The sequence below is a fragment of the Nocardia sp. NPDC006630 genome, assembly GCF_040611495.1.
GTDB lineage: Bacteria > Actinomycetota > Actinomycetes > Mycobacteriales > Mycobacteriaceae > Nocardia.
This window is the reverse complement of record NZ_JBEXOK010000016.1, coordinates 1-111,265: the sequence shown is the minus strand read 5'-3', so window position 1 is coordinate 111,265 and position 111,265 is coordinate 1. Positions and strand designations below refer to the sequence as shown.

120 protein-coding genes and 2 pseudogenes are annotated in these 111,265 nt (G+C 66.1%); 66 read left to right on the top strand and 56 right to left on the bottom strand.

From position 1 onward, the window contains the following. The first annotated feature begins 4 nt into the window (after window positions 1-4). Window positions 5-937 (top strand): alpha/beta fold hydrolase, encoded by a 933-nt coding sequence (locus ABZX86_RS36725; protein ID WP_355130505.1) that lies wholly within the window; start codon window positions 5-7, stop codon window positions 935-937. Window positions 938-1,037: 100 nt separating this feature from the next. Continuing rightward, complete coding sequence (locus ABZX86_RS36720) at window positions 1,038-2,759, top strand: amidohydrolase family protein (protein WP_355130503.1); 1,722 nt, start codon at window positions 1,038-1,040, stop codon at window positions 2,757-2,759. A gap of 50 nt (window positions 2,760-2,809) precedes the next feature. On the opposite strand, the gene ABZX86_RS36715 is transcribed toward ABZX86_RS36720, so the two are convergent. Further along, a complete protein-coding gene (locus ABZX86_RS36715; protein ID WP_355130501.1) occupies window positions 2,810-3,235 on the bottom strand; it encodes a hypothetical protein in 426 nt (141 codons plus the stop codon). A 202-nt stretch (window positions 3,236-3,437) separates the two neighbouring features. Between ABZX86_RS36715 and ABZX86_RS36710 the strand changes: the two genes are divergently transcribed. After that, window positions 3,438-4,130: a CPBP family intramembrane glutamic endopeptidase gene (locus tag ABZX86_RS36710; protein ID WP_355130499.1), complete on the top strand. Its 693-nt coding sequence runs from the start codon at window positions 3,438-3,440 to the stop codon at window positions 4,128-4,130. A gap of 55 nt (window positions 4,131-4,185) precedes the next feature. Then, window positions 4,186-5,058, top strand: a complete 873-nt coding sequence (locus ABZX86_RS36705) for an LLM class flavin-dependent oxidoreductase (RefSeq protein WP_355130497.1) — start codon at window positions 4,186-4,188, stop codon at window positions 5,056-5,058. Between the two features lie 4 nt (window positions 5,059-5,062). On the opposite strand, the gene ABZX86_RS36700 is transcribed toward ABZX86_RS36705, so the two are convergent. Both ABZX86_RS36700 and ABZX86_RS36695 read right to left on the bottom strand, forming a co-directional pair. Next, the gene (locus ABZX86_RS36700) at window positions 5,063-6,871 is read right to left on the bottom strand and encodes an alpha/beta hydrolase (protein WP_355130495.1); all 1,809 of its coding nucleotides are present in this window, start codon (window positions 6,869-6,871) and stop codon (window positions 5,063-5,065) included. 81 nt (window positions 6,872-6,952) lie between these two features. Further along, the gene (locus tag ABZX86_RS36695; RefSeq protein WP_355130493.1) at window positions 6,953-7,378 is read right to left on the bottom strand and encodes a DUF4189 domain-containing protein; all 426 of its coding nucleotides are present in this window, start codon (window positions 7,376-7,378) and stop codon (window positions 6,953-6,955) included. A 299-nt stretch (window positions 7,379-7,677) separates the two neighbouring features. Between ABZX86_RS36695 and ABZX86_RS36690 the strand changes: the two genes are divergently transcribed. From ABZX86_RS36690 to ABZX86_RS36680, 3 genes are read left to right on the top strand one after another with little or no spacing between them, the layout of a single operon-like run. Beyond that, window positions 7,678-8,556, top strand: a complete 879-nt coding sequence (locus ABZX86_RS36690) for an ABC transporter permease (protein ID WP_355130491.1) — start codon at window positions 7,678-7,680, stop codon at window positions 8,554-8,556. Then, window positions 8,553-9,611 carry an ABC transporter substrate-binding protein gene (locus ABZX86_RS36685; protein ID WP_355130489.1) on the top strand — a complete coding sequence of 353 codons (1,059 nt, stop codon included), beginning with the start codon at window positions 8,553-8,555 and terminating at the stop codon, window positions 9,609-9,611. Before ABZX86_RS36690 ends, ABZX86_RS36685 begins: the two co-directional genes overlap by 4 nt. After that, on the top strand, window positions 9,608-10,432 hold the full coding sequence (locus ABZX86_RS36680; protein ID WP_355130487.1) for an ABC transporter ATP-binding protein: 825 nt from the start codon (window positions 9,608-9,610) through the stop codon (window positions 10,430-10,432). Before ABZX86_RS36685 ends, ABZX86_RS36680 begins: the two co-directional genes overlap by 4 nt. 112 nt (window positions 10,433-10,544) lie before the next feature. Here ABZX86_RS36680 and ABZX86_RS36675 read toward each other — a convergent pair whose 3' ends face one another. After that, entirely contained in the window at window positions 10,545-10,850 is a 306-nt protein-coding gene (locus ABZX86_RS36675) for a transglycosylase family protein (RefSeq protein ID WP_327146552.1), read from the bottom strand. 534 nt (window positions 10,851-11,384) lie between these two features. Here ABZX86_RS36675 and ABZX86_RS36670 point away from each other — a divergent pair. The 6 genes from ABZX86_RS36670 (at window position 11,385) to ABZX86_RS36645 (ending at window position 17,538) form a co-directional block, all read left to right on the top strand. Continuing rightward, on the top strand, window positions 11,385-12,179 hold the full coding sequence (locus ABZX86_RS36670) for an IclR family transcriptional regulator (RefSeq protein WP_355130485.1): 795 nt from the start codon (window positions 11,385-11,387) through the stop codon (window positions 12,177-12,179). Between the two features lie 232 nt (window positions 12,180-12,411). Then, on the top strand, window positions 12,412-13,494 hold the full coding sequence (locus tag ABZX86_RS36665; protein ID WP_355130483.1) for an ABC transporter substrate-binding protein: 1,083 nt from the start codon (window positions 12,412-12,414) through the stop codon (window positions 13,492-13,494). Beyond that, window positions 13,491-14,327, top strand: a complete 837-nt coding sequence (locus ABZX86_RS36660) for an ABC transporter ATP-binding protein (protein WP_355130481.1) — start codon at window positions 13,491-13,493, stop codon at window positions 14,325-14,327. The genes ABZX86_RS36665 and ABZX86_RS36660 overlap by 4 nt, the downstream gene beginning before the upstream one ends. After that, the gene (locus ABZX86_RS36655; protein WP_355130479.1) at window positions 14,320-15,189 is read left to right on the top strand and encodes an ABC transporter permease; all 870 of its coding nucleotides are present in this window, start codon (window positions 14,320-14,322) and stop codon (window positions 15,187-15,189) included. The genes ABZX86_RS36660 and ABZX86_RS36655 overlap by 8 nt, the downstream gene beginning before the upstream one ends. 22 nt (window positions 15,190-15,211) lie before the next feature. After that, complete coding sequence (locus tag ABZX86_RS36650) at window positions 15,212-16,552, top strand: LLM class flavin-dependent oxidoreductase (RefSeq protein WP_355130477.1); 1,341 nt, start codon at window positions 15,212-15,214, stop codon at window positions 16,550-16,552. Between the two features lie 53 nt (window positions 16,553-16,605). Beyond that, the gene (locus ABZX86_RS36645; RefSeq protein WP_355130475.1) at window positions 16,606-17,538 is read left to right on the top strand and encodes a TauD/TfdA family dioxygenase; all 933 of its coding nucleotides are present in this window, start codon (window positions 16,606-16,608) and stop codon (window positions 17,536-17,538) included. Between the two features lie 66 nt (window positions 17,539-17,604). Here ABZX86_RS36645 and ABZX86_RS36640 read toward each other — a convergent pair whose 3' ends face one another. After that, complete coding sequence (locus tag ABZX86_RS36640) at window positions 17,605-17,772, bottom strand: hypothetical protein (protein ID WP_327138971.1); 168 nt, start codon at window positions 17,770-17,772, stop codon at window positions 17,605-17,607. Window positions 17,773-17,923: 151 nt separating this feature from the next. Here ABZX86_RS36640 and ABZX86_RS36635 point away from each other — a divergent pair, with 151 nt between their 5' ends. Next, window positions 17,924-20,026, top strand: a complete 2,103-nt coding sequence (locus ABZX86_RS36635) for a phosphocholine-specific phospholipase C (protein ID WP_355130473.1) — start codon at window positions 17,924-17,926, stop codon at window positions 20,024-20,026. 40 nt (window positions 20,027-20,066) lie between these two features. Here the strand turns inward: ABZX86_RS36635 and ABZX86_RS36630 are convergent, their stop codons facing one another. Then, window positions 20,067-21,335 carry an SPFH domain-containing protein gene (locus ABZX86_RS36630; RefSeq protein WP_355130471.1) on the bottom strand — a complete coding sequence of 423 codons (1,269 nt, stop codon included), beginning with the start codon at window positions 21,333-21,335 and terminating at the stop codon, window positions 20,067-20,069. After that, entirely contained in the window at window positions 21,335-21,766 is a 432-nt protein-coding gene (locus ABZX86_RS36625; RefSeq protein WP_355130469.1) for an NfeD family protein, read from the bottom strand. Before ABZX86_RS36625 ends, ABZX86_RS36630 begins: the two co-directional genes overlap by 1 nt. A gap of 129 nt (window positions 21,767-21,895) precedes the next feature. On the opposite strand from ABZX86_RS36625, the gene ABZX86_RS36620 reads away from it, so the two are divergent. Then, window positions 21,896-22,723 carry a DUF3097 domain-containing protein gene (locus ABZX86_RS36620; protein WP_355130467.1) on the top strand — a complete coding sequence of 276 codons (828 nt, stop codon included), beginning with the start codon at window positions 21,896-21,898 and terminating at the stop codon, window positions 22,721-22,723. Window positions 22,724-22,744: 21 nt separating this feature from the next. Further along, the gene (locus ABZX86_RS36615) at window positions 22,745-23,560 is read left to right on the top strand and encodes a hypothetical protein (RefSeq protein ID WP_327138966.1); all 816 of its coding nucleotides are present in this window, start codon (window positions 22,745-22,747) and stop codon (window positions 23,558-23,560) included. Window positions 23,561-23,592: 32 nt separating this feature from the next. Here the strand turns inward: ABZX86_RS36615 and ABZX86_RS36610 are convergent, their stop codons facing one another. Together ABZX86_RS36610 and ABZX86_RS36605 are read right to left on the bottom strand one after the other, a co-directional pair. Next, a complete protein-coding gene (locus tag ABZX86_RS36610) occupies window positions 23,593-23,811 on the bottom strand; it encodes a CsbD family protein (RefSeq protein WP_355130465.1) in 219 nt (72 codons plus the stop codon). Between the two features lie 82 nt (window positions 23,812-23,893). Continuing rightward, entirely contained in the window at window positions 23,894-24,205 is a 312-nt protein-coding gene (locus tag ABZX86_RS36605) for a DUF4190 domain-containing protein (RefSeq protein ID WP_355130463.1), read from the bottom strand. 358 nt (window positions 24,206-24,563) lie between these two features. Here ABZX86_RS36605 and ABZX86_RS36600 point away from each other — a divergent pair, with 358 nt between their 5' ends. Beyond that, window positions 24,564-25,247, top strand: coding sequence for a class I SAM-dependent methyltransferase (locus tag ABZX86_RS36600; RefSeq protein ID WP_355130461.1), 684 nt, complete (start codon window positions 24,564-24,566; stop codon window positions 25,245-25,247). Between the two features lie 24 nt (window positions 25,248-25,271). Here ABZX86_RS36600 and ABZX86_RS36595 read toward each other — a convergent pair whose 3' ends face one another. The 3 genes from ABZX86_RS36595 to lspA form a co-directional block, all read right to left on the bottom strand. Next, entirely contained in the window at window positions 25,272-26,780 is a 1,509-nt protein-coding gene (locus tag ABZX86_RS36595) for an AMP-binding protein (RefSeq protein ID WP_355130459.1), read from the bottom strand. Between the two features lie 151 nt (window positions 26,781-26,931). Beyond that, a complete protein-coding gene (locus ABZX86_RS36590) occupies window positions 26,932-27,135 on the bottom strand; it encodes a hypothetical protein (RefSeq protein WP_355130457.1) in 204 nt (67 codons plus the stop codon). A 141-nt stretch (window positions 27,136-27,276) separates the two neighbouring features. Next, a complete protein-coding gene (lspA, locus tag ABZX86_RS36585) occupies window positions 27,277-27,786 on the bottom strand; it encodes a signal peptidase II (protein WP_355130455.1) in 510 nt (169 codons plus the stop codon). A 225-nt stretch (window positions 27,787-28,011) separates the two neighbouring features. Here lspA and ABZX86_RS36580 point away from each other — a divergent pair, with 225 nt between their 5' ends. Continuing rightward, window positions 28,012-28,722 (top strand): helix-turn-helix domain-containing protein, encoded by a 711-nt coding sequence (locus ABZX86_RS36580; RefSeq protein WP_355130453.1) that lies wholly within the window; start codon window positions 28,012-28,014, stop codon window positions 28,720-28,722. Between the two features lie 16 nt (window positions 28,723-28,738). After that, window positions 28,739-30,262, top strand: a complete 1,524-nt coding sequence (locus tag ABZX86_RS36575; RefSeq protein ID WP_355130451.1) for a glycosyltransferase family 39 protein — start codon at window positions 28,739-28,741, stop codon at window positions 30,260-30,262. 29 nt (window positions 30,263-30,291) lie between these two features. On the opposite strand, the gene ABZX86_RS36570 is transcribed toward ABZX86_RS36575, so the two are convergent. Together ABZX86_RS36570 and ABZX86_RS36565 are read right to left on the bottom strand one after the other, a co-directional pair. Continuing rightward, on the bottom strand, window positions 30,292-31,038 hold the full coding sequence (locus tag ABZX86_RS36570; RefSeq protein ID WP_355130449.1) for a hypothetical protein: 747 nt from the start codon (window positions 31,036-31,038) through the stop codon (window positions 30,292-30,294). A 24-nt stretch (window positions 31,039-31,062) separates the two neighbouring features. Further along, window positions 31,063-31,785, bottom strand: a complete 723-nt coding sequence (locus ABZX86_RS36565) for a hypothetical protein (protein ID WP_355130447.1) — start codon at window positions 31,783-31,785, stop codon at window positions 31,063-31,065. A gap of 219 nt (window positions 31,786-32,004) precedes the next feature. Between ABZX86_RS36565 and ABZX86_RS36560 the strand changes: the two genes are divergently transcribed. The 6 genes from ABZX86_RS36560 (at window position 32,005) to ABZX86_RS36535 (ending at window position 36,759) form a co-directional block, all read left to right on the top strand. Further along, on the top strand, window positions 32,005-32,613 hold the full coding sequence (locus ABZX86_RS36560) for a TetR/AcrR family transcriptional regulator (protein ID WP_355130445.1): 609 nt from the start codon (window positions 32,005-32,007) through the stop codon (window positions 32,611-32,613). 296 nt (window positions 32,614-32,909) lie between these two features. After that, complete coding sequence (locus tag ABZX86_RS36555) at window positions 32,910-33,260, top strand: DUF202 domain-containing protein (RefSeq protein ID WP_355130566.1); 351 nt, start codon at window positions 32,910-32,912, stop codon at window positions 33,258-33,260. Beyond that, window positions 33,257-33,568, top strand: a complete 312-nt coding sequence (locus ABZX86_RS36550) for a DUF202 domain-containing protein (protein WP_355130443.1) — start codon at window positions 33,257-33,259, stop codon at window positions 33,566-33,568. The genes ABZX86_RS36555 and ABZX86_RS36550 overlap by 4 nt, the downstream gene beginning before the upstream one ends. A gap of 146 nt (window positions 33,569-33,714) precedes the next feature. Then, window positions 33,715-34,581 (top strand): formylglycine-generating enzyme family protein, encoded by an 867-nt coding sequence (locus ABZX86_RS36545; protein ID WP_355130441.1) that lies wholly within the window; start codon window positions 33,715-33,717, stop codon window positions 34,579-34,581. Between the two features lie 35 nt (window positions 34,582-34,616). Continuing rightward, entirely contained in the window at window positions 34,617-36,068 is a 1,452-nt protein-coding gene (locus ABZX86_RS36540; RefSeq protein ID WP_355130439.1) for a sulfatase-like hydrolase/transferase, read from the top strand. Window positions 36,069-36,111: 43 nt separating this feature from the next. Next, complete coding sequence (locus ABZX86_RS36535; RefSeq protein WP_355130437.1) at window positions 36,112-36,759, top strand: DUF3159 domain-containing protein; 648 nt, start codon at window positions 36,112-36,114, stop codon at window positions 36,757-36,759. A gap of 96 nt (window positions 36,760-36,855) precedes the next feature. Here ABZX86_RS36535 and ABZX86_RS36530 read toward each other — a convergent pair whose 3' ends face one another. The 4 genes from ABZX86_RS36530 to ABZX86_RS36515 all read right to left on the bottom strand — a co-directional run bounded on the left by ABZX86_RS36530 (window position 36,856) and on the right by ABZX86_RS36515 (window position 39,381). Further along, on the bottom strand, window positions 36,856-37,386 hold the full coding sequence (locus ABZX86_RS36530; protein WP_355130435.1) for a hypothetical protein: 531 nt from the start codon (window positions 37,384-37,386) through the stop codon (window positions 36,856-36,858). A 227-nt stretch (window positions 37,387-37,613) separates the two neighbouring features. Beyond that, window positions 37,614-37,985: a hypothetical protein gene (locus tag ABZX86_RS36525; RefSeq protein ID WP_355130433.1), complete on the bottom strand. Its 372-nt coding sequence runs from the start codon at window positions 37,983-37,985 to the stop codon at window positions 37,614-37,616. 53 nt (window positions 37,986-38,038) lie between these two features. Then, window positions 38,039-38,458 (bottom strand): roadblock/LC7 domain-containing protein, encoded by a 420-nt coding sequence (locus ABZX86_RS36520; RefSeq protein ID WP_355130431.1) that lies wholly within the window; start codon window positions 38,456-38,458, stop codon window positions 38,039-38,041. Window positions 38,459-39,009: 551 nt separating this feature from the next. Then, the gene (locus ABZX86_RS36515; protein WP_355130429.1) at window positions 39,010-39,381 is read right to left on the bottom strand and encodes a hypothetical protein; all 372 of its coding nucleotides are present in this window, start codon (window positions 39,379-39,381) and stop codon (window positions 39,010-39,012) included. A 400-nt stretch (window positions 39,382-39,781) separates the two neighbouring features. Here ABZX86_RS36515 and ABZX86_RS36510 point away from each other — a divergent pair, with 400 nt between their 5' ends. Next, on the top strand, window positions 39,782-40,111 hold the full coding sequence (locus ABZX86_RS36510; RefSeq protein ID WP_355130427.1) for a metalloregulator ArsR/SmtB family transcription factor: 330 nt from the start codon (window positions 39,782-39,784) through the stop codon (window positions 40,109-40,111). Further along, window positions 40,111-40,815, top strand: coding sequence for a cation transporter (locus tag ABZX86_RS36505; protein WP_355130425.1), 705 nt, complete (start codon window positions 40,111-40,113; stop codon window positions 40,813-40,815). The genes ABZX86_RS36510 and ABZX86_RS36505 overlap by 1 nt, the downstream gene beginning before the upstream one ends. Before the next feature lie 185 nt (window positions 40,816-41,000). Here ABZX86_RS36505 and ABZX86_RS36500 read toward each other — a convergent pair whose 3' ends face one another. Genes ABZX86_RS36500 through ABZX86_RS36485 form a run of 4 tightly spaced genes read right to left on the bottom strand, consistent with a single transcriptional unit; the run spans window position 41,001 to window position 44,494 of the window. Continuing rightward, the gene (locus ABZX86_RS36500; RefSeq protein ID WP_355130423.1) at window positions 41,001-41,879 is read right to left on the bottom strand and encodes an SDR family oxidoreductase; all 879 of its coding nucleotides are present in this window, start codon (window positions 41,877-41,879) and stop codon (window positions 41,001-41,003) included. A gap of 36 nt (window positions 41,880-41,915) precedes the next feature. Then, the gene (locus ABZX86_RS36495; RefSeq protein ID WP_355130421.1) at window positions 41,916-42,350 is read right to left on the bottom strand and encodes an SRPBCC family protein; all 435 of its coding nucleotides are present in this window, start codon (window positions 42,348-42,350) and stop codon (window positions 41,916-41,918) included. Window positions 42,351-42,385: 35 nt separating this feature from the next. Beyond that, the gene (locus ABZX86_RS36490) at window positions 42,386-43,585 is read right to left on the bottom strand and encodes a lipid-transfer protein (protein ID WP_355130419.1); all 1,200 of its coding nucleotides are present in this window, start codon (window positions 43,583-43,585) and stop codon (window positions 42,386-42,388) included. Between the two features lie 42 nt (window positions 43,586-43,627). Further along, window positions 43,628-44,494: a MaoC/PaaZ C-terminal domain-containing protein gene (locus ABZX86_RS36485; RefSeq protein WP_355130417.1), complete on the bottom strand. Its 867-nt coding sequence runs from the start codon at window positions 44,492-44,494 to the stop codon at window positions 43,628-43,630. A gap of 63 nt (window positions 44,495-44,557) precedes the next feature. Between ABZX86_RS36485 and ABZX86_RS36480 the strand changes: the two genes are divergently transcribed. After that, entirely contained in the window at window positions 44,558-45,670 is a 1,113-nt protein-coding gene (locus ABZX86_RS36480) for an AraC family transcriptional regulator (RefSeq protein WP_355130415.1), read from the top strand. 502 nt (window positions 45,671-46,172) lie between these two features. Further along, window positions 46,173-46,505 (top strand): transposase, encoded by a 333-nt coding sequence (locus ABZX86_RS36475; protein ID WP_355130413.1) that lies wholly within the window; start codon window positions 46,173-46,175, stop codon window positions 46,503-46,505. 130 nt (window positions 46,506-46,635) lie between these two features. Here ABZX86_RS36475 and ABZX86_RS36470 read toward each other — a convergent pair whose 3' ends face one another. The 3 genes from ABZX86_RS36470 to ABZX86_RS36460 form a co-directional block, all read right to left on the bottom strand. Beyond that, on the bottom strand, window positions 46,636-49,809 hold the full coding sequence (locus ABZX86_RS36470) for an FAD-dependent oxidoreductase (RefSeq protein WP_355130411.1): 3,174 nt from the start codon (window positions 49,807-49,809) through the stop codon (window positions 46,636-46,638). A gap of 2 nt (window positions 49,810-49,811) precedes the next feature. Next, window positions 49,812-50,102: a hypothetical protein gene (locus ABZX86_RS36465; protein ID WP_355130409.1), complete on the bottom strand. Its 291-nt coding sequence runs from the start codon at window positions 50,100-50,102 to the stop codon at window positions 49,812-49,814. A gap of 144 nt (window positions 50,103-50,246) precedes the next feature. After that, window positions 50,247-50,960: a hypothetical protein gene (locus tag ABZX86_RS36460; RefSeq protein ID WP_355130407.1), complete on the bottom strand. Its 714-nt coding sequence runs from the start codon at window positions 50,958-50,960 to the stop codon at window positions 50,247-50,249. A gap of 332 nt (window positions 50,961-51,292) precedes the next feature. On the opposite strand from ABZX86_RS36460, the gene ABZX86_RS36455 reads away from it, so the two are divergent. Further along, window positions 51,293-52,966 carry a hypothetical protein gene (locus ABZX86_RS36455; protein ID WP_355130405.1) on the top strand — a complete coding sequence of 558 codons (1,674 nt, stop codon included), beginning with the start codon at window positions 51,293-51,295 and terminating at the stop codon, window positions 52,964-52,966. 374 nt (window positions 52,967-53,340) lie between these two features. Here the strand turns inward: ABZX86_RS36455 and ABZX86_RS36450 are convergent, their stop codons facing one another. Further along, on the bottom strand, window positions 53,341-54,474 hold the full coding sequence (locus tag ABZX86_RS36450; protein WP_355130403.1) for a CaiB/BaiF CoA-transferase family protein: 1,134 nt from the start codon (window positions 54,472-54,474) through the stop codon (window positions 53,341-53,343). A 199-nt stretch (window positions 54,475-54,673) separates the two neighbouring features. On the opposite strand from ABZX86_RS36450, the gene ABZX86_RS36445 reads away from it, so the two are divergent. The 3 genes from ABZX86_RS36445 to ABZX86_RS36435 are packed head-to-tail and all read left to right on the top strand — an operon-like array spanning window position 54,674 to window position 59,914. After that, the gene (locus tag ABZX86_RS36445) at window positions 54,674-56,068 is read left to right on the top strand and encodes a lipase family protein (protein WP_355130401.1); all 1,395 of its coding nucleotides are present in this window, start codon (window positions 54,674-54,676) and stop codon (window positions 56,066-56,068) included. Window positions 56,069-56,102: 34 nt separating this feature from the next. Beyond that, window positions 56,103-57,737, top strand: coding sequence for an AMP-binding protein (locus ABZX86_RS36440; RefSeq protein ID WP_355130399.1), 1,635 nt, complete (start codon window positions 56,103-56,105; stop codon window positions 57,735-57,737). 47 nt (window positions 57,738-57,784) lie between these two features. Beyond that, complete coding sequence (locus tag ABZX86_RS36435) at window positions 57,785-59,914, top strand: CocE/NonD family hydrolase (protein WP_355130397.1); 2,130 nt, start codon at window positions 57,785-57,787, stop codon at window positions 59,912-59,914. A gap of 70 nt (window positions 59,915-59,984) precedes the next feature. Here the strand turns inward: ABZX86_RS36435 and ABZX86_RS36430 are convergent, their stop codons facing one another. Next, window positions 59,985-60,656 (bottom strand): TetR/AcrR family transcriptional regulator, encoded by a 672-nt coding sequence (locus tag ABZX86_RS36430; RefSeq protein WP_355130395.1) that lies wholly within the window; start codon window positions 60,654-60,656, stop codon window positions 59,985-59,987. Window positions 60,657-60,841: 185 nt separating this feature from the next. Between ABZX86_RS36430 and ABZX86_RS36425 the strand changes: the two genes are divergently transcribed. The 11 genes from ABZX86_RS36425 (at window position 60,842) to ABZX86_RS36375 (ending at window position 71,054) form a co-directional block, all read left to right on the top strand. After that, entirely contained in the window at window positions 60,842-61,114 is a 273-nt protein-coding gene (locus ABZX86_RS36425; protein WP_355130393.1) for a hypothetical protein, read from the top strand. Beyond that, window positions 61,111-62,646, top strand: a complete 1,536-nt coding sequence (locus ABZX86_RS36420) for an NAD(P)/FAD-dependent oxidoreductase (protein ID WP_355130391.1) — start codon at window positions 61,111-61,113, stop codon at window positions 62,644-62,646. The genes ABZX86_RS36425 and ABZX86_RS36420 overlap by 4 nt, the downstream gene beginning before the upstream one ends. After that, window positions 62,643-63,632 (top strand): hypothetical protein, encoded by a 990-nt coding sequence (locus ABZX86_RS36415; protein ID WP_355130389.1) that lies wholly within the window; start codon window positions 62,643-62,645, stop codon window positions 63,630-63,632. The genes ABZX86_RS36420 and ABZX86_RS36415 overlap by 4 nt, the downstream gene beginning before the upstream one ends. Before the next feature lie 21 nt (window positions 63,633-63,653). Beyond that, window positions 63,654-65,489 carry an NAD(P)/FAD-dependent oxidoreductase gene (locus ABZX86_RS36410; protein WP_355130387.1) on the top strand — a complete coding sequence of 612 codons (1,836 nt, stop codon included), beginning with the start codon at window positions 63,654-63,656 and terminating at the stop codon, window positions 65,487-65,489. Window positions 65,490-65,529: 40 nt separating this feature from the next. Then, window positions 65,530-65,955, top strand: a complete 426-nt coding sequence (locus ABZX86_RS36405) for a hypothetical protein (protein WP_355130385.1) — start codon at window positions 65,530-65,532, stop codon at window positions 65,953-65,955. Further along, window positions 65,952-67,004: an alpha/beta hydrolase gene (locus ABZX86_RS36400; protein WP_355130383.1), complete on the top strand. Its 1,053-nt coding sequence runs from the start codon at window positions 65,952-65,954 to the stop codon at window positions 67,002-67,004. Before ABZX86_RS36405 ends, ABZX86_RS36400 begins: the two co-directional genes overlap by 4 nt. 371 nt (window positions 67,005-67,375) lie before the next feature. Continuing rightward, window positions 67,376-68,494 (top strand): histidine kinase, encoded by a 1,119-nt coding sequence (locus ABZX86_RS36395; protein ID WP_355130381.1) that lies wholly within the window; start codon window positions 67,376-67,378, stop codon window positions 68,492-68,494. Between the two features lie 17 nt (window positions 68,495-68,511). Further along, the gene (locus ABZX86_RS36390) at window positions 68,512-69,147 is read left to right on the top strand and encodes a response regulator transcription factor (protein ID WP_355130379.1); all 636 of its coding nucleotides are present in this window, start codon (window positions 68,512-68,514) and stop codon (window positions 69,145-69,147) included. Between the two features lie 205 nt (window positions 69,148-69,352). Continuing rightward, a complete protein-coding gene (locus ABZX86_RS36385; protein ID WP_355130377.1) occupies window positions 69,353-69,772 on the top strand; it encodes a hypothetical protein in 420 nt (139 codons plus the stop codon). 475 nt (window positions 69,773-70,247) lie between these two features. Next, on the top strand, window positions 70,248-70,442 hold the full coding sequence (locus ABZX86_RS36380) for a hypothetical protein (protein ID WP_355130375.1): 195 nt from the start codon (window positions 70,248-70,250) through the stop codon (window positions 70,440-70,442). A gap of 219 nt (window positions 70,443-70,661) precedes the next feature. Beyond that, the gene (locus ABZX86_RS36375) at window positions 70,662-71,054 is read left to right on the top strand and encodes a VOC family protein (RefSeq protein ID WP_355130373.1); all 393 of its coding nucleotides are present in this window, start codon (window positions 70,662-70,664) and stop codon (window positions 71,052-71,054) included. Window positions 71,055-71,058: 4 nt separating this feature from the next. Here ABZX86_RS36375 and ABZX86_RS36370 read toward each other — a convergent pair whose 3' ends face one another. Both ABZX86_RS36370 and ABZX86_RS36365 read right to left on the bottom strand, forming a co-directional pair. Then, the gene (locus ABZX86_RS36370; protein ID WP_355130371.1) at window positions 71,059-71,784 is read right to left on the bottom strand and encodes a helix-turn-helix transcriptional regulator; all 726 of its coding nucleotides are present in this window, start codon (window positions 71,782-71,784) and stop codon (window positions 71,059-71,061) included. A 140-nt stretch (window positions 71,785-71,924) separates the two neighbouring features. Further along, a complete protein-coding gene (locus ABZX86_RS36365; RefSeq protein WP_355130369.1) occupies window positions 71,925-72,416 on the bottom strand; it encodes a pyridoxamine 5'-phosphate oxidase family protein in 492 nt (163 codons plus the stop codon). A gap of 103 nt (window positions 72,417-72,519) precedes the next feature. On the opposite strand from ABZX86_RS36365, the gene ABZX86_RS36360 reads away from it, so the two are divergent. After that, window positions 72,520-73,266, top strand: a complete 747-nt coding sequence (locus ABZX86_RS36360) for a serine protease (RefSeq protein WP_355130367.1) — start codon at window positions 72,520-72,522, stop codon at window positions 73,264-73,266. Between the two features lie 7 nt (window positions 73,267-73,273). On the opposite strand, the gene ABZX86_RS36355 is transcribed toward ABZX86_RS36360, so the two are convergent. Together ABZX86_RS36355 and ABZX86_RS36350 are read right to left on the bottom strand one after the other, a co-directional pair. After that, on the bottom strand, window positions 73,274-74,752 hold the full coding sequence (locus ABZX86_RS36355; RefSeq protein WP_355130365.1) for an FAD-binding protein: 1,479 nt from the start codon (window positions 74,750-74,752) through the stop codon (window positions 73,274-73,276). 95 nt (window positions 74,753-74,847) lie between these two features. Continuing rightward, window positions 74,848-75,441 (bottom strand): TetR family transcriptional regulator, encoded by a 594-nt coding sequence (locus tag ABZX86_RS36350; RefSeq protein WP_355130363.1) that lies wholly within the window; start codon window positions 75,439-75,441, stop codon window positions 74,848-74,850. Between the two features lie 68 nt (window positions 75,442-75,509). Between ABZX86_RS36350 and ABZX86_RS36345 the strand changes: the two genes are divergently transcribed. Beyond that, window positions 75,510-76,652 carry an acyl-CoA dehydrogenase family protein gene (locus tag ABZX86_RS36345; RefSeq protein ID WP_355130361.1) on the top strand — a complete coding sequence of 381 codons (1,143 nt, stop codon included), beginning with the start codon at window positions 75,510-75,512 and terminating at the stop codon, window positions 76,650-76,652. A gap of 268 nt (window positions 76,653-76,920) precedes the next feature. Here ABZX86_RS36345 and ABZX86_RS36340 read toward each other — a convergent pair whose 3' ends face one another. After that, entirely contained in the window at window positions 76,921-77,688 is a 768-nt protein-coding gene (locus ABZX86_RS36340; protein WP_355130359.1) for a TetR/AcrR family transcriptional regulator, read from the bottom strand. A 141-nt stretch (window positions 77,689-77,829) separates the two neighbouring features. Here ABZX86_RS36340 and ABZX86_RS36335 point away from each other — a divergent pair, with 141 nt between their 5' ends. The 4 genes from ABZX86_RS36335 to ABZX86_RS36320 all read left to right on the top strand — a co-directional run bounded on the left by ABZX86_RS36335 (window position 77,830) and on the right by ABZX86_RS36320 (window position 81,481). Next, on the top strand, window positions 77,830-78,414 hold the full coding sequence (locus tag ABZX86_RS36335; RefSeq protein ID WP_355130357.1) for a flavodoxin family protein: 585 nt from the start codon (window positions 77,830-77,832) through the stop codon (window positions 78,412-78,414). A 100-nt stretch (window positions 78,415-78,514) separates the two neighbouring features. Continuing rightward, window positions 78,515-79,471 carry an SDR family NAD(P)-dependent oxidoreductase gene (locus ABZX86_RS36330; protein WP_355130355.1) on the top strand — a complete coding sequence of 319 codons (957 nt, stop codon included), beginning with the start codon at window positions 78,515-78,517 and terminating at the stop codon, window positions 79,469-79,471. A gap of 697 nt (window positions 79,472-80,168) precedes the next feature. Further along, window positions 80,169-80,876 carry an NADP-dependent oxidoreductase gene (locus ABZX86_RS36325; RefSeq protein ID WP_355130353.1) on the top strand — a complete coding sequence of 236 codons (708 nt, stop codon included), beginning with the start codon at window positions 80,169-80,171 and terminating at the stop codon, window positions 80,874-80,876. Continuing rightward, complete coding sequence (locus tag ABZX86_RS36320) at window positions 80,873-81,481, top strand: TetR/AcrR family transcriptional regulator (RefSeq protein WP_355130351.1); 609 nt, start codon at window positions 80,873-80,875, stop codon at window positions 81,479-81,481. The genes ABZX86_RS36325 and ABZX86_RS36320 overlap by 4 nt, the downstream gene beginning before the upstream one ends. Before the next feature lie 246 nt (window positions 81,482-81,727). Here ABZX86_RS36320 and ABZX86_RS36315 read toward each other — a convergent pair whose 3' ends face one another. The 3 genes from ABZX86_RS36315 to ABZX86_RS36305 form a co-directional block, all read right to left on the bottom strand. Continuing rightward, a complete protein-coding gene (locus ABZX86_RS36315) occupies window positions 81,728-81,958 on the bottom strand; it encodes a hypothetical protein (RefSeq protein WP_355130349.1) in 231 nt (76 codons plus the stop codon). A gap of 302 nt (window positions 81,959-82,260) precedes the next feature. After that, window positions 82,261-82,455 carry a hypothetical protein gene (locus ABZX86_RS36310; RefSeq protein ID WP_355130347.1) on the bottom strand — a complete coding sequence of 65 codons (195 nt, stop codon included), beginning with the start codon at window positions 82,453-82,455 and terminating at the stop codon, window positions 82,261-82,263. Between the two features lie 55 nt (window positions 82,456-82,510). After that, a complete protein-coding gene (locus ABZX86_RS36305; protein WP_355130345.1) occupies window positions 82,511-82,900 on the bottom strand; it encodes a hypothetical protein in 390 nt (129 codons plus the stop codon). A gap of 342 nt (window positions 82,901-83,242) precedes the next feature. On the opposite strand from ABZX86_RS36305, the gene ABZX86_RS36300 reads away from it, so the two are divergent. Continuing rightward, the gene (locus ABZX86_RS36300; RefSeq protein ID WP_355130343.1) at window positions 83,243-83,881 is read left to right on the top strand and encodes a carbonic anhydrase; all 639 of its coding nucleotides are present in this window, start codon (window positions 83,243-83,245) and stop codon (window positions 83,879-83,881) included. A gap of 110 nt (window positions 83,882-83,991) precedes the next feature. On the opposite strand, the gene ABZX86_RS36295 is transcribed toward ABZX86_RS36300, so the two are convergent. The 3 genes from ABZX86_RS36295 to ABZX86_RS36285 all read right to left on the bottom strand — a co-directional run bounded on the left by ABZX86_RS36295 (window position 83,992) and on the right by ABZX86_RS36285 (window position 86,001). Then, a complete protein-coding gene (locus tag ABZX86_RS36295; RefSeq protein WP_355130341.1) occupies window positions 83,992-84,612 on the bottom strand; it encodes a class F sortase in 621 nt (206 codons plus the stop codon). A 20-nt stretch (window positions 84,613-84,632) separates the two neighbouring features. Then, window positions 84,633-85,571, bottom strand: coding sequence for a hypothetical protein (locus ABZX86_RS36290; protein ID WP_355130339.1), 939 nt, complete (start codon window positions 85,569-85,571; stop codon window positions 84,633-84,635). Between the two features lie 277 nt (window positions 85,572-85,848). Then, complete coding sequence (locus ABZX86_RS36285) at window positions 85,849-86,001, bottom strand: hypothetical protein (protein ID WP_355130337.1); 153 nt, start codon at window positions 85,999-86,001, stop codon at window positions 85,849-85,851. A gap of 392 nt (window positions 86,002-86,393) precedes the next feature. On the opposite strand from ABZX86_RS36285, the gene ABZX86_RS36280 reads away from it, so the two are divergent. Further along, window positions 86,394-86,723 (top strand): plasmid stabilization protein, encoded by a 330-nt coding sequence (locus tag ABZX86_RS36280; protein WP_355130336.1) that lies wholly within the window; start codon window positions 86,394-86,396, stop codon window positions 86,721-86,723. Between the two features lie 4 nt (window positions 86,724-86,727). Further along, window positions 86,728-86,874, top strand: coding sequence for a hypothetical protein (locus ABZX86_RS36275; RefSeq protein WP_355130334.1), 147 nt, complete (start codon window positions 86,728-86,730; stop codon window positions 86,872-86,874). Window positions 86,875-87,071: 197 nt separating this feature from the next. Here ABZX86_RS36275 and ABZX86_RS36270 read toward each other — a convergent pair whose 3' ends face one another. Both ABZX86_RS36270 and ABZX86_RS36265 read right to left on the bottom strand, forming a co-directional pair. Next, on the bottom strand, window positions 87,072-87,233 hold the full coding sequence (locus ABZX86_RS36270; RefSeq protein ID WP_355130332.1) for a hypothetical protein: 162 nt from the start codon (window positions 87,231-87,233) through the stop codon (window positions 87,072-87,074). An 88-nt stretch (window positions 87,234-87,321) separates the two neighbouring features. Beyond that, window positions 87,322-87,639 carry a hypothetical protein gene (locus tag ABZX86_RS36265; protein ID WP_355130331.1) on the bottom strand — a complete coding sequence of 106 codons (318 nt, stop codon included), beginning with the start codon at window positions 87,637-87,639 and terminating at the stop codon, window positions 87,322-87,324. 226 nt (window positions 87,640-87,865) lie between these two features. On the opposite strand from ABZX86_RS36265, the pseudogene ABZX86_RS36260 reads away from it, so the two are divergent. Further along, a pseudogene (locus ABZX86_RS36260) lies at window positions 87,866-88,228 on the top strand (LLM class F420-dependent oxidoreductase); the annotation flags it as partial. 70 nt (window positions 88,229-88,298) lie between these two features. Here ABZX86_RS36260 and ABZX86_RS36255 read toward each other — a convergent pair. Together ABZX86_RS36255 and ABZX86_RS36250 are read right to left on the bottom strand one after the other, a co-directional pair. Continuing rightward, the gene (locus tag ABZX86_RS36255; RefSeq protein WP_355130564.1) at window positions 88,299-88,532 is read right to left on the bottom strand and encodes a hypothetical protein; all 234 of its coding nucleotides are present in this window, start codon (window positions 88,530-88,532) and stop codon (window positions 88,299-88,301) included. Window positions 88,533-88,604: 72 nt separating this feature from the next. Further along, on the bottom strand, window positions 88,605-88,772 hold the full coding sequence (locus tag ABZX86_RS36250; protein ID WP_355130329.1) for a hypothetical protein: 168 nt from the start codon (window positions 88,770-88,772) through the stop codon (window positions 88,605-88,607). Between ABZX86_RS36250 and ABZX86_RS36245 the strand changes: the two genes are divergently transcribed. Both ABZX86_RS36245 and ABZX86_RS36240 read left to right on the top strand, forming a co-directional pair. After that, window positions 88,765-88,974, top strand: coding sequence for a hypothetical protein (locus tag ABZX86_RS36245; RefSeq protein WP_355130327.1), 210 nt, complete (start codon window positions 88,765-88,767; stop codon window positions 88,972-88,974). The two genes, ABZX86_RS36250 and ABZX86_RS36245, sit on opposite strands and share 8 nt — an antisense overlap. Window positions 88,975-89,262: 288 nt before the next feature. After that, a complete protein-coding gene (locus ABZX86_RS36240; protein WP_355130325.1) occupies window positions 89,263-90,531 on the top strand; it encodes an alpha/beta hydrolase in 1,269 nt (422 codons plus the stop codon). A gap of 250 nt (window positions 90,532-90,781) precedes the next feature. Here the strand turns inward: ABZX86_RS36240 and ABZX86_RS36235 are convergent, their stop codons facing one another. The 3 genes from ABZX86_RS36235 to ABZX86_RS36225 all read right to left on the bottom strand — a co-directional run bounded on the left by ABZX86_RS36235 (window position 90,782) and on the right by ABZX86_RS36225 (window position 93,210). Continuing rightward, window positions 90,782-91,168: a hypothetical protein gene (locus tag ABZX86_RS36235; RefSeq protein WP_355130323.1), complete on the bottom strand. Its 387-nt coding sequence runs from the start codon at window positions 91,166-91,168 to the stop codon at window positions 90,782-90,784. A 129-nt stretch (window positions 91,169-91,297) separates the two neighbouring features. Next, window positions 91,298-92,530 (bottom strand): HAMP domain-containing sensor histidine kinase, encoded by a 1,233-nt coding sequence (locus ABZX86_RS36230; protein ID WP_355130321.1) that lies wholly within the window; start codon window positions 92,528-92,530, stop codon window positions 91,298-91,300. Then, window positions 92,527-93,210 carry a response regulator transcription factor gene (locus ABZX86_RS36225; RefSeq protein ID WP_355130319.1) on the bottom strand — a complete coding sequence of 228 codons (684 nt, stop codon included), beginning with the start codon at window positions 93,208-93,210 and terminating at the stop codon, window positions 92,527-92,529. The genes ABZX86_RS36230 and ABZX86_RS36225 overlap by 4 nt, the downstream gene beginning before the upstream one ends. Before the next feature lie 147 nt (window positions 93,211-93,357). Here ABZX86_RS36225 and ABZX86_RS36220 point away from each other — a divergent pair, with 147 nt between their 5' ends. The 5 genes from ABZX86_RS36220 to ABZX86_RS36200 are packed head-to-tail and all read left to right on the top strand — an operon-like array spanning window position 93,358 to window position 96,596. Continuing rightward, entirely contained in the window at window positions 93,358-93,606 is a 249-nt protein-coding gene (locus ABZX86_RS36220) for a hypothetical protein (RefSeq protein WP_355130317.1), read from the top strand. Beyond that, complete coding sequence (locus tag ABZX86_RS36215; protein ID WP_355130315.1) at window positions 93,603-94,559, top strand: FAD:protein FMN transferase; 957 nt, start codon at window positions 93,603-93,605, stop codon at window positions 94,557-94,559. The genes ABZX86_RS36220 and ABZX86_RS36215 overlap by 4 nt, the downstream gene beginning before the upstream one ends. Further along, the gene (locus ABZX86_RS36210; RefSeq protein ID WP_355130313.1) at window positions 94,559-95,128 is read left to right on the top strand and encodes a ferric reductase-like transmembrane domain-containing protein; all 570 of its coding nucleotides are present in this window, start codon (window positions 94,559-94,561) and stop codon (window positions 95,126-95,128) included. The genes ABZX86_RS36215 and ABZX86_RS36210 overlap by 1 nt, the downstream gene beginning before the upstream one ends. Next, window positions 95,125-96,354, top strand: a complete 1,230-nt coding sequence (locus ABZX86_RS36205; RefSeq protein ID WP_355130311.1) for an NADH-ubiquinone oxidoreductase-F iron-sulfur binding region domain-containing protein — start codon at window positions 95,125-95,127, stop codon at window positions 96,352-96,354. The genes ABZX86_RS36210 and ABZX86_RS36205 overlap by 4 nt, the downstream gene beginning before the upstream one ends. After that, the gene (locus tag ABZX86_RS36200; RefSeq protein WP_355130309.1) at window positions 96,351-96,596 is read left to right on the top strand and encodes a ferredoxin; all 246 of its coding nucleotides are present in this window, start codon (window positions 96,351-96,353) and stop codon (window positions 96,594-96,596) included. The genes ABZX86_RS36205 and ABZX86_RS36200 overlap by 4 nt, the downstream gene beginning before the upstream one ends. Before the next feature lie 109 nt (window positions 96,597-96,705). Here the strand turns inward: ABZX86_RS36200 and ABZX86_RS36195 are convergent, their stop codons facing one another. Continuing rightward, complete coding sequence (locus ABZX86_RS36195) at window positions 96,706-97,851, bottom strand: epoxide hydrolase family protein (RefSeq protein ID WP_355130562.1); 1,146 nt, start codon at window positions 97,849-97,851, stop codon at window positions 96,706-96,708. A 122-nt stretch (window positions 97,852-97,973) separates the two neighbouring features. On the opposite strand from ABZX86_RS36195, the gene ABZX86_RS36190 reads away from it, so the two are divergent. Continuing rightward, window positions 97,974-98,468: a hypothetical protein gene (locus ABZX86_RS36190; protein ID WP_355130307.1), complete on the top strand. Its 495-nt coding sequence runs from the start codon at window positions 97,974-97,976 to the stop codon at window positions 98,466-98,468. A 263-nt stretch (window positions 98,469-98,731) separates the two neighbouring features. Here ABZX86_RS36190 and ABZX86_RS36185 read toward each other — a convergent pair whose 3' ends face one another. From ABZX86_RS36185 to ABZX86_RS36165, 5 genes are all read right to left on the bottom strand, one after another. After that, window positions 98,732-100,255, bottom strand: coding sequence for a carboxylesterase family protein (locus ABZX86_RS36185; RefSeq protein WP_355130305.1), 1,524 nt, complete (start codon window positions 100,253-100,255; stop codon window positions 98,732-98,734). Window positions 100,256-101,539: 1,284 nt separating this feature from the next. Next, the gene (locus tag ABZX86_RS36180) at window positions 101,540-101,743 is read right to left on the bottom strand and encodes a hypothetical protein (RefSeq protein ID WP_355130303.1); all 204 of its coding nucleotides are present in this window, start codon (window positions 101,741-101,743) and stop codon (window positions 101,540-101,542) included. 714 nt (window positions 101,744-102,457) lie between these two features. Continuing rightward, window positions 102,458-102,910, bottom strand: coding sequence for a hypothetical protein (locus ABZX86_RS36175; protein WP_355130301.1), 453 nt, complete (start codon window positions 102,908-102,910; stop codon window positions 102,458-102,460). 341 nt (window positions 102,911-103,251) lie between these two features. After that, on the bottom strand, window positions 103,252-103,755 hold the full coding sequence (locus ABZX86_RS36170) for a hypothetical protein (RefSeq protein ID WP_355130299.1): 504 nt from the start codon (window positions 103,753-103,755) through the stop codon (window positions 103,252-103,254). 378 nt (window positions 103,756-104,133) lie between these two features. Beyond that, entirely contained in the window at window positions 104,134-104,985 is an 852-nt protein-coding gene (locus ABZX86_RS36165) for a helix-turn-helix domain-containing protein (protein WP_355130297.1), read from the bottom strand. 48 nt (window positions 104,986-105,033) lie between these two features. On the opposite strand from ABZX86_RS36165, the gene ABZX86_RS36160 reads away from it, so the two are divergent. Further along, the gene (locus ABZX86_RS36160; RefSeq protein ID WP_355130295.1) at window positions 105,034-105,462 is read left to right on the top strand and encodes a hypothetical protein; all 429 of its coding nucleotides are present in this window, start codon (window positions 105,034-105,036) and stop codon (window positions 105,460-105,462) included. A gap of 124 nt (window positions 105,463-105,586) precedes the next feature. On the opposite strand, the pseudogene ABZX86_RS36155 reads toward ABZX86_RS36160, so the two are convergent. After that, window positions 105,587-106,727: pseudogene (locus ABZX86_RS36155) on the bottom strand (IS30 family transposase). A 519-nt stretch (window positions 106,728-107,246) separates the two neighbouring features. Between ABZX86_RS36155 and ABZX86_RS36150 the strand changes: the two are divergent. After that, entirely contained in the window at window positions 107,247-107,618 is a 372-nt protein-coding gene (locus ABZX86_RS36150; RefSeq protein WP_327138842.1) for a hypothetical protein, read from the top strand. Between the two features lie 626 nt (window positions 107,619-108,244). After that, entirely contained in the window at window positions 108,245-108,463 is a 219-nt protein-coding gene (locus ABZX86_RS36145; protein ID WP_355130293.1) for a hypothetical protein, read from the top strand. A 160-nt stretch (window positions 108,464-108,623) separates the two neighbouring features. Here ABZX86_RS36145 and ABZX86_RS36140 read toward each other — a convergent pair whose 3' ends face one another. Then, window positions 108,624-108,785: a hypothetical protein gene (locus tag ABZX86_RS36140; RefSeq protein WP_355130291.1), complete on the bottom strand. Its 162-nt coding sequence runs from the start codon at window positions 108,783-108,785 to the stop codon at window positions 108,624-108,626. Between the two features lie 258 nt (window positions 108,786-109,043). Between ABZX86_RS36140 and ABZX86_RS36135 the strand changes: the two genes are divergently transcribed. After that, a complete protein-coding gene (locus ABZX86_RS36135) occupies window positions 109,044-109,511 on the top strand; it encodes a hypothetical protein (protein WP_327138838.1) in 468 nt (155 codons plus the stop codon). 94 nt (window positions 109,512-109,605) lie between these two features. On the opposite strand, the gene ABZX86_RS36130 is transcribed toward ABZX86_RS36135, so the two are convergent. From ABZX86_RS36130 to ABZX86_RS36120, 3 genes are all read right to left on the bottom strand, one after another. After that, window positions 109,606-110,217, bottom strand: coding sequence for a DinB family protein (locus ABZX86_RS36130; protein ID WP_355130289.1), 612 nt, complete (start codon window positions 110,215-110,217; stop codon window positions 109,606-109,608). A gap of 212 nt (window positions 110,218-110,429) precedes the next feature. Continuing rightward, window positions 110,430-110,678: a hypothetical protein gene (locus ABZX86_RS36125; RefSeq protein WP_327138835.1), complete on the bottom strand. Its 249-nt coding sequence runs from the start codon at window positions 110,676-110,678 to the stop codon at window positions 110,430-110,432. A 284-nt stretch (window positions 110,679-110,962) separates the two neighbouring features. After that, a partial coding sequence (locus ABZX86_RS36120) for an IS30 family transposase (RefSeq protein ID WP_355130287.1) occupies window positions 110,963-111,265 on the bottom strand: 303 nt, incomplete at its 5' end.

Sequence of the window (111,265 nt, the reverse complement as noted above, 5' to 3'; positions counted from 1 at the left end):
ACTGATGAAGGGGAGGCTCATGCCGAAGATCGGGCGATTCACCAGCGAGGAAGCGAAGTCCACCTTCCTACGTGCCTACGATGAGATAGCAGCGAAATGGCCGGCGCCCTCTACCTATATCGACGTCGAAACATCGTTCGGCACAACACGAGTGCGCAAGTCCGGAAGCGGTGCAGGCGCACCGATCGTGCTACTGCCGGGTATCGGCGGCAATGGTCAAGTCTGGTTCCGGTTCATCGAGGAGTTGGCGCGCGACCGCGTTGTGTACACGCCGGACGTCATCGGGTGGGCCGGACGCTGCGTCCAGACCGCGCCACTGCGCGATACGGAAGACATCGCGAAGTGGATGGCCGAGACGCTCGACGGGCTCGGCGAGGATCGTGTCCATCTGGCGGGAAACTCCCTGGGCGCATGGCTGGCGGGCGCCATCGCCGTGCACCGGTCCGAGCGGCTGGCCAGTCTGACCATGTTCGAGCCCAGCGCCTCGACGTTCGCGAAGGTGCGATTGAGTCTGCTGTTCAAATTCATTGTGGCGGGCGCACGGCCGACTCCCGAGCGGATGCGAAAGTTCAACAGGTGGCTGATGCCCGGCTTCGAACTCAGCGATGAGGAATCCGCCTTCGCCCTGGCCGCCGTGAAGTTCCGGATGGCGATGCCGTGGGATCGCCCGTTCACTGACGAACAACTGGCCGCCATCACCGCCCCGAGCCTGATTCTCTTCGGGGCCGATACGGTCGTCAGCGATCCCGAACTCGGTGCGGCCCGCGCCCGCAACCACATCCCGTCGGCCGACGTCGAAATCTATCCGGGCATAGGACACGATCTACTGTGGGCGAACCCGGAACAGATACTTCCCCGCTTCCTGGACTTCGTCGGCAGTCATGATCAGGTGCGATCTCGGGCCGATCAGCCCGTAACTCCCGCCGCGCCAAGGTAATTCGCGTCGCCGATCATGGCCCGCCGCACGGCTGTTGACGTGGTCGACCGAAGCGCTTGATACTCACGAGTATTCGATACCCGTGAGCAGGGAGAACGTGATGGCCGACTATGACGTCGTGATCCGGGGCGGATCCGTCTACGACGGCACCGGAGGGGCTCCGATGGTGGCGGATGTGGCGGTGCGGGATGGGCGGGTCGTGGCTGTTGAAGCGGGGCTTCCGGAGGGGCGGCGCACGATCGATGCGAGCGGTAAGTGGGTCATTCCGGGGATGATCGATGTGCATACGCATTACGACGCGGAGGTGCTCACCGGGCCGGGGCTGGGTGAATCGGCCAGGCACGGGGTGACTTCGGTGGTGTTCGGCAATTGCTCGCTGTCGACGGTGTATGCCGAGGCGCAGGACTGTGCGGATATGTTCGCGCGGGTGGAGGCGCTGCCGTGGGATGTGGTCAATGACGCGGTCAAGGAGCATAAGACGTGGGTGGATCCCAAGTCGTATGTGGAGGCCATCGGCGGCAAGCCGCTCGGGGTGAATGTGGCTGCGTTTCTGGGGCATTCGGATATTCGGGTGGCTGTGATGGGTCTGGGGCGTGCGGTGGACGCAAATGAGCGGCCCACCGGTGGTGAGCTGGATCGAATGGCGGACATGCTCGCCGAGGCGCTCGATGCGGGATTCGTCGGACTGTCCACCATTCGCAGTTCGTTTTCCAAGCTCGAGGGGACGCGCTTTCCCACCCGCCAACTGCCTTCGACCTATGCCACCTGGGCGGAGTACGGGCGGCTGAATTCGGTACTGCGCCAGTACGGCCGGGTTCATCAGAGCACGCCGAATCTCACCTCGCGAGTGGAGATCGCACGCTACTTCGCGCAGAGTGCCGGCCGACTGTTCGGGCGGCGGCCGCTCAAGACCTCATTGCTGTCGGCCGCTGATATCAAAGCTGATCGGACGGTGGCGCGGATCGCGGTGGGCGCGGCGTGGGTGGCCAATCGGCTCGGCAGGGCCGATTTTCGCTGGCAGCATCTGCCGGTGCCGTTCGAGGTGTACGCCGACGGCATCGATCTTGTCATCTTCGAGGAATTCGGTTCCGGGGCAGCGGCATTGAATATCCGCCAGGTGCTCGAGCGCAGTGCACTGCTGAAGGACGAGGAGTACCGCCGTCGCTTCCGTAAGGACCTGTCCAAACGATTCGGCCCCCGCGTCTGGCATCGCGATCTCGGTGACGCGCAGATCATGGCCTGCCCCGATGCGTCGGTCATCGGCAAATCCTTCGCCGCGGTGGCCACCGAGCGCGGCATCACCGCACCGGACGCACTGTTGGATCTGACCGTCGAACACGGTGCGGCGCTGCGCTGGCGCACCACCATCGCCAATGATCGCGATGATGTCCTGGACCGGCTGCAGACCTCCCCCATGGTGCAGATCGGTTTCGCGGATTCCGGTGCGCACCTTCGCAATATGGCCTTCTACAACTCCGGGCTGCGCATGCTCGAGCGGGTGCGGCAGCGCGGCTTCATGCCGATCGAGCAGGCGGTGCACCGGCTGACCGGTGAGCTGGCGGACTGGTACGGACTCGATGCCGGAAAGCTGGCCGTCGGCGCCCGCGCCGATATCGCCGTCATCGACCCGGCGGGCTTCGACGGCTCCAGCGCCGCCTACGCCGAGGCGGAACTACCCGGCAGCGGCGTCTCCCGCATGGTCAATCGCAATGACGCGGCGGTCGCGGCCACCGTGGTCGGCGGCCACGTGGTTTACGAATACGGCGCCTTCGCACCGGGATTCGGCACCACGCTGCACGCGGGCACCTTCCTCACCGCGTGATCAGCACCGGTTCTTCAGGCATCGCGGGTGAACGACAACCAACAGGAATGTCAGCAGTTGGCACTCTTCCACTGGGTGAGTTTGTCCAGGAAGATGCCGGTGGCGGGCTGGTTGATCTGATCCGCGCCGCGGTGTTGCAGGTGGCCGACGACGACGGCCTCGGTTTGCGCCACCGTGGCGATGATTTCGGCGGGGGCGCTGACGCGGAACGTGCTCAGGCGCTGGATCGCGGCGGCGGAATCAGCAGGTTCCTTGCCCTGCTGCAGATCGTGGACGAGGTCGATCTCGTATTGGACTTCGGTGCAGGCGTCGCCGCCCGAACTCGGTTGTGCGGCCGCCGAGGTCTGCGCTGCGGCGCTGGTGGGGGCCGCGCCGGTATTCGTCGCAGTGGTTGCGGCGGGTGTCTTGTCGGAGCCGCAGGCGCTGAGTGTGACCGCGGCGAGCAGGGCGATGCACGCGATACCGGTGCGGAACAAAAGGTCTCCCAGGGTGCTTCGGAGTGGCGAGGATCTGGCTGTGCGCCGGACCCATCAGGAGGGGGCAGCGCGCATGGATCACTGTGCATTTCAGGGATTACAAATCGCTTAAAGTCCGCAGGCCGGTGTGCGGCAGATGGCCCGCACATGAAATCCCGTCGCTGCTCGGCGCGGTCACGATCCGGAAATTAGGGTTGTGCGCATGAGGATTCGGCGGTGGCGGCGGGCATATCTGGCCGCGGAGTACGCGGCATTGTTCTTCGGGGGAACGACCGCTTACAACGCGGTGCTGCGCGGGCGGCCGCCGATTCCGGCACTGCTGGTGCTGGGGACCGCCGCCACCGTCTATCTGCGGCGCTCACGCGGGTTCGACCGGGACTCGCTGTGGCGGGCCGGGGCATTTCGCGATCAGGCGCGGCCGATGGCGGTGACGGCCGGGTCCAGCGCGCTCGCGCTCACCGCGGCGACCGCACTGCTGCGGCGCGAGGATCTGTTCGACCTGCCGCGGCGGAATCCGCTGCTGTGGCTTGCGGTCATGCTGCTGTACCCGGCATTGAGCGTGTATCCGCAGGAGCTGATCTTCCGGTCGTTCCTGTTCCACCGGTATGCGCCGGTATTCGGTGACGGTGCGGGCATGGTCGCCGCCAGCGCCGCCGCCTTCGGCTACGTGCACATCATCTTCGGCAGCTGGTTCTCGGTGGCCGCGAGCGGTGTGGGCGGCTGGATCTTCGCGACCCGGTATCTGCGGACGCAGTCGCTGTTCACCGCCTCGGTCGAGCATTCGGTGTACGGAATACTCGTGTTCTCCATCGGCCTGGGCCGGCATTTCTATCATGGCGCGGCACCGGCATCGCGGATCCGATCGGGCGCCGGCAGAACTGCCGCACTGACCTGATCCGCGCCGCGAACCCGACCCCGAGATGTCGGTGTGGTCTGGTAGTCATGGGTTCATGACGACTCTGGGTGCCGTGTTCCGTCCGCACAATCCGCCGGAGCGGCTGCGGGCGGTGGTTCGGGCGGCCGAGCAGGCGGGGCTCGACGAATTGTGGTTGTGGGAGGACTGTTTTCAAGAGGGCGGGATCTCGAGCGCCGCGGCCGCATTGGCCTGGAGCGAGCAGCTTCGGATCGGGGTCGGCGTGCTGCCGGTGCCGCTACGGAATGCCGCGATCACCGCAATGGAGATCGCGACACTGGAGCGGATGTTCGACGGACGGGCGATCTGGGGCGTCGGCCATGGCGTGCAGGAGTGGATGGGGCAGGTGGGGGCACGGGTAGCTTCGCCGGTCACACTGCTGGGTGAATATCTGGATGCACTGCGCGGATTGCTGGCCGGTGAGCGAATCACCGTGAAGGGCAGGTATATCCAGCTCGACGACGTCGCCCTGGATTGGCCGCCCGCCACCGCGCCGGCGGTGCTGGCCGCCGCGTCCGGGCCGCGCACGCTGGCGCTGGTCGGCGCGGCCGCCGACGGCGTCATCCTGGACAGTTCCAAGTCCGCGGACGGTATTCGCGCGGCCGTCGACATCATTCGCGCCGCGCGGCCGGAACAGGCCGCGCCACAGCCGTATCTGGTGGTCGCCTACCTGCTGACGGCCACCGGCCCCGGTGCTGCCGACCGGATCGCCGCGGAGTTGCGCGGCAAGGAACGCGACACCATCCCGGACGTCGGTATCGCAGGTGACGCCCAGGCGATCGCCGACACCGTCATCCGCTGGGCCGAAGCCGGGGCCACCAGTGTTGTCCTGCAGCCCACCGCCGATGAGCCCGACCCCGCCGGGTTCGTCCGCTTCGTCGCCGAACAGATCCGGCCATTGGTCCCATGACCGATCAGCTGTCCACCCGCAGTGCCACCAGGTTCGCGGCGACGCGATCGCTGTCCGCCTCCGTCCAGCCGGGCGGGGCGGTGACCGCGGCCCAGGCGTAGGGCATCAGGTCTCCGTAATTGTGGCCGTGGCCGGACGGCGGCGACTGCGCGCGCACCAGATCGGCGCTGACCTGCCAGAAGGTGACAATGGGGTACCAGCTCATGGCGGAGGTTCGGTCTCGGCCCGGCGCTTCGGTCAGCCAGTCGGGGCGGGTGAACAGCAGATCGGTATTCCACCAGACCACGGGGTCGGAGGCATGCTGCAGATACAGCACGCGTGGTTCCGGCCACGGGTCGCGCAGTGCCGAATTCTGCTGCGGCGCCGGCAGATCCTGCTTCCCTGCGGCGAATCGGACGATCAATCCCCCGGCATAGGTGGGAAGTACTTCGGGAGTGCCGGGATCGCGCCGATCCTTGATCTCGTTCCACAGGTGATTGGAGTTCGGCGGGCCGACGAACAGGGCGCCGTCCACGGATTTGCGGAGATCCGCGAGGCTTCCGAAGGCGCTCTCGGCCGATTGCGAGCCGAGGCTTTCGCCGTAGACGATCAGGCGCGGTCGATGCCCCTCCGGTAGCTGGGCCCAGCGCTGGTGAATGCCGTCAATGAGCGCGGCGCCCGCGGTCGCCGCCGCGGAGCGGTCCACCAGAAACGAGATCCAGCTGGGCAGGAAGGAATACTGCATGGCGGCAATGGCGGAGTCGCCGTTGTACATCAGCTCCAGCGAATCGGCCGCGGCGGGACTGACCCATCCGGTGCCGGTGGTACCGGTCACGACCAGAACCTTGCGGTCCCACGCACCGGTGCGGTCCAGTTCCGCGAGGATCAGCCGCACTCGCGCCGCGGTGTCGACGGCAGATCCGAGTCCGGCGTAGACCCGGATCGGTTCTCGCGCAGGGACTCCGCTGAGCGCCGCCAGCCGCGCCGCGCCGATTCCGCCGGCGACGAACGTCCGGCCCTGCAATCCCAGGGTGTCCCACGGCGCGGCCGACGCCGGGCTACCCGACCGTTCTGGCTGGATCGGTTGCACGACACCGTGTTCCGTTCCATTGTTCTGCCCGGCGAATACCGCCCGAGCGGCGTCGGAACTTCCGGCCAGCAGCACCTTGCCGACAAAGAGCGCCACCGCCAGGGCGAGCGTGATCGGCGCGATCACATGCGCCAGCGGCAGGGAGATGTGCAACCGCGCCGACAGCACCCGGGCGATCGCGTGCGCCGTGCGCCGGAGTCCCCGGGCGGCCAGCAGCACCAGCAGGAAGATGGCCACGATGATCAGACCCGTACGCAGGTAGGCGATTTCGGCCGACGGGGACATCCCCATCAGCCCGTCGACATCGTCCTGCCAATTCGCCGCCACCAGCAATGTGCTGATCACGGTGAATACCGCGAGCAGTGCGACGACGATCTCCAGCACCAGCTCGACCCGGCGTTCGAAGCGCCGCCACGCGATTCGCGGCGCCACCCACCGGCGCATCGGAAATGCGAGCAGCACTCCGACGCCGTAGCCGGTCACGCTGGTGAATCCACTGACGATGCCCTGAAAGACCCAGTCCCGCGGCAGCAGCGACGGGCTCAGACTCCAGGCGAAGAAGAACAGCGCGAACACCAGGCCCACAAAATCCAGCCCGAGAATCGTGATGGGACGCGGCGGCCCGGCCTCCTCCTGCGGCAGCAATCGCTCCCGCACGCCATTGGCGCCGGCGCGCACACCCTCTCGACCCGCCCGGACAACCCGGGCTCGCACCGTATCGATCTGCGAGCGCCAGGAGTCCATTCGCCTACCTTCTCATTCCCGGCATCGAGTCTCTGCCGCGCCCTGAGCAGGTATGCCCGTCGTCACATCGCCGGGGCAGGCTCAGTTCTGGGGACCGCGAGTGATGGTGTCGCAGCCCGATACCTGGGCGCCGGCGCCGGGACCCGCGATATTGATGGCGTCCTGTTCGGCCTCATCCGAGGACGACCCCTGCGCCCAACCCCAGTGACCGTCGGAGGCCACTGCCGCAGCGCCGCAGCGGAGATTATCGGATCGGTCCGCGTCCCAATTGGTGCGCCAGGCACAGTCGGTGAAGCCGCATTTCGATTCCGCGGCGTCCTTGGCCTCCTGCATGCTGGGGTAACCGGTGACAATCGCGTAGGCGCGCATGTGATTGCCGATGGCGATCGCGCCCCAGGTGCCCCCCGACTGTGCTTGTGCGGGCGCCGCGAACAGCGCGGACAGTCCGATCGTCAGGACCGCGGTGGTGAGCAGTTTCGACACACGGCTCGATTGCGAAAAAAGCATTCCAGACTCCCCTTCTGGTGTGACGCCCCTGTCTCGCGGCGCCGAACGTAGCAGAGCATAACCGCCGGGTCCGACATTCCTGCAATTGTTTTCCTCCTGGATCTCCTTGCAGGAGTGCACCATTCACCTTCGGCGGCTACTGCGAACCCGGAGCAGACCGGCCTGGCCGGGGCATTGAAATCACGGTGATCGTGGATCTGTCCTGCGTGTCTTCCGCAGGAAAGGATCGGACCGGACGGTCTCGGCCCGGGTCCGATTCCGGGCGAGGCATCCGGACAGCGAATTCGACGGAGGACGGCATGATCAGCATCGGGGCGACCCGAAACGGCGCACGCGCAGTCGAGTTCGGCCGGGCCTGGAGCGCCGGCGGGTGGGCTCGGGCACGCGGGGTGTCGGTGCGCGTGCTGTCGCTGGCCGTGCTGATCGCGCTCTGGTGGGCGATCAGCGCCGCGAAAATCGTCGAACAGCAGTTCCTTCCGACGCCCGCGGCGGTGTGGCGGGCGTTCGTGCGCGCGAACAGCTGGCACGAGATCGCGCCCGGGGTGCCCCGGCAGGTGCGCGGGGAGCAGAACTACTTCCTCTGGGAACACCTGATCGCGAGCCTGCAGCGCATTGCCGTCGGGGCGGGCGCGGCCGTGATCCTCGGTCCGCTGGTGGGATTCGCGCTCGGGACCTCGCGGACGATCGGGGCGATTGTCGAGCCCTATCTGAATTTCCTGCGGGCACTACCGCCGCTCGGGTACATCGGACTGCTCATCGTGTGGTTCGGCATCGGCGACACCTCGAAGATCTGGCTGCTGTTCCTGGCGGCCTTTCCGCCCGTGGTCATCGCGACTATTACGGGCGTACAAGGGGTTTCGGCCGATCGAATCAATGCGGCGCGATCACTGGGAGCGAGCAAACGCCAGGTGATCACGCGGGTCCTGCTCCCCGCCACCCTGCCCGAGGTCATCACCGGCGTGCGCGTGGCGGTCGGATTCGCGTGGACCACCGTGGTCGCCGCCGAACTCGACAATGGCATCCCCGGCATCGGCGGTCTCGCCTACGTGGCAGGTCAGCGCCTCGACACCGCCCTCACCATGGCCTGCATCATCGTTATCGGACTCACCGCGCTCGCTCTGGACGCGGCGATCAAGTGGATCGGCGAGATCGCCGTTCCGTGGAAAGGCAAGGCGTGAAACGCAAGCTCGTCGCAGTGGCATTGGCCGGAGTTCTCGCGGCAGCACTGTCCGGATGCGTGTCCTCGGGGCGCTCCGACCAGTCCCGCGCCGAAGGCGACAAGGTTGCCTGCCCCGTGGCCGTGGACGACTCCTTCACCGGGACAGTGCGTTTGGGGTATCAGGACATCCCCAACGGCGCACTGGTGGTGAAGGATGCGGGGCTGCTGGAGACCTGCCTGCCGAAGGCCAAGATCACCTGGAGCAAGTTCGCCTCCGGCGCGACGGTCATCCAGGCGTTCGGGTCCAATTCGCTCGACCTCGGACTGCTCGGCAGTTCCGCTGCGGCGCAGGCGCTTTCGGCACCGTTGAATCTGGATATGAAGGTGGTGTGGATCCACGACGTGATCGGCTCGGCCGAATCGCTGGTGGCGAAGGATCCGGCCATCACCTCGGTCGCCGGGCTGCGCGGGAAGAAGATCGCGGTGCCGTTCGCCAGTACCTCGCACTACAGCCTGCTCGCGGCGCTACAGGCGGCCGGAATCGAGCGGGACGTGACGCTCGTGAACCTCACGCCCGACGCGATTCCCGCAGCATGGCGTGACAGCAGTATCGACGCGGCGTTCATCTGGGAGCCCACGCTGACCGAGTTGCTGAAGAACGGGCACACCGTGACCACCGCCGCCGAGACCGCCAAGGCCGGTAAGCCGACGTTCGATCTCGAGGGTGCGCGCTCGGACTTCGTCGCCGCCAACCCGAAGTTCCTCACCGTATGGACCGCCGCGCAGAACTGGGCCGTCCAGCAGCTGGCCGGCGATCCGCAGGGTGCGGCGACGCATATCGCCGCGCAGCTGGGCATTCCGGTGGACGCGGTGCGCAAGCAGATCACCGGCTACGCCTTCCTCGATGCCGCGACGCAGGCCGGTGCGCCGTATCTGGGCAAGCAGCTCGGTACGGATCTGCAGACATCGGCGCAGTTCCTGCTGACCCAGGGGCAGATTCAGGGTGTGGCCGCGCCGGAGAAGTACGCGGGAGCCGTCTACGCCGATGCGGCAAAAGCAGTGAGCGCCAAGTGAGTTCGGCCGTCGCGCAGCGCGATCAGGTCGTGCTGCGCGAGGTGTCGAAGACCTACGAGACGGCCACCGGCGATACGGTGGCGCTCTCCCCCACCGATCTGACCATCGCACCGGGCGAGTTCGTGAGCATTGTCGGACCGTCCGGCTGTGGGAAGACCACACTGCTGCAGTTGCTCGGCGGGTTCCTGACGCCGACCACCGGTGAGCTGCGGGTGGGCGCGGATGCCATCGACGGTCCGAGCGCCGAGCGCGGGGTGGTGTTCCAGGCCCCGACGCTGTACCCCTGGCTGTCGGTGCGCGGCAATATCGAGTTCGGCCCGAAGGTGCGCGGCGTCGACAAGAAGACACGGCGAGCGGAGTCCGATCGGCTGCTGCAGCTGGTCGGACTGGGCGATGTGGGCGCCAAGCGGCCCTACGAACTCTCCGGGGGTATGCAGCAGCGGGCACAGATCGCCCGGGTACTGATCAACGATCCGCGCATCATCCTGATGGATGAGCCGTTCGGGGCCCTCGACCAGCTCACCCGGGAGCGATTGCAGGTGGAGCTGCTGCGGCTGTGGCGACAAGCGGGCAAGACCATCGTGTTTGTCACGCACTCGGTGGAGGAGGCGGTGTTCCTGTCCACCCGGGTGCTGGTCATGAGCGCCCGGCCGGGGCGCGTCATCGTGGACCGGCGCATCGAGCTTCCCGGTGACGCTGCGCTCCCCGGGGATACGGCGTCCGGGGACGGACGCGTGCGGGACCTGGCGGTCACCGCCACGCCGGAGTTCCAGGCGTTGAAATCCGAACTGGCACAGGCGATCTACGACGCACACCGCTAGGTCCGACCTCGGACCACCCACCGTGATACAGACCGATGGCCCCGGATCGCGACAGTGCGATCCGGGGCCATCGTCATGCTGAGGTGCCGGTCACCCGGCGACGGCGATACCTTTACAGGTAGGCGCCGCAGACCGGCCACGCGCCGCGGCCCTGGCCGGCGAGCACGTTCTCGGCCACGCGGATCTGCTCCGAGCGGCTGGCGTTGGCAGCGTTGCCCTGGCCGCCGTAGGCGTTCCAGGTGCTCTGGGTGAACTGCAGACCACCGTAGAAGCCGTTACCGGTGTTGGCGCCCCAGTTGCCGCTGCTCTCGCAGTTGGCGACGGCATCCCAGTCGCCGGAGGCGGCGGAGGCGGTCGCGGTGGTCAGCGTCAGCGGGACGGCGGCGAACAGGCCGGCGGCCGCGGTGGCGACGATCATGCGGGTGCTGAACTTCCGGTTGCGAGTCATAGATGATTCCCTGGCCTGCGCCCATCCGGCCCGCGCTCTCAGCTGCGGGTCCCCGTCCCCAGGGATGTCGGTGTCGCTTCGAACCGCGGGACGGGGTTGCCGGTGTTCGGCGGTTCGAGTTGGAGCTCGGCATTGATCCGAGCCGTGAACGACGGTAACGGAACAATCACGACTAATCACGGGGTGATCACGGTCGGTTGACAAATTGGATTCGACCGCACTCACAGACTTTCCCCAGATCGCATCGGGAGATCGGTGAATTACATTTATCGAATTCACCCCCGAATATGTGACCGACGCCACTGAAAAATGGTGATCCGGATCGCGTAATACAGCACGAAATCAAACGATGAGTGCGTTCATCGGACCCGAAACAAACCGATCAGTTTTACTCGGGGACCCCCGATACGACCGGCTCGGATCGCGCTGCGCGGAATCATTGCCCCCGGTCAGAGCAATGGCGATAGTTCCGGGGACACTGTTTCGGCCCCTGCAGGAGGCACCATGAGCCCCGATGAACCCCGTTCCGGCGCCCGCGCCGTCGATCGTGCGATCCAGGTGCTCAACTGCTTCGAGGGCGACGATCCCGAGCTCTCGGTCAGCGAGCTGGCCCACCTCGCCGACCTGCCCGTGAGCACCGTGCACCGGCTCGCACAGGCACTGGTCCGGGGACGGCTGCTCGATCAGAACCCCGCCAACGATCGCTACCGCATCGGTCACGGACTGGCATCGCTGGCGCGACCGGCACTGGCCCGGCTGGGCCTGGAGTCGGCCGCACCGCACCTCTACGCGCTGGCCGCGGGCATCCGCATCACGGTCAGCGTGAGCGTGGTGGAGGACCGTGATGCGGTCACGGTGTTCCAGGCCAGGCCACCGGTGTACTTCTGCCCGAATCAGGTGCCGCGGGCCAGGCAGCCGCTGCGCGCCAGCGCGGTGGGGCACGCACTGCTGGCCTTCTCGCCCATCAGCACGATCGCCGAGGAGCACGCCGAACGACGGAACTCGCAGCTGGTCCGCACGGGCGGGCTGCACACCGATCTCGATCGGGTGCGGCGTACCGGCTTCGCCAGCGAACTCGTCCCGACCGATGATCCGATCCGGGCGATCGCCGTGCCCATCGTCGGGCCGGACAAAAGAGTCCGGGGCGCGCTGGCCGTACAGGCCAGGTCCGCGCGCCTGGATGCGGACCTGGTGCGCAGTATCGTTCCGGCCATGCGGGCCACCGCCGGCCGGATCGGCCCGCTCTTCCAAACCCACGGCGGCCCAACGGATTCCGCCTTCGAATTAGAATCACGCTGATTTCCACATCGTGAAAAGACGGTTGCCCGGCGCCCCGGACGACCGCACGATATGAACAACCTGATCATTACCACTTCCGAACTCTCACAAAGGGCCTGGAATGATCCCATTCACTTTTCTGACGCAACGGCGTGCAGTCGATTTGATGCGCGTCGCGCCCGGGGTATGTCGCGGCTGATACGCCGTGCCCCTATCTCCGCTTGCGACAGACGCATTCACCGAAAGAATCCGCATGCCCTCCCCCTTTCGACCTTCACGGTCACTGCGCGCCCTGGCCGCCGCATTCGCCGTAGCCACCGCCGCCCTTTCCCTGACCGCGTGCGGCACCTCCGGACCGACCACCACGGCCGACGGCAAAGACGTTGTCCGATACCAGGGCACGACCGGACAGGTGACGGCCTACGAGCTGGCCGCCGACCTCGGCTACTTCACCAAGATCAACCTGCACTGGGAGGGCGACACCACCAGCGGACCCGCCAATATCCAGGCGGCCGCCACCAAGCAGATCGAATTCGGCAGCGCGTTCAACGGCGCGGTGGTCAAGCTCATCGCGGGCGGCGCACCGGTGAAGGCCGTGCTCAGTTCCTATGGGGCCGATGACAAGAACTACACCGGATACTTCGTGCGCGACGACTCCGGCATCACCTCCGCGCGGGACCTCATCGGCAAGAAGGTGGGGGTCAACACCCTCGGCGCGCACCACGAATTCATCACCCGCGAGTGGCTGCACCAGCAGGGCCTGAGCGAGGCGGAGATCAAGCAGGTGCAGTTCGTGGTACTGCCGCCGGTCAGCACCGAGGACGCGCTGCGCAAGGGACAGATCGACGTCGCGGCGCTGGGCTCGGTCTTCCGGGACACCGCGATCGCACGCGGCGGACTGCACTCGCTCTACACCGACAAGGATCTGTTCGGGCAGTTCGATTACGGCACTTATGTTTTCCGCAACGACTACCTGAAGGACCACGCCGACGCGGTCAAGGACTTCGTGCAGGGCACCGCACGTGCCACCCGCTGGCTGCAGACGACTCCGCACGACGAGGTCGTCGCCAAGTTCGAATCGATCATCAACAAGCGCGGGCGCAATGAGAACACCGGCCTGCTGAAGTACTACACCAGCTACGGCGTTCCGGTCCCCGGCGCCGTGATCGCCGAACGCGAGTTCCAGGTCTGGATCGACTGGCTGGTGCGCAATAACGAACTGCCCCAGGGCAAATTTACGGCCAAGGACCTCTACACCAATCAGGACAACCCGTACGACAACGGCACCTACCCGCCGACCAGCGGGCCGACCGGCGAAGCGGTGGTGGCGAAATGAGCGCCGCGGTGAAACTCGCACTCAGCGGTGTGCGCAAGGAGTTCCCGATACGCGGGGAACGGGCCTCTTTCACGGCGATCGAGGACATTACGGTCGATGTGCGTGAGGGTGAGTTCCTCGTACTCGTCGGCCCCAGCGGTTCGGGCAAGTCGACGCTGCTGGATCTGCTCGGCGGTCTGACCAAGCCGACGACCGGGCAGATTCTGCTCGACGGCGCGCCGATCACCGGGCCCGGACTGGACCGCGGCATCGTCTTCCAGCAGTACGCGCTGCTGCCCTGGCGCACGGCGCGCACGAATATCGAATTCGGCTTGGAAGCCAAGAAGATTCGCAAACGGGAACGGCAGCAGATCGCCGAGCACTATCTTGAGCTGGTCGGGCTGGCCGGATTCGGGGACCGGTACCCGCACGAACTGTCCGGCGGTATGAAGCAGCGCGTCGCCATTGCGCGCAGCCTCGCCTTCGATCCCGAAGTGCTGCTCATGGACGAGCCGTTCGCGGCCTTGGACGCACAGACGCGGGAATCGTTGCAGGACGAGCTGCTTCGCATCTGGCGCGCCACCGGCAAGACCATTCTCTTCATCACCCACGGCATCGACGAGGCCGTCTATCTCGGGCAGCGGGTGGCGGTGCTGACCTCGCGGCCCGGCCGGGTCAAGGCGGTCGTCGATATCGATCTCGACCGCGAGGGTGATCCGGATATCCGCTCCAGCGAGAGCTTCCGGGAAGTCCGGCACCACATCTGGTCGCTGCTGCGCGATGAGGTCGCCCGGGCGCAGGGGCAGGAAGCGGCCGCCATCGCCGCCACCGACAGGAGATCCAGTCATGTCTAGTGCACTGCAGATTGCCGAGACTCCGGTGCTGTCACCGCCGGCGCCACCGGCCACGCCCGCAACACCCGTGCCGTGGAGCCGGGTCGCGCGCGTCGCCGGCCGGCTGGCCTGGCGAATTGTCAAGCCCGGTCTGGTGATCGGCGCCTTCCTGGTGCTGTGGCAGCTGGCGCCGAAACTCGGTCTGGTCGATCCGGTATTCCTGCCGCCGTTCTCGGATGTCTGGTCCGCCGGGCTGGAACTGATCCGCAACGGCCAGATGCAGGAGAATGTCTCGGCCAGCGTCACCCGCTCGCTCATCGGGTTCTCCATAGCGGTGGCCACGGCAATTCCGGTGGGCGTGGCGATCGCCTGGTATCGGCCGATCGCGGAACTCATCAATCCGGTGCTGGAATTGTTCCGCAATACCGCGGCGCTCGCGCTGCTCCCGGTCTTCGTGCTCATTCTGGGCATCGGCGAAACCTCCAAGATCGCCCTGGTGGTGTACGCCAGCTTCTTCCCGATTCTGCTGAACACCATCTCCGGTGTGCGGTCGGTGGATCCGCTGCTGGTCAAATCGGCAGTCTCCCTGGGCTTCTCCCCCATTCCGCTGTTCGTGAAGGTGGTGCTGCCCGCCTCGGTGCCCAGCATCTTCACCGGTGTTCGCATGGCGGCGTCCGCGTCGATCATGGTGCTCATCGCCGCCGAAATGGTCGGTGCGCGGGCCGGACTCGGTTATCTGATCACCGCCGCGCAGCAGAACTTCCAGATTCCCGATATGTACGCGGGCATTGTCGCCATCGCCCTGCTGGGGCTGACGTTCAACGGCGTACTGGTCGCCATCGAACGCCGACTGTCCCGCTGGCGTACGCCCGCCGCTCAATAACTCTCGAAGGAAATACTTCTCCATGTCGCGTAAAAGCTTTCACATCAACGCCTTTCTCATGGGCGTCGGGCATCATGAGGCCGCCTGGCGGCACCCGCGCACCAGGGAGCACCAGGTTCTCGAGGTGGAGCACTTCCGGGAGCTCGGTCGCATCGCCGAACGCGGCAAGCTCGATTCGGTGTTCTTCGCCGACGGGCTCGCGGTCGGGCCGCGCATCAAGCGCAATACCCTCGCCGTCTTCGAACCGGTCACGCTGCTCGCGGCAATCGCCACCGCCACCGAACATGTGGGACTGATCGCCACCGCGTCCACGACCTACAACGAGCCGTTCAATCTGGCGCGCAAGTTCGCCTCGCTCGATCACATCAGCGGCGGGCGCGCGGGCTGGAACATTGTCACCTCCGGAAATGAGGAGGAGGCGTTCAACTTCGGCTACGACTCCATTCCCGAGCACGCGCGCCGCTACGAGCGGGCCGAGGAATTCGTCGATGTGGCCATTCAGCTCTGGGACAGCTGGGAGTCCGACGCCATCGTGCTCGATCCGGAGGAGGGCGTATTCGCCGATCCGGACAAGGTGCACACCATCGACTACGACGGTGAGCGGTTCCGGATCCGCGGACCGCTGAACTCCCCGCGCGGTCCGCAGGGACGGCCGCTGCTGGTGCAGGCCGGATCCTCCGAGAGCGGTAAGGATTTCGCCGCCCACTACGCCGAGGCCGTGTTCACCGCACAGCGCACGCTCGAAGAGGGGCAGCAGTTCTACCGGGATCTCAAATCGCGGCTGCCCAAGTACGGGCGCTCGGCCGACGAGCTGAAGGTGCTGCCGGGTCTGGTGCCGTTCATCGCCGAGACCGAGGAGCAGGCGCGGGCCCTGGAGCAGGAGTTCACCGACCTCATCTCGCCCGATTACGCACTGCGGCAGCTCTCCTCGCTGCTGGGCATCGATCTCACCGAACATGCACTCGATGCACCGCTGCCCCCGCTGCCGGAAGAAAGCGAAATCCAGGGCGGCAAGAGCCGTTTCACGCTGGTGAAGGAGCTGGCGGAGAAGGAAGAGCTCACCGTGCGGCAGTTGATCGGCAAGCTCGGCGGCGGGCGCGGGCATCGCACGCTCGCCGGCACACCCGTGCAGATCGCCGATGATCTGCAGTCCTGGTTCGAGGGCGGGGCGGCCGACGGCTTCAACATCATGCCGCCGTACCTGCCCGGCGGACTGGAGGACTTCGTCGACCAGGTCGTGCCGATCCTGCAGGAGCGCGGGCTCTTCCGGACCGAATACACCGCCACCACCCTGCGCGGGCACTACGGGCTCGAGCCCGTGGAGAGCCAATTCGCACACACCGATATCCAGGCCACCGCCTGAGTCGCACCCCCTACGTCGCCACAACCGATAGTTCGAGTACGAAAGGCACGATCATGACCACTGTCGCCGAAACTCCCACGGGCACACTCCTGATCAGTCCGGTCGCCGGCCACATCGGCGCGGAGATCAGCAATATCGATCTGCGCAACGAGCTTTCCGATGAGCAGGTCGCACAGCTGCAGGCCGCGCTGTACGAATACAAGGTGCTGTTCTTCCGCAATCAGGAGATCGGGCATGCCGAGCACATCGCCTTCTCGCGACGGTTCGGTGCGGTCACGCCGTCGCATCCCTACGACGACGACGCGCCCACCGAATTCCCGGAGATCCTGGCCGTCGACAGCCGGCTGTACGAAAAGCGTTTCGGGGTGCGGAAATTCAGCTACACCAATCAGTGGCACACCGATGTGTCGGCACTGATCAATCCCCCGGCCGCGTCACTGCTGCGCGCCGAGATCGCACCCGAGCGCGGTGGCGACACCCAGTGGACCAATCTGGCCGCCGCCTACGCCAACCTGCCCGAATCGCTGAAGACGTTCCTGGACGGCCTCTACGCCGAGCACCGCTTCGGCGGTAACCGGCCGATCTGGGACGCCGACAGCGACTACGCCAAGAAGGTCGCCAAGGCGCCGCTGGTCACCGAGCACCCGGTGGTCCGGGTGCATCCGGTGACCGGTGAGCGGGTGCTGTTCGTGAACCCCGGCTTCACCACCCGCATTGTCGGGCTGAGCCCGCGGCAGAGCGACGCCCTGCTGGAATTGCTGTTCGCGGAGATCTCCGCTCCGTCCTACACGGTCCGATTCCGCTGGGAGAAGGGCAGTCTCGCGTTCTGGGACAACCGCGCCACCGCGCACCTCGCACCCAGCGATCTCGATCACCTCGATGTCACCCGGGTGCTCTACCGCACCACGCTCGAAGGTGATGTTCCGGTGGGTGTGGACGGGCAGTCGTCCCGCTCCATCGCCGGTGCGAAGTTCAGCGGCAACTGACCGCTGACACGAATAGTCCCGAGGGCCTTCGGTAGTCGCCGAAGGCCCTCGGGCTGTCGCGGGCGATTACGAAGCCTTCAGGAACCTCAGATAGAATGCCCCGAATACCAGGACGATCCCGACGTTCACCAGCAGGCGCGGCCAGAAGTGGTGTCTGAAGATCAGGACATCCACGCCGATCACGACGACCACCATCGCCACCACGTAGAGCGCGAGCGCTGCCTGTCTTCCCATAGGTCCTTTCTACTCCGTATGGTCGCGCACCGGGTGTTCGGCGGGCCGCCGCTCGCAGGCCGTGTTTCGGACATCTTGGCCCGCCTGACCTTCATACGGCGATCATTCGGCGATCACCCAGCGTTCCGGAACCGCTGCTCTACTTCTAAGCATGGTCAACGTCTCTCGCAGACGTATACTCGGCTCGATGGCAGGCATCGCGGTGGGGGCGGCAGCGGCTTCATTGCTGCCATCTTCCCTGCAACGCGCCATGGCGGCACCGGTTCCGGCAGGCGGGCTGGGTGCTATCGAACATGTGGTCCTGCTCATGCAGGAGAACCGGTCATTTGACCACTACTTCGGGTCGCTCGCGGGGGTGCGCGGGTTCGGGGACGACTCTCCGCTACGATTGCGCAACGGTCGCACGGCGTTTCAGCAACCACGGCGGCAGGGCTCGCTGGACGGGGATGTACTGCCGTTCTCGGTGCGGGATGCCGCGACGCTGGCCGGACGCCCCGACAGCGACATCCAATACCTCGACAGCCTCGACCACGAGTGGAACGGCAGCACCCAGGCCTGGTCACAGGGCTGGTGGGATCGCTGGATCGAGGCCAAGAGCCCGGCCACCATGACCTATTACGAGCGTCGCGATCTGCCGCTGCAGTACGAACTGGCCGACACCTTCACCACCTGCGATGCCTACCACTGTTCGATGTTCGGCGGCACCAATCCCAATCGCAACTATTTCTTCACCGGCACAACGGGATTCGAACCCGGCGGGAAGAAGCGCGCGGTCGACAATGCCGCCTACGACGCCAAACACAAGGGCTACGACTGGACCACCTATCCGGAGCGGCTCGAGGCCGCGGGCGTCTCGTGGCAGATCTATCAGGAGTGGGACAACTTCACCGACAATCCGGTCGAATACTTCGCGCCGTTCAAGCGGATCGGGAAGAAGATGCTGGCCGAGGTGAGCGGCCGCTACCGCACCACCGAGAAGTTCTACGAATCGCTGGCCGGGCGGTCCTACGGCGAGCAGCAGCGGATGGTGCGGCAGCTGAGCGCCGCACGGGATACCCTGACCGCCGCCGAGCGCAGCCTGTTCGACCGCGGGATGTACCGCAGTGAACCCGATACGCTGCTGCAGCGCTTCGCCGATGATATTGCGGCGGACCGGCTTCCGAAGGTCAGCTGGCTGGTGCCGCCCGCGCAGTATTCCGAGCACCCCTCCGAATCGACGCCGGTCGGCAGTGCGACCTTCATCCACCGGCTGCTCGATATCATCGGCGGCGATATCGACACCTGGTCCAAGACAGCGATATTCCTGACCTTCGACGAGAACGACGGCTATTTCGACCATGTGCCGCCGCCGGTGCCGCCGCGGCCCAGCTCCGGCAATGGCGACGACTGGTACGACGGCAAGGCCATCGGGCTGGGCGTACGGGTGCCCATGACCATCATCTCGCCGTGGACCATGGGCGGTTTCGTCTCCTCGGAGGTGTTCGATCACACCTCGGTGCTGCGGTTCCTGGAAACGTGGACCGGGGTGCGGGAACCGAATATCAGTACCTGGCGGCGCACCGTCTGCGGCGATATGACCTCGGCCTTCGATTTCACGACCGCGGGCAAGCGGCCGCATGTGGCCGCGCCCGGGCCGATTCCGGCGGCGATCGCGCGCTGGAAGCCCGATCCGCCGGGGGCGCAATCGCTTCCGGTGCAGGAGCTCGAAATGCGCCCGTCCCGGCCGCTGCCGTATCAACCGTCGGTCTCCAGCGCGCTGGACGGATCGGTGCTGTCGGTGACGCTCGCCGACAGCGGAAAAGCGTCGGCGCACTTCACGATCTACCCATTCGCGGGCGTCCCGGGCGATCCGCGCCACTACGACGTCGCCACCAAGCTCACCGAGAAACTCACGGTGACAGGGAAATACGATCTGGTGATCCAGGGGCCGAACCGGTTCTGGCACGAACTGCGCGGCTCGGTCGGTGGACCGGCGGCTGGTGTGCGGGTCGGGACCGAGGCCGTGAGCCGGGCGACCGCCGTGCTCGTGCTCGCCAATCACGGTGCGAGCGCGGTGATCATGCACATCACCCCGCGCCGCTACGGCGGCGATGCCCAGCGCGTCGAGCTCGCGGCGGGAGGCGGACAGCGACTCGAATGGGCGACCTACGACGGGTGGTACGACCTCGAGATCACCGCTGAGGGCGATCCGGACTTCTACCGGCGCGTCACCGGACGGATCGAGGACGGCACCCCGAGCGTGAACTCGGACTGACCGTCCCCGATTCGCGTCTGTGCCCCAGGCAGTTCCGGGGCTAACGGCCCAGCGGCCGGGGCGGCGGCGGAGGCTGCTGCCACCGCGGGTCACCGGCCGGCGGGTCCTGGCGGTACTGCTGCGGCGGATCCTGCGGTAATGCCTGCGTCGCATCCGGGCGCTGTTGCAGCGGTGGGGTTTCCCGCGGCTTGGTGGTGGAGGGCAGCGCCGACGGGTCCGCCGGGACCCGCGCATCGGCCTCCGCCGCCCGCACCGCCCGCTCGGCGGCCGGATCGGTCGCGGTGTCGAACCAGTCCGCCACCTCCTCGGAATCGTCCTCGGCCCGCTCGGCGGGCCCACCGTCCGGGCTGGGCTCGTAGCGGAAGGTGCCGTCCTCGCCCTTGGTGCCGAAGTTGCGGGCGAAACCCTCCAGGGCCTTGCCGAAATCGCTGGGCACCAGCCACACCTTGTTGGCATCACCCTTCGCCACCTCGGGCAGGGTCTGCAGGTACTGGTAGGCCAGCAGTTCGGGCGTCGGCTTGCCGTTCTTGATGGCGGCGAACACTTTCTCGATGGCCTTGGCCTGACCTTGCGCCTGCAGGTAGGCGGCGGCGCGCTCACCCTGCGCGCGTAGGATGCGGGACTGCCGCTCACCTTCGGCCGACAGAATCGCGGCCTGCTTACCACCCTCGGCGGACAGGATCGCGGCCTGCTTCTGGCCCTCGGCGGTCTTGATGGACGCCTCGCGCTGGCCCTCGGCGGTGAGGATGATGGCCCGCTTCTCGCGATCGGCCTTCATCTGCTTCTCCATCGATTCCTGAATCGATGGCGGCGGATCGATGGCCTTGAGCTCCACGCGCGAAACGCGCAGGCCCCAGCGGCCGGTGGCCTCGTCCAGCACTCCGCGCAGCTGGTGGTTGATCTGATCACGCGAAGTCAGCGTCTCCTCGAGCGTCATGCCACCGACGACATTGCGCAGCGTGGTGATGGTCAACTGCTCCACGGCGGCAATGTAATTGCTGATTTCGTACACCGCGGCCTGCGGGCTGGTGACCTGGAAATAGACCACGGAGTCGATCTGCACCGTCAGGTTGTCCTGGGTGATCACCGGCTGCGGCGGGAACGAGACGACCCGCTCGCGCAGATCCACCTTGGCGCGAACGCGATCGGCGAACGGCACCAGGAACGTCAGCTGTCCCGACACGGTGCGCGAATAACGGCCCAGCCGTTCGATGACCGCCGCTTCGGCCTGCGGCACCAGCGCCACCGACTTGAAGACGACAACCACCACCAGCAGGACCAGTACGACGGCGACAATGAGTACTGCCATTAGGGCCCCTTCCACACGACGACGTGCGCGCCGTCGATCCTCATGATGTAGACGGTCGAACCCTCCGGATAGTGGTCGCCCGGTTCGAACGGGCGCGCGCTCCACACCTCACCGCCCAGCTTCACCCGCCCCCCGTTCTCGTCGACCGCCTCGAGCACCCGGGCCGTCTTACCCGGCAGCGCATCCACACCGGTCGGTGTGGGCGGTGGAATCGCGTAGCGACGCAACAAGAGTGGACGAACGAGCAGGAGTAACGCAACCGCGGTGATACCGAAGATCACCGCATCCACCACCAGCGAGGTGCCGGCCAGGCCGCTCACCCCGGCCGTGATCACCGCCGCGCTGCCCAGCATGAGCAGCGTGAGATCACCCGTGAGCATCTCCGCCGCCGCGAGGAGCAACCCCGCGACCAGAAACACAATTGCCGCCACGAGTCCACAGTAATCGCTCGGGAGCGGCTGGGCCGGAGATCGACTCCGGGCGCGGTCCGTTTCGGGCGGCGTGCCGAATTCGCGCGTCGGAGCGGGGCATTTCGTTATTCGACCGGTACCTTCGATGCGGTGAGCGGGCGTGACATCTACAGCGGCGACATCTACTCCGGGCATGCGCGGACGCGTAAGCGTGAGATACCGAAGGTGGTGGCCGAACGCGATCTTGTCGCGGAGGACGCGGCCAGCGGATTCTGCGGCGCCGTAATCGGTTTCGAGCGGACCTACGACGGCGACTTCGTCAAACTCGAGGATCGCGGCGGGCGGGTGCGATTGTTCGCGCTGCGCGAGGCGGCGTTCCTGATCGACGGGCAGCCGGTGACGCTGGTGCGGCCGGCGGCGGTGGCGCCCAAGCAGCCGACGCGGTCGGCCTCGGGATCCACGCGGGTCGAGGGCGCGCGGGCGCGGGTCGCGCGGGCCAGCCGGATCTGGGTGGAGGGCGTGCACGATGCGGCGATCGTGGAGCGGGTGTGGGGACACGATCTGCGGGTCGAAGGTGTCGTGGTGGAACAGCTCGAAGGGCTCGATCATCTCGGCGCGCGGCTCGGGGAATTCGAACCCGGGCCCGGCAGTCGTGTGGGCGTACTTGTCGACCATCTGGTGACAGGCTCCAAGGAGACGCACCTCACCACCGGATTGGGACCGCACGTGCTGGTCACCGGTCACCCGTATATCGATGTGTGGCAAGCGGTTCGGCCGGCGGTACTCGGCATCGAGGCCTGGCCGGATGTGCCGCGCGGCGAGGACTGGAAGACCGGCGTATGCCGCCGCCTCGGCTGGGGCACACCGCAGGAAGGGTGGCGGCGCGTCTACAACGGCGTGGAATCCTTTCGCGACCTGGAGACCCCGCTGATCGGCGCCGTCGAACGACTGATCGATTTCGTCACCGACCCGCAGTAGCCCGCCAGTTATCCTGTGTTCATGAGTTCCCCGAGCGCCACGCTGACGGTCTGGGCCGCATCCTGGCTCGCCGGCCGCAGCGCCCCCGACGATGTGCTGGATGCGCTGCGCGCCTGGGCGCAGCGCCAGACCGTCGCTGCCGGGGATCCCGTCACCGGCGGCCACACCGGATTGCCCTGGGCCGCCGAGGAAACCGCCGATACCAGTCGCGGCGCGGGAATCATGGTGCTGCTCAAGCTCATCCGTGAAGCCATGGCCGGGCCCGAGGCCCAGCTGCGCCTGGTGCTGCCGGTCTCCGGAGATGTGCGCGGTCTGCCGGTCGGCACCGAATTCGCCGCCGCCGCAACCGAAGCCGGTGAGGGGCTCTACGTCGGCTCCCCCGGCGCCGACGGCACCGGCCTGGTCCCGGTCTGGACCGATGACGACAGCCTCCAGTGGCGCGTCTACGCCACCCCCATCCCCCGGACCGTCGAACCCGAAATGCCGCTGGGAGAAGCCGAATACACCATGCGCCAGGCAGTCCGGGATGCCGCCGACGCCCTCCAGCAGCTGCAGACCACCCGCGTGGACGATGCCGGCGGCCCCAGCCCCCGCGACCTCATCGAAGACGAACTGGCCGCCTACTCCCAGCACCAGTACCCCGACTCCCTCCCCCTGCGCGCCCGCCGCATCCTCGATACCGCCGACCAGGTGGCGGCCATCCTCACCGTCGCGGAACGGGCCCCCGCCTCCGCCCCCACCTCGGCCACCGCCATAGCCGCCCAGGAATCTCTCCTCCGCCCCCTCTGGAACGCCATCCGCTCCGCCCGCCTGGCCGCGGTCCACGCCCGCCCCTGAGCGCTCAGCGGCCTGCGGGCGCGTCGGCTCTCTTATCGCTTCGTGTCGATGCGGGGGCGTCTCGTGCGGCGGGTGCGGCCGGAGCCGATTGCGTCCTTGAGCTTTTCACCCACGTCCTTGAGGTCGGCCTTGAGCTGTTTGCGGCGACCTGCTCCGGCCATGCGGCGATCGCCGAGGGTTTCTCCGGCGAACTGCTTTGCCTGGCCGGTCAATCGGTCGAACTTGTTTCTGATCTTATTGGTGTTACTCATCGCCCGTCCTTGTCGAATATCGGTGCTGCACACCTCTACTCGGGAACTACCCCGGACTTCTCGATCGAATCAGTGCCGCCGATCAGCTGCGGCCTCCGACGACGAGCAGCAGGAACAGGATGCCGCCGGCGACCATGATGATGGTGCCGATGATGCCGAGGACGAGGCCGATCATGACCTGGTGCCGGCCGCCGTAGCTACCGCCGGAGGCATCGATCTCCCGGAGGGATCGGGCGCCGAGGGCCCACGCGACGGGCGCGCACGCCCCACAGCAGAACACCCCGAGCACACCCAGGATCAGCACCATCATGGCGTGCGGATGCTCCTGCGGGCCGTGCTGCGGTCGCGACCACATTACGGGACCGTTGAGCTGCGAACCGTAGGGATCGAACATCTCGTGAACCTACAGCGGAAATCGGCCATATCGAAGCGAGCCGCGCCCAGTGGCAACCAGCGGATTGCCGGGCGGGCGCCGCACGATCATCACGACCGCCCGACCGATTCGCGGTGACTGTAGATCTACGCCGTTGACACTGGTCTCCGAGCAGCGTGTACTGGAAGTATCAGCGGATCGAGGCTCAACGCTGCGTGTTCCGGGCCCGACCCGCAATGTCGCGTGAGAAGGACTGCCCAATGCACACCACCGGCGCCACCTCCGAGGCCGATTTCCCCAGGCTCGCCCCCGGCCCGAACGAATGGCCCTGACCTCGCACCGAAGAGCGGATCGATCAACTGCAAACAATGACCTCACGATGATGCAGGGACAGGACCGGAAGCTGGCCGGACTCCAGCACGAGTACTGGCAGCAGAGGTACAGCGCTCATCCGCGGATGTACGGCGATGAGCCGTCGGCACCCGCGCGGTATGCGGCCGAGGTGTTCCGCACGGCGGGCGCACATGACGTCCTGGAGTTGGGCGCCGGACAGGGCCGCGACAGCCTGCACTTCGCGCGGCTCGGATTCGCGGTACAGGCAACGGATTTCAGCGATGTCGGCATCGAACAGCTCAGCGAGCAGGCTGCCGCGGAGGGGCTGCACAACCTGCGGACGGCGGTGCTCGAGGTACGACAGCCATTACCCCTGGCCGATGCGTCCGTGGATGCCGTGTTCGCACACCTGCTGCTGTGCATGGCGTTGTCCACCGGTGAGATTACCGATCTGGTCAGCGAGATCCGCCGGGTGCTGCGGCCGGGCGGCACCTTCGTCTACACGGTCCGCCACACCGGCGACCCCGACTTCTGCGTCGGAATCGCCCACGGGGACGACACTTTCGAACACGACGGCCTCGCCGTGCATTTCTTCCCGCGCTATCTCGTAGTCGACCTCGCCGAGGGCTGGGGCCTGCGCGATATCCGAACGGTGACAGAGGGCGATCTACCGCACCGCCTGTGGCGGATCACCCAGACGCTGACCGACCACCGCCACGCCGAATCCTGACGGGCCCGGCACGGTTGTGGCCGATCATTCGGCCGAGAATTGCCGGCGCAGTTTGAATTTCTGCAGTTTGCCGGTGGCGGTACGGGCCAGTTCGGTACGGAATTCGATGCGCTTGGGGCACTTGTATCCGGCCAGATGAGTGCGGCAGTGGGCGATGAGTTCCTCGGCGGTGATCGGGGTGGCGGTCACGACCAGGGCGGTGACCAGTTCACCCCACTTCTCGTCGGCGATGCCGATAACCGCGGCTTCGCGGACCGCATCGTGCAGCAGCAGCGCATCCTCGACCTCGATGGAGGACACGTTCTCTCCCCCGGTGATGATCACGTCCTTCTTGCGATCGGTGATCGTCAGATAACCATCGGATACGGTGCCGCCGTCGCCGGTGTGAAACCAGTTGCCCGCCAACGCCTCCGCGGTCGCGTCCGGGTTGTTCCAGTAACCGAGCAGGTTGTGATTGGACTGCGCGAGGATCTCGCCGGTGGCGTCGATATCGATCCGCACACCCAGTGCGGGTGCGCCCGCCCGGCCGAGCAGCCGGGCCTGCTGGGGCGCGGGCAGCTCATCCCATTCGGCGCGCATGCGCGACATGGTCAGCAGCGGTGCGGTTTCGGTGAGCCCGTAGATCTGGATGAACTCCCAGCCGAGCTCGCTGCGCACCTGCTCGATCACCCGGGTGGGCGGCGGCGCGCCGGCGACGATGGCCCGCACCCGATCACGACCGGGGATCGGGCCGTCCCAGGCGCGGGCCGCCTCCAATACCGCGCTGATCACCGCAGGCGCGGCACACAGATACGTGACACCGTGCTCGTCGATGCGCCGCAGGATCTCCGCACCGTCGATCTGGCGGATCACCACCTGCTTGACACCCATCGCGGTCGCCGCGAACGGCTGCCCCCAGCCATTGGCATGGAACATCGGCAGGGTGTGCAGGTACACATCGCGGTCGTTCACGCCGGTATGCCAGCCGAATACGGTCGCATTGAGCCACAGATTGCGATGGGTGAGCTGCACCCCCTTGGGCCGGGCGGTGGTCCCGGAGGTGTAATTGATCGTCGCGGTCGCCGACTCCGAAATCTCGTGCCAGGCATCAGGTTCGGCGCCCGCCGCCCAGATCTTGTCGTCATCGTCCCCGAAGACGAACTTCACCCGGCAATCGACCTCGTCGAGCACGGACTTCAGCGCGGGATCCACCATCACCACCTCCGCGCCGGAATGCTCGACGATATAGGCGATCTCATCCCCGCCGAGCCGGAAATTGACCGGCACCAGCACCCGCCCCCACCCGCTCACACCGAAGAAACTGCTCAGCAGCCGCGCGGAGTTCTGCGACACCACCGCCACCCGGGCGCCCGGTCGCACCCCCAAACCATCCAGCGCACCCGCCTGAGCCCGGGCCCGGTCCCGCAGCTGCGCATAGGTGATCTCACCCCAGGACGCCGCCGGCTGATCAGGCTCGTCGACGATCGCCACCCGATCCGGATACACGGTGAACGCACGATCGAGGAAGTCGTTGACGGTGAGCGGAAACTGCATAGCTGTCCTCCGAACGGTTGCGCACGCGCGGAGTTCGAGTCTACGACGGCTCAGGGCAGTGATCTGGGCACAACACCACAGGCCGCCGCTCATCGAGCTCGGGCCACCGGACTTCTCCGCGTCGCATGCGGCTACCTTGAGAGGCTGTGGATCAGAACGAGCAATCGGTCTGCCGGCCGGCCCAGCCGCCCTTCAGGAACATGATGACGGCACAGAACACATCGGCAGACGACGAACCCGCGGGCGCCGCAACAGGGTTCGCCGCAGCTGTGGTCGCAACCGGTGCGGCGTCCGCCATTCCCGCCGGTGCGGCCAGTGCTGCGGTCATGACGGTGGCAATGACGAACTTCTTCATCGAGTGTCCTGTTCTGTGGTTGCTCAGTGATGATCGTTGACATCGTCGTCGTACATGCTGCTACAGAACATGATCGGCGGATGGGCTGGACGTCAACCAGCGGCCAGTTCCTGGGTCTTGTAAATATGCGTCATACGGCGGTCACCCTTCGGAGCCGGCAGGTTGGCGTGCTCGGACCGATGCCGCGATCGCAACGACGGCTCCGCAGCTGATAGCCCAGTCCGCGAGGTTCATGACGCTGAAGCCGCGGACGGCGATGAAGTCGACCACCGCACCGGACAGGTGTGCCGGAGCGCGGAACACTCGGTCGGTGAGGTTGCCGAGCGCACCGCCGAGCACCAGTCCCAGCGCCAGTGCCCACGATCGGCTCGTCAATCGGCGCGACAACCGGACCACGACAACGGCAACGACAGCCGCGAGCACCGAAAACACGATGGTCGCTGCCGAGCCGATACCGAACGCCGCACCGGGATTTCGTTCGACTCGCAATTGCATCCAGGCGCCGAACACCGGCACCGCGGGCCGTCCCTCCAGCCCGGCCACCACCGCCGCTTTGCTCGACACATCGATCAGATAGACGACCACGGCCACGATCCACAGCAGTCGAATCTGCCGGCCGCCGGAACCCGCGCTGTTCGGTGCCTCTTCCACTGCCGCCTTCTCCCTATTGCTCACTGAAGATCGACATTGCCCACTGAAGATCGACCGACTCGGCGGCAGTGTCAAGTACACGAGAGGCGCCGTGAATTACCCGAATACCGTTGCCTGCCAGTCAGAAAACCCAGGATAGGCTCCGACACTCGTCCGCATGCGTGCGGTATACAACACCCCGATCTTATGATTGACTGACTTAGTCAGTCAATCATGGAGGACGCGATGCGTGGGCGTGTGGCAGCTCGGCCGTTGGCCGATATCGCCGATGCGGCGTGTCAGGTGTTCGCGGACAAGGGATTCCGCTCGGCCGGGATCTCCGACGTGGCAGCGGCCCTCGGGCTCAGCCATGGCGCGCTGTACACCTATGTCGAGAGCAAGCAGGCTCTGCTACATCTTGCGCTGCTGCGCGCGCTGCGGCCCGGCGAGGTGGACACTCTCACATTGCCCGTGGCCGCCGTCGCGCCGCATCGGCTTACCGGCATGTTCGACTCCTGGGTTGCCGATCAGGCAGGCTTGCCGATCCTCGCGGAGTCTGCCGCCCGTCTGCCGGATCGACCGGTCGAGCAGGAGCTCGGCGAAATCCTCGACGAGCTCTACGAATTCATCGATCGCAATCGGCAGATCCTCGAACTTGTCGAGTGGTGCGCGAGCGAGTTGCCCGAGCTGGCCCAGCTGTATTTCGTGCAGCGCCGCCGGGCGATGCTCGAGCAGCTGGGCGAGTTTCTGCAATCGCGAATCGACGCGCACCGACTGCGGCCGGTTCCCGACGTCGGGGCCGCGGCCAGATTCGTGGTGGAGACGATCGCCTGGTTCGCCATGCACCGCCACGGCGATCCCGACTCGGCCATGCTCGACGACGTGGGCAGCCGCACGACGGTCCGCTACTTGCTGATTGCTGCGTTCGTCCCGGCCGCCGGCCCGGACCGGCAATAACGGGGAGAGCGCAACGATGACTGAAATCGGCTCCGCAGCAACGCAACACGACCCGGCCCCGTCACCAAAGTTCGAGCAGCATCCGTGCGGTCGTCCGCAGGTGGCCTGGCGCCCGGTGCTCGGGGTAGCCGCGGTGACGGCGATGGTGCATCTGCTGGTGGCCGGCCACTTCGGCTGGCATCGCGATGAGTTCTACTACGTGATCTGCGGGCGGCGCCTGGACTGGGGGTATGTCGATCAGCCGCCACTGGTGCCGCTGCTGGCAAGGTGTGCCGCCGACCTTACCGGCGGGGTGTTGCCGCTGCGGCTGCTGGCGATCGCTGCCGAGATCGGGTGCATTGTGCTGACGTCGGTGCTCACCGCAGAACTCGGCGGCCGTCGACGAGCTCAGATCCTGGCCGCGGCGGCGGTCGCGGCGTGTCCGGTATTCGTCGCCGCAGCACTGTTTTTCGGCACGACGGTCGTCGATCAGCTGGTCTGGGTGGGCGTGCTCGTGCTGACAGCCAGAGCGCTGCGGCGGCGTTCGGCACAAGCCTGGCTCGCCGCGGGTGTGGTGGCCGGTCTCGGATTGCAGACCAAGGACACCCTCGCGGTGCTGCTGGTCGGCCTCGCGGTCGGCATGGTGTTGTTTCGCCGCGACGCGCTGCGCAGCCGCGGCCCCTGGCTGGCATGCGGGGCGGCCGCCGTGATCGCCGCACCGAACATCGTCTGGGACGTGCGACACCAGTGGGTGAATCTGCGCATGGCCCGAGAACTCGCCGAACAGCAGGGCGGCACGCTGGGCGCGCTGACCCACTTGCCGGTCCTGGTGTTGCTGCTCGCCGGCCCGCCGTTGATCGCACTGTGGTATGCCGGTGTGCGCCAACTTGTTTCGCGTGACGAGCAGCGCTGGCTACTAGCCGCGACGGTCACGGTGGCGGTGCTGTTCACCATCAGCGGCGGCAGGGTCTACTACGCTGCCCCGGCACTGGCCGGTCTGTTCGCGGCCGGGGCGGTCCGCGTCGAAACCGCCGCCACCGCCCGCGGTCGCTTCGGCTGGCCCGCCGCGGTCGCCGCCGCCGCGATCATCGCGATCGTGATCGGATGGCCGGTACTCAGCCCCCGCGCGGAGACAGCCCTGCGACCGATCAACCCGCAGCAGATGGAAACCTATGGCTGGCCGGGATTCGTCGACCAGATCGCCCGTGCCGCAACACCTTTACCGGCCGATGTCCCCATCTTCACCAGCACCTACGGCGAAGCCGGGGCATTGACCGTCCTCGGGCCCGACGCGGGCCTGCACCGGCGAATTCTCAGTGCTCACAACAACTACCTGCTGTGGGGACCACCACCGGGCACACCCGACACCGCGCTGTGCGTGGGCGAGTGGAACACCGACTACCTGCACCGCTTCTGGTCCAACGTCATCGAAATCGCACCCATCACACTGCCACCCGGGCTGACCGATCAGGAAACCGCCCAGCACGCCGCCATTTACCTGTGCACCCAACCGCACGGAACCTGGGCACAACTCTGGCCCGGCCTACGACACCTGGACTGACAAGTCACCGGTGGCGAGGGGACGTGCGTTCAGTGTGACGAACCACCCGAGGAACCCGATTTGAGGCCACTGGCTGATCCGGTGGGTAGGCGCAGGTGGGCGTCGGGCACACCGGTGCTGTTCGGGTCGTTCGGGTCGTGGGCGTAAGTGCTTTGTCCCGGAGGCGAATTGCGGGTGGTGACGTACTTCCACACGCCGGTTGCCAAGGTCGCACCGCCGCCGGCAATGGTGCCGGCGAGGCCACCGCCCGCGGCGAATGCGGTCACGGCCGCGGGCAGCGTCGCCAGGCACCCGGGGCCGACCACGACACAGGAGGCTACGCCGATCGCTCCGCCCACCAGGGCGCCGACGACGGTGCCGACGGCCATTCCGACGAATGTGTTCCGTGTCAGACCGGACGCGAGGTCGTCGAGGGCAGCCTGTTCTTCCAGCGGTGAGGCGATCTCCTGAGCGGTCGGCCGACGCAGGGTGGTCAAGTCGGGGGTGAGGGTCAGCGTGCGCTGATCACTGGAGATGGCGTAGCCGATATCGCCGTACTGCCCGTTGAGGGTGAAACCCAACGGCAGCGGGGCGAGTGCGGCGCCGGACCGATCGTCGCTGATCAGCAGGGTCCGGCTTGGACCGAGGCCGACAGTGGCTTGTTCGAGGGTCAAGACGACCGATTCGCCCTCGATCGTCGCGGTATAGGCCGGTTCCGGCAGCTGCGCGTGCGCGGGTGCGGTACCGAGCAGGGCGGCGACCGCTGAGCCGGCGATGCCGAGGGAACAGATTTTCACGAGACTCTCCTGATTTGTCGCGAGCTATCGGGGCAGGCCGGCGACCGGAACCTGCGGTTGCCTGCCCTGGTAGTAGTCGCCGTACTTCGAGGTCCCCGCAGGCGCCTGCAGGGTCCGGACGTACTCGAAGAGCGAATAGGCGGCGGTCGGGGCGCCTCCGAGAGCGAGCCCGGCGATGCCGCCCACACCGGCGGTGAGGGCCACGATCGGCAGCACCGCGACAACGCAGCCCAAGCTCAGGACGAGGCAGGAGGCGCCGGCGAGGGCGAATCCGACACCGATTCCGGCGACCGCGCCGACGACGGTGCCGATGAGGCTGCCGATCGATGTCCCGATGCTGACGCTGTTGATCAGATCGTTCATCGCCAGCTGGTTTTCCATCGGCGACGCCACCGGCTGCAGGGCGCCGCGATCGACACCAGTGGTGTCGGGAGTCAGCCGCACGATACGTCCGTCATCGGAGATGTGATGTCGGATGGGGTGGCGCGACCCGTCGAGAGAATAGAAGAGCGGGACCGTCTCCACGGATGCGGCGGCGCTGTCGCGAAGGACGACGGCCTGCCCGTCGCCGGCATCGGCGAAGCTGCCGCTCTCGACGGTGGCGACGACATCGGTCCCGTCCACCACCACCCGGTAACCGACCGGGGTTGTCGCAGCACCGGTTTCGGCGTGGACCGCGGCCGCGGTGGCGAGCTCGATGCTTGCGGCAGCCATCAGCGCTGTCAGGACATATCGGGTCGTTCTCATCGGTTCCTCATCTGCGGTGCCATCGGTGGAGCTGATGCCCGGGTCACATTCGACTGAATTAGTGACCTGGATCTCAGAGCGGAGCCGAACCTACACATTTCTAGACATATTGTCTAGTACCGGCCTCACCGTCGCTTAACCTGACGAGGTGTCCATCTTCATGCAGTGTGTCCAATGCGGTTATGCTGTCGGGAATATCGAGAGCCGGAAAGGATCCTGGTGGCAACCGAAGATCGCCGTGTACGCCGTAGCCGCCGCATGTTGCGGGAGGCATTCGTGGCACTGCTGCTCGAGCGCGGCTATGCGTCCGTGACTGTCGAAGACATCGCCGAACGCGCGGATCTGAGCCGGGCCACCTTCTACGGTCACTACACCGATAAGGACGCCCTGCTCGACGCGGTGGTGACAGAGCTGATCGAGGAGATGCAGCGCCGGCTGCAACCGACGGTGGAGAGCTCGGCGAAGGGTTTCACCGGCAAGCCGGTGCTGGAGTTGTTCCGTCACGCCGCCGAGGAACGTGACGCCTACCGGGTCGTGCTGCGCGGCGAAGGCGACGGTCGCGCATTACGCCGCTTCACCGCCGATCGCACCGCCGCCGCCGCGCAGGTGTTCACCGCCCGCGCTGCCGCACAGGGCGTGCAGCTACGCCTTCCGGTGGATCTGCTGGCACGCGCCTGGGTGGGAGAAATGGTCGAGGTGCTGGCCTGGTGGCTCGAGGAAGGCATGCCCCAGACCCCCGAGGACGTCACCGATCAGCTGCTCAATCTGTCGCTGCGCGGCCGCTACTGGGCCTCCGGCTTCGACGATCAGCCGCCCGCGCGTCCCTGATCGCTGATCCACCCCAATCGACGACCGGCGCCTGGCGGCCCGGTCGATTTGTCGTGCGCGCGGCCGGTTGCTGCCGAACGGCTGACGCCTGCCACCCCTCCCGATTCGAGGGTTGGGCGGTTGCGTGAGACGCCGCTGAGAGTTCCCGAAGTTTTCTGGACATGCTGTCTATTTCTGTGCATGATGTCCAACGGGGGTGATTCTTCGATCACGACACAACGAGGACGATTCAGGTGCACAGCAACACCAGCGAACTGCGGCCCAGAACGCCGGCGCCCACACCCACGACGGCCGAGGTGGATACCCACGGTGACGCTCCCGCCGACCCGATCGACTATCGATTCAGCCTCGCCAACGAACGCACTTTCCTGGCCTGGATCCGCACCGCACTCGGACTGCTGGCCGGCGGGGTCGCGGTGCAGGCACTCGCCGAGCAGTTCTCCACCCCGGAATTCCGGCGCGCGCTCGCCGCGTCCTGCACAGCCCTGGCGGTAGTGCTCGCGACGGTTGCGCGTTCGCGGTGGCTCCGCGTCGAAGCCACCATGCGCTGCGGGGACCAGCTGCCCGATTCGGTGTTGGTGCCGATGCTGGCTTTCGGCGTGAGCGTGATCGCACTGGCCGCAGGCGTAGCGGTTGTCGTGTCGTGAGCAGTCTGCCCGCTCCGTGGCAGGCCGATCCGGGTCTGGCGGTCGAGCGCACCGCGCTGGCGTGGCGGCGTACCACCCTCTCGTCGGTGCTCACGCTCGCCGCGCTCGCTCATGCCGCCGTAATGGACAGCGCCACTGTCGCATTCACCGCTGCCGCCGCCGCAGTGGTTGTCATCGCGGGCTGCTGCTATCGCCGCAATATCCAGTTGCGATCACGTCGGCCGCACCGGATCCGCGCGCTCATCACCACCGTCGCGACCGCGGTCACCGTCGCGGCGATCACCGCCACCGTCGGCCTGAACCTATGACTCCCAGCAGTTTCGGAAAGGAAGACCCGCGTATGCAATCATCCGCCTCACACCCAGTGAACGCACCGGTCGCGATCCTGGAATCGGGTGCGCAATCGAGTTGCTGCGCACCGGCCCGCACTGAGGCAGCGGTCTCCAGACCGGTGATGACCCCCGAGGCCGTCGGGCCGTCCCCCGCGCTGATCACGCTGCCGGGAGGCGAGTTCGCGATGGGGAGTGAGGACCCGGACTGCTATCGGGGCGACGGTGAAGGTCCGGTGCGTCCGGTGCAGGTATCGGAATTCGCGATCGCCGCGCATGCCGTCACCAATGACCAGTTCACGCAATTCATCACCGCGACCGGGTATCTCACCGATGCACAGCGCTACGGCTGGTCCTATGTGTTCGCCGGTTTCCTGCCCGCCGCGCTGCGCCGCGACGCCCGCCGCCCGGACGCCACTCCGTGGTGGTGCGCGGTCCCCGGCGCCACCTGGTGCGCGCCGGAGGGTCCGGGCAGCGGCCTCGACGGGCGCGGGAACCATCCTGTGGTGCACGTGTCCTGGCATGATGCGCAGGCATTCTGCACCTGGGCGGGAGTACGACTGCCCACCGAGGCCGAGTGGGAATACACCGCGCGCGGCGGGCTCGACCAGGCTCGGTACCCCTGGGGTGACGAGCCCGAATCCGGTACTCACTTCCGCGCCAATATCTTCCGTGGCTCCTTTCCCGCCCGGAACACCGCCGCCGACGGATATGCCGGCACCGCGCCGGTGGATGCGTTCGCGCCCAACGCATTCGGGGCCTACAACATGGCCGGCAATGTATGGGAATGGTGTGCCGATCGTTGGCACACCGACCACTCGCGCAGCCTCGTCGCCGATCCGCGCGGCCCGGCCACCGGCGCCGATCACGTGCTGCGCGGCGGGTCCTATCTGTGCCACGACAGCTACTGCAATCGCTACCGCGTCGCGGCCCGCATCCACAACTCCCCCGACTCCACCAGCGGCAACACCGGATTCCGGGTCGCGCGCTGACCGCGAACCGTCCACCTCACAGAAAGGGGCACGCCGTGTCCGAACAACCGATGAACGTCCTCGTTGTCATGTCCGACCAGCACAACCCGAAAGTCCTTCACGCAGCGGGCAATCCGCTGATTCACACGCCGAACATGGACGCGCTGGCGGCCCGCGGCACCCGCTTCTCGGCTGCCTACTGTGCCAGTCCGATCTGCGTGCCCTCGCGCGCCGCGTTCGCCACGGGCCTGTATCCGCACCAGACCGGGAACTGGGACAACGCGATGGGCTACGACGGCACGACACCGGGGTGGGGGCACGAGTTGCAGCGCGCCGGGCGCCGTGTCGAATCGATCGGAAAACTGCACTACCGCAATGCTTCCGACCCCACCGGGTTCGATGTCCAGCACCTGCCGATGCATCTCAAGGACGGTATCGGGCAGGTGTGGGGGTCGGTGCGCGATCCGCTGCCCCGCCGGGACAACGCGCCACTGATGGTGTCGATCTCCGGTGGTGCGGAATCGGATTACACCCGCTACGACGCCGCCGTGACCGATCGAACCTGCGCCTGGCTGACCGATGAGGACAACCGCCGCGAACCGTGGGTGCTCTACACCGGGCTGCTGGCCCCGCACTTTCCGTATCTAGCGCCGCCGGAGTTCTTCGACATGTACGACCCCGACCGAATGCCCACTCCGACAATGCGTCCCGAGCACGGGCACACTCGCCATCCGTGGGTAGAGACCTTCGCCGGTGTCCTGCCGGGGCTGGACGCTGCCAATACCGAGGAGGAACGCCGCCGCGCGGCAGCCGCCTACTACGCGCTGGTCACCTATACCGACCACAATCTAGGCCGCATTCTCGCCGCGCTCGAGGCCGGCGGCCAGACCGGCAATACGGTGGTGGTCTACACCAGCGACCATGGCGATATGGTCGGCAGCCGCGGCCTGTGGGGCAAATCCCTGATGTACACCGAATCTTCCGGTGTCCCACTGATCATGGCCGGTCCCGGCGTCCCGGCAGGTCACGTCTGCGACACTCCCGCCAGCCTGATCGATCTGTACCCGACCATCCTCGAGGCCGCGGGGGTCACCCCGGCCGGTACCGAACGCGCCGGGGTCTCGCTGCGTGAACTCGCCACGGCCGAAACCGATCCGGCGCGGGCGGTGTTCAGCGAATACCACGCGATGGGAGCGCCGAGCGCCGCGTTCCTGATCCGCAAGGGCGACTACGCCCTGCACTACTACGTCGGCTACGAACCCGAACTCTACGATGTCGCCGCCGACCCCGACCAGACCCGCGATCTGGCCGCTGATCCCGCGCACGCCGGGGTGGTCATCGATCTGATCGCCGAGCTCACCCAGGTGCTGGACCCGGAATCGACCGAAGCCGTCGACAAACGCGCCAAAACGGACCAGGCGGAACTGATCGATCGGTTCGGTGGACCCGAAGCCGCCGCAGCCATCGGTACGCCCGGCGAAACACCTCCTCCGTCTCTGGCCGACTGACCCGGTGTCCGAATCATCCCGGCTCACCGAAGGCGTTGGCCCCGTGAACAATCCACCCGTACCCGATCCCGCTCCGATCGAACCGGCTTCCGGCATCGCAGAGATGCGCGCGAAGATGCATGACATGGGCGGTGGCCGCCACCTCATCGACGGCGCCGCGCCGATCCTCGGCTATATCCTCGGCTTCGCCGTACACGGCATTACCACGGGCATCATCGCCGCCGTGCTGACCGCGCTGGTGGTCGGCGCAGTCCGGATCCGTCACGGCGACCGCCCCAAGGTCGTCGGCGCATCGGCCGCCCTCGTCATCGTGTTCTCCGCGATAGCCGCCACCACAGGCGAGGGCCGCGACTTCTTCCTGCCACCGCTGATCCTCTACGCCGTCCTCGCCGTCGCCTGCGCGATCAGCTCGGCAACCGCGACGCCGCTGACCTTGCCGATCTGCCGCAGGCTCCGTATCGAGCCCACCCCACCCGCCGACCCTGCCGCACGCGTGCGACTGCATCGCCGCGTCACCGCCGCGTGGGCCGTGTTCGGCGCGCTGCACGTCCTGATCATGGGCCCGGTCTATCTCGCCGGAAATGTCGTCCTGCTGGGCACTTTCGCACTGATCCTCAACAAACCCGCACTGCTGGCCGCAATCGCCGGAACGTGGGTCTGGGTGCGCCACGGCCCGATCGCGGCCAGATAGACCTTCCCGAACATGCCGTTGGGTTTCACCTGCCCGAGCTCCAGCGAATGGTGAAGCGCGCGTGACCGCTGTCATCGATCTCCCGTATGCCCAAGGTCATTGCTTGCGATGTCTGACCACACCGCCGATATGCGACCACTCCCGCGCCCAGGCGACGCTGCGATGCCGGCTGAGCGCAAAGCCGGTCAGCACGTACAGGATGCCCGCACCGAGCCACATGGCGAGCAGCGTCGCGAATCCCGTGCCGACTCCCTCGATCACGGCCGCATCCAGCGGCCGCGGCGGAGCCGTCGGATGCCCATCCGGCGCGAGCCACAATGTGATCCGATCACCGGCTTTCGCCGCCGCGGGAACCTCCGTCACCGCCTGAATGAGGCGGCCGCGCTCGTTCCAGCGCACCGGCGCCTGCGGACGGCCGGGCGCCACCCCCGCCACCACCGGCCCGTGCAGCGGCTCCGCGACGACCGTCGCGGTCGCCGGCACCTTGCCCCCATCGTCGAGACGAATTCGCGCCACCGCGGATGAGTGGGTGGCACAGGCGATAAGCAGCGAGATCGGTATCGCGGCCACCATGACCATCACGATCAGGAGGCAGATCGATCCTTCGAATCGGTCCGAAGCACGCATCAGGGGATTGCGGCCCCACGGCGCCATTCGTCGAATCCGTGTCATCCGCGACGGGCACCGTGGCATCCCGATCGCCTCCAATACCCTTGCGGGGCAGGTGAAGCAGCCTCACCACCCAGTTTCCGATCCTCCTTCGCGGCTACCCGGGCCAGCCCCGTCCAAACCCCCTGATTCATAGTCGGGGAAGCAGTTCGACGAGACTCCGTGTCCACTGGGCTGACCGTCGGTCAGATCTCCAGTTCGCCGTCGATTTTGCGCAGGTGATGGCGGGCGAGAGCCAAATTGGCACGCATGCGGTCCAGCGCCAGGTAGAGGAACAGTCCGGTGGAACGCTGGGCGCTCAGCGGGCGCAGGATGTGGTACTGCCCGGACAGGGTGATCAGGATGTCCTCGATCCCCTCGTTCAGGCCCAGCTGCTCGATCGTGCGTATCTTGGCGCGCATCACCTCGGTATTGCCGGCCGCGCCGACCTGAAGATCAAGTGTCCGGGAACCTCCGGCTGTGCCCAGGGTCATCCCGCTGGTGTAGTCGACGACCGCCGCGCCCAGCGCGCCGTCGATGGTCATCATGTCCTTCAATGCCACATCCAGGTTCGACATCGCTCGCCTCTCTCCCGCATTGTGCTGCGGCTCAGTGGAAATAGTGGTGCGGCTCAGTGGATTTTCGGAACTTCGGGCCGGGATCCGTTGGACGTGAGTGCGAATCCACTACCGGTCATCGTCACTTCCGCCGGCACGACGGCCGGGGTCAACAGATCCGCGATCGCCCGGGCGGCCGGACGCGCTTCCAGATGCACCCGCCCCAAGACGGCGTCGATGTCGGTCAGAACCGTCAGCAGCGCGGCCGGTCCCGCGGCGTAGACGACCACGTGTCCCCCGCCGCTGTCGATGGTCACCTCGTGCAGGTTCGAACCATGGGTCGTGGCAACGAATGTCAGCGATAACGAAAGCTGCGCGGCCGCCAAGGCTGCGATACCGGTGGGCTCGATCGTCTCGGGTAGATCGGCTGCGATCAGCAAACCGTCACTCGACGCCACGACCGCGCCGACCAGGTGGGGAACGCGCTGTCGCAATCCCGATAGGTGGGCTTCGATGTCACTGCTCGGCGATTCCGGGTGAGAGTGCAAACAAATCGCCCCTTCCTGGACCGTTGCCCGAGGTCATCCGTCCCACCGCGATCGACGCCGACTATTCGGACAGCCCGCTTGTGAATGAGATCCGCTCGGCCGCGGGCGTCATCCGTATCGCACGCAGCGCATTCCATCGTTGAGGGTGACTCCTGCTGGGTTGCTGCACCATTCGCGCGCACTCGCACTGCCGTTCCAGACGAACCGAAACCGGCAAGTTCCGCTGCAGCATCGGTTCCGAACGATCTCGGCAACCTGGACCGGCAGCTCGGTCCCGACCGGCTCCCCTGTGGCAGTGATGGTTTCGCTACATTGGCTAGGCTTTTACAGCATAGCGGGGCGATGGCGAATGCGCAGCTACTCAGTTGCAGAATTCTCACTCCGGCGTCGAGCAGCCACCGTTTCCGAATCCAGTCCAGATGACCACGATCTACGGGTGGTGCCGAAACCAAAGGCGCGCAAGGGCTGTCGCACGAGGTGTGACGTCTACGTCCGGATCAGATTTCGAGGGTCTGCTCGATGGCGCGGAGACGGTGGCGAGCCAGGGCCAGATTGGAGGTGGTTCGGTCCAAGATCAGGTAGAGGAGCATGCCGCGGGAATGGCGACCGGCCATGGGGCGGATGACGTGATACTGGCTCGACAGGGAGACGAGGATGTCCTCGATGGATTCGTCGATGCCGAGTTGTTCGATGGTGCGCACCTTGGCGCGCACCACCTCGGTGCTGCCGATCACCGCGACCTCCAGGTCCAGAGCCTTGGAGCCGTTGCGCATCCCCAGAGGCATACCGCTGTCGTAGTCGACGACGGCGGCGCCGAGGGCGCCATCGATGAGCATCATGTCCTTGAGCGTTATATCGAGATTCGACATGAGGTATTCCTTCCGTGTGCGGGCAGACGCTACTCACGTGCCGGGCGTGTCGTACCGCAAACTTCGAACAATCCTGAGGAGTCTGATTTCGCGAGGAACTCCGATCCGGACTTCTGCCGGTCGTGAGAGCTGACCTGAATCCGCCAGTGGCACCGCATGTTTCATGGCCGCCCCGATGGACGACGGTTTGATGTACAGCTGTCGATTCTCCGCCGCGCCGGCCTCGTAACCGCCCGCGATGATGGCGCTGCTCTACGTCCCGCTGATCTTCTTCACCGCCGCGCTCATGAAAGTGTTCGTGCGCGTCCGCCTCGTCAAGCACGGTCTCGTCGGCGACCACCACATGCCAGATCAGTAGTTCAGAATTTTCTGAATACAGAATTAGCTGTACTATCCCTGCGTGGAGACCTTGCTGCATCGTGACGCACTGGCCCGATTCGGGCACGCCCTGTCCGACCCGACCAGAACGCAGATCCTGCTGACTCTGAGTACCGCGCCGAGTTACCCGTCCGACCTGGCCGCACAGATCGGAGTCTCGCGGCAGATTCTGTCGAATCACCTTGCGTGCCTGCGTGGTTGCGGGCTCGTGGTGGCGGTGCCCGAGGGGCGCAGGTCGCGTTATGAGCTGGCCGACCCGCGCATCGGGCGGGCACTCGCGGATCTCACCGGGCTGGTATTGGCCGTCGACCCGGCGTGCTGCCCGGACTCCGGCGCTGCAGGGTGCTGCTGATGGCGCATCCCCTCACCGTGCCGGCGCCATCACCGAATGGACCGTCGTTGCAGCGGAGAACCGAGTTGTCGCAGCAGGTCCGCTGGTTCGTCGCGGCGACCATCTCCTACAACATGATCGAGGCCGTCATCGCCCTCTCGGAGGGCACTCGCGCCTCCTCGACCGCACTGATCGGATTCGGGCTGGACTCGGTCATCGAGGTGTCGTCGGCGGCGGCTGTGGCGTGGCAGTTCACCGCCCGGGACCCGCAGCACCGGGAGAAGACCGCATTGCGGATCATCGCCTTCTCGTTTTTCGCACTGGCCGCCTTTGTCACCGCGGATTCGGTACGTGCCCTGTCCGGTGCGGAACAAGCCCGTCACTCCGTGATCGGAATCGCGCTGGCGGCAATCAGTGCGGTGATCATGCCGGTGTTGTCGTGGGCGCAACGGCGTGCGGGACGCGAGCTCGGTTCAGCGACAGCGGTCGCCGATTCGAAACAAACGTTGCTGTGCACCTATCTATCAGCGGTGCTGCTGGCGGGATTGCTGCTCAACAGCCTGCTGGGCTGGTCATGGGCCGACCCGCTCGCCGCGCTCGTGATCGCGGTCATCGCGGCCAAGGAGGGCCTCGACGCCTGGCGCGGGGACACCTGCTGTCCCGCTCCCCCAGCACCCGGCCCGAACAGCCCGAGCAACGGCGAGGATTGCAAGTGCTGCGGCTGAACACCTTTCACCGGCGACCTTTCGTCGGTCGCGAGTTCCGCTGCCGGAATTTCCATCGCCCGCCGGTTCCGATTTCACTCCGACCGGCCGCGACGGCGTCACGCACCATACGGCCGGCGCCGGAGTGGTCGAGACCGAGTTGCTCGGCGACATCGGTGACCGTTGCCTCCGCGGCCGTCTGGAAGTCAGAGCAGGGCGGGTAGTCGCTGGGCCAGATCTTCGACGAGCCAGGGGCCGTCGGTTTCGATGGTCCGGTGGGTGGACCAGCCGTCGAGGACCGAGATGGCTCCGCCCTGGACAGCGAAAACCTGGCCGTTGATGGGGCACTTCTCCTGTGCCAGGTAGGCGACGATCGGTGCGATATTCGCGGGGGCGAAGGCATCGAAGTGGCCCTCGGGGACCTCCTCGGCGAACATGGCGCTCATTCCGGGGGTGGCGAGCGTCAGTCGCGTGCGCGCAATGGGAGCAATCGCGTTGGCGCGCACGCCGTATCGCTCGAGTTCCAGGGCGGCGACCTGGGTCAGGGCGGCGATTCCCGCCTTGGCCGCACCGTAGTTCGCCTGTCCTGGATTGGGCATGAACGTGCCCGACGCCGAGGCGGTATTGATCACCGACGCCGTGACCGGACTGCCCGACTTGAACTGCTCCTTCCAGTACACCGCCGCGTGGTGCAGTACCGCGAAATGACCTTTCAAGTGCACGGCGATCACTGTGTCCCAATGGCTTTCATCCATGGAGGCGATGAACGCATCACGCAGGATGCCCGCATTGTTGACCACGATGTCCAGACCGCCGAACTCGGTGACGGCCTGGGCGATCAGCGCCTCGGCGCCGGCCCACTCGGCGATATTGCCGGTATTGGCCACCGCCCGGCCGCCGGCCGCGGTGATCTCGTCGGCGACCTGCTGGGCAGGTCCGGCGTCGGCGCCCGCGCCGTCATTGCCGCCGCCCAGGTCATTGACCACCACGGCCGCGCCCTCGCGGGCCAGCAGCAGCGCATGTTCCCGGCCGATGCCACGTCCGGCACCGGTGACGACGGCAATGCGCCCGTCCAGCGAACTCATATCGATCCTTTCGAACGTTGTTGACAGAGAAGCGGTTCAGGCGAGCAAAGTGGAGAAGTTCTCCAGGGACGCAACGAGTTCACTGGTCGTGGCGCGCTCGATGGCGCCACCGATCGCGCCGACCATCATCTGACTGACGAAGTCGGCCTCGATGGTGGCCACGGAGGTCGAATCATCTTGGGCGGCAACAGACATGGTGAGGGTGAGCTTGGCTCCCGCCATCCCCGTCCCGGAAATGCTCATCGAATTCGGCGCGTCGTAGGAATCGGTGTTCCAGGTGATGGTGTTGGCCATGCCCATGATGGTCAGCACCTCGGTCATCCGGCTGCCCTCGGTCACCTCGGCGGGCGGCTCTTCCTTCCACTTGGTGTGCAGGGTCAGCCACTCCTCGTAGCGCAGCGGACTGGTGAGGGCGGCCCAGACCGTCTGCTGACCGGCGGCCAGTTGCTTGGAGACGTTCACGTGTGCCATACGGATATTCCTGTTCTTTTGCGGGAGATGGGGTTTCAGCGGTCGGCGGGGCGGTACGCGGTGACGACAGCCGCGCCGCCGAGCCCGATATTGTGCGCAAGAGCAATGCGCGCACCGTCGACCTGGCGAGCGTCCGCGTCGCCGCGCAGCTGCCAGGTGAGTTCCGCGCACTGCGCCAGGCCCGTCGCGCCGAGCGGGTGACCCTTGGAGATCAGGCCACCGGAAGGATTCACCACCCAGCGTCCGCCGTAGGTGGTCTCACCGGCGTCGATCAGCGTGTGCCCCTCGCCTTCTCCGCACAGTCCGAGCGCCTCGTAGGTGAGCAGCTCATTGGGCGCGAAGCAGTCGTGCAACTCGATCACGTCGATATCGGCGGGCCCGATTCCGGCCTGTGCGTAGACCTTCCGCGCCGCGGCCGCGCTCATATCCACACCGACCAGTGAGCGCGCCGTCTTGGTGCCGAAGGTGGATTCCAGATCGGTGACCATGGCCTGTCCGACGATCTCCACCGCCCGGTCGCCCAGGTCGTGCTCCTCGACGAAACGCTCGCTGGCCAGTACGGCCGCGCCCGAGCCGTCGGAGGTCGGCGAGCACTGCAGCCGGGTCATCTGCAGGGGCTCGTAGACCATCTTGGCGTTCTGGATCTCCTCGAGCGTGTACGGGCTCTGGAACTGCGCGTACGGGTTGTTCACCGAATGCCGGTGATTCTTCTCGGCGATCTTGGCGAAGTGCTCGGGCGTGGAGCCGTAGTTCTCCATATGCTCCACCCCGGCCGCACCGAACATCCACGGCGCTACCGGCATAGCGAACTCGCGCAGCTGCGCAAGGGCCTCGATATGGCGAATCAGCGGCTGCTCGCGGTCGGTATACCCGGCCTCCAGCGAACCGGATTGCATCTTCTCGAAACCCAGCGCCATGGCACAGTCGGACAGGCCGCCGCGAATGGCTCGAGCGGCCAGGTACAGCGCGGTGGACCCCGTGGAGCAGTTGTTGTTGACATTGGCGACCGGGATCCCGGTCAGGCCGAGTTCATAGATGCCCCGCTGCCCGGCGGTCGAATCACCGTAGCAATAGCCGACATACGCTTCCTGTACCTGTTCGTAACGGATGCCCGCGTCGTCCAGGGCCTTGATACCGGATTCGGCGGCCATGGCCGGATAGTCCCAGCCCTCCCGGCGCCCCGGCTTCTCGAACTTCGTCATGCCGACGCCGATGACGAAAACCCGTTCGGTCACAGCAATCTCCTTCTGGTGCGATGAAAGTCGTTGGACGCGAACTCAGCTCGCGAACTCCGCGAGTCCGTCCCTGATGACAAATTTGCCGTTGTCGGCCTCGGTTTCGAAGGCATACACGTCGCGGCCGTCCCGCGCACCTGCCGACCACACCGAGGTGGTGACCTGCCGGCCGGGAAAGGCGGGCGAGGCCAAGCGCACCGCCAGACGCTCGAGCCGGGTCGGATCGGCAGGGCTGAATTCGGTGATCAGCGCGTGCGAAGTGAACGCGATGGTGCACAGGCCGTGCATGATAATCCCCGGCAGCCCAGTAGATTTGGCGAAGTCGTCGTCGAGGTGGATCGGCATCGGATCACCGGCCGGGCCCGCGTAGCGAAAGGTCTGATCCGCATCGAAGCGCTGTGTCACCGTGCACACCGGATCCTGCGCCCGCAGTGTCTCGTCGAAGCCGTGGGCCGCAGCGGCCTCCCCGAGCGCGCCGTCGAACTGCCCGCCCCGGAAGAATCCGGTGAAGTACTGCTCGTTCACCAGATCGCCGTTGCTGACGCTGCGCGTCTCGATCTGGCTGGTCACCACGACACCCGAGGACTTGCCCTCGAGGGCGACCGGCCGCGCGCGCACCGACAGCGTCTCCCCCGGCTCGATGGGCCGGCGGAACCGGAAGTCGTGTTCGCCGTGCAGGATTCGCAGCATCAGATCGTCCGGCACCACGCACATGGCGGCGTCGGCCATCATGACCATGACCGGCACCACGGCGAAAACCGGGGGTGCGTAACGACCCTCACGATGGGCGCGGATCGGATCATTGGTGGCTTCGGCGTAGGCGATGGTGCGTTCACGCTCCACCACGAAGGTGTCCTGCGCGCCCCAGCACCCGAGTCGCTCGAGATTGAAATCGGTGCCGTCCGTCATTGCTCTCCGTTTGTCTCATTGCCTGGACGCCACTCACGGTATGGACGCCGCGACGGTCCGGGGATGACCGCGCAGCGCAGGTTCGGTGACCTCCGCGCTCACCTGATACCGGCTGGTACGGTCACTTTCGATGGCTGGGAGCAGGAGGATGTGGTGACGGCGCGAACAATGCCCGCCGATATCGCGCGGACGGTGCCGATCGATTTCGTCCGCGCCGCCGTGGCGATGGCGGGGCGGCGGGGCGTGGACACCGCATGGCTACTGGAATCGGTCGGCGTGGCGCCCGAGCTGATGGCGCAGGATCGCGCCCGGGTGACCGTCGCGCAGATGACCCGCACCGTGCAGCAGCTGTGGCGGATCAGCGATGACGAAATGTTCGGTCTCGGGCGGCAACCGGTCCCCCGCGGAACGCTGCGGCTGATCTGTTTCGGGCTGGTGGTGTGCCCGGATCTCGGGTCCGCCCTCACCCGTTTCGCCGACTATCAGCGCCTCGCGCCCGGCTTGCCGCCGATGATCGCGGCGACCGAGCGGTCCCGTACCCGATTCACCGTCGACACCTCGATCCTCGATGATCCCGAACATCTGATGACCTCATTCCTGCTGGCTTCGGCGCACCGAATGATGGCGTGGGGCATCGGCCGCCGAATTCCTTTACGGCAGGTCGAATTCCCCTTCCCGAAACCGCGGAATATCGGTGACTACGACCTCTTGTTCGCCGCCCCACTGGTTTTCGACGCCGGCACCGCCGCACTGGTCTTCGACAGTGCGCTGCTGTCCTCGCCGATCACCCAGACCGAAGAGTCCCTGATCGCCTGGAATCGCAACGCACCCGCCGATCTGCTCTCGCGCCGCGAATACGGCACTTCGCTGTCCGAACAGGTACGGCGAATTCTCACGCGCGGCCTGACCGGCGACTGGCCCAATGCCGAAGAGGTCGCCCGCTGCCTGGCCATGAGCCCGCAGACGGTGCGCCGCAAACTCGGCGAGGAGGACACCTCCGTCACCAAGATCCGCGAAGACATCCTCCGAGATGCCGCCATTGCCGGCCTCGTGCGCGGTAACGAGACCGTGGAAGAACTGTCGACCCGCCTGGGTTTCTCCGAGCCCAGCGCCTTCCGCCGCGCTTTCCGCCGCTGGACCGGCAGCCCACCCGGCTCTTACCGCGCCGACGCATAACACCGAATATTAGGCAATATACGCATGCGCTGATTCCGCGGTGTGAAACCAATATAAATGCGACGCGCGAACACGACCCCTTGGTAAGACCACTGACCACACCTCGATCACCGGTCCGCGATGGTGTCGATACCACGGACTGAGCACCTTTTCAGTGGCCGGATCTCGGCATTGAGCCGTTCTTTCCCGACAGACTTTGGGACAAACTTCTTAATTTGCCCAATAGAAACCAACCAGTCGCTAAGACTCGCTTATATGGGATTCCAATACTCCTAAACGCTTGACCGAATCGAGTGCGAAAATATATTGTCTAGGTCACACTTGAACAGAGAACCAATCACCTTTTCATCACGAACCGATTTCTCGGTCGGTTCGACGCCCCGCGTCATTCTCTCGTCGACTGTGGGCACATGTGGTCAATGGTTGCCTCCGCTCTACCCGTCGTCTCCCCCCTGCATCACGCTCCCGATGGATCACTGGCACTGCCGAAGGAGAAATCTTCATGCCGAAGCGCTATTCCGAAGAAATCCGCCGCAAGGTACTCGAGCTGATCACCGCCGGTCGCACGGTCGCGCGCGTATCCGCAGACCTGGGCATTGCCGAACAGACCATCTACAACTGGCGTCGCCAAGAACTCATCGCCACCGGACAAGCGCCACTCACCCGCGCCGGCCTGGCCGAACTCGCCGCCGCGCAAAAACGCATCAGGGAACTCGAGAAAGAGCTATCCCGATTACGGCTACCGAGTGACGAGCAGGACGCGGCCGCCACCGCCACGGCGCACACCCAGATCCTGCAATCCCCGCTCACCACCGGCACCGTCCTCGCCTCGTAAGAATTCGCCTGCAACCGGAGTTCGTCGTCGGACCTGACCGGTCACGGCATTCCCGCAGAATTGCTGCTGGCACACGGGATAACCGGACCGGTCACGAGCAACGAGCTGTGTCACCACGCCGGCGCCGATATCACCGCGCCAGCACCGACCAATCACCGGCGTGCAACGCGCCGCGCGCGCCCCGCGGGATCGGCGTACGGGTCCGCAGCGCATGCTGGGCGGCGGCAGCGTCACCGGGATGATGTCCCAGCACCGTCACCCCCACAACGCACTCTCCTTCGACAACCAGGCGCCGGTACGACGCCGAGTGCTCCACGACGATCACCTCGCCCCCGGGTTCCGGATCGACCTTGCCCAGCGAGAAGAGCTCCAGGCCAACATCTTTCAGCATCACCGCCGAGGCCACGTCGACCGGAGACCGGTTTCCGCCCAGCGCGTTGACTGCGGCGACCTGACCCTGTTCAGCCGCGATCGGCCAGAGCCCGGCGACGTGTCCGCGATATTCGGCGGCATCACCGGCGGCGTAGACATCGGGCGCCCCCGTCCGCATCCGGTTGTCGACGAGTATCCCGTGCCCGACCGGAATGCCGGCGGCCCGAGCCAGGTCGATATTGGGCCGAATCCCGGTGGCGGTCAGGAAGAGATCGCATTCCAGCCGCCGGCCGTCCACCAGCTCGACCCCACTCACCGCCGGATCGCCTGCGACGCGGGCGCATTCGGATCGCTGCAGCACCTGGATCCCCATCGCCGAGAGATGCTCGAGCAGCAGTTGCGAGCACCGCGGGTCGAGGTATCGGGAGAGCAGATATTCACCACGTTCGAGCACCGTGACCGTCAGCCCGAGCCGGTGCAGGGCGGAGGCGATCTCGACGCCGAGTAGTCCGGCGCCGGCGATGACGGCGTCGTCACAACCGAACTGCTGTATGTAGGAGCGAATCCGCATGGCGTCGTCGGCCTCGTGCAGCGCGAAACTCCCCGGGCGCCAGAGACCGTCGATCTGCGGCGTGAGACTGCGGGCGCCCGTCGCGAGAATCAGGCGGTCGTAGGGCAGCGCCTGCCCGGTGGCGAGCAGGACCTGCCGCGCCGCCAGATCGACGCCGGTGGCCAGGGTATTGAGCCACGCGGTGACCCGGTGCTTGTCGTACCAGCCATCCGGCAGCAGCGAAAGCCCCTGCATGGCAGAGCGTCCGTACACCACACGCGAGATCCCCATCCGGTTGTAGGGACCGTGCGACTCCTGCCCGACCAGGTGGATTTCGCAATCGGGATGACCGCGCCGGATGAAATCGGCCGCGGTCACGCCGGCGATGCCACTGCCCACCACCACAACACTGACGATCGATCGGTCGAAATGCACTGGGGCCGTGGTATTTGTGCGTACCTGCTGCGGTGTGAGTGACACCCGCACCGAACCACTGCTGACGCGCGCACAGCATGCCATCCGCGCGTTCTCCGCTAAACCCAATCGGCACAGCGTGTTCAGCTCATCGGGCCCCGGCGCCGACAACGCGTCCGCGCCCTCGATGACCGCCACCGGGTCGGCCCCGCACACCCCCATGCGGCATCCGGATTCGATCCGCCGGCCGCCCTTCTCGGCGATCTCGAGCAGACTCGAACCAGGTTCGGCGGTGACCGCGGTCCGGTCCGGGTCGAAAGTGACCGATACCAGCGACTCTTCGGGCGATCGCCGGGTTCCCACCCGTGGCATCGGCAACAGCACGGGCCGGCTCCTGGATCCGGTGTGCACGGCGTGCTGCAGTTCCACGACGCGGGTGCGGGCGATCCACACCACGGTGGCGATCAGCACGGTGCCCCGGAACTGCCATCGCATCCACTGAACGTCCATCCCGAGGAACGCTGAGACCGAGTGCGCCAGGGAAACTCCGGTGTACCAGTAGAAGATGTTCAGTGCGAGCGCGGCGGACCCGACACTGACCATGGCCGGGCTGAGCCTGGTCGTCGCGTCCACGGTGAAGTAGATCGCCACGGCGACGGTCATGAACAATGCCAGCAGCGAATAGCGTTGCGCCACACCGAGTGCACCGTGTCCGGTGAGTGTGAAGAATCCGAGGACGAAGCCCGGCAGGGCGGCGGCGAAGAGCCTGCGCGGGCCACTCCACGATGCGGCCGGATCGACGAGGTCGGCCTGATACGCGCTGCGCGGCCGCAGGTCGAAGCAATTCTTGGCGCAACCCACACAGGGCTCGCAGTGCGCATTGCGCAGGTTGACGAACGGTGTCTGCCCGTAGGCTCGCTGCAGTGCGAACAGTGGGCAGATGGTGCTGCACCAGCCGCTCTTGCCCTTGTACCGCACCCCGCCGGCGAAGGCCGCGATCAGCACCGACAGCAGTACGATTCCGGCCGCGATCCCATTGTGATCCAATCCCGCCAGCCGCGCGCCCGCGATTCCGAAGAACAGCGCCACCGAGATCAGATAGCCCCGGGAGTACAACCACGCCGGCGGCTGCTTCCCCCGGCTGAAACCGCGTAGCCGAGGTATCTGATTCACCGCCGCGAGCGGGCAACTGTTCCGCCAGGCGCCGGGGGCGAGCAGGAACAATCCCGGCAGCAGCGGAACCACCACACCGAAGAATACGAACAATCCGACGGCCGGCCGCACCACCATGGCCACGATATCTGCCAGATATATTGTGACACTGACGAATTGGATGTATCGCCAGAAGCGCGTCGGAATCCGGGCGGGCAGATCGGTGAAGGCCGGAAACAGCTCACGCCGGCCGGTGGGATCGATCCCGAGCAACGTACTGGCCAGCGAGATCCAGCCGGTCGGCGCACGGGCGGCCGCCGATGACGGCGGCTCGGCCGCCGTGGCAACCGCCGCGGTCTCGGGGCGCTCATCGGGATCGGCGGACGGGGCGTACAGCACGACGATGACCGTGTCGCCGAGTTCGACCGCGTCCCCGGCTCTGAGCGTCACCCGCCCGGTCAGCGCGGACCCGTTGACCCACGTACCGTTGCGGCTGCCCAGATCGACGAGGGACAGCCCCGTGGGACCGGGCACCAGCCGCACATGCTCGCGCGAGACCCTCGGATCGGTCAGCCGAATGCCGTGATGGGAACGGCCGATAGTGATCGGTCCGCTCAGGCTCGCACGGCGCGAGGCCCGCCCCGGCTCCCGAATCTCGAGCAGTGGCGGCCCGCCCGAAATCCAGCGACGGCGGCCGAGCCTCCGGAACCCGTTGTGCCGGGCTGGTATTCGCTGCGCGGGCAGCGTGTCGAAGTCGCCGGCATCGCCGGCGAAATCGTCCTGGGCACCGGACACCTCGACCCCGGTATCAGTCATCTTCAAAACTCTGCCTGCCGGCCGAACGGGCAGAAGGCCAGCAGCGGTGAGATCGATTTGATCGCCTCGATCTCGCACTCGAGTGCGATGATTCGCTGTCTGGCCGCAGCGAGCTCGCGCCGCTCGGAATGCGTCGGCGGCGTTCGGCGAGAACCGATCTCGCCGTGCTCTCGCCAGGTGCGGATCATTCGTGTTCGGCTGGATCGGTCGGCGATGAGACGAGCGACCGAGCGGCCGAGGACGGCCACCGTGAGCACATCTCGACATACTTCGATGGAGTGGCGTTTCACCATGAGGCACTCATTTCGGAATCGGGATCATCGATGCGGTGAGAACGTGGAACGCGATCGGGGGCGACACATTTCGGCGCGGTGATGTCGCCCCCGATGCTCCCTGCGGTAGCCGGACAGCCGGCCACCGTCAGGCCATTCGCGCCGTCACTTCGCCGGAAACGGCTGATTGACGGTGGCGAAGTACTGCACCGCGGCCAGGATGGTCACCGGCGCGGTAATCAGCAGCTGACCCGCGAGTGTGCCCAGCGCGCCGACCGCGGCGATACCGCCGAGGCAGCCGAGTACGCCGGCGGGCAGAAACGGCCCGAAGAGTCCGACGATGGTCGCCGCCGTGACGGTCGCACCGGCCACACCGCCGAGGACGCAGCCCAGAGCGCTGCCCCCGAGACCGCCGACCGCCGTGCCGACGGTGGCGCCGAGAGCGATCGTGTCCTTCAAACGGTTGAAGGCCGCCTGCTCCCGGTCGAACGGAGTCTTGAACGGCGCGAGATCCTCGAAAGGCAGAGCGACAGGCTTGTATACCGCGTGGTCGACATCGAACTGCGGAATCAGAGTCGCGGTCCGGTCGGCGATATCCGCCGCAATGGGGAACTCGAAATCGCCGACCCGGAACTTCATATCAGCGCCCGCCAGGGTGGCGCCGTTCGGTGACTTGATTTTGAAGACGCCGTCCTCGACGGCCATGGAACCGGCATCGGTCTTGATAGTGGCGCTGGTGGGCGTGGTTCGCGTCGTGAAGCCGACGGCTTGATCGCCCGCCGGAGCAGCTTCGACTCCGGCCGTGCCGATGCCGAGCGCGACAACCACCAGCGTGCCGGCCACGACGGATTTCCAGACATGCACGATTGTTTCCCTCATCTCCAGATCTCGGCGGAAAAGGTTCCGCAACCGCCACAATGATTCAGCGAATTCTCGGATAAGTGAATCCCTGACTCGATAACGGAATCCCCAATAATCACGCCGTCTTGGAACTCCAGAAAAACTGCCAACGAGAACCGGCCAGTCGTCCTGTTTGCAATTGGAGTATCCGATATCACCGAAGTCTTGACCGCTTTCGGGCCGTATACCTACCGTAGGAAGAACCGGTCGTTGAATCCGTGGCGAGTAGTCCCACCGGCCGAATGTATTACTCACGCGATCCACCGAGATCGATCCGAGATAAGCGATCCTTCATGTTTCGAGGAGTACCTTTGCCGAGCGCTCAGCACCCCACGACCACATTCGTAGCCACTGTCACCGCCGCCTGCACTGCCGCCGCAGCTCTGCTCACGGGCGGCGCCGCCCTGATCATCAGCAATGTCGGCGAAGCCGGGGCAGCCCCCGCGAACCTCAACCAGAACTGCACGCTGATCGCACCGGCCGACCCGCTCTCCGCCCGGGGTCTGGCGACGCCCTACCAGCTGATCGCCACCGATCCGGCGGCCGGACCGTGCAACGAGGCGAACCCCACTCAGTCGGCTTTCGTCGAAGCGGCGATCCTGTCCGAGAACGGGCAACTGATCACGTACGACCCACTGGTCATCGACCAGGGCACCCAACCGGCCGCACCGACGGTGCCGGCCACGGTGACTCCCGGCGCTACGGTGGCCATCTGGTTCGGGTTCAACGGCGCCGGCTTGACGCTGAAGTCGGCCGACGGCACAAACGCTCTGGCACAGGGCCATTGCGTCAACGGCTTGCCGCGTGGGTCGATCTTCGGGCAGTTCGCCTATTGCAACGCTCCGGCATTCTTCGTCGCCGCGAAACGTCACCAACTACAGGTGCCGGCGCTGGGCACCGCGAAAGACGGACTGCCCTGCCCGACCGTCCGTGATTTCTCGGTCGTCGATCAAGACCAGAGCGACAATGTCGTCACCCACTACCTGGCCACCGCGAACGGTCAAATCGCCCAGAACAACGCGGCGAATACGGCGAAACTGGCGAATCCCGTCGACCTGGCCAATGGCAGCGACAACCTGCTGCTGAGCCGATTCATCGATCCGGCACTGGGGTGCGCGCCGTGGACGACTCCGAATCAATCCAGTGACGGGCAGCCGTCCGCAGCCCTGGCCATGGACGAATTATCCGCCGCGGCACATCAAAAGGCCCCGATCGCCCTGGTCCCGCTGACCGACCCGATGACGCTGAACAACGGCAACCCGAATGTCACCAAGACCAACCTGTATCGGCAAGGCGTGGACCAGGGCGTGATCCGCGCCCGGAATACCGTCGCCGACAACCCGGCGGCCGATGCCACCGACAATCCGACCGACGAGGCCGCGGACAATCCGGAGGACACCGTCACCGATGCGCGCAACGGCGCCAAGAACAACGGAAACGGAGTGACCTACTGCGCCAACATGTTCGCCACGGCGGCCGGCATCCAGCGCGTGTTCAAGGATCAGGCGATCTTCTCGGCCGCCCCGTCGGTGGATCCGGCGGCGGCGACCAACCTGTTCACCTTCCTGGCCATGCGCGCCCAGCAGACATTCGGAAACCTCAACTGCCAGACGCTGATCAATACCGCCAACCCCATCACCCTGACCACCGACGGCAACGGCGTCGTCACCGCCGCCACCTTCACCGCAGGCGGCGCGACGACCACCACCACCGACAGCACGACGATCACCACATCGCCCTCGGACACGCCCCCGAGCACCGACACCGGCACCCTGACAACCGATCCGCCGACGATCACCACGACGCTGCCCACGGACCCGCCCCCCAGTACCGACACCTCCACGACAGACCCGGCACCACCGTCGGTCACCGACCCGTCGTCCGCCCCGCCCGCATCGACGGATCCTTCCACCACGACGCGACCGCGCCAACCGGGACGACACGGCGGCGGAAGGCCGCCAACCACTTTCGGGCGCCACTGGTGAGCAAGGAACGCCCCTCGGTGCCGGCATCTGCCCCGGCGCGGTGTCCCGATCCAGGAGCGAGCATCGGAGCTGCCGCGCTATCGCACTTTCGATGGTGGTGGAGGGACTCGGCACCAGCACCGACACCGCCCGCAGACACCGATAACCGGCACCCGCCTATTCGGCCCCGACCCCCGGGCGGAACATCCACCCGCTGTTGATGATTCGACGGCGGGGAACCGCAGGCAACCACGGCAGACCATAGCAGCGCGCAGCCGATCGCCACCGCTCCCGCCGTCCCCCAGCGAACGGCGGGCCGGAGCGATCGGCTGGCGCCGCTACCCGGCCGACACCGTCCGTTGCGGCGGCCCGCTTCGGGCACACGGCGCCTCGGATCAGTGCACCGCACCGGCCGCGTGGAGAGCGGCGCCGCGGTCGGCGGCGATGCCCCAGGCACCGAGGCTGCCGACGGGATCGCCCTCGATCTTGCCGGCGGGAACGTCATTGCCGGTGCGGCTGAAGCGCGGCGCGGGGGCGGGCTGGCGCAGACCGTCCACCTCGATGAAGGCCCCGCGTGCCCGATTGTGCGGGTGCTCGTGCGCCTCCCAGGGCGAGAGCACCGGTGAGACACAGGCGTCGGAATCGGCGAACAGCTCGGCCCATTCGTCCCGGGTGCGCTCCTTGAACTTCGCCGCCAGCACACCCCGCGCGTGCTCCCAGCCGTTCGGATCGAATTGGAGCGCCAATTCCGCTGCCCGCTCATCTATTTCGAGCAGAACCAGCAACTCTTGATAGAACTGCGGTTCCACGCAGCCGACGGCGACGTAGTTGCCGTCGGCGCACTCGTAGGTGTCGTAGAACGCCGCACCGCCGTCGAGCATGTTCGCACCGCGTCCCCCGGCCCACCCGCCGGTCGCGTGGAAGCCGTGCAGGAAGGACATGAGCAGGTTGGCCCCGTCGATCATGGCGGCGTCGATGACCTGGCCGGCGCCCGAGCGCTCCCGCTCGTACAGCGCCGCCATCACGCCCATGGCCAAAAGCATGCCGCCACCGGCGAAGTCGCCGATCAGATTGAGCGGAGCGTGCGGGCGTTCACCGGCCCGTCCGATGGGTTCGAGGGCGCCGGCGAGCGCGATGTAATTGATGTCGTGCCCGGCGCGCGGCGCGAGCGGACCGTCCTGACCCCAGCCGGTCATCCGGCCGTAGATCAGCCTCGGATTGTGCGCCAGCAGTTCGTCGGGCCCGATGCCGAGGCGCTCGGCCACCCCGGGCCGGAACCCTTCGATGAAAACGTCGGCCCGCTTGACCAATTCGAGCAACAACGCCTTGCCGTCGGGGCTCTTCATATCGATCGTGATCATCTGCTTGCCGCGGTCGAACGGCCCGTCCGGTTGCATGAGCCCGCCACCGCCGCCGCCACGTTTGACTTGCAATACTTCCGCGCCGAGATCGGCGAGAACCATGCAGCCGAACGGCGACGGGGCGAGCCCGGCCATTTCCAGCACTTTGACACCCTCCAGCGGTCCCATGATCCCGACCCTAGGAATTGCCGAGCCGTAGTGGAAGGACCGCAGCTCTCGGAAAGTATGACCGCAGCGCTCAATTCCGAAATAGTGCGGTTTGCCCTGGTCAAAGCGCACAACAGGTGTCTACGCTCACTGCTGCGATGACCGCGACGGGGAGAGTCGGGCATCGAATTCCATCATTCATTCGGGAAAGGCAATCAGGATGAACGTGCGCAGAGTCGGGCGCGTCCTCACCATGGGCGTCATCGCAGTGCTGACGCCCTGGATCACAACGGTTCCGGCCCAGGCGGCACCGGGAGATCAGGCCGGGGTGCGGATCGAACCGGCGCCGGCCCTGACCCTGCCGCCCGAGCTGGACGATTTCTATCGACCGGCGGCCGGTATCGTCGCCGCGGCACAGCCCGGCGAGATTCTGCGCGTGCGCCGGATAAACCCCGCCTTCTTCGGCCTGCTGCCGGTGAATGTCGATGCCTGGCAGCTGCTCTACCGTACGAACAACAGCCACGGCGAGGCCATCGCCACCGTGACGACGGTCCTGAAGCCACGCGGCGAAGCGCCCGCCGGCGGCCGCAAGCTGCTGTCGTACCAGATCGCCGAGGACGCCGGGGCACAGTACTGCGCGCCCTCGTATGTCATCCAATCCGGCGCTGTGCCAGTCGATTACGTGAATGCGGCCGAAACACTCATCCCCGTCGCCGCGGGCATCGGCCAGGGCTGGACGGTCGCGATTCCGGATTACGAGGGCGCCAATTCGGCCTACGGCGCCTCGCGAATGAATGCACAGGCCACCCTCGACGGCATTCGGGCTGCCGAGAATTTCGAACCCGCGCAGTTGAGCGGCGCGAGTACGCCGACCGCACTGTGGGGCTATTCGGGCGGCACGATCCCGACCGCATTCGTCCCCGAAATCAAGGACAGCTATGCACCCGAACTGAATATCGTGGGCACTGCGGCGGGCGGCACGGCGCCGACCGATTACGCAGCAGTGGTGCGGCACAACAACAATGGCGTCTACGCCGGGCTGATCTCGACCGCATTCGTCGGACTGGCCAGCGAGTACCCGGATATGGCGCAGGTGCTGCGCGACCGGGTGGATGTGTTCGGCCAGCTCGTCCTGGGATCGAAGAAGGTGCTGTGCCATCCGCAGGGGGCGCTGCTGTTCCCGGGGTTCAACTACCTCGGCACCTTCCAGGGCACCGATCCGCTTGCGCTGCCGGAGATTCGGAACGCCATCGCGGACAATTCACTGGGCCAGCGCACACCCACCCTGCCGGTGTACTTCTACCATGCGCAGAACGACGAACTGCTCCCGATCGCGGGAACCGACGCCGTGATCGACAAGTATTGCCGTGACGGTGCGCCCAGCGTCACCTACGTGCGGGAATTCGCGGCCGAACACATCTCCGGAGTCGTCACACATCTGCCCGGCGCCTTCAACTGGCTGCGCGACCGGCTCAATGGAGTTCCCGCGCCCAGCGGCTGCACCATCACCAATCCGACCACCACGCTGACCGATCCGGCATTCGGCCAGGCACTCGGCGACATTCTGCCGCCCATGGCACAGGCCCTGGTCGGACAGGCCATCGGCCAGCAGTAATTCTCTTCCGAATACGACTCTGGACGGAGTATCGATGTCCTTCGCAGCCGCCCGCGCCCTCGCGGTCAATGCGCACTCGGTCGGCGTATTGCAGCGCGCCGGATTGATCAATCTGCTGGCCCCGGCGGATACGGCACGAGCCGCGCGCCTGGTCCGGCAGTGGGGACCCATTGCGGGACCGGTCCGCATGTCGGCACTGCGCGAGCCCGATCGGGTGGCGGTGATCGACGAACTCGGCTCGCTCACCTACCGCGAGCTCGACGAACGCAGTAATGCGCTGGCCCGCGGCTTCGCGGCACAGGGGATCGGCCCCGGCAGCACCGTCGGCTCCCTGGTGCGGGACCGCCGCGAACTGGTCGACACCATGCTCGCCGCCGCCAAGGCGGGGGCCCGGCTGGTGCTGCTCAATACCGGGTTCGCCGGACCGCAGCTGGCCGATGTCGCGGTGCGCGAAGGCGTGAATGTCGTTGTCTACGACCAGGAATTCGCCGACCTGATGACGGTGCTGCCGCCGCAGGTCTGGCGTGTGCTCGCCATGCACGACAGCGCCGGTGACCTGCCGACGGTGGCCGGGCTGATCGCCGGACACTCCCCCGCCGAACTGCCGCCGCCCGCGAGCCAGGGCGGGTTCGTGCTGCTGACCGGAGGCACCACCGGTACTCCCAAGGGCGTGCCCCGCCAGGTGCGGTCACCGCTCGCCGCGGCCGGGCTGCTGGAGCGAATTCCGCTGCGCCGCAATCAGACCCTGGTGCTGGCCGCACCACTGTTCCACGGCACCGCGCTGAACCAATTCCTGATGGCGCTGTCGCTGGCCTCGACGGTGGTGCTGCGCAGGCGATTCGACGCCGAAGCCACCCTGGCGGCCGTCGCCGAGCAGCGCGCGGCGGTGCTGGTGCTGGTCCCGACCATGCTGCGCCGCATTCTGGAGCTCGGCCCGCAGACGCTGGGCCGCTACGACTTCTCCAGTCTGACGGTGATCTTCAGCGCCGGATCGGCCCTGCCCGCGGCACTCGGCGATGCCGCGACCGAGGTGTTCGGCGAGGTGCTCTACAACTTCTACGGCTCCACCGAGGTCGGTGTCGCGACCATCGCGACACCGGCGGACTGGCGAGCGGCGCCGGGCACGGTGGGCAAGCCGCCGACCATGTGCACCGTCCGCCTGTACGACGACCACGGCGCGCTCGTCACCGAACCCGGGCAGCGCGGCACCGTCTATTGCCGCAGTTTGCTGTCCTTCACCGGCTACTCCGGCGGCGGCAACAAGAAATCGATCGACGGTCTGCTCTCGTCCGGCGATGTGGGCCACTGGGATGCCGGTGGCCGGCTCTTCATCGACGGCCGCGACGACGACATGATCGTCTCCGGCGGTGAGAACGTCTTCCCGGGCGAGATCGAAGAACTGCTCTACGCGCATCCGGACATCGCCGAGGCCGCCATCATCGCGGTGCCGGACGACGAATTCGGCCAGCGCCTCGCGGCTTTCGTGGTGCTGCAGCCGGACGCCGCCCTGGACGGCAATGCGGTGCGGGCCTACGTGAAGGCCAATCTGGCGCGGTTCAAGGTGCCCCGGGACGTCAGCTTCGTCGACGCACTCCCCCGCACCAGCACCGGCAAGCTGCTGCGCCGCGATCTCACCGGCGAGCCGGCCGCACCCGGCGCCTCCCACTAGGAAACACGCTGCGAGCCAACGGGTTCGCGATGACCGATAGGTGATCAATGAAGATAGCCATCGCCTCCGCAGGCGCGCCGGTGCGATACCGCACCGCCGCCACCCGGGCGCGCACACGAACCTTCCGCAGGGCCGCAGTCGTCGGGGCGATGGTCGTCGCGGCGGCGCTGTCGTCGACCCTGCCCGCGGGCGCTGTCCCGGCATCGGGTGATGCGTTCCCGAAGGCGAACTCTCGCACCGGATTACCGGACGGCTGGAATCCCGGACCGGAGAGCTACGGCGTCGGCGAGCACAAGAATGTGGAGATCCCGATGGCGGACGGTGTGGTGCTGCGCGCCGACGTGCGCTATCCCACCGATGCGTCCGGCGCGCCCGCACCGGGACCGTTCCCGATCGTCCTGACCCAGACCGCCTACGGCAAAGACAGCGAGGGGTTCCTGCGGCTGCTGTCCTACGACGGCATCGGCCCGCTCCTGCAGAACGCACTGCCGTCCGTCATCGACGTCGCCAAGCAGATCACCGACGCCGCCGGGTACGGCGATTACTTCGTGAAGCGCGGTTACATCAGCGTCGTCGTCGATATCCGGGGCACCGGATCCTCCGGCGGACAGTGGAGCATTCTGCAGCCGCAGGAACGCGAGGATTCCAAGCGGGTGGTGAACTGGGCTGCGGCGCTGCCCGATTCGACCGGTGAGATCGGTCTGTGGGGGCTGTCGTACCTCGGCATGAGCGAACTGCTCACCGCCGGGGTCATGGAACCCGGTTCGCCGATCAAGGCACTGTTCCCGCTCATGCCCGGCAACCATATGTTCCAGGATCTGCTGGACCACGACGGATTCCTCAATATCTCCTTCCTCGCCGCGATCCTCGAGGTTCCGGTCACCGCGCTGCCGCAGATCGACCCGATCCTCGGCCTGTACCAGCAGCCGGACAAGATGCTCAGCGTCTTCGTCGACCACCTGATCTCACACTTCCGCGACAGCGGCACCTGGCCGTCGGTCATCAATGCGCTGCTCGACGGCGACAAGCTGTACAACAGCCCGTACTGGGAGTCGCGCGCCATCGACAATGTGGTGGAAAACATTGCCCGCAACGACATTCCGACCTATTTGATCGGCGGGCAGTACGACCTGCTGCAGGACGGCACCCCGCGTACCTTCGCCGGATTACAGAACGCCTATGCCGGACGCTCGCACAACGGCCCGATGCCCGCGGACGCCCAGTCGAGCGGCCGCTATCAAATGCTCACGGGCCCGTGGTTTCACATCCAGCCCGGCAGCCAGCGCACTACCAATGACGTGGATATGCACGCGATCGAGCTGGCCTGGTTCGACCGCTGGCTGAAGAACGACCACAACGGCATCGACGAGACCAAGACCCCGCTGCACGCCATCGATGTCAATGGCAATGTCATCGAGAGCGCTACCTACCCGGTGCGCGAAGCCCCCGCCAAGCGCCTGTATCTCGCAGGGGGCGGCCAGCTTTCGGCCGACAAGCCGGCCGATGCCGCCGGCTCGGACCGCCTCGATTTCACCCCGATCAATGCGGGCACCGTCTGCAACGCGTCCTTCTCCCGCAACTTCGCCGGTGTATACCAGTTGCTGACCACCCTGATCGGTGTGGACGATCCGTGCGCGCAATTCCCCGCGGAGCCGAATGTGCCTCCGGTACTGGTGAATCCGGTCTACACCACCGACGCGTTCACCGAATCGACCGTCCTGGCCGGGCCCATCGGAGCGACCCTGTACGCCGTCTCCAACAAACCGGCGTCAGCGTTCAATGTGACCGTGCAGGACATCGCACCGGACGGCACCGTCACCGCGCTCACCGACGGTCAGCTGGCCGGTAATTACCGCGCGCTGGACGAGGATCGGACCTGGCGTACCCCGGACGGCAGCGTGCAGGGCGCCTTCCACCCCGGCAGCCGCGAATCGATGCTGCCCGTGGTCCCCGGCGAGGTGACCGAATACAACATCAAGGTCCGCCCCGCCTTCCACGTCTTCGAACCCGGCCACCGCCTCCAAATCACCGTCGGCACCGGCGATTTCCCCACCCACATCCTCAACCCGAAGGACTACCCGGCCCTGCTGGGCAGCACCTACGACCTCGAACGCAACAACAGCGCGGCCTCGTACCTGACGCTACCGCTGGCCCCCGCCTCCCAGTTGCGACACTGACTGTCCCGGTCGTAGCGCCCGTCGATCTGGGCATTCCGCACATCGAGCCGATTGCGTGGCGGTGGAGCCGCTACCTCGCGGATGGTTTGACCGCAAAGGCCCTGATGAGCTCGAGTCCCGTGTCCAGATAGCGCTCGCGTTCCGCGAGCGGGAACGGGCGCTGCAGGCCGCGCAGTAGTCCGGCGATCGCGAATCCACTGACGGCCAGTGCGATCGAGGAACTGTCCGCGCCGGGATCGATCACCGCATTCTCTTGTCCCACAATGACATACGATTCGATAGCGGCGAGGAAGATATCGCTCAGCGCGAGCATGCGCGAGGTGATGGCCTCGTCGATCATGCCGTTCTGGATCATGACGGTGGACAGTTCGGGGTTCTCATCGAGCAGCGCGAACAGATTGCCGGAAATCCTGCGCATCAGGACCTCGAATTCTCCGAGGCTGGTCAACTGCTCCGTGCCGACGTCCACCGCGACCGCCGAAATGATCTTCTCGGTGATGAAATCGATGACACCGTCGAGGATGTCGCGCTTGGTGTTGAAGTACAGATAGAAGGTGCCGCGGCCGAGTCCGGCCTGCTGCGTGATCTCGGTGATCCCGGTGTTGTGGTAGCCGCGCTCGGCGAAAATCGCATAGGCGGCCTCGACGAGTTGCTGGCGGCGGCGCTCGGCAAGCGCGGGGTCCGCGGGTCGGCCGGGACCGGCGGGGCGGACATCAGCCGTCTTACTGTTCTTCGCCGTCACCGGCCCAGCCTACCGCCCGCGACCGCACGAAGGCATCATCGCAGCTAATTACCTCACTCCTACCTGCGAATAATTACATGGTTGACACGCCAGTCGTAGATCGTCAGGATGAATCGCAATTAACCGGTTGACGAGTCAGCCAGCTATTGGGGGCTGCCGGACAACCCGAGTGAGGATGTGACCGAATGGCGTCCACGACAGATTCAGCCCCACGCGATCAACAGCAGGCATCAAGGCTCAGACGCCTGCCACTGATGCGGCCGGTGCTGCGAGTAGCCGCCGAGAGCGCCCGACGCGGAACCGTCGGCAGGGTGATCATGACCGGCGGAGTCGTATTGGTGGCCGCGCTGACGCTGCTCGTCGACGTCATCGGTAACGACGCACTGGTCCCGGCGTGGATGATCGCGCAGTGGCTGCCCGGCGGGCTGCAGGCCTGGAATGCGAAGGCGGCGCGATGAGCGGGCAACCGGACCATGAGGTCGTGATCGTCGGGGCGGGGTTCGCGGGCATGGGAGCCGCGATCAAGCTCCGGGAGATCGGCATCGAGGATTTCCTCGTCGTCGAGCGGCGCGAGGATGTCGGCGGGACCTGGCGCGACAATACGTATCCCGGTGTGGGCGTGGATATTCCGTCCTTCACCTACTCGTATCACTTCGACCAGAACCCGAATTGGTCGCGGGCCTTCGCGCCCGGCGCCGAACTGATGCGGTACGCGACCGGTATCGCCGACAAGTACCGGCTCCGAGATCGGCTGCGGTTCAACACTTCCGTCGAGATCGCCGAATACGATGACACCTATCACCGGTGGACGCTGACCCTCGACGACGGCACGACGCTCACCGCACGGTTCCTGATCTCCTGCCACGGCGTGCTGGTCACCCCCGTCCGGCCGAATATCCCCGGCCTGGAGAACTTCCGGGGCAAGGTCCTGCGATCGGCGGCCTGGGACCACAGCTACGACTACACCGGTAAGCGGGTCGCGGTGATCGGCACCGGCGCGAGCGCGTTGCAGATCGTGCCGGCCATCGCGGAGCAGACCGCGCAGCTGGACGTCTACCAGCGCACCGCCATCTGGGTGATGCCGAAGATCAACCCGCCCATTCCCCGTGCGCTGCAATGGATATTCGCCACGGTGCCGCTGGCACAGCGCACCGTGCGGCTGGTGACGACCGCGCTCAGCGACGGCACCGTGATCCTCGGCGCGGTCTACCACAGGCAACTCCCCTTCCTGCCCAAGGTGATCGCGGCAGTCTGCCGGATGCAGCTGCGCATCCAAGTCCGGGATGCGGCCATCCGCCGCAAGCTGACGCCCGCATACGGGTTCGGGTGCAAGCGGCCGTCGTTCTCCAATACCTATCTGCGCGCGTTCAATCGGGATGACGTCGAACTGGTCACCGATCCGATCGCGCGGGTCACCGACGACGGGATCACCACCGAATCCGGGCAGACGCGCAAGGTCGACGCCGTAGTACTGGCAACGGGATTCAAGGTGTTCGATGTGCCGTACACGATTCGCGGCATCGACGGCCTCGATCTGGAACAGCTCTGGGCGGATGACCGCAAGCAGGCCTATCAGGGATCGACGCTCCCACAGTTCCCGAATCTGTTCCTGGTGCCGGGGCCCTACGGGGTCTCGGGCGCATCCTGGTTCGGGACCATCGATCTCGGTGTGACCCATGCGGCGAAGGTCATCGGCGAGGCGCACAGGCGGCACGCGACACGCGTCGCGCCGACTCACGAAGCACACCAGCGGTTTCTGGCCGAGACCCTGCGCAAGGTCGGCAACGAGGTATTCAACAGTCCGAGTTGCAGTGGTTCCAACAGCTACTACACCGACGAGCACGGCGATGCGCCGTTCCTGCGGCCCAGTCTCGGACTGTTCAGCTGGTTCTCGGTGCGCAACTTCGACCGAGCCGACTACTCGTTCACCAGTCTCCCCGCGCGCAGACCGCAGCCCGGAACACAGCGGAGTGCGGAGGTGCAGGCATGACCGCCGATGGATCCCCGATCCTGGAACGCACGCTCAATGGCGGACAGTTCGACATTCCTGAGGCGCGAACCGAACTCGGTGCGCTGCGGAAGGTCGGTCCGGTCAACTGGCTCGCGCACCGCGCTGCCGGACTGGTCCTGGGCACCCCCTCGCTCAAAGGCGCGGAAGCCCTGTCGCTCAATCCCTGGCTGCTGTGGCCGTGGGCCCTCTACGGCGCGTCCATCACACCGTTGCGCCGCAGGCGCGATCCCAATATCCAATTGGTCATTCTGCGCACGGTGTGGAATGCGCACGGCCGCTACGAGTGGTACGTCCATTTCCATGTGTCCCGGCTCGGCGGCGTCTCACCGGAGACCATCGAACGAGTCACGCAGGGCCCCGACCAACCGGGCTGGACCGACGAGCAGCGCGCACTCATCCGGGCCGTCGACGAAATTCAACGCGATCGGCTGATCAGCGATGCGACGTGGAAAGAGTTGTCGCCCTTCCTCGATGAGCGCCGCCTCGCCGAACTGTTCTTCGTGATCGGGCTCTACGACCAGTTGGCGATGCTGTTCAACTCGATCGGCCTGCACCCGGAAGAACGGCGCTATCACTGGGCGCCGCTCATGCTCACCCGCCGCCCGGATGACAGCGATGCGCTGCTGCCGAGCCGGTTGCGTGGCGCCGACCGGTTCATCGCCGGGCGGTTGGCCGCACTGACGGCCGAGCGCAACCCCTACATATCGATCACGGCCGGCGGCCGGACCGTGCGAGCTGTTGCGCTGTTCCACGGTGACACGGTCGCAATCCCGCTGCCGTACGGGAAGAACCGGCGCTGGGTGCACGACGTAATCGCCGCCGGGACAGCGGAAATCGAGTTTCCGAATGGTCAGCGCCGCGTTGTCGGCGCACCCCGCCTGGTGGACGCCACCCAGACCCAGGCGATGCCGGCCCGAGTCCACCGCCTCTCCAAGCTCATGCCCATCCTCGTCGCCTCCATATAGGCGACAGCAACGGAGAACCCGATGAATCCAGCAATCCACGACTCCGCGGTTCCAGTGGACGAATTCGAAGCACCTGATTTCGAATTCGCCATCCTCGGCGCCGGCTATGCCGGTATCGGCACGGCAATCGCCCTGCAGCAGGCGGGCATCCACAACTTCCTCATGATGGACAAGGATACCGACTTCGGCGGCACCTGGCATGTGAACACCTATCCGGGGATCGCTGTCGACCTGCCGGGCATGCTGTACACCTTCCATGAAGAGCCGTACCCGGAGTGGCAGAAGACCTTTCCGCTCGGTCACGAGATCAAGGGCTATATCGATCACTGCGTCGAGAAGTACCAGCTCCGCAAGCACGCGATCCTCGGCGTCGAGGTGCTCGGCGCGGAGTATGACGAGCGCAATCATCTCTGGCGCGCTCATCTCGATACCGGGAACACCGTCACCTGCCGCTTCGTCATCGGCGGCTGGGGTGTCCTGCAAAAACCCAAATACGCGGATGTACCTGGACTGGAATCGTTTTCCGGCACCGTCATGCATACCGCGCGCTGGGACCACGACTACGACTATCAAGGCAAACGGGTCGCGGTGATCGGCACCGGCGCCTCCGCGGTGCAGGTAATTCCCACGATGGCGCCCGATGTCGCACAGCTCGACGTCTACCAGCGCACGCCGGTGTGGGTCATGCCGCGCCCGGATCCGCCGATCCCGGGATTCGTGCGCGCGCTGTTTCGCCGATTCCCCGGTCTGCTCAAGGGCATCGCATTGGTCATCCATGCCGCGGCGGAGCTGGTGAAGACATTCGGGATGGTCTATTTCACCAAGGCGCCCTGGATAGTCCGGACCATCGAGCGCCTGTGCCTGCTCAACCTGCGGATAGGCGTCAGGGATCCGGACCTCCGCAAGCGGCTCACCCCGCGATCTGGTTGGGGCTGCACGTTCCCGACGGTGTCGAACAAGTACTACCCCGCGTTCACTCGCACCAACGTCGAACTGGTCACCGACGGCATCGACCGCATCGATGCCGACGGCATCTGGTCGACCGACGGGACGCACCGCCCGGTCGACATGATCGTCATGGCAACCGGTTTCCGCGGCTACGAGGACCAACCCCCGCTGCCGATCGACGGCCGCGACGGCAAGGATCTGCGGAAGCTGTTCCAGGAGATACGCATCCAGGCATTCCACGGCGCCACTGTGCCTTCGGCGCCCAACGCGTTCCTGCCGATCGGCCCGTACAGCTTCACCGGCCACTCCTACGCGCTGTCCGTCGATTTCGCCGCACGACACCTCATTCGGTGCCTCGTCGAGGCGCGCAAGCGCGGCGCCACCGAGATCCAGGTGACCCAGGAGGCCAACGACCGCTACTACCGGTTCTGCCTCAGCCGCATGAAGTACACATCCTTCTTCAACAACAACTGCAATCCGAAGGAGGGCTACTTCTTCGGTGAGCACGGCGACGTGCCCCTCATCCGGCCCACGTCCACGCTCAAGGCCTGGTACGACAACCACACCTTCGACGTCGTCAACGACTATCGCTTCGCCCGTGTCGGTTCCAGCGACCCGCTCCCCGCAATCGGTTCGCCCCGGCGTCGCCGCTTCGGCCGAGCCGTTGATCGGTTCGGGCTGCTATTCCGCCACGCCGATCGCGAGGCACTCCGCAATAGCGTGGGCATCGATTACAACCCGGCGGCAATGGAATTGCTGGACGCGGGATTGGCGCAGCTCACCTCCGAAACGATTCTCGAGGCCGGCGAACCCGCTCAGCGGGCCCGAGCCCTCGACTCCGCACTGACCGAGTTTCGAGCGCTCAAAACCCCACACGGTCCCAAGTCCGTACTGCACTCACATCTGTGAAACCCCCACCGAGACAATAACTCCGCCCAAAGGAGTCACCATGCCCAAAGTGATGGAGCGCTACCACTACGCGTTCGACGACAAGTACTTCGGAGTATCCCGCAACTTTCACGAGCGGGAGGTGCCGGTAGATGCCCATACGGCCTTCACCGCGCTCGCCGCCAAGATCGTCTGGCCGCTGTTCGCGCGGTACTTCCACGACGCGGTGGTCGAGAATGTCTTCGACGCGGGCCTCGATTATCTGGGATATCCCCCGGCAGCGCCTGCCGAATTCCCGGTGGTGATGCGAATCGGGGCGAAGCTACTGCAGACCCGCGTCGGGCAGTGGGCGTGGACGACGCTCAGCTCGATGGGCGAACTCGTCGATGACGAATGGGGCAGGGTCCCGTTCAACGGGCAGGGTATTCCGACGAATCTGGACTACTCCAGTATCGCGCGCAGTCGAGTGCGGGAGCCCGGAAAATGACCACCCCGAGGAAGTCTCGTCCCCGTAAAAAGGCTGCGCCCGAGCCGATCTCCACCTTCAGCGTGACGCCCGGGCCGGCGAGCCCGCAGTCCCGGACGCTGATGCGCCTGAGCCGGATCTTCATCAAACCGTCGCTGAACGCGCTGATCAGCCTCTACGGCATGATGATCAAGGTCGGCCCGGAGGGTACGGCGAAGGCGCGGTGGCTGCAGAAATTGGTCTCCGCGTCCGACTACCTGCTCTTGCCGGTTCGCCCGCTGGAAGGTAGTTCCGTCGAACTGCTTTCGCTGCCGGGCTGCCCACCGCGCATCGAGCGCGTGAGCGGCCCCGGCGCCGACCGGGAGAATGCGGCCATCCTCTGGTTCCACGGCGGTGGGCTCGTCGCGGGCGGCTTCAACTCGCATCGGCGGATGCTGTCCCGGCTCTCGCAGGAGGCGCGGACACCGGTCTACACGGTCGAGTTCCGCCTGCTGATCGAGCACGAGTTCGTCGATGCCGTCGAAGACGCTCTTGCCGCCTATCGCGCCGTGCTCGCCAATGGCACAGATCCGGCGCGGACGGTGATCGGCGCGGACTCCGGAGCTGCCGCAATCGCGGTGGCCATGGCGGTGCGAATCCGCGACGAAGGTCTCACACAGCCCGCGGCACTGGCCATCATCAGCCCCTGGATCGACTTCGACCCTACCGAGAAGATCGCCGACCCGCGTGCACGCCTGGACCCCATGATCCCCATCGCCGGTGCGTGGCCGATGAGCGGCGGAGCCCTGATGGCGAATCACGTCCTCGCCCGAGGTATCGAGCAGGCCGCCGCACTGTCGCCGATCCGATCGAATCTGAAGGGCCTGCCGCCCTTCCTGATCCACGCCGCCGAGAGCGAAATCCTCGCCCTCGACGCACATCTGCTACAGCAGCGGCTCACCGAACAGGGCGTCCCCTCCGAGCTGAAGCTCTGGACCGGTCAGCTCCACGTCTTCCAGCTCTTCGCAGACATCGTTCCGGAGGGGCGGCAGGCACTGGCCGAAATGGGCGAGTTCATTCGGAACCGTTGAATACGTCTGCGGGCCAGTCGATTTCCTCGGTCGGACCGCACACGTGTCAGTTGCCTGCGCCGTTATCAGGGTTGGTGCGGATCGTGCCCGCGAACGGCGCGCGGGTTTCGTGCGGGCGTCGGAGGAGGCGACGCCCGCCAGATGATTGCTCCCGCAATGGCCATAGGCCGAAAGGCTGATCGCCCACTGCGGACTTCAGCTGATCGGCCGAGGCGGGCGCGCGGATCGTAGCCCTACCGTCGTGGCGGCATCCCCGTACTCCGACAGGCTGGAACCCACCCATGTATCTCTCCGGCTCGGTGTCCGGGCCGAATCGTGTCGCGAAGCCCGGAAGATCCGGAATGCCGATCGGTAACCCTAGGCTGTGGAACGTGAATCGAGTCATGCTCGCCGTGCTGGTGGTGCCGCTGCTGCTCTTGATCACAGCGGATGCGCTGATCGCGCAGGGTTCGGTGACGCTGGCGTCCGGGCTCGCGGCAATTGTGAACGCCGCCGTCGCGGTGCGGGTGGCACGGGCCGAGCCACCGTCGGCACGACTGTTGATACCCATTGCCCTGGTATCGAGTGAAATCACCACCGTCATGGTCGGGCGCGAGGTGGAAGGTGTGTGGCCACTGGCAGTTTCGTGGTCTCTGATCGTGCTGGCGGGCGCGAGCGCCAGCCGGATCCGCACCGCCGTCGATCTGCTGCTCACGGGGCTGATCGCGCTGGCGGTGGTGACCGCGCCCTGGGTGTGCGCACCGTCCCTGCCGCAGGACTCGTTCCGGATCGCCCTCATGCTCGCGCTCGCGACCGCGGTGATCACCGCGGTCGGCATCGGCCTGCTGGTGCGGTCGAATCGGCTGCGGGCGCGCGAGACTCGGCAGGCGGTGCTGGCGATGGAACGCCGCGATATGGCGCGCGAGCTGCACGATGTGATCGCACACGAGGTCACCGGGATGGTGGTGCTGGCGCAGGCGGCCGCCTCCCTCACCGCCGAGACGACCACTCGACAGGTACTCGAGCGCATCGAATCCTCGGGATTGCGGGCGCTCGGTGAGATCCGGGCCATGGTGTCGACATTGCGTGCCGATCCGGGTGTGGAACCACTGCCACCGCAGGCGACCGACCTCGCGGCGCTGCGCGGACTCGTCGACGAGTTCACGCGCTCCAGCAGCGCGGAGGTCCAGGCGCACCTCGATGACATCGACCTGCCGGTGCCGGTCGCCATTGCCGCGCATCGAATTCTCGGTGAGGCGCTGACCAATGTCCGCCGGCACGCGGGCGACGCGCGCACCGTGCAGATTTCGGTGACGGCCGACAGCACCACACTGATGCTGCGAGTCACCGATGACGGAACCGGCGACGCGGGCATCGGCGGCGGCAGCGGCTACGGTTTGCTCGGGGTCGGTGAACGTGCCGCCGCGCTCGGCGGCACTACCCAGGCGGGCCGGGACGAGAACGGGCAGTGGACCGTGCTGGCAACCCTGCCCCGCGCGACGCCCGAGTGACCAGAGGAGGACACAGCGTGACGATCCGGGTGGTGCTCGCCGACGACCAGGAAATGGTGCGGATGGGCTTCGCGATGATCCTCGATGCCGCCGAGGACATCGAGGTCGTCGCGCAGTGCGCGGACGGGGTCGAGGCCGTCGAGGCGATTCGCAAGCACCGCCCCGATGTCGCGCTGCTCGATATCCGGATGCCGCGACTGGATGGTCTCGCGGTGACCAAGGCCGTCTCCGACAGCACGCGCGTTGTCATCGTGACCACCTTCGACCACGACGAATACGTCGACACCGCACTGGCCAACGGGGCCTCCGGATTTCTGCTCAAGGGTTCGGGTCCGGCGCTGCTGCTCGCCGGCGTGCGCGCGGCTGCCTCCGGCGATGCGCTGATCAGTCCGGAATTGACGGTGCGGCTGCTCGAACGCACCCGAGGCGCTGGGCGCGCGACCGCGGATACCGGCGTCTCGCAGCTGACCGAACGCGAGACCGAAGTGGCGCGACTGGTCGCTCGTGGCCGCACCAATACCGAGATCGCCGACGACTTGGTGATCTCGCTCGGCACGGTCAAGTCCCACCTGTCCAGCATTCAGTCCCGGTTGAACGTGCGCAATCGCGTCGAAATCGCCGCCCGCATATGGGAATCCGGGCTGATGCACTGACCGGGTCAGCTGTCCGGATGGCAGTACCGGCCTATCAGCCGAATGGCCGATACCGGCCGTGAAGACCGGCCGTGCGGCCGATTTCCCGGGGCGCCAGCGGTGCGAATCTATGTGCAGAAGATGAACGGAGCGGCCCACGAGGCCCGCGGAGCCGGACATCGGAACAGCACATTCGCCTCCGCCACTTGAACTTTCGAGGTGCCACATGACCGCATTCACCGTCCGCAACACCGTGCCCGCCGCCGTGCGCGCCTCCTTCGCCGTATGGGTCACGCTGCCGCTGTTCACCATGATCGGCGCGGTCGCGCTGCTGATCGGAAGCGGTGCCGCGAACGCCGCCGGAGTCGGTTCTGCCGCAGGTGAATCCACCACCGTGCTGGCCGCCACCGCCGGACTCGTTATCGTGCTCAGCCTGGTCCAGGTGTGGTTCGCCACTCGCATGCGGCGCGGAGCCAACTGGGCCCGCATCGTGCTGACCGCGCTCGGAGCCCTCAGCCTCTTCACGCTGTGGGGCGACGCCGTCCGGAGCTTTTACGGGTGGCTGCAGTTCGCTGCCGTGCTGGCGGCGGTCGTGCTCATGTGGTGGACCTCCAACAGCAACCACTTCCGTCGCGCGACAGCCTGACCGGCTCACGCTCACCTAACTCACTCCCTCGGCGCGCCACCGCGTCGCCGAGGCTCCCCATCCAGCCATCCCGATCGGAGACTGTCCATGAAACTCGTCCACTGTGCCGGAATCGCCACCACCACCGCGGTACTCGCCGCAATGCTCACCGGCTGCGACGGCGACGTCACTGCCACCGGTCCCACCACTCCCACAACCGCTAACCACCTCGGCACTCCGGGCGCGGCTCCCCTGCCGGCTGTGGGCACATCTCCACCGGCCGCGCCGGCCCCCCCGTCCGACCACCCAGGCCCCGCGTCCGACCACTCAGGCCCCGCGTCCGATTACCCAGGCCCCGCGTCCGATTACCCAGGCTCCGCGTCCGGTCGCCAAGCCCGAGACCGCGAAACCGCAAGCTCAGCCGCAACCCGCTACTCAGCCGGTCGAAGACCTCAGCTGCGGCCTGATCACCGACGCGGGCGGCGACCCCCGCGAGGTGATCGCGGTCGGCACCTCAGCGGGACGGGTCGGCTGCGGCACCGCCCTCACCGCGGCCACCGACTACGCGAACACGATCAGCGATTCCGATGTCGCGACCGTCGACGGCTGGAGCTGCAATGCCCAGCCCGACGCCACCATGCCCTCGATCTGCGCGAAGGACGGCCTGATCATCGGCCTGCGCGCACACTGATCGAGGCGCCGGGCGCGGGAACGAGGTGCGCCCGGCTCACACCTCGCAGTGCCACCACGACCTGTTCGCTCGAATATTGAGTACCCCGAGGAGGTAGCGCCTCCGTTCCCCGCAGGAACGGCCGAGCGACGGGACTCAGACGGGACGACAGCGTTCTGCTGGCCTCCGGCGTCCGATTTCTTCAAGACAGCGGGGGTGAGGCGGGCCTACGGTTCGGGTATGACTCTTCAATTGGATGTGATCGGAATTGTTGTTGCCGATATGGGTGCGTCGCTGGCGTTCTATCGGCGGCTCGGGGTCGGGTTCGCGGAGGGTTCGGACAATGAACCGCATGTCGAGGCGGTGCTCGCGGGTGGGATCAAGCTGGCATTGGATACGGAGGCGACGGTTCGGTCGTTCCATCCGGAGTGGAATGCCGGGAGCGGCGGCGGGCGGATGGGGCTGGCATTCCGCTGCGGGACGACCGGTGAGGTCGATGCGATATTCGAGGAATTGGTGGGGGCGGGATATCACGGCGAGTTGAAGCCGTTCGATGCGTTCTGGGGGCAGCGGTATGCGACCGTGCACGATCCGGATGGGAATGGGGTGGATTTGTATGCGGCGCTTGGGTGAAGGCTTAGCGCTGTAGCAGGTGGGTCAGGGGAACTCCGGCCAATTCTTTGATTTCCCGGGAGAGATGGGATTGGTCGGAGTAGCCGGCCTGGGCGGCGGTGACGGCCAGGGGTGTGCCGGAGCGGGCCAGGGCCAAGGCCTGTTGCATGCGCAGGATGCGGGCGAGGGTTTTGGGGCCGTAGCCGAAGGCGTCCAGGGACATGCGGTGCAGGCGGCGGGTGCCCAGACCGAGGGTGTCGGCGAGATCGGCAACGCGGGTGCCCGCGCGGAGTTCGGCCACTATGCGAATCATGGCGGGGGCCACGGGATCTGCGCCGGTAGAGCGCCATCGGGCTACCGCTTCCAAACCTGCCGTGGGAGTGCACGCAGCGGTGAGGAGGTCGATGGCATGGCGATGCAGGGCGGGACTCCAGACGGCAGCCATATCCACTCGCGCATTGCGGAATTCGTGCGCGGGGATCGCCAGCAATGCCGGAGCCGTGCCGGGAAAGAATCGGATGCCGGACACCTGCGGGTTGCCACCGGCGCTCGGGTGATGTGCGCGAGTGTCGGGGCCTGCCACCATGAGTCGATCGTTGATCCACAGCAGATCCATACAGCCGTCCGGCAGGACCGGAGCTGTCGAGTCTGCCGTGATGTCACGCGTCCACACCACCGCGCCCGGAATGCCGGAGGGGCGTTCCCGATAGTCCTGCGGCACATACACATCCGCGGCATCCGGTAGATCCACAGGTGGCGACTCACGAAACCCGTTGCGAGAGGCTCTGTTCGGCACCTCGTGCGCGAATGCATCTCCTGCCGTCTTGCATTCGCTGCAATATTGCATGTCATGCCTTCGGATTGCCGGGCCCATCGGTGTTTCCACGCCCATCAGTGCTTGCGCACCACATGTTCCGGCTGCCCGGGCTTCCAGATGGTGACATCCATATGCCCGTTCCCGACCTCGACGGCGGAGGCGCCGGTGATATCCGCGGCGTAGAACCGATCGAAGACCTCCCCGCGCAGGTCGAAACCGGACTCGGCGAAGAGATCCTCCGCCCAGCGCTGATGCAGCACCGGATCCCGCACATCGTGCACCGCGCCGAACAGCTTCGCATCACCGTCGGTGACCTCGGTATCGACGGTGGCGGTGTGCAGGCAGAAGCGCGGATCGCGAGCCAGATCCTGGAATTTGGTGGTGCCGGGCATGCCGACCAGCCATAGTTCACCCTCGAAAACGCGGGGTTCCAGCGGGCTGATGCGCGGCGAACCGTCCGCGCGCAGGGTGGCCAGCAGGCACAGATTGCCGGTGGCGGCGTGACGGCGGGTGAAGATCTCGGCGATGCGCGGAGCGGCCTCGGCGAACTCGGTCCAAGACGTCATACCGCGACGATACGCAGGACCACCGACAACTCCCGGTCCGCACACCGGCGGTGAGTCTGTTTGAATGAAGTGTTCTGGTCGTGCGATCGCGGAAGGTGCGCTGGTGTTTCTCCCTCGCCGGATCGCGGTCGTCACCGCGGTACTCATCGGATGCCTGATCCCCGGGTCCGCCGGTGCGGTGGTCGGCGGCGGTGAGGTGCAGGCCAGCGCGTACCCGTGGCTCGCGGCGGTGGGCAGCCCGCTGTTCCACCTCGTACGCCCGTCCGGCCAGTTCTGCGGCGGCGCGCTCATCGCACCCGATCAGGTGCTGACAGCGGCGCACTGCGTGCAGGTCGCGCAGCAACTGCCGGAATGGCTGACGGTCACCTTCGGGCGCTCGGATCTGCAGTCCGGCGACGGGGTCACCGCGACCGTGACCGCGGTGCGTATCGATCCGGACTTCCGCACCGACGACGTGGACGGGGTGCTGGTGTATCACCACGACGTCGCCGTGCTGACGCTGACTCAGCCGCAGGATCGGCCGACCGTGCAGATCGCCGCACCGCAGGGCAGTTCGGCCACCGTGCTCGGCTGGGGCGGCACCTCCGACAGTGACAGCTCGAATATCCGCCTGCGCGGAGCGACCGTGCCGTTCGCGACCGATGCCGACTGCGCCCATGCCTATCCCGGTGCGTTCGATGCACGAGAGATGGTGTGCGCCGGGTCGACCAAGGCCGATACCGGCGACTTCGACAGTGGCGGGCCACTACTCGGCGAGGACGGCAAGCTGGTCGGACTCACCTCGTGGGGCCGGGGCGCGGCCGAGGCGGGATTCCCCGGCGTCTACACCCGGCTGCCCGCGCCGTTCTGAGACCGGCTCACATCTTCGTCACCGACTGATCGAAACCGAAGACGCAGTGCGGGTCGTACTGTCCGGCAATGCGGCGCAGTCGAGGCGCATTGCCGCCGTAGTAGGCCGTCGACCAGTCCGACAGGTCGTGGTCGATGTAGTTCACGAACCCGGTATTGCCGACCAGGGTTCCCAGCGCGTCCCGGACCTCGCTCACCGCGGTGCGCGCTTCGGAAGTGGTAGCACCGACATAGATCTGCGCGGTCGCCAATGCGCCGCGATACGGGAAAGCGGTGTCGCAGGCCCCGATTCGGCCTGCGGCCCCGGCCAGACTGTCCAGGAGAATGTCCATGCCCGCACGCCCGGTGAGCATGTCGGTGAGCCGGCTCGGGTCCGCCAGGGGCTGGGTCAGCACCCGGGACGAGGCGGTGAACGATTCCCGGCCGAGCACACCGCCGCCATTCCAGCTCGGATGGCATTGTTCCGTCGAATAATTCGCGCAGCCGCCGAAATACTTCATTGCCGAGAGGTAGTCCAGGGATAGGGAGTACCGATTGGTGGTTTGCGATCCGGTGGCCGCCACCAGCTTGTCGAGGAGTGCGTTCATATCGCCCTCGGCCCCTACGTAGCAGCCATTGATTCGGCACGAGGGTGGGCTCCCGGCGGAAATGCCCAGGGTGGACCAGAATTCGTCCGGGGCCGATCGGGTGAACGATTGCCAGGCGCCCAGCACCTCGGTCAATGCTCCATCCGGGAATCGCACCTGGAAGACCGCCAGCTGCGGGGCCTCGACCGTCCGGAAGGTGAATTCGGTGACGACGCCGAAATTCCCGCCGCCACCGCCGCGTAGCGCCCAGTAGAGATCCGGTTCGGAATCGGCGGCGGCCCTGCGCAGCACGCCGTCCGCGGTGACGATCCGCGCGGAAAGCAGGTTGTCACAGGTCAATCCGTATTTGCCCGCCAGCACGCCGAGACCGCCGCCGAGGGTCAGTCCCGCAATGCCGACCGTGGGGCAGGAACCGCCCGGCAGGCAGCGCCCCGCCTGAGCCAAGCCCGCGTACACGTCGATCAGGCGCGCGCCCGCGCCGATCGTGGCGGTGCCGTCCGCGGCGACCTGCACCGAATTCATCGCCCCCACATCGACAATCAGTCCGGCGTCAGGTGTGGAGTATCCGGCGTAACTGTGGCCGCCGCTGCGGGCCGCGATCGGCACGGCGCACTCCGCAGCGACGGCGACACACGCCTGCACATCCGCGGCGTTCGCACTGCGCACGACGGCTGCCGGGTTCCGGTCGTCGAAGCGCGGGTTGAAGGCCAGTTTCGCGGTCGCATAGTCCGAATCCGCAGGCAGCGTGAGTGTCCCGGTGAGGCGCTGCCGCAGTGCATTCCAATCCACCTGCCCCGCAGCTGATTCCGGTGCACCACCGGATATGGACCGTAGTCCCAGGCCGGCGCACGCCGCGCCCAATGCGGTGGCGCGCAACATGCTCCGCCGATTCATCGCCATGGCGATGCCCTCCCCCGAGGCTGCGCCCGGACTACACCGGGCAGTATTCAGAACGTCCTTACGGCCGGTGTATCGCGGCCGTCAGGCATCCCGTTTCAGGCGAGCAGGCCGTCGGCCATGCGCGCCCAGTCGGCGAGAACCTGCTTGCGCCGCAATCGATCCCGCCCGACCATTTCATCGAGGGTCGCACCGCGCACCAGATTGATGGTCAGCCAGAAGGCCGATTCGAGGCGTTCGGCGGAGACATCGATGCGCTGCGCGCACGCGCCGAGGAGTTCGACCGTCAGTTCGTGCTGCACGCGCAGCATATTCCGGCGCAGCTCACGCTCATTGGCGATGCCGACGTAGAGCTCGACCGCCGCCTTGCCCAGCTTTCCCGCGAACGGTGCGGTCACCAACTGCACCAGGATCTCCCCCGCGGGTGCCGCGCCCAGTGTCCGCGCCCGCCGCTGCAAGGCCTCCTGCTGCCGCTGGGTCAGATGTTCGATGGTCTGCGCGAACAATTCCTGCCGGGTGTGGAAGTGGTGCAGCTGCGCGCCCCGCGTCACGCCCGCGCGTGCGGTGATATCGGCAATGGAGGCGCTGGCGTAGCCGACCTCGGCGAGGCTGTCGATGGCGGCGTCCAGCAGCAGTGCCCGCGTACGCAGGCTCTTCTCCTGGTGTTTGTTCGGGGGCAGGGCGGCTGACACCGCGTCAGTCTAGCTGTAATTGCGTGCTGCCTTGCACGCAATTGGGTGCTGGTCGTAATGTCTCGACCATGCCCGTCGACCGCCTGCTGCCCACGTCCGAAGCCCGTGACCTCCTCGAGCTCACCCGCGAGATCGCGGACAAGGTGCTGGAACCGAATGCCGCCGCCTACGAGAAGCAGGAGCGCTATCCCGAGGAAGCCTTCCGCGCGCTCGGCCGGGCCGGGCTGCTGAGCCTGCCGTATCCCGAGGAATTCGGCGGTGGCGGGCAGCCGTACGAGGTGTATCTGCAGGTGCTCGAGGAGCTGGGTGCGCGCTGGGCCGCCGTCGCGGTCGCGGTGAGCGTGCACAGCCTGTCCTGCCATCCGCTGTTCGGGTACGGAACCCCGGAGCAGCAGGAGCGCTGGTTGCCGGAGATGCTGTCCGGCAACCTGATCGGCGCCTACAGCCTGTCCGAGGCGCATGCCGGGTCCGATGCGGCCGCGCTGCGGTGCCGGGCCGCCGAGACCGACGGCGGCTACCGCATCACCGGCACCAAGGCGTGGATCACCAACGGCGGCAAGGCCGATTACTACACGCTCTTCGCCCGCACCGGTGAGGGCTCGCGCGGTATCTCCTGCTTCCTGGTCCCCGCGGATACCGAGGGCCTGTCCTTCGGCAAGCCCGAGGAGAAAATGGGCCTGCGCGCCGTCCCCACCACCACCGCGGCCTACGACGACGCCTTCATCCCCGCCGACCGCCTCATCGGCGCACCCGGCCAAGGACTTTCGATCGCCTTCAGCGCGCTCGACTCCGGCCGCCTCGGCATTGCCGCCGTCGCCACCGGCATCGCCCAGCGCGCCCTGGACGATGCCGTCGCCTACGCCAAGGAGCGAGAAGCCTTCGGCCGCGCCATCATCGACCATCAGGGCCTCGGCTTCGTGCTCGCCGATATGGCAGCCGCCGTCGACTCCGCCCGCGCCACCTACCTAGACGCCGCCCGCCGCCGCGACGCCGGCCTCCCCTACTCCCGCCAGGCCAGCGTCGCGAAACTCATCGCCACCGACGCCGCCATGAAGGTCACCACCGACGCCGTCCAGGTCCTCGGTGGCTACGGCTACACCCAGGACTTCCCGGTCGAGCGGTATATGCGGGAAGCCAAGATCACCCAGATCTTCGAGGGCACCAACCAGATTCAGCGGCTTGTCATCGCCAGGAGCCTGGCAGACCGCTGATTCTGCGAGGTCGCAGCACCCGCGCGCACCGCGAATAGGTTGGTCCACCTCCGGCGTGAACTGACACCTCTGCGGCGGCTGGCCCGACTCACTGGGGGATTCACTGCAGACGGCACAGTGTTCGGCCGGTGCCAGATAGATGGCTGCCGGTTGATTTCCGAGCCGCTGCGCTGCCTTTCCGAACAGCGCGGCATGGGAGCCAATACAGGGCGTTTCGTTGAGCTCAGCCTACGAGCCTGAGGATGTTGTTGTCGGTCACGCGGAATGGTTATCGAGATGCTGGTTGCTGCTGTCCGCGGGGTCGGCAGGCGTCGTTGAGCCGTGTGAGCCATTCGCGCAGCAGGCCGGCTTCGAAAACGCTGAAGCCTGCTTCTGTCGCGGGGTCGGTGTTGCCGGCGGGGGTGATGATTCCGAGTAGCGACTGGGCGCGATCGGCGATGGGGTGATCGGCACGGGATGTGGCTTGCTCGGTGAGGGCGTCGAGCACGATGTCGCGTAGTGGCCGGATCAGCTGGGCGTCCCGCGCCTGTTCCGGCTGGGCCAGCAGGTGCAGGACCGCACCGGTCGTGGACGCCTCGATGGCTACCATGGCTGCCTCGACCGGTACCCGGAGCAGCCCTTGTTCGTTGGCGCGTTCGAGCATGCCGCGCAGGATGGCCCGGTTTTCCGTTACTGCCGCGGGGTGGTGGTCCGGTCGTAGGTTGGCGTACATCAGCGTGTAGATGGCGGGGTTGGCCAAGCCGAACTCCACATGCGTCTCCCAGCCTCGGCGCAGATCCTCGACCGGGTCCTGGCTAGGGACGAACGCACGCTTCTCGGCAAGGTAGCTCTCGAAACCGAAGCTGGCCACCGCGTCGAGCAGTGCGTCCTTGTCGCCGAACAACCGATACAGGGTCGGTGTCTGCACTCCAGCCGCTGTCGCGACCGCCCGGGTGGACAGCCCTGATGGCCCAGCGTCGCCGAGTAGTTTCACCGCCGCGCCCAGGATGTGCTCGCGCTGATCGTCCGAACCGCTGCGTCGATCGCCTGGTGACATGATCCGATGATAACGGAAAACTGTTGACGTTGACAATGACACTGTAACGGTCATAACGTTATCAACGTCAACACGGCGAGAGACGGAAGCGACATACAGCCCGCCAGAGATCTCTCTCGCCGACCACCGAAAGGCTTCAACATGCCATCCGTTCATGTCGCCATCGCTTACTACTCCGGTTACGGGCACACCCTCGAGCTCACCAAGGCCGTTCGAGACGGTATCGAGTCGGTGCCCGAGGCCCGCGCCGACATGGTCGACGTCGCCGATATGACCGACGCCAAGTGGGCGATCCTCGATGCCGGTGACGCGATCATCTTCGGAACACCGACCTATATGGGGTCGGCATCCGGGGCGTTCCACGCATTCGCCGAAGCGACCTCCCAGCGCTGGATGACCCAGCAATGGCTGGACAAACTCGCGTCCGGTTTCACCAACTCCGGGTCGATGAGTGGCGACAAGCTGCACACGCTGCAGTACCTGGCACTGCTGGCGGCGCAACACGGCATGCACTGGGTCAGCCTGGGCTTGCTGCCTGGCTGGAATACCACCACCGGCAGTGAACACGATGACAATCGGCTCGGGTTCTACCTGGGCGCGGGTGCTCAAACCTGGAATGACCAGGGCCCGGACGCCGTCCACACCGCCGACATAACCACCGCGCACCACCTCGGCGCCCGGGTCGCAACCCAAGCGCTGCGCTACCAGCATCCGGTCGCGTCATAGAGCTACGGACAGAAGTGTTGTGGCAGCCACCAATCCCCCTGAGGTGACGCGCCAGCGGAATGTGAGCGTGGTGCAAGCGCGGACAGTGAGGCTCGACAGCATGACATGGCATATCGGCCGACGGGCCGAGGAAAAGACGGTTCTGGTTACCGGCGCCAGCGCGGGCATCGGGTATTTCGTCGCCGAGCAGCTCGCGGCCGGTGGCGCCACAGTGGTGCTGGGCTGCCGCGACACCACCAAGGCCGAGCTCGCGGCACAGGCAATTCGTGCACGAGTTCCGGACGCTCGGCTGCGATCGGTGCGCCTGGATCTGGCGGATCTCTCTTCGATGCCCGGGACGGTGGCCGACCTCGGTATCGAGAGTCTGGACGCGGTCGTACTCAACGCCGGGGTGATGACCTCGGGTCCGGACCGCCGCGTCAACACCCGAGGCCACGAATTGATGTTCGCGACAAACCATCTCGGACACTTCGCCCTGGTTGCCCACCTGGAGCCTGTCCTGACCGCCACCGAGAACAGCCGGGTGATCACCGTGGGAAGCTTCGCCGCGCGATCGGAGCGGCTCGAACTTGCGGATCTGCAATCGGAGCACGACTATCGCCCCAAGCGCAGCTACGGAAGATCGAAACTGGCTCAGATGCTGTTCGGCTTCGAACTGGATCGACGCCTGAGGGCACGCGGTGCCACCACCGCCAGCATCGTCGTCCATCCCGGCGGCGCGCTGGACTCGCTGACTCCGTCGCGGCCACCGCTGTTCGTCCGCACCACGTCCCAGCGAATCCGCGGACTACCCACAGGGATGGTGTTGCACGGCAAGCACGCGGGGGCCCGAGCGATCGCCCGAGCTGTCCTGGACACCGATATCAACAGCGGGGAACTTTGGGGGCCAAGGGTTTTCGGCCTTCGCGGACAAGCACACCGGGAGACGCCCCGAGCGCACATGACCGACCCCGGCACCGCCGCCGAATTATGGTCCGCCAGTTCGGCGCTCACCGGCCTCGATCCGTTCCCGTTGCCCGCGAAGGAGCCCCGCCTACGATCAGCAAGACAGTCCTGATTCGACCCACAGATTGCCTATGCGCAGTCGAAAACGGCGAACTCGCTATTCGCCATCGAGACGTCCCGGCAGTGGGCGACCGAACGCTGCGATCGGTTCTCGCATTTGGGGCACGCGGTCTCCTTGGGCTCGGAGCATGGGGCAGGGACGGGCACTTGAACAGGTCGCAGGATCGGGTGCAATGACCCGAACCCATCGATACCCGGGCCCTGCCGACACAAACCCCTGGTGCGTCCGACACGCCGACTGGGGCGCCGGACGACGCGACGGTCGATGCCGATTCGATCACCTGCCGCTCGCTGTGTCCGAACGCAGCCCGCACCTGCGAGCCTGATCGCGGGTGGGGGTGCCGTCGGCGTCCTGTCGCCTCAGCCTGCCGCGGTGCCGTTGCCGCACCCTCGCGGTGTAGGCCTGCTTTTCGCGGTGCCCGTGTACCGCTGAGCGTGGTGCGCATAGGCGGCCGCGGCAGTGCAGAACGTGCGTGCGTGAACAGCCAGCGTTATGTCTTCGGAGTCAGCGCGCCGGTCAGGTGATCGTTATCTTGATCAGGCAGGATGCCCCGAACTGGTTGCCCGAGCGGTAACCGATCACGCCCTTCGGGAACGGAGTGACGTGAAACCCGAATGCCATGGTGAGTTCTGGGTTGTCACAGGCGCCTCGGTGATCATCTGCCGGGCTCCGCCCGCTTCTCCGACCGGTGGGTGACCGCCTCTACGGTCTGGCCTGGTTTCCCTATCCCGCAGGCACATACGCCGAATACCTGACCGTTCCCGCCTACCATCTGGCGCCGATGCCGAGGTCGGCATCCTTCGTGGAGGCGGCATGCTTTCCGATGGCCGCGCTGACGGCCTGGCAGATGCTCGAGGCTGTCGAGGCACGTGCCGGTCGGCAGGTCCTGATCAGTGGAGCTTCCGGCGGCGTGGGGCACCTCGCGGTGCAATTGGCGGTCGCGCGCGGCGCCACGGTCACCGCGCTGGCGCGCCCCGATCACCACGCCACACTCCACGAATTGGGCGCACATACCTGCGTGGACTACACCGATCCCGCCGCTGTCACGGCGAGTGGGAAGTTCGACGCGGCGCTCGATCTGGTGGGATTCGATTTCGGCGCATCGCTTTTCGATCACGTGACACCCGGCGGCGCGATCGCCTTGGCGACCGCATGGTCGATCGAGGGATACCGGGACGCGGCGGCGCAGCGGGGTATTCGCGTGGCCTCCTGCTTGGTGGAACCCGATCCCATAGCACTCGCGACAGTCTCGGAGTTGGTCGATTCGGGCGCGGTTCGCGTCGTTGTCGGCGCAGAGTTCGATCTGTCCCATGCCGCCGAGGCGCAGCGCTGGGTCAAGGATCGGCGCGGCTTCGGAAAGGCCGCGATCGTGGTGAACACACCGGAGCGCACATGAGCGAGGCTGCGAACGAAAAACCCAAGCAGCTACGCGGTATCGCGGTGCGCGACAAGCTCATCGGTATCGCGAGCGAACTGTTCTACGACAATGGTGTGCGTGCCATCGGTGTCGATGAGGTCGTGCGACGAGCGGGGATGGCGAAGGCGAGCCTGTACCGATGGTTCCCCGCCAAGGACGACCTCGTTCTGGCTGTGCTGCAGCAGCGCGATGACAACTTCTGGGCTCGGTGGGACCGGACCGCGGCACAGTACCCCGACGCACGGGCCGAACTCGATGCACAGCTCGCCTGGATCCAGGAGCTGGCGACACGAGAGGGCTACCGTGGTTGCGCGTTCGTCAACACCGCCGCGGAATTCAGGAGTGCGGATTCACAGCGAATCCGGCAGCGTTGCGCCGCACACGAACACGAGCTTGCGCGCCGGCTACGCGCGCTGACCGCACGGCTCGGCGTCAGCGACAACGACCGGCTTGCCGATCAACTCCATATCGCTATCGTCGGCGCCTTCGCGGTCGGCGGGATCTACCCGACGGGTGGACCGGCGATCCGGCTCAGGGCACTGGCCGACGATCTGATATCGCTATCGACCACGGAAGCAGGGTGATCTGGACTTCAGGCACGGTCGGATCCCGTTCTGCCGCAGTAACACCCATGACCGATACAAACAGCCGGAGCATGGATCGCCCAGCGCCTCCCAGTGCGGTGCGGAACCAATCCGATGCGCTGAATTCTGCAGTTCAGTGCGTTCGGCTAGCTGAGATGATCTCTGTGCGTTGACCTTCGGCCGTGCCGCGTGGCCGGTTCCATCAGCGCGGTATGCGACACGGCCGTGTTCGTGCAGCCGGGTTGATCACGTGCTGGCCGCGGGGCAGGTAATCGGTGAGGTGATCGGCCCGCAGATCAGCTGGCCAGCGAGGCGCGCAGTCGCGAGGAGGTCTTCGCGCGGCGTGCCGAGGCTGGCCTGGACCGACAGTCCATCCCAGATGGCCTGGATCAGTTTGGTCAGTACTGCCGCACTGGTGTCGGCCGGCAGGTCGCCGTCCTGGAGCGCTCGTTCGATGCGGATGAGTGACGCGCACACCTGGCGCCACGTCGCGCACGCTATCGACGCCTGGCCGTCGGTAGCGGTCGTGAACCACCGGGGCCGCGCTCCATCCGGGCCATTGACCGACCGGTACTCGATGCGGACCGAACTCGAGGATCTCACCCTGTTAGGAGAACTCGCCGGTCCGGCAACGCTTTTCGGCTGGAGCTACGGCGGCTTGATCGCATTGCAGGCCGCCAACGATCGTCCGATGCGCCAGGTGATCGCCGAATGCCGACGACCCGCGACACACTCGGGTGACGCTTGTCGTCGGCATCGCAAGGACTTTCAGGTGAGCGCTAGGCCGAGGGGCTGGCGATCAGGCACCACAGGGCCAAGACGGGGTCGAGGTTGCACCAGCCGCCCGAAACCGGCTCGGTCGCCGACGGCGCCGGCGATTCGAGGGCGACGGCGGATGCCGCGGCGGGGCCGACGGCAGTCATGGTCGCCGCGGCGACCAGCACGCCGACGAAAACTCCACGCTTTACGCGCATTCAGAACTCCTCAGGGCGAGATCGGCTACCGCACCCGGTAGTCGATCTGGGTGAATTAGGTTGAAATGCAAGCCGATCCGGCATTGATGCCGCTCCCGATGTCCACGGGTTGCCTGATCTGGCCGGTGGCATTCGGCTGGACGGCGTAGATGTAGGTGACCTTCGTGGAGGACGGAGTCCAGGTCGCCTTCGCCACGCCGCCGGAAGGCTTCGCCTCGGCGAATCCGCCAGGGCCCTGGCCTTCTTCGAAGAAGTAGACGGTCTGGCTGTAATCGTCGACCGACACCGTCACGGTATACGAGCAGGTTGTCCCGTAGTGGTGGCCGCCGAAGGTCGCGGAGGGCGCGATCGCGATGCTGGTGACGGTCGCGGACGCTGACGGAACCGACAAGGCGGCGAAGGTCGAGACCACGCCCATGGCGGCGGCCGCCGCCACGCGTTTCATGTTGTGCGACTTCGCTGTTAACGGCACAGGTGATCGAACTCCTGTCAGGTGTCGGGATATCGACATCGGGCGATCCGACATCGTTCACACGCGAAACTGCCGGTCCACGTGATAACTCCCGCGCTGTTCGTCGGATCATCCGATGGATCTGTTAGCCGAACCCGTGACCCCAAAACCTGGGGCTGGCGGCTGGCACCCGCCGGGCTGTCATGCGGGCGGGCACCGTGTGCACCCGGGGTGATCCTGCGTACGCGTGCCATTGCGGCGCAGTGTTCCGCGGGCGATGCCCGGCTCAGCAGGGTCCGTGCCTCACGCGGCCCGGCCCTGTGGTAAATCGGACATATGCCTCGTACAAGTGCAGTCAGTGCCTGGAAATCCCTGCGTGAGGGCAACGAGCGGTTCGTGGGTGGTGTGTTGGCGCACCCCGGGCAAGGTGCCACGGACCGGGCCAAGCTGGTGGCCGGGCAGCAGCCCTCGGCGATTCTGTTCGGCTGCGCCGACTCCCGGGTCGCCGCGGAAATCATCTTCGACCAGGGCCTGGGCGATATGTTCGTCGTCCGCACCGCGGGCCACGTCCTGGACGCCTCGGTCCTGGGGTCCATCGAGTACGGAGTACAGGTGCTGGGAGTACCGCTGATCGTGGTACTCGGCCACGACAGCTGCGGCGCCGTAGCAGCCACCATCGACGCCCTCGACGGCGGCGTGGTCCCGGGCGGGTTCATCCGCAGCCTCGTCGAACGAGTCACCCCCTCGGTCCTGTTGGGGCGCCGCGAGGGCCTGACCGAGGTCGACGAACTCGAAGCCCGCCACGTCGTGGAGACCAGCAAACTGCTCGTGCAGCGCTCGCAAATCATCGCTGCAGCCGTCGAGGCCGGAGACTGCGCGATCGCGGGGGTCACTTACAAGCTCGCCGACGGGCGAGCACAGCTGCGCGGCGTGGTCGGCGACATCGGCGAGCTGACACCCACGATCGACGCCTGACCTTCAGCACGGATACGTCCTGGTCAGCAAGAACTTGTCGGTGACGCAAATTCTCGTTCGTTGCCCGCGTGACCGGTCAGGGCAGCATCAATCAGGCGCTGCCACTTCGGCTAGGTGACCGAGTCGAGGGAGGAGAAGACCACCACGTTGGAGAGGTAGCTCTTGGCGGATTGGTCGAAATCGCCGCCGCAGGTGACTACCTGCAGAGTTGCGCCACCGCGCGGGCCGAAGACGAGTTGGTCGGGGAATTGGGATTTGAGGTACATCCGGACGTCGGTGACCTTGAAATGCGCAGTCTTCCCGTCCGCGCGGCTCACATCGATCATGTCACCCGGCTTGACCTTCTTGAGCGAGAAGAAGATACCGGTGCCCTTGTAGGAGTCGACATGGCCGAGGATGACCGCCGAGCCCTGCTCGCCGGGGGCGGGGCCCTGCTGGTACCAGCCCGCCTGCTGGTAGTCCGCGGGAACCTGGACCGAGCCATCGGTGTTGCGGCCCAACGAGATCAGCGAACCGGACGCCTTGATCGAGGCGATGTCGAACGATACCGGCGTGGATCGGCTGATCGATGCTGCCGTCTGCACACCGGAGGCCGGTGCCGCCGCAGCGGTCATGCTCGCTGCCGGAGAGGTGTCGGCGGAGGATCCGCAGCCCGCGACGAGGGTCGCGGCGATCGCAACCGAGGCGGCGAGGGCAGCGAACGGTGTCCGGCGAATTCTCCACGTACTCATGGTCTTTGCGCGCGCGGTGATCACTGTGCGCTCACGACACGGGCCATACCGCCCGCACCGGTTTCCGGTGCACCCTTGGGAACCACGTATCCGCCCACCGGGACCTGGTCGGTGACCGCAACACCGCCGGTGATGCCAGTGGTCGCCGCCGATGGGATTTCCATGCCGTACACCGTGTCCGCTCCGGCCGCACCGGCTCCCGCGGCCACCAGATCGATGCCACCCAGACCGCCCGCCTGAACCGCGCCACCGGTCTGCACACCGCCACCGGCATTCCCACCGACCTGCACGCCACCACCGGTCTGCACACCGCCACCGGCATTCCCACCAACTTGCACACCACCGCCAGTCTGCACACCGCCACCGGCATTCCCACCGACCTGCACACCACCGCCAGTCTGCACACCGCCACCGGCATTCCCACCGACCTGCACACCACCACCGGTCTGCACACCGCCACCGGCGTCCCCACCGACCTGCACACCACCACCGGTCTGCACACCACCACCAGCAGTACCGCCGACCTCAGCACCACCGCTAGGGTTCCCACCGGTTTGCCCGCCTGCCCCGAGATCCCCGTTGCCACCGGCCTGGACACCGCCGCCGGCGTTCCCGCCGACCTGCACACCGCCACCGGTTTGCACGCCGGGATTCACGCTGATACTCGGTTGGGCGGACACGCCGGCATTGCCACCGCCCTGCACGCCGATACCCAACCCGGCTCCCCCGCCGCTGGGAGATCCATTACCCCCGCCCGCCGCGCCCGGTGCCGTGGTCACGGCGCCGCCGCCCGCCGCGTTCGCCCCGCCAGTGCCACCGATACCGACGTCGACACCGAGCCCGAGACCTACGCCCGGGGCGGGTGTCGTGGTCGTGGCGGGGTCCGCCACCGCCGACGAAGCGCTGAGCGCAACCGCGGCCGCCGCGACGACCACGGCTGTAAATGTTCTTGCCGACATCGTGAATCACTCCCAGACTTTGTAATTCGATACCCCTTCTTCGAATGTGTCAGGCCGTGTGTTACCTCGATTTGGAGGAGCTATGGTTATTCGGGAGCAATTCATACTGGACGCACGCTCAATTCCCCTCTGAGCCGTTATACGCGCCGATGCCATGCAAGCCGCCTCCTCAGGCCGATGGGTGGACCCGGTCTTCGCGCACACGATTGCTGTGCATGACACTGTCCACGAACGGCGGACATTCCTGCGCGGATTCCGAATCCGCGGCATGTACCGCTCACTGCGAGTTGGGATCGGCGAGCGCGATATCGGCGTCGTAGCCGGGCGCCAGAACGCCCTTACCGGCGAGGCCGTAGGGCATTGGTGTGTACAGCTGCGGCGGTCGCGCCCGTGTGAAACAGCGCCAGGACCACGCCAAGGTGCGACACATCTCCCCGGTGCCGCCTCCTGCCCTTGACCGAATCGCCGTTTCGGCCGGTTGCTGTCACGCGCTCCGCACCGAGCGGCGGTAGGCCGGTGACGCCGATGGCACCAGCCCGGTGAACGCTCACGCGTCGCTTTGCTGCTCGGTCACTACATGTTTGGCCCCTTGCTCCTCGTGCAGCCGACTGTTGATGACGTCATTGCCGCCCAAATGCCGGTACCCCGCACGGATTCAGCCGAGCAGGCTTCATCGGAGGCGTTCGACGGCAGGTGATCGAATGGGCATCCCGTCAGCACATGAATATTCACGATCAAATCGGGTAGGACCCGACCGGAAGTTTGATCGCTCCGAGGGGCTGACTCCCTGAATATTCGTCGCACCAGACCAGGAGGTTCGACATGCCGAAGGAATGGACTGCCAAGCAGGAACGCGAGTACGAACACATCAAGGATTCCGCGCGCAAGCGCGGCGCCAGCGCCGAACGCGCCAAGGAGATCGGCGCCCGCACCGTGAACAAGATCCGTGCTCGGGCCGGCCAGACGAAAACCGCCAGCCCGACCTCGATCAAGGGCAAGTCCCCGCAGCAGCGTGGCGGACAACGCTCCGGACACGGCGGCCCCAAAGGCCTCACTCGCGACCAGCTCTACAACGAGGCGAGGCAGCGAAATATCAAGGGCCGCTCCACCATGACCAAAGCCGAACTGGCCGAAGCACTCGGGAAGGACTGAGATCATGACCTCCGGACCCGGCACCACCGATCCCGAAGAGCCCGAAACCCGGCACGACGACGGCGAGCAGCAGGAAGCGAACGAGGACGCGCCGGCTACGACCGAAGATCAGGCCGCGAATATGGACTACGAGGGCGACACCCCGCACTGACCGCCCGACATGGACTCGTGAAGATCGGCCGATCCGGGTCACCAAGCGTAACAACGGATTCGAGTGGGGAGCGCCCCGAATTCGGGGTACTCCCCCACTCGATGGCAGACCGGACACAGCGATTGCAGCTCTGTGTCATTGACACCGATCCGGCGGCTATGTGCATTCGGATACCCGAACGGCATGGCAGCGGCTTTTTACCAGCGATACCAGCGATTACCGGACTCTGCTCCGCGGAACACGAAGCCCAGGGCCCAGATCACCAGGACGATCACCGCGACCCACCAGAGCGCCTTCAACGCGAAACCCGCTCCGAACAGAATCAGAGCCAGGAGCAGCACCAGCAGCAAAGCAACCATTTCTCTTACCTCCTGGCGGCCGGATACCCCGAGAGGAACGGCCTTAACAACACTTCCGGGCACGGGCCATGGGGCAGCCACTGAACACTCAATGTCCCTGCCGCACATCAGGAGTCAACCCTGCGCGGGTGCGTCGCCGACGCCACTCCAAGACCAGCACCGCAATGCCGGACACGATCAGCACACCGGACACAATCGCTCCCGCAACGGCCCATCTGGCGAACCCGTAGCCGGCAGCGACCAACGCGAGTGCCACTGCCAAGACGCCGAGACCGAGGAGAATCATCCCCGAGACGTTGAAGCCGTCTTCAACACCTTCGCCGCCATGTTTCCTGGGTTCACCTGATCGCCTGAACCCCGCCGACTGGTCGGACAGGCGCGTTGCCGCCGTACGTTCTTCCGTCATGACATGCCTCCATTCACACTCGGCTCGAGTGCCAGTCGATCGGCTGAGCAGCAGGAATATCGGAGATCTACCCCGAAGTTCGACCCCGAAACAGCCGCCTACGCGAATCCACTCCTGTGTATGCAGGTCAAAAGCGGGCAAACCGTATCCGCAGGTATCCGCCCAATCGAGAAAGGAAACGAGAGTGACCCGATTCGGATATACGCTGATGACCGAGCAGAGCGGCCCGGGAGTATCGCGGGTGACAGGGCAATTGCCGATCAGCTGGGATACCGACCGCGACAAGGCAATTCAGCGCGCGCACGAACAGTTCCGGTGGTCGGTAGGCGGCTGGGATGTCAACTCGAACCTGCCGACCCCGGCGAGCTTCGCCGCCGCGACACAGTTCGTGCGCCCCGAAGACCTCGCCGAGAAGATCGCCTGCGGACCCGATCTGGACGCCATCGTCGCCGCGGTACGGCCTTACCAGGACGCGGGCTTCACTGACGTCGCCCTGGTCCAGATCGGCGATGAACAACAGGACCGGTTCTTCGCCGAAGCGGCCGGACCGCTGCTGTCGAAACTCCGTGCCGCCGATGAAACTTCATAAATAGCTAATGCGTGCGCACACAGAGTCGGAACGGCGCACCCCGTCGCGGCGGCGCGCCGATTACCGCGCACTACGGGCTGGGTTGCGGCACATTGACATGGCAGTCAGCGACTTTCGGGTTCACACCCATGTAGTTCAGGGGCCCGGCGATGATCGTCACCGCGATGGTTCCGCTGCTCGCGCAGTTGGTCGGCGCGCTGTCGTAGTAGTGACGCTGCCCGGCGGCGACGGCACCGATGATCAGCCAGACGATGACCAGCACCGCGACGATGCCGCCTATCCCCACCGCCGGACCTCCGCGCATTCTCCGGCCGCTGTTCGCATATGCACTCATTTTCTCTCTCCGTACCTGAATCCTGCAGTGTTAGTGCAGTTTTCAGCAGTGGTGGCATCGTTCGCCGACCGCACAGCCGGTCTCGATCCGTACCTCGACCTCCTGGTCGAACCCCGGATACCCCGCATACATCTGCTCTAACGTGACGACCTCGGAGCACAGGTTCCCGCTGCCGAACACGCGCATCGGCTGGATGTTTGCGGTGCGCACGATCATCACCTTCCTACTGGTCGCCCTCCTGCAGAACACCCAGGCCCGCACAGACCACGCCACCCAGCAGAAATTCAACACCGTAGCCGACGCGCTCGCCGATCTGATGGGCGAACTCAGCCGCAACTACCCCGAGCTGGAACACCACCGCAACGAACTCACCGACGCCGTCGGCCTGGAAAACCGAGAAGGCTCCCGGTAGCGACGCAACACCGGGCGACTCAGCGCTGCGCGCGCTGACCATGATCTGTCGGCGCTTCAACAGGCAGCGCCGACATCTATCAGGTCGTCGAGAAGCTCTCCGACGTCGCCGAAGCCTTGATCGTCGGGGACACAATCTATACCTTCGAATATCGTTGTGTCACATGAACACTCGCCGAATCCGGGAAGCGCGGGTTGAATTGAGCCGCTCCTCACCCCTGGTCAATGGAGTGGCGCACATACCTCCCACCGGCGGGCACCATTCAGTGCACACTCGTACACTGAATCCATGATGGAGTCGATGCAGCGGCGAGCGGAGATCCGAGAACTCGCGCATCTCGCAGGCGATGAACTCGGGGGTGCGATCGACGGGATCGGGACCGTGCACCGAGCGGTCAGCGATCATGTATTCGCGGCGGCGTCGTGGGGTATCGGCCCGGCCGCGCGGCCGGTCAAGACTGTGTACGATGCCATCACCTCGGGGGTGTACCGGGTGGTGAGCGCAGGCGCGGTCGCGGCCGGATCAGTGGGGGAACTCGCGGCAGAGCTCCCCGGACTTCCCACCCCCTCACGCACCGTGTACGGATCGGGCCTGATCGCCACACTCCAGGGGCTGATCGGCGACAATCTCGAGCAGGAGCGGCCGATCCTGGCCTCGCCCATGACTTTTCGCGTCGACGGCGCACCTGTCGGCCCGCGAGGCCTCGGTGCGGTGGTGGCGAATCCGCGCCCGCGGATCGTGGTCTTCCTCCATGGGCTGGTGGAGACCGAGCATGCATGGCGCCTCGGCGGGCGACCCAGTTACGCCGAGCGACTCGACTCCGATCTCGACCGCACCACCCTGATGGTGCGATACAACAGCGGCTTGCACATCGCCGAGAACGCCCGCCAGCTCGACGCACTCCTGCGGGAACTGTTCGCGCACTGGCCGGTCGAGGTGCGGGAGATCGCACTGGTCTGCCATTCGATGGGTGGCCTGATCGCACGCGGCGCGTGCCACGAAGCGGACGGCGAACAGCAGGACTGGGTGCGCCGAGTCCGCCAGATCGTCTGCCTGGGTTCCCCGCATCTGGGCGCGCCCCTCGAACAGTTTGTCCACTACGCCTCCGCAGTCCTGGACCAAGTGCCCGAGACCCGCCCGTTCGCCCGCCTGCTGCGCCGTCGCAGTGCCGGAATCCGCGATCTGCGCCAGGGCTCACTGGTGGACGTGGACTGGCAGGACCTCGATGTGGATGCCCTGCGGCGCAAAGCCATTCAGGAGGTTCCACTCCTGCCCGGCGCCGACCACTATTTCGTCACCGCATCCATCACCCGCAGTCCACGACACCCACTCGGCCGCCTCATCGGCGACGGCCTGGTCCTGCCCAGCAGCGGGTCCGGGCGAAACCGTGCCCGGCGCCTCGGATTCGACGACGCCAACGGCCTGCACCTGCCCGGCGCGAACCATTTCAGCCTGCTCAACCACGAGGCGGTCTACAGCGCTCTCCGGAGCTGGCTCGGCGACTGGCCCGAAGCGTCGATCACGTCGACTACGCCCTCGCGGGGCGACGAATCATAGTTTCCATCAACGTGATCGAGCGCCAACTACTTCGAGATCAATCCGCCGATCACCGTGACGAACTCGGGCGCGCCCGGTCACGGGTTCGATTCCCTTCCGCGCCTGCCGAATTCGGAGACTGTCATACTGCCTGGGCGGCGGGTGTTCCGCTATGATCGCCCCACCCAGGCCATCCACCGATGTTGAATCGCACTCACGCGATTCACCCGCCCAGGCCGTCTGCGGGCTGCACCGCGGACCATCACGCGAACTACTTCTTGGGCACCAGCACACCGGTCAGATCTGCGTTTTTGATCGGGGTGTCGGGGTTCGCCTGCGCACGACACATGAGCGTGATGGCGGTGATCGCACCGTCTACGGTGTCGCTGTTCGGCGTAGAGGTGGTGAGTTTCGTATCGTTCTGTAGGTACTTGCGCACGGTGACGTGCTGTTTGTCGCTGTCCTGCGCCACGAATTCGCTGCACGGCGTTTCGCCGCCCTTGTTCACAGCCTCTTTCGCTTGGTCACAACCGGTGGTCAGCATGGCTGTCAGAAGAACGGCGGCCAGCGGCGCGCCCGCCAAAGTACGGCGTATTCCTCGATACGGCATCAGAAGTCCTCCATCGTCAGTGGCCGAGTTGCCCGGTAGAGCCTGCATCAATGACTTCGCCCTCCCAAGGTCTGCACGCACTCCCGGGCTCGGAACTCTGTGCGGCGATCTTGCAATAGCCAGAAAAGTGGTCCCCAAACCCCGGTGTGCCCGCACGCCCGCAGGAGTCGTCGCGATTCAGTGCTCGGGGTCGGCAGCGGGCAGGCGCAGCGTGAATGCGGCCCCGTGACCGGGCGCGCCATCGACAATGATGCTTCCGTGATGGGCATCGACGACGTCCCGGACCAGCGCGAGACCGATGCCGTACGGCCGGGCTCCGGCACTGTGGCCGTCACCGTGCGCGAAACGGCGGAACAACCGCTCGGCATGACGCGGATCGAGTCCCGCGCCGGTGTCGGAAACCGTGACCTCGACGTCGGCACCGGCACGGGCTACGCCCAAGGTGACTGTGCCGCCCGGACTTTCGTGATTGAGCGCATTGTCGGTCAAGGCAAAGATGGCCCGTCGCAACGCAGGGCGGACTCCGTCGACGAACGCGGGCTCCGGCGAGAGGACCACCTCGACCGCGATATCGCGGGAACTCGCGTGCGCGACAACACTTTCCCGAACTTCCCGGCACAGCTCCGCCAGGTCGACCCGCTCGGTCCGGGCCGGCTCACGCTCGGCGGCAGCGACAGTCAGCAGATCGTCGACGATATCGGAGAGCGCACGAGTATCGGCGACCAAGCCGTGCAACTGGTCGGCGACCACGGCGTCGAGATCCTCGCGTTCCGCTCGGCGGGCCAGCAGCTGCGCGCGCGTGTGCAACACGGTCAGCGGTGCGCGCAACTCGTGCGACGCATCGGCGACGAAACGCCGTTGGAGTTCCAGGGCTGCGACCAACGGCCGGATCGCACGCCGGGAGAGCAGCACCGACACGGCGCCCGCCGATACCAGGCCGGCAATCTCCGCGATCAGCAGCGCCTCCAGCAACCGGTCCCGGCTCTGCTGCCACTGTGTCAGATCCGTCAGCACGGCGACCCTGCGATTGTGGCGCTGGACGATCACCAGCGCGCGATAGTCGACGTCGTTCGAACTCAGGTCGTGATAGCCGGTGGGGCCGGTAACCAAGGCCGTCATCGGCGCGGGCGCGTGTGCGCTGAGGAGAATCGATCCGTCCGGTCGCGCGATGGCGAGCGACATTCCCGGAGGAGGGTCGTCCACATCGTCGACCTGAGCGGCCACCTCGGACAACAGCGCATCGATCTGACGGGACTGGATGTGCGAATCGACCACGTAGAAAACAACACCGACGAGCAGCAGCACCGCGCCCAGCGCGAGCGTTGTCTGCACCGCCGCCATACGCGTGGTGCGCCGCAGCAGCACAGCCTCGGGCGAGAGTTCGACAGGCAGGCGGCGGCCCGTCTTCATCGGGTGCCCAGCCGATATCCGACCCCGCGCACGGTGTCGATCGCCGTGCGGCCGAGTTTGCGCCGCAGGTAGTGCACATATGTATCGACGGTGCCGCCGGTGTCGGCCCGATCGAACACCAACTCCAGCAACTGCTGACGGGTGAACACCTGTCGCGGCGACCGGGCCAGCACCGTCAGCAATGCGCACTCGCGCTCGGAGAGCGCCACCTCGGCCGTACGGCCGCCCGGATCGACCACGGTCCGAGACGCCGGCACCAGCAGCCGCGCGCCGACCGGCAGCGCGGCCAGCGCGGTCAACTGCCGGCGATGCAGCGCCCGCACCCGGGCCAGCAGCTCCGGAATCTCGAACGGCTTCACCAGATAGTCCTCGGCGCCGGCGTCCAGACCCTCGACCCGATCGGCCAATGTGCCGCGCGCGGTGAGCACCAGCGCCGGTGTGTTGACGCCGCGACCACGCAAGGCCCGCAACAGGTCCAAGCCCTCCAGGACCGGTATCCCCCGGTCGATGATCAATACCTCGAATTCGAGAGTCAATGCCGCATGTAGTCCGCGCTGACCGTCGGGGGCGATCGTGATCCGGTAGCCCTCCTCGGTCAGCAGCGCGGAGAGCATCTCGGCCAATTGGCGATCGTCCTCGACCAGCAGCACCCGCGGCGCGGTGGTCTCCGATGTCGTCATGGGAACCAGCCTGCCACTTTCCGCTCCCATCGGGTGATCCGCAGCTACCTCCCAGTCGAATTCTCAGAGCGCTCCAAGAACCGTCGCGGATGCTGAAGCCATCGGCCACCGCAGACATCTCGTCCGAACATCGAGGAGCAGGTAGACATGGCCCAACTACATCCGCACCGGCGATCCGGCCGCACCGCGACGCTGGCATTGGCCGTGGTCAGCGTCGCGGGCACGCTCGGCGTCTCCGTGCTCGCCTACAGCAGCACGCACAGTTCCGCCGCACCTGCGACCTCGGACACCGGTTCGACCACAGCATCCGATTCGAGCAGCGCACCCGAGTCCGGCACCGCACCACAGATCAGCAGCGGATCCGGGTCCTCGCACGCGCGGTCGCACGGGTCATGATGGCAACCCGAACCGGCGAAATCCGAACCGGTGACACCGCTTTCGCCGAATGGTCGGTATGGAGCACCACGGCACGGTTGGTGGTGACGAACCCACGGTCGCTGCCTGCTGCGCGAACGCTGGTGTGCGAGCATCTGATTGCCGTCGACCGTGCCTGCAGCCGGTTTCGTGCCGACTCGGAGATTTCACGGCTGGCCGCCCACGGCGGCGGGTCATTCCCGGTCAGCGAGCTGTGCGCCGAATACCTGCGTGCCGCGCTGACAGTCGCGGCGCAGACCGATGGGGACGTGGACCCGACGGTCGGCGCGGCACTGGTGGAGCTCGGCTACGACCGCGATTGGGAACTCATCGCCGGCTCCGACACCGGTGCGTCGGTGCCGCTGACCATCACTCGCCGAGCCGACTGGACACAGGTGATGCTCGACGAGCGAATCGTCACAATGCCCGCCGGTTTTCAGCTCGATCTGGGCGCTACCGCCAAAGCGGTCGCGGCGGACCGGTGTGCGCGCCTGGTCACCGAGCGGCTCGGCTGCGGAGTGCTGGTCAGCCTGGGTGGCGATATCGCCACTGCGGGACCCGCGCCGGTAAGCGGTTGGCAGATCCTGGTTCAGGACGACCCGGGCGAACCGGCCTGCCAGGTGCGACTGCCGGCCGGCGCCGCCCTGGCCACCTCCAGCACGCTGCGCCGGCGGTGGTGGCGCGGCGGCCTCGCGGTGCATCACATCGTGGACCCACGCACCGGTGCGGCAGCCGAAACCTGCTGGCGCACTGTGACGGTCGCCGCCGAAACCTGTCTGACCGCGAATGCGGCCAGCACCGCGAGCATTGTTCGCGGCCGCGATGCGCTGGGCAAGCTGCGCCGATCCGGACTGCCCGCGCGGCTGGTGGATCGAACAGGGCGGGTCGTCACTGTCGGCGCGTGGCCCACGGAACCGGAAGGGCGGAGTATCTGATGGGACAGACCGGGATGGACCAGGCGCTGTGGGCGTTCGGACGAGGTACCGGAATCATCGCGCTCGTCCTGCTCACCGTGTCGGTAGCGCTGGGCGTCGCCGCGCGCTCGGGTCGAGCCGTGTTGCTGCCGCGGGCCGGGCTCGCCGAATTCCATCGCGGCGCGGCGCTGACCGCGGCAGTGCTCGTTGTCATCCATGTGTCGAGCCTGCTGATCGATCCGTACGCACAACTGCGCCTGCTGGATGTACTGGTGCCCTTCGCCGGGCAGCGCCGGGCGATCTGGCTGGGGCTGGGCACCGTCGCGGTGGATCTGCTCGTCGCGGTCACGGTCACCGCACTGCTCCGACATCGATTGGGTCCCAACATCTTCCGAATGGTGCACTACGCAACCTATGCGCTCTGGCCGATCGCGTTCGCCCACGCGCTCGGCACCGGCACCGACGCCGGCCGCCCGTGGATGCTGTCGATCGCCGCGTCCTGCCTGCTCACCGTCACCGCCGCCGTGATGTGGCGCCTCAACCGCGAATTCGATGTGTACCGCCGCACACCCGAACGGAGCTTCCGATGAACAGCGCCCGCACCGCTGCCCCACCACGCGGCGTACGCCGCCTGCTGGTCGCGGCGAATCCCGATCTGAATGCCCACCTCACCGCCTACGGACCGCTCCCTGCGGGTCAGGCCGCCACCCTCATCGACGCCGTGGCCGCCGCCGGGCTGCGCGGTCGCGGCGGCGCGGCATTCCCGGCCGCGCGCAAGCTGGCCGCGGTCGCCGCCGGCTCCCGCCCGATCGTCATCGCCAATGGCGCCGAAGGCGAACCCGAAAGCAGCAAGGACGCCGTCCTGCTCACCCGCGCACCGCATCTGGTGCTCGACGGTCTGGCGGCCGCCGCGGACGCGGCCGGGGCCCGCGAATGTCATCTGTACGCCCCGGAGCCCGCACTCGTCTCGGTGCGGCGCGCACTCGCCGAACGCCGGGCAGCCGGATACGACCGGCATCGCGTCGAACTCACCACTGCCGCAGGACATTTCCTCGACGGTGAGAAGACCGCGGTGATCAATCGGATCGCCGGGCGGGCGGCCCTGCCCAGCGATCAGTTGGTGAGTACCTCGCGGGCCGGACTGCGCGGTCGCCCGACCCTGGTTCACAATGTCGAGACGCTCGCGCACATTGCCCTGATCGCCCGGTACGGCGCCCGCTGGTTTCGCGAATTCGGCACCGCCGACGAACCCGGCACCATGCTCGTCACCCTGTCCGGCGCCGGCGTCTTCGAGGTACCACTGGGCATGCCGCTACCGGACCTGATCGCCTACGCCGGGTACACCGATCCGAGGGCCGTGCGCGCGGTGCTGATCGGCGGATACCACGGCGCGTGGATTCCCGCCGGGGCGCTCCGGAGCACCACGTTATCGGCCGCGGCGTTGCGTCCGCTGCACGCTTCGCCGGGAGCGGGCATCATCCGAGTGCTGCCCACCACCGAATGCGGGTTGCGCGCCGCCGCCGAGATCACCTCCTACCTCGCCGACCAGAGCGCGGGCCAATGCGGACCGTGCCGCTTCGGATTACCCGCCTTGGCAACAACTCTCGCCGACCTGGCCGCAGGACGGCCCACCGATGTCCACGAAATCGCCCGGCTCGCCGGACTCGTCGACGGCCGCGGCGCCTGCCATCATCCCGACGGCACCGCACGATTCGTCCGCTCCACCCTCGCAGTCTTCGCTGACGACGTCCGCGCGCATCAGCACGGCACCTGCCGAATCGCCTATGCCGCAACGAGAACGCTGGCGCCCCGATGACTCACCCCGACTCCGGTGACCGCGATTGGGAACTGCATATCGACTGGACCCGCTGCGCAGCACGCGGCTTGTGCAGCGATCTGCTCCCCGAAACCCTGTCCCGCGACGACTGGGGTTACCCGATCTCGCGCGATGGCCGCCGCCGGCCGCGCCTGGCGGCGGCACAGACCGCCGCCGCCCGCGATGCCGTAGAACTGTGCCCACGCCTGGCGCTTCGCTTGCTTCCGCCACACCGCGATTGACACGTTTCACGTCGACCCGTGCTCGTCCGAGATTGTGGCGAGGGTCAGACACTGCCGATCTTCGGACGTGCTTGCCGGCCGGTTCGAAACGCCAGGGTTGCAACGGAACTCACGATCGAGACGTGCGGTGGCCCGGGGCGGCGAAGATGGCGGCGGCGGTCGCGCGCAGGTCGCTGACGAAGAGTTCGGGTCGCTCCCATGCGGCGAAGTGTCCGCCGTGGGCGGGTTCGCTCCAATGCACGATATTGGTGAATCGACGGGCTGCCCAGCGGCGTGCGGGGCGGGGGACCTCTTCGGGGTAGACGCTGCAGCCGGTCGGCACGTCGATCGTGTCATCGACGGAGGCGGTGAACCACCGGCTGACCTCCGCGATGCTCTCCCAGTACAACCGAATCGAAGATGTGCTGGTGCCGGTGAGCCAGTAGAGGGTGACGTTGTCGAGGATCTGGTCGCGGGTCAGGCCGGGATCGCCGGTCCAGGTGTACAGCTTTTCCGCGATCCATGCGGCGAGGGCGGCCGGTGAGTCGGTCAGCCCGTACCCCATCGTCTGCGGCCGGGTGCTGTGCATGGCCGAGTATCCGGATCCGGTGCGAGTGCGTTCATCCAGGTCGGCCAGTGACGCGCGTTCGCCGTCGGTGAGAGTCGTGTTGTGATCGGGCGGGGCGAGCGGCGGTACGAGATGCAGGCCGATCAACCGATGTGGTTGCTGGAGCGCGATTTTGGTGGAGATACTGGTCCCCCAATCGCTACCCGCGGCTAGGAAACGTGAATATTCCAAACGGGTCATCAATGCACACCAGGCGCGGGCTATGCGGCCGATGCCCCAGCCGGTGGTTTCGGGCTTACCGCTGAACGCATATCCAGGTAGCGATGGAATGACGACATGGAATGCCGGCTCGCCGTCGGGTGGGTTGGTGAGCAGCGGAATCAGGTTCTCGAATTCCAGGAAGGAGCCGGGCCAGCCGTGGGTGAGCACCACCGGCGTGGCTTCCGGGTCGCGGGAGCGCACATGGAGGAAGTGAATCCGCAGGCCGTCGATGGTAGTGCGGAATTGTGAGATCTGGTTCAGACGTCGTTCGGTGGCACGCCAGTCGTATTCCTCCATCCAGTACCGGCACAGGCCGATCATGGTGTCCAGCGGAATGCCTTGAGACCAGTCCGGAACCGGTTGTCGCTCGGGCCATCGAGTTCGTGCCAGGCGCAGGCGAAGATCGTCGAGCTTGGCCTGCGGGATGTCGATGTGAAACGCGTTGATGGTCTCGGACATTCGTGGTCTCCGTCTCGGCGGACTGCGCGTTCTGGCGGGTGATGGCCAGCCCCTGAAAGTGTGGGCCCGGGAAGGCATAACGTCATCCCGGCGCAGAACGACAGACGGGTATGCGATTGAAAAACGTTTCCCTGCAACAGTTCACGCTCCGCACGGGTGTGGTCGCGGTGGCGATGGTGGCCGCGTGGAGCGGGTTCACCGGGACCGCCGGTGCCAACTCCACCGATCCGGTCACCCAGTTCACCTCGACTCTCACACGGGTTCCGGGTCCCGACTGTGCCGCGATCATCGGAGCCGAGACCGTAGCACAGCCGCAGTCCGGTGTGTTCGGTGTCCGGTTGAAGATCACGCAGACCGGGGAGTTCTGCGGGGCATACCAGGTCACCGTGCATTGGCGGAATGACGACACCGGCCAGACAGGTGGACAGTCACAGCGCATCGAAGGCACCACGGTGGTCGGCATGCCGGACAATGTGATCACCGGTATGGGTATGGGGCCGGGCGCCGGGAAGGTCGAGGCGACGATCGACACGTACTCCGAGGTCTATCCGAAGAATGTGGATCTGGAGCACATCGCGGGCCACGCGACGTTCACGCTCGGCTGAGCGCGCGGCGGTCCGACCGAGATCGTGTGCGGGACAGCAGTCCGCACGGTGGCATTCCGAGGCCCGCTACCGGACCTCGGTCTGCACTGATCCGACCGCGACCGATCCCGAGTTCATTCTCCTACCGGGTGAAACAGCGCCTGTCCGTGAGGAGTTCAGAACCCTTCGGAGTGCCGGGAGAGCCAATCCGCTAGAAGGAGCTGTCGGCCAATCGGTTTGGACGGCCGACTGACGCGCGGGTGCCGGGCCCCGTTGCCCAGATCTCACCGCGCCAGCAGCGGGAGCGCCGGGAAGGTGAAGTCCTCCCACAGCAGACGCGAGGCGCTCTCCGGGTAGGAGGTTACCTTCGACGGCGTGTCGAAGACCTGCGCGAGGCGGTGCTCGGCGTCGTACGCGGGCCAACCCGGGTTGCCGTGGGCGGCGAACGACGTCCACGACCCGCGGATTCGCGCCGACAGCTCTACCGCCTCCGGCGAGGGCGGGTCGCCGATCAGCATGGCGGTCTGCCCACTGCTCAGGTTGCCGAAAACGAGCGGCACGTCCAGCCCGTGGCACGCGCCGAGAGCGCCGCCCATCCCGGGGGCAGTCCACATCAGCTCGTAGAGGTAGGCCCGGCCGCCGCCGGCGATCTGCGCGTCGGCGAGCCGGACGCTCGGCATGCGGAACAACCAGTCGGCGTTGACCAGCTCGTAGAGCTCTTCGTCGGCCGCGGCCGGGAACGCCTCCCGATACCTGCGTGCGCTGTCCGGCCCGGTGCCTAGAACGTGCAGCGCGGTCTCGGTCTGCTCGTGCGTGACCTGGCCGAGGACACCATCGATCAGGCTGAACAATCTCTGCTCGTCCCGCGTGTGCCCGACGACAAGCTCGACGTCCCGGGCCGCGCCCTCGGCCAGCGCCTGCCAGGGGGTCGTGGGCAGCACGTCACCGTCGACGACCGGCGCGTACGGAATCGGCCGGTGGGTGATCTTCCCCCAGCGCTCCCGCCACCGTTCCATCTTGGCGAAGACCGCGTCGCCAGCGGCGGGTAGCAGGTCCGGGGCCACGGCCGACAGCCCGGATACCGTGGGCGCCACCCCCAGCTCCGCGGCGAAGGCCGCGGTGAGGTCGGCGGCCAGCTCGGGAGAGAAGAACGTCCCCGGCACACTCTGTGCGACCGCCCGGCGGAAGAGCCCGGCGGCGCGCGGCATCGCGAGCAGTGCGGCGACCGATCCGGCACCCGCCGACTGTCCGAACACCGTCACTCGGTCAGGGCCGCCGCCGAACACACGGATGTTGTCTCGCACCCACTCCAGGGCCGCGACCTGGTCGAGCAGTCCGCGGTTGGCTGGGGCACCCTCGATCTGGGCGAACCCCTCGATGCCGAGACGGTAGTTGAGAGTCACGACCACGGTCCCGCTCGCGGCGAGGTGCCCGGCATCGTATTCCGGCAGGCCGGAGTGGCCCATGGCATAGCCACCGCCTGGAATCCACACCATCACCGGTAGCTCGGAGGCCGAATCCAGTTCCGGCGTCCAGACATTGACCGTCAGCCAGTCCTCTCCGGCGGTGTCCCGGGACACCGCGAGCACGGCGGACTGCGGAGGCGGCGGGCCGAAGGCGACGGCGGGCCGCACCCCATCCCAGCCGCGCACCGGCTGGGGCGCGGCGAAACGCCGATCGCCGACCGGCGGCTCGGCGAACGGGATGCCTCGGAACACCGCAAGCCCCGCCTCCCAGCCGCCGCGCAGCGCACCGGCCACCGTGCGGACCTCGGGCACGGACTCAGCCCGCTTGCTGGAAGCGGCCATTTCGTTCTCCCTCTCGATGGCTGTCCGGCCGAGCATCCCAGCGCGAGAGAGCCGGCGCAAACCATTAAAGGCCACTTCATATCTCGCTGCACTGAACAGCCTTCTGCCGTTACTGAACCAAGTGGTTTGCGTCGATCTCACCCAACGGACTGGCCAGAGCCAGAGGTGCTCGTTCGCGAACATTATGGGCCAGCTGCCAAAGCGGTTCTGGCACAGCACATTCAGCAGTTGAGGATGTTCCGCGCGACTCAGAAACGCACGGGTGGTTGGTATTTCGCCACCCGGCGCTGGTCGTTTCGATCAGCGCGGTCAGCGGCAGAATAGGGCGTGTTGAGGGAGTCCACCGTGGCCACCTCACGGTCAGTTGAAACTCAGCCCTGCCAGGGTTCGTTCCCTGCGCCCGCTGGCTTCTGGCTACAGCCGGAGCGGGTCCCGCGGATACGTTGGCCTGCAAGATCACCCATCGCACCTGCTTTGTCATTTCAGATACGTCCGCTACGCAGTGGGACTCGCCTCAAGTGCATGTTGGAGATTCACCTGTCGGGGCAGGTTATCGGATGACCGAGACGGGACACGACTTCGTTGTAAAGGGATGTGATGTCTTCCTCTGGAGATCCGTCTATCGAATTGGCTGGCACCGATTCGATGCCTTCCAAATGATGCGGCTGTGCGCTGCAGTGCGCAACTACCCTGAGATCGCCATTCCGCAGCTGAAAACGGCAGGAAGCCGATATAGCGTCCGCCTCTCGCTGTGTCGCCAACCCTGAGACATCCCGTGCCCGAACACTACTAAGCCATGGACTGAATCCGACTGCTCGTGCTCCAATGCCACGATGCGAATCGGCGTCGGCGGCAAAGTATTCGGCGTCCGTGCCGGAGTGTCCACTCGTGGCATTGGGGCAGGAGTCGGCCCGCTATCAGCCGGCGCAGCGTGGGGAGGACGACGACCGACCACCCGGTACCGATCCAGCGGTGGCGGCGGCCCGATTGTCGCGCTCGTCGGACTGTGCCTGACCTTTCTCGTGGCGTACTTGGTGGTCTGGTGGCCATTCATCCTCGGCTCATGGATCGCCGTCTCGACTTTCGGCGCGGCGAACCCATCGACAGCCCGAACCGCGGTCGGCTGGGTATGCGAAGCACCCTGGCTTATGCAGCTCACCACGGCGCTGTCGGTGTTGCTCTACCGGTATTTGAGGCGCGCATACGCCTCGATCAAGTAGCCGCATGTCGCGCTCACTGAGCGGGCCACTCGGCGGCCTCGAAGATCAACGCACAGAGGTCATCTCAAGAACGGCGGGCGAGAATGATCCCTCCGATCGGACCCTCCGCCGAGGTGAGAGTCCGATCTGCCTCGATGACGAAGCCACGGTACTCGAGCCATGCGCGCATCTGGCTAGTGGTGGCTCGCAACTTGTAATCCCGACGCGCCCACCGGGCGAAGGACAACACCACCAGCACCAGCACCCCGGCGATCAGCCACATCAGCACACCTCGCATCCTACGGGCACGCCGTCCATCAGCATTCCCGGTCATGGCACGAACCTCCAGGGTTCGCGCCAGCCTCGGAAGGCTCCAACTCGGCTACGTCGAGCACAGCGGTGCGCTATGGGTCGGGCTGTCGGCAAATCTGGACTGCGATGACCAGTCCTCCGCCTGTGATCACGCTTTGATGATAGGTGTCCTCTACGCCTGGCCGGTCGACGCGGCCTCCGCACCCGGGCACCCAGTTCCTCTACACACCACGGCCTTTCAACACCACAACGACCACGCCACACTGCGCTTCACCAACTGTGGCCTGCTTCGCTCCCGCGTCACCTACGACGATCAGTCACGTTCGAAAGTCCCTCCGCCACCGTTGATCCCGCCCTGATAATTATCCCCCGAGGACCTGCGCGCCTCGTTGGTGGAATCAGCGAACAACTCCGCTCCAGCACCCAGCTACCGAAACTGGTCATGACCCATTCCGCGCTCTTCGTCGACGAATGGACATCGAAGGCGGGCGAGCGGCTGTACCGGTTACCCCGCATCTGACAATCATCACGCCTCGTCCGAATCGGAATAGCTGCGGTCCAGAATCGCGTGAGGTCAAGCCAGAATCCGCTATGTAGCCCTCGGAGGAAGCTGCTGGGTGAGTGCGGGCGCAGGCGACGTGAGGGCGGACTTCTCAACTGTCGACACAGTCCGCGTGCTGCCACCCTGGCCTCACCGAGGTAGGCACTCGAGAAGCTTGTCTCGCAACCAGTCTGGGGTATGCGCATCGTCGCGAGGAAAGTGCTCGAAGTCGAGGGCATAAGCCCCCGCTGTCAGCGGCGGCACGAAATCGGGCTCGTGCTCGTAGTCGAATTCGATCGTGAACTCTCCGGAACGATCGATGACATATCGTGCGGTGTACCAGGTCCCGACCTCCGGCTGGTACATCGCGGACCGCAGTTGATCAAACTGCCGCCACGCGACACGCGGAGTCGAATACCGTTCCGCGGCACCGTCGTCGCCGACAACGTCCAACCTGGCCGCGTCTATCTGCACCGTACCCAGAAATTCGAACCGAATCTGCTTCCATCCGAAGGGAACTGCGTCGACCAGCGCCTGGCCGACCGTCTGCAGAACACTGGACTGGTCGATCGTTCGGTTCGCTGAATCCCCTGCGGTCGTCATTGAACTATCTTGACATGAACACCCGCTCACACCCCGCGGTCTGTCAGCGCCGAGTTCCGGCGATGCCACCGCAGCAGGATTCTTCAAGCGATAACGGCGGCAACACGCGTCGTTGCAGGTCAGAGCGTTTCTATTCGCCCGATAATGGCTATTTGAGTAGCAGATGTGCAGTTTTCGGCCTAGTCATATTCGAATCGCGCCAGATCTACTGCACTGCAATACGTTCGGCCACATAGCTGGTCATCGAAGGCCGATTCGCGCGGAGAGAAGTTCACAGCTCCCCTGGTCGCGCTTTGGCCGACTCTCTCAGCGGCGATATGCGGCATGACCGGATGTCTTCGCTAGTCGTCCGCCGCCACGATAAGAGTGAGCACTCGATCCGCTTGATCGATCGCTACTAGTTCATGAAAGCCGTCGACGCCCACAACCCAACCCCAGTCATGCTGGGCATCAGGGCGAAGGTCGGGCAGTTGAAGCAACTCCGGTGCCTCCAACAACGGAAACACTTGCGTGTCCAACTCGGCCTGGATCTCCCGGGATACTGGCACTCCAGCATTGTCCGCCCAGTCCTGCAACAAGATCCGTGCCGACGTAGAGCTGATCGGCCGGAAGGTATCTGCCGCGATGCACTCCACCCGGTACGGTCCGTGCAGCGTGTGGATGCCTTGACCTTCGAAAGCAGTCGCGAAGTGGTCGCGGTAACGCGGATGAGCGACAAGTGCGGTCAGCAACTCCGAGACCGGCCGCGCTGAGTCAATTCGGAACGTCTGCAGCCTCGCCCAATGGTAGGTGCCCCGATCCAGCAAGACGGACCGCTCGGTCTCGAAGGTAAGCGGGCTGTCCATGCGGTGAGCTTGCCATGGCGGACGATCCCGTCCCGGGAGGCGTGATCCGGCCTTCGGCAGGAGAGCGCGCTCGCCATCCTGGCCGCAGCCGATTCCGATCGCGCGGGTCGCGGCAGATTCGGACGTCGAGTCCGTAGAGCAGCTACCGCTTCGGGATCGCGGTCGACGGTGACGTGTCACAGCTGGGTTCGATCGCAGTGTGGCTTGACGAATAGGCCCTGGGAGGTTCTGTCAGCCTGCCCGACCCTGTCGCCATCATGAATCGATACTGAGACCGCGCTCGATTCGCGTAACTACTTGGACTGCAGCGGACTTCGATCTATCCGCGACATGACGCGCGACCCGCGGGCTCTTGCTCGACGCGACTCCGATTCCGCACTAGCGCTGCCGGTGTAGTTGGCGAAGATAGACCGCAGGTGTGACTCCGACGACGTGCTTGAAGTCGTTCAGGAAATGCGTCTGGCTGCTATAGCCCATGTCGGCGGCGATACCGGCCAAATCGGGACGTTCGGTGTCGGCGATTTTTCCGATCGCCCGCAAGAGGCGTTGTCGTTTCAGGAGCCACTTGGGGCCGACGCCGACATATTCTGTGAAGACGGCCTGCAGGCTCCGCTCGCTGCGGAAGAGTTCAGCGGCCAAGGCGCTGACCGTGGTGGGGCTGTCTTCTCGCATCATGGCTGCGACGGCGTCAGCGATCAGCTGCAGGTGCCGGCGGGAAGGTTCGGCCTGCTTCGAACGCAGAAGCGCATCGAGCGTGCGCACGATCTGCTCCTCGGACTGCTGTAAGAGCTGGCTACAGAAGAGCTCGTCGACCACAGGGAACACCGCGGCCATCTCGATTCGGTCGCCGCCACGCAGGCGACTCGTAGGTCCGTCCCAATACGGCGCGAAACCGCCGGGCTTGAACGCGATGCCTGCCATGATGCCGGTACCGGCGGTGTCATAGCTGAGGGGCCCGTCAGACACGCCATGCACGAATGCGCCCTGTGTGGTGAAGAAAGCGTGCACCATCGGGGCTGGGAGCACCTCGGTCGGTCGATAAGTCACGTTGTACGGCAGCCGCCACCGCATCACCCAGTAATGCGACACGCACGTCGCGACTTCGGCGGCAGGCTCGAACGCACGGACCTCGAAGTACCGGTCGAACGTCTCCGGCTCCAACAGCCCGCTCTCCAGCAAGACCCTGTTCCGGTCGGGCAAACCTGCGGATTTCTGAGATATCTCAGCCACGCCACCTTCCTACCGTAAGTGGACACCTATCGGCGGGAGAGGAACAACATGAACGAGAACACCGCGGCACCCAGCCTTGCCATGCAGTCCCTGGACCGGCTGGTCGGCACCTGGCAACTCAGCGGCGACAGCTCCGGCACCGTCATCTACGAGTGGATGAACGGCGGCTTTTTCCTCCTTCAACACGTCAACATGCACCTTTTCGGCAGCGACATCACCGCGTTGGAGGTCATCGGCCATCTGCAGCCCTTCGGAGAGCCACCGACCTCCGAGATCCGGTCGCGTGCCTACGACACCCGCGGCAACACCCTCGACTACGTGTACGAATTGGACGGCGACAGCCTGACCATCTGGGGCGGCGAAATCGGATCCTCGTCGTTCTATACAGGCACCTTCGTCGACGAGGACACCAACGTCGGAAAGTGGACCTTTCCCGGCGGTGGTTACAGCTCCACGATGCACCGAATCTCGCGATGAGCATGGCAACGGATTAGTGCGGCGGAAACTCGCCATTCGGCATTGTGCGAGCGTTGGGAAACGCTGTCAGCCAACCAGTTTGGACGACCGGCCAACACGCGGGTAGCGGTGCGGGTTCAAGCGGTCATCGCAACACTTCATCGAGTGCTTCTGATGGTGTGCGGAATCCGAGGGTTTGTCGAGGGCGTCCGCTGAGTTCGTCAGCGATGGCATCGAGGTCGGCCTGGCTGACGGGTGCGCAGATCGAGGCGGCGGGGAAGATATTGGCGGACAAGACCATTGGTGTTCTCGTTGCTGCCGCGCTGCCAAGGACTCTTCGGGTCGCAGAAATAGACCTCGACCCCGGTAGCGATGGTGAACGCGGCGTGCTCGGCCATCTCGTGGCCTTGATCCCAGGTCAGGGTGCGGCGCAACGCAACCGGCAGGGTGAGGATCTTGGCGGCGAGCGCGGGCGCGACCAGATCGGCGCGGTGCCCCTCTGGCAGCGCGATGAGCAGCAGGAACCGGGTCGAGCGCTCGACCAGGGTCGCGACCGGGGACATCCCGCGCCCGAAGATCAGGTCACCTTCCCAGTGCCCGGGCACCGCCCGGTCCGCCGCCTCGGCCGGGCGCTGGGAGATGTTCATGAGTCCCGGCCGGGCACCGCGTCCGTCGGGCAGGCGGGCTTTGCGCGGTCGGCGCATCGATCGTGGGCTGCGCAGATAGTGGGTCAGTTCGTGGCGCAGCTCGCCGCGGGCCTGGATGAACAGTGACCGGTAGATCGTTTCGTGCGACACATAACCCATGCTGGACTGCGGATTTCGGGCCAGCCAGCCCGCGATCTGCTGCGGTGACCAGTGCTGGGTCAGTTTCTGGGTCACCAGTTGCGCCAATCGCGGATTCTTCGACAGTGTCGTCGATTTGGGTCGGACCGCGCGCGCCCATGCCGCCCGATCGGCGCTCAGCGCCCGATACGCGAAACGCCCGCCGTTGTCGGCGACCTCGCGGGAGATGGTCGAGGGCGCTCGTCCCAAACCTCGGGCGATCGCGCGCAGTGATTGTCCCGCGGACAGTCCCCGTGAAATCTCCTCGCGCTCAACCACGCTCAAACGCAGGTTACCGCGATGGCGGGCCACAGGACGGACCCCGCCGCAGCGTTTGAGCAGCTCACGCACGGTGGAGGGACTTCGGCGCATCTCACGGGCGAGCACCCTGACCGCTTGCCCGGACCTCCATCGGCGCCAGACCTCGTCGGCTTCGGCCTCGGACAAAGAAGTTCTCGTCATCGCACACCACCATGCTCAGCAGGACAAACCTAGTGTTGCGCTGACCCATTGAGACCGCAGGCAAGAGCGTGCGTTCGGCCAGCCTCGGATGGATACGGCCACTTGATCTTCCGGCGCCCGCGCTGGCCGGTTCGCAACGCGCAGGTCGCGGCAGTTGCGGACGTTTGGAAGCGCTGGCGGCCAACCAATTTGGGCGGCCGGCCAACGCGCGGGTCGCGGCAGATCAGTACGTTGCCGATGATCGAGATAATCTCTGCCCGTTGATCTTCGCGCCTGCCGCGTGACCGCTTCGAACCACGCAGCTCGCGGCAGGCTCGTGTATCAATTCGACGGATACTCCGCCACTCGACGGATATTGCGCCACGCTGCCGGCACTCGTTCGCGACGAGGCCCCCATTGCAGCCGCGCTTCGCGCAGCCCACTGAGGGCAGGAACAGCCGGGCGGTGCACGGCTGGTCCGGTTCTGAGATGATCTCCGCGACAACGTGTTTGCCGCCCGGACCTATCGAGGGGAATCCTGTGAAGGAATTCTTTGTGAATGAAACGTTGCTGTCCCATTCCGATGCGTGGAAAGTGGCGAAAGAGGGCGAAGTAGGGACAGAGGGCGATGGATTTCTCTGCAATCTTCAGACCTGGGAGGAAGAGGACAATCTCAGGGACCACTTGCTTCTCCGCGGCCATGGCGGTCAGACGCTGTGGATAGGTTCGTGGAAGGAGGACCGGGAGGCCGTAGTGCCCCAGTTTGAGTGCGACGAGGAGCGCGTGTATTTCACGGGCAGTTCGACACCCGATCAGGCATGGACGATCACCGTCCACAGTCTGACCAGAGTTGTGATGGAGCTGCGGCCTGTCACCGATCTTTTGAAGTCCGTCACCGAGCTCGAGATATAACGTCGTACCTGGTGCGAGCTGACTGTTTTCGGGAGGATCAGCTCGCACGCCGGCGAGTGCAGCCGCCGGGAAGGCGGGTCCGAATTCGGTGGGATGCTCTCGGCCAGTTGACTTTCGGGGCGCTGCGATGGCCGGTTCCAACCGCGCGGGTCGCGGCAGGACAGTGTGTTGGTGGCCTGGCCGGACAAGAGCATCGTCCGGCCAGCCGTCAGGGCTACGCCCGTCCGCGGTCCGATGAGGGTGACCACGTTGCCATCGCGTTCGGATGCGTAGTCCAAACTGGCGTCGTAGTCGATGTTGAGCACCGTTGGTGCGATCATGATGCGCGACTTCCATGCCGCATGTATCCGACTCTCATGGCATACCGATCATGAAGCCAAAGTCTCTATCGTCGTGCCCGGTCGATGTCCGCGCAACAGGCATCACGGCATGAGGTGGTGGCAGCCCGCTGAATGGTGTTGTGCGGCAATAGCCAAAGTCCGGAGTCGTCGTCGGCTGGACGCCCGCTGTCCGCCTCTGGGATGATCTTTCCGCGAGTCGCCCGTGCGATCCGCCCGCTACCCGGCACTGCCGTAGCCGCGGACTTCCCGTCGACCGGCCGGGCGCCGGAACAGGAGACAGTCACCATGTCCGATATCATCCGGGAACCCGACGACGAAACCCCGAGGCAACCGCATTCTTTCCTGCTGCCCTTCGATCAGACCCTGAGCGACCGCACGCAGGGCATCGGCTCCCTGGGGGATCTCGCCCAGCAGCGCACGGACTCCGGCACGGATTCGGCCTGGCCCTTCCCCGCAGATGGCCAGGCCGCCGACGGTGCAGCGGACTCGCAAGCTCCCGACTAGGTTCAAGGTCTCGAGTAGTCATCGGCTTAGCGTGCACTGAAGCGGCTCGGGTTCGCCTCGAGCCGTTGGTCTTCGGCGGAGCGCTGCCTACCGCGCCGGAACGCGCGGGTCGCGGCATGAGCGGACGCTCGATTCAGAGACCCGCGCAGCTGATTCGGCCTTACACGATCCGCCCGCCAGCGGGAGGCATGTTGTCTGGTTCCTCCGGCGAGTTTTTCAAATCTTCGTTGGATCCCTCAAGCTTGGGGAAGAACTTTCCGGTCTCCAGGCCACTCTCGAACGGGCTTCCCGTCGCCGAGTTCGTGGCATCCTCCTCGGGCATATCTGGTTCCTCTCGCGATTCGATGAATGGCCCGAATAGCGTACCCAGCACCGACTAGTTCTGTGCTGCAACGAGTTAGCGCGTCTCAATATCCGAGAATCGGCATGTGCGGGCATTGGGAAGCGCTGTCGGCCAGTCAGTTTGGACAACCGACCGACGCGCGGGACGCGGCAGATGAGTACGTCCCGCGAAGGATGAATCGTGCTCGGATGTCTGTGAAATGATGGTGGTTTCAATGGCTTTCGAGAAAGGCTCGCTGTGTCGAACGAATCGCAGGACGACGTGCAGTTGACCTACACCCCGATCACGGTCGATGACAACCTCGCCGCGCCTTCCGGCACCGACGACGTTCTGGTCTCCGTCGACTCGACCCCACCCGGTCAGAACAGTTTCCGCGCACCGTATTTCATTGGTGTCGACGATATCGTCACCGATGAGAGCCTGGCTCGGCATGGTGAAGTCCTGACAGTGGTCGTGAGCTACGACGACTTGGCGGAGGGCGATGACATCGCCCTCTACAGCGACCCGGGCTCGATCCCCGGCCCAACACACACGACCAGCCGTGACCAAGTCTTCCAAGGTGTGAAACTTCAGTACACACGTGCGCAGCTCACGAGCCTTGGCAATGGATCGCACAAGTTCTACTACACCGCCACAGACCGTGCCGGAAACATTGGCGGCCCGTCCGATACCGCAGCGATCGAGCTGAATCTGTCCAGCTCGTAGGGATCGAGGCGGATACGCAGCACCGAACTCAAAGTGGTCCAGCGATCTGCGCCGGACCGCCCTCTCGTCTCGTGGGCAACATTCCCCAACGACCTCAATTCGGCAGTAGCGTGCGTTGGGAAGCGCTGGCGGCCAACTGATTTGGACGGCCGACCAACGCGCGGGTCGCGGCATGACCGGATACCTGCGCGATCGGCCCTATTCGCCCGTGTGACCGTCGAGTTGTTCCCTCAGTAGGTCTGCCGTTGTGGCGGGCGTACTCCTCGATCATGTGTATGAGAATCCAGCGCAAGCTGAAATCGAGACCGCTGGGCTGGTGGGTACCTACAGTGTCGAGGGACTCGCAGTGAGCTACCAGTGCACGCGAGCGCGCACATTCCTCGTGCCACAAGCGAAACGCCTCATCCACGTCCGCATCCGCGACATCGAAGTCCACGTCCGCGGATCGGTCCGCACGCCAGTAGAACGCGGGCGCGTCCACGCCACCGAGGGTGCGGGCGAACCAGCCTCGCTCCACGTCGGTCATGTGGCGGACAAGTCCGAGCAACGACAGCTTCGACGTTGGCACCGCCTGCTGACGCAACTGGGCAGCCGAGAGCTCTGAACACTTCCACGCCAAGGTTTCTCGCTGGAGTTGGAGAAAACCGGTGAGCGTCTGGCGTTCTCCGGAAATCCGAGGCGGTTCCTCCCGCTGGACCGATATCATTCGATCATTCTCGCCCGGACTACTGCGGTCGGCATTCCGAAGATCGCTGCCCTCGACCGCCAACAGTCCTTCAGGTCCGACTACGCAGCAGATCCGACGAGGTCTCGCGTTGGCCGGTTCACTCAGCGCGACATGCGGCAGAAGAATGCTTTGCAGATCATCGAGATTGCTTTAGCCCATTGATCTTCGGGCGTTCTTCGTGACCGCTCCGATCAGCGCTGGAATTCGGCCGACCCGGCGGAAATCCCGTTCAGCAACCGCTCGAGGAAGGTGTCGCATTCCGCTGGCACCGGATACTTGGAAGCGCATCCCATGCCCTGCATCATCGCAGAACCGGCCGAGAGGACCGAGCTGCCGGAGTCCGCGACGGATTGTGCGCCTGGAGCCGCCACGGCGGAACCGGCCGAAACCGCGCTGATCAACCCGCCCGCGAGAACAAGAATTGTGAGACCACGTTTCACGCTTACCTCCAGATTGTGTGCTGTGCCGGGCAAACGCTAACCGCCCAGCATAGTGAAATGTCGACGATTCAACTAATCCGTATGCCCCGACTTCCTGGGGCATCCGATCTCGTTCCAGCGTGCGCGCGATCAGGCGACGGCGAAACGCGCGGGAACTGAGTTCGGCAGGCACAGAACCGGTTTCGGCCAGCACCCGGCTCAGCGGAAGCGCTCTGCTGGTAGATCTTCCGCTGCGCCGCGATGGCCGGTTCTGTCAGCGCGATATGCGGTGCGGGTTCAGGCGGTTATCGCAACACTTCATCGAGTGCTTCTGATGGTGTTCTGAATCCGAGGGTTTGTCGAGGGCGCCCGTTGAGTTCGTCGGCGATGGCATCGAGATCAGCCTGGCTGTAGGTGCGCAGATCGAGGTGACGAGGAAGATATTGGCGGAGAAGACCATTCGTATTCTCGTTACTCCCGCGCTGCCACGGACTCTTCGGATCACAGAAATAAACCGGGACCCCGGTCGCGATGGTGAAGGTGGCGTGTTCGGTCATTTCGATGCCTTGATCCCAGGTCAGGGTGCGTCTCAACGCGACCGGCAAGGT

Coding starts and splice junctions, on each gene's coding strand:
- ABZX86_RS36725 (WP_355130505.1), top strand. CDS start 5: ATGAAGGGGAGGCTCATGCCGAAGATCGGGCGATTCACCAGCGAGGAA.
- ABZX86_RS36720 (WP_355130503.1), top strand. CDS start 1,038: ATGGCCGACTATGACGTCGTGATCCGGGGCGGATCCGTCTACGACGGC.
- ABZX86_RS36710 (WP_355130499.1), top strand. CDS start 3,438: ATGAGGATTCGGCGGTGGCGGCGGGCATATCTGGCCGCGGAGTACGCG.
- ABZX86_RS36705 (WP_355130497.1), top strand. CDS start 4,186: ATGACGACTCTGGGTGCCGTGTTCCGTCCGCACAATCCGCCGGAGCGG.
- ABZX86_RS36700 (WP_355130495.1), bottom strand. CDS start 6,871: ATGGACTCCTGGCGCTCGCAGATCGATACGGTGCGAGCCCGGGTTGTC.
- ABZX86_RS36695 (WP_355130493.1), bottom strand. CDS start 7,378: ATGCTTTTTTCGCAATCGAGCCGTGTGTCGAAACTGCTCACCACCGCG.
- ABZX86_RS36690 (WP_355130491.1), top strand. CDS start 7,678: ATGATCAGCATCGGGGCGACCCGAAACGGCGCACGCGCAGTCGAGTTC.
- ABZX86_RS36675 (WP_327146552.1), bottom strand. CDS start 10,850: ATGATCGTCGCCACCGCGGCCGCCGGCCTGTTCGCCGCCGTCCCGCTG.
- ABZX86_RS36670 (WP_355130485.1), top strand. CDS start 11,385: ATGAGCCCCGATGAACCCCGTTCCGGCGCCCGCGCCGTCGATCGTGCG.
- ABZX86_RS36665 (WP_355130483.1), top strand. CDS start 12,412: ATGCCCTCCCCCTTTCGACCTTCACGGTCACTGCGCGCCCTGGCCGCC.
- ABZX86_RS36660 (WP_355130481.1), top strand. CDS start 13,491: ATGAGCGCCGCGGTGAAACTCGCACTCAGCGGTGTGCGCAAGGAGTTC.
- ABZX86_RS36655 (WP_355130479.1), top strand. CDS start 14,320: ATGTCTAGTGCACTGCAGATTGCCGAGACTCCGGTGCTGTCACCGCCG.
- ABZX86_RS36650 (WP_355130477.1), top strand. CDS start 15,212: ATGTCGCGTAAAAGCTTTCACATCAACGCCTTTCTCATGGGCGTCGGG.
- ABZX86_RS36645 (WP_355130475.1), top strand. CDS start 16,606: ATGACCACTGTCGCCGAAACTCCCACGGGCACACTCCTGATCAGTCCG.
- ABZX86_RS36640 (WP_327138971.1), bottom strand. CDS start 17,772: ATGGGAAGACAGGCAGCGCTCGCGCTCTACGTGGTGGCGATGGTGGTC.
- ABZX86_RS36635 (WP_355130473.1), top strand. CDS start 17,924: ATGGTCAACGTCTCTCGCAGACGTATACTCGGCTCGATGGCAGGCATC.
- ABZX86_RS36630 (WP_355130471.1), bottom strand. CDS start 21,335: ATGGCAGTACTCATTGTCGCCGTCGTACTGGTCCTGCTGGTGGTGGTT.
- ABZX86_RS36615 (WP_327138966.1), top strand. CDS start 22,745: ATGAGTTCCCCGAGCGCCACGCTGACGGTCTGGGCCGCATCCTGGCTC.
- ABZX86_RS36610 (WP_355130465.1), bottom strand. CDS start 23,811: ATGAGTAACACCAATAAGATCAGAAACAAGTTCGACCGATTGACCGGC.
- ABZX86_RS36605 (WP_355130463.1), bottom strand. CDS start 24,205: ATGTTCGATCCCTACGGTTCGCAGCTCAACGGTCCCGTAATGTGGTCG.
- ABZX86_RS36600 (WP_355130461.1), top strand. CDS start 24,564: ATGATGCAGGGACAGGACCGGAAGCTGGCCGGACTCCAGCACGAGTAC.
- ABZX86_RS36595 (WP_355130459.1), bottom strand. CDS start 26,780: ATGCAGTTTCCGCTCACCGTCAACGACTTCCTCGATCGTGCGTTCACC.
- ABZX86_RS36590 (WP_355130457.1), bottom strand. CDS start 27,135: ATGAAGAAGTTCGTCATTGCCACCGTCATGACCGCAGCACTGGCCGCA.
- ABZX86_RS36580 (WP_355130453.1), top strand. CDS start 28,012: ATGCGTGGGCGTGTGGCAGCTCGGCCGTTGGCCGATATCGCCGATGCG.
- ABZX86_RS36575 (WP_355130451.1), top strand. CDS start 28,739: ATGACTGAAATCGGCTCCGCAGCAACGCAACACGACCCGGCCCCGTCA.
- ABZX86_RS36565 (WP_355130447.1), bottom strand. CDS start 31,785: ATGAGAACGACCCGATATGTCCTGACAGCGCTGATGGCTGCCGCAAGC.
- ABZX86_RS36545 (WP_355130441.1), top strand. CDS start 33,715: ATGACCCCCGAGGCCGTCGGGCCGTCCCCCGCGCTGATCACGCTGCCG.
- ABZX86_RS36530 (WP_355130435.1), bottom strand. CDS start 37,386: ATGCGTGCTTCGGACCGATTCGAAGGATCGATCTGCCTCCTGATCGTG.
- ABZX86_RS36525 (WP_355130433.1), bottom strand. CDS start 37,985: ATGTCGAACCTGGATGTGGCATTGAAGGACATGATGACCATCGACGGC.
- ABZX86_RS36515 (WP_355130429.1), bottom strand. CDS start 39,381: ATGTCGAATCTCGATATAACGCTCAAGGACATGATGCTCATCGATGGC.
- ABZX86_RS36505 (WP_355130425.1), top strand. CDS start 40,111: ATGGCGCATCCCCTCACCGTGCCGGCGCCATCACCGAATGGACCGTCG.
- ABZX86_RS36500 (WP_355130423.1), bottom strand. CDS start 41,879: ATGAGTTCGCTGGACGGGCGCATTGCCGTCGTCACCGGTGCCGGACGT.
- ABZX86_RS36495 (WP_355130421.1), bottom strand. CDS start 42,350: ATGGCACACGTGAACGTCTCCAAGCAACTGGCCGCCGGTCAGCAGACG.
- ABZX86_RS36485 (WP_355130417.1), bottom strand. CDS start 44,494: ATGACGGACGGCACCGATTTCAATCTCGAGCGACTCGGGTGCTGGGGC.
- ABZX86_RS36480 (WP_355130415.1), top strand. CDS start 44,558: ATGACCGCGCAGCGCAGGTTCGGTGACCTCCGCGCTCACCTGATACCG.
- ABZX86_RS36475 (WP_355130413.1), top strand. CDS start 46,173: ATGCCGAAGCGCTATTCCGAAGAAATCCGCCGCAAGGTACTCGAGCTG.
- ABZX86_RS36470 (WP_355130411.1), bottom strand. CDS start 49,809: ATGACTGATACCGGGGTCGAGGTGTCCGGTGCCCAGGACGATTTCGCC.
- ABZX86_RS36465 (WP_355130409.1), bottom strand. CDS start 50,102: ATGGTGAAACGCCACTCCATCGAAGTATGTCGAGATGTGCTCACGGTG.
- ABZX86_RS36460 (WP_355130407.1), bottom strand. CDS start 50,960: ATGAGGGAAACAATCGTGCATGTCTGGAAATCCGTCGTGGCCGGCACG.
- ABZX86_RS36450 (WP_355130403.1), bottom strand. CDS start 54,474: ATGGGACCGCTGGAGGGTGTCAAAGTGCTGGAAATGGCCGGGCTCGCC.
- ABZX86_RS36445 (WP_355130401.1), top strand. CDS start 54,674: ATGAACGTGCGCAGAGTCGGGCGCGTCCTCACCATGGGCGTCATCGCA.
- ABZX86_RS36440 (WP_355130399.1), top strand. CDS start 56,103: ATGTCCTTCGCAGCCGCCCGCGCCCTCGCGGTCAATGCGCACTCGGTC.
- ABZX86_RS36435 (WP_355130397.1), top strand. CDS start 57,785: ATGAAGATAGCCATCGCCTCCGCAGGCGCGCCGGTGCGATACCGCACC.
- ABZX86_RS36425 (WP_355130393.1), top strand. CDS start 60,842: ATGGCGTCCACGACAGATTCAGCCCCACGCGATCAACAGCAGGCATCA.
- ABZX86_RS36420 (WP_355130391.1), top strand. CDS start 61,111: ATGAGCGGGCAACCGGACCATGAGGTCGTGATCGTCGGGGCGGGGTTC.
- ABZX86_RS36415 (WP_355130389.1), top strand. CDS start 62,643: ATGACCGCCGATGGATCCCCGATCCTGGAACGCACGCTCAATGGCGGA.
- ABZX86_RS36410 (WP_355130387.1), top strand. CDS start 63,654: ATGAATCCAGCAATCCACGACTCCGCGGTTCCAGTGGACGAATTCGAA.
- ABZX86_RS36405 (WP_355130385.1), top strand. CDS start 65,530: ATGCCCAAAGTGATGGAGCGCTACCACTACGCGTTCGACGACAAGTAC.
- ABZX86_RS36400 (WP_355130383.1), top strand. CDS start 65,952: ATGACCACCCCGAGGAAGTCTCGTCCCCGTAAAAAGGCTGCGCCCGAG.
- ABZX86_RS36385 (WP_355130377.1), top strand. CDS start 69,353: ATGACCGCATTCACCGTCCGCAACACCGTGCCCGCCGCCGTGCGCGCC.
- ABZX86_RS36375 (WP_355130373.1), top strand. CDS start 70,662: ATGACTCTTCAATTGGATGTGATCGGAATTGTTGTTGCCGATATGGGT.
- ABZX86_RS36365 (WP_355130369.1), bottom strand. CDS start 72,416: ATGACGTCTTGGACCGAGTTCGCCGAGGCCGCTCCGCGCATCGCCGAG.
- ABZX86_RS36355 (WP_355130365.1), bottom strand. CDS start 74,752: ATGGCGATGAATCGGCGGAGCATGTTGCGCGCCACCGCATTGGGCGCG.
- ABZX86_RS36345 (WP_355130361.1), top strand. CDS start 75,510: ATGCCCGTCGACCGCCTGCTGCCCACGTCCGAAGCCCGTGACCTCCTC.
- ABZX86_RS36340 (WP_355130359.1), bottom strand. CDS start 77,688: ATGTCACCAGGCGATCGACGCAGCGGTTCGGACGATCAGCGCGAGCAC.
- ABZX86_RS36335 (WP_355130357.1), top strand. CDS start 77,830: ATGCCATCCGTTCATGTCGCCATCGCTTACTACTCCGGTTACGGGCAC.
- ABZX86_RS36330 (WP_355130355.1), top strand. CDS start 78,515: ATGACATGGCATATCGGCCGACGGGCCGAGGAAAAGACGGTTCTGGTT.
- ABZX86_RS36320 (WP_355130351.1), top strand. CDS start 80,873: ATGAGCGAGGCTGCGAACGAAAAACCCAAGCAGCTACGCGGTATCGCG.
- ABZX86_RS36310 (WP_355130347.1), bottom strand. CDS start 82,455: ATGCGCGTAAAGCGTGGAGTTTTCGTCGGCGTGCTGGTCGCCGCGGCG.
- ABZX86_RS36305 (WP_355130345.1), bottom strand. CDS start 82,900: ATGAAACGCGTGGCGGCGGCCGCCGCCATGGGCGTGGTCTCGACCTTC.
- ABZX86_RS36300 (WP_355130343.1), top strand. CDS start 83,243: ATGCCTCGTACAAGTGCAGTCAGTGCCTGGAAATCCCTGCGTGAGGGC.
- ABZX86_RS36295 (WP_355130341.1), bottom strand. CDS start 84,612: ATGAGTACGTGGAGAATTCGCCGGACACCGTTCGCTGCCCTCGCCGCC.
- ABZX86_RS36290 (WP_355130339.1), bottom strand. CDS start 85,571: ATGTCGGCAAGAACATTTACAGCCGTGGTCGTCGCGGCGGCCGCGGTT.
- ABZX86_RS36285 (WP_355130337.1), bottom strand. CDS start 86,001: ATGTGTCGCACCTTGGCGTGGTCCTGGCGCTGTTTCACACGGGCGCGA.
- ABZX86_RS36280 (WP_355130336.1), top strand. CDS start 86,394: ATGCCGAAGGAATGGACTGCCAAGCAGGAACGCGAGTACGAACACATC.
- ABZX86_RS36275 (WP_355130334.1), top strand. CDS start 86,728: ATGACCTCCGGACCCGGCACCACCGATCCCGAAGAGCCCGAAACCCGG.
- ABZX86_RS36270 (WP_355130332.1), bottom strand. CDS start 87,233: ATGGTTGCTTTGCTGCTGGTGCTGCTCCTGGCTCTGATTCTGTTCGGA.
- ABZX86_RS36265 (WP_355130331.1), bottom strand. CDS start 87,639: ATGACGGAAGAACGTACGGCGGCAACGCGCCTGTCCGACCAGTCGGCG.
- ABZX86_RS36255 (WP_355130564.1), bottom strand. CDS start 88,532: ATGCGCGGAGGTCCGGCGGTGGGGATAGGCGGCATCGTCGCGGTGCTG.
- ABZX86_RS36240 (WP_355130325.1), top strand. CDS start 89,263: ATGATGGAGTCGATGCAGCGGCGAGCGGAGATCCGAGAACTCGCGCAT.
- ABZX86_RS36235 (WP_355130323.1), bottom strand. CDS start 91,168: ATGCAGGCTCTACCGGGCAACTCGGCCACTGACGATGGAGGACTTCTG.
- ABZX86_RS36230 (WP_355130321.1), bottom strand. CDS start 92,530: ATGAAGACGGGCCGCCGCCTGCCTGTCGAACTCTCGCCCGAGGCTGTG.
- ABZX86_RS36225 (WP_355130319.1), bottom strand. CDS start 93,210: ATGACGACATCGGAGACCACCGCGCCGCGGGTGCTGCTGGTCGAGGAC.
- ABZX86_RS36220 (WP_355130317.1), top strand. CDS start 93,358: ATGGCCCAACTACATCCGCACCGGCGATCCGGCCGCACCGCGACGCTG.
- ABZX86_RS36215 (WP_355130315.1), top strand. CDS start 93,603: ATGATGGCAACCCGAACCGGCGAAATCCGAACCGGTGACACCGCTTTC.
- ABZX86_RS36210 (WP_355130313.1), top strand. CDS start 94,559: ATGGGACAGACCGGGATGGACCAGGCGCTGTGGGCGTTCGGACGAGGT.
- ABZX86_RS36205 (WP_355130311.1), top strand. CDS start 95,125: ATGAACAGCGCCCGCACCGCTGCCCCACCACGCGGCGTACGCCGCCTG.
- ABZX86_RS36200 (WP_355130309.1), top strand. CDS start 96,351: ATGACTCACCCCGACTCCGGTGACCGCGATTGGGAACTGCATATCGAC.
- ABZX86_RS36190 (WP_355130307.1), top strand. CDS start 97,974: ATGCGATTGAAAAACGTTTCCCTGCAACAGTTCACGCTCCGCACGGGT.
- ABZX86_RS36185 (WP_355130305.1), bottom strand. CDS start 100,255: ATGGCCGCTTCCAGCAAGCGGGCTGAGTCCGTGCCCGAGGTCCGCACG.
- ABZX86_RS36175 (WP_355130301.1), bottom strand. CDS start 102,910: ATGACGACCGCAGGGGATTCAGCGAACCGAACGATCGACCAGTCCAGT.
- ABZX86_RS36170 (WP_355130299.1), bottom strand. CDS start 103,755: ATGGACAGCCCGCTTACCTTCGAGACCGAGCGGTCCGTCTTGCTGGAT.
- ABZX86_RS36160 (WP_355130295.1), top strand. CDS start 105,034: ATGAACGAGAACACCGCGGCACCCAGCCTTGCCATGCAGTCCCTGGAC.
- ABZX86_RS36145 (WP_355130293.1), top strand. CDS start 108,245: ATGTCCGATATCATCCGGGAACCCGACGACGAAACCCCGAGGCAACCG.
- ABZX86_RS36140 (WP_355130291.1), bottom strand. CDS start 108,785: ATGCCCGAGGAGGATGCCACGAACTCGGCGACGGGAAGCCCGTTCGAG.
- ABZX86_RS36130 (WP_355130289.1), bottom strand. CDS start 110,217: ATGATATCGGTCCAGCGGGAGGAACCGCCTCGGATTTCCGGAGAACGC.